Genomic DNA, 115,343 nt, shown 5'->3' with positions numbered 1-115,343 from the left:
CAGAAGTCGTATTTCTGCGCCGCATCGTTCCCGGAGGCGCGGATAAGAGCTACGGCATCCATGTCGCGCAGCTGGCGGGTCTGCCTAAGCGCCTCACGCAGCGCGCACAGGAATTGCTGCAGGAACTTGAAGCGCCGGGGGCAGGCGAACAAAGGGAAACGAACAAACGTTCGCGAGATGTGAAGCCGCAGGCTGCCGTATCGCTTTTTTCGTCAGCAGCTATCGATGAACTCTTGGCGGTCGACGTGATGACGATTACGCCGCTCGAAGCGATGAATGCATTGTATCGCTTGCAGACGCTGGCTAGACAGGAGTCTGGTAAATTATGAGTAGAATTCAATTATTGGATGAACATACTGCGAACCAGATTGCGGCCGGAGAAGTTGTCGAAAGGCCGGTATCGATCGTCAAGGAATTGGTGGAAAACTCTATCGATGCCGAAAGCCGCAATATAGAAGTGGAAATTATGGATGGCGGAATTCGATATATCCGCGTTACTGATGACGGAAGCGGCATGGATCGCAGCGATGCAGAAAATTGCTTGTTGCGCCATGCCACAAGTAAGATTCGCTCGGCCGATGATTTGCATTCGCTTGTTTCGCTCGGTTTTCGTGGCGAGGCGCTGCCAAGCATTGCCGCTGTAGCTAAATTTTCCGTGACGACGCGAGTGGTCGACAATGAGATTGGAACGTACGTTCGGGTTGAGGGCGGTCAGTTGCAGGATTTGCGTGAAGCAGGCTGTGCTGTAGGCACGACGGTGACGGTCGAAGAGCTGTTTTATAATGTTCCTGCCCGACTTAAATTTCTCAAAACGCCGTCTTCAGAAGGCAGTCATATTAACGACGCGCTGTGCAAGCTGGCACTGGCCTATCCGGAGGTGTCTTTCCGCTTGATCCATAATGGTCGGTTGGTGCTGTCGACGCCGGGTAATGCCGACCTGAAGGAAACGATCAGTCATATTTACGGTCACAAGGTACTGCCGGAGCTATTGCCGATCGAATACCGGGACGAAGAGCGCGGCATTGCGATTGAAGGCTATCTGTCTAAGCCGACATTGCTCAAAGGCAGTCGGCATTGGCAAAGCTATATCATCAATCGCCGCGTCATCAGTAATCGTTCAATTGCCAAAGCGCTTGACAATGCCTATCATTCGTTGCTACCGAAAAGCGGCTACCCGCTTGCGGTGTTGCGCCTGACTGTGCCAGCCGAGACTGTCGACGTGAATGTGCATCCGCAAAAGAGTGAAGTCAAATTTAGCGATGAACAATTGATTTTTCGCGCCGTGTACAAGGCGGTCGGCCAGTCTCTTTCGATAACGCCAAGCGGCGGAGCGCAGCAGCTTGCGACTTCACTCGACAGTGTGATTTCCGACCGGGTGCGTTCAGATGTCGGAGAAATGGGGCGAACAAATGTTTTTCCTTCTCTTTTTCAACGTCCGGATTATGCGCCGCGCAATCCATCGTTTTTACCGACTCTGCAGGAAAATAAAGCTGCTTTTAATACAGGAGAACTGCGTGCTGCATTGCAGCAGCAGGACGAGATGATCTTCACTGGCGAACGCGCCGCGGCCGAACCCGAACCCGAACCCAAGGAGTCAACGCATGAAGGTAGAGAGGCTTTTTCGGAGGAGCGAATCTTTGACAATGCGAATGAAGCACTGGCGTTATACCCGCTAGGCCAGATTGATGATTGTTATATCATAGCGACGGATACGAAGTCGATGTATTTGATTGATCAGCATGCAGCACATGAACGAATACTCTATGATAAACTTTGTTCTCATGCCGAACGAATTCCGGCGCAGCAATTATTAATGCCGGTATATGCCGATCTGAGTGAACGTGAAATCGATATCATCTCACGCGAAAGTGCGTTGTTCATTGAACTTGGCTTTTCAATCGAGGCGATGGGACCGTCGGTGGTTCGCATTAGCGAGGTACCGGGGGATCTTGGCGTTGATGAAGTGGAGTTGATGTTGCGTGAGATTCTCGGCGCATTTCTTTCTTATCATCAGCCGACGGCGGCGGAACTGCGTCATCATGCACTGCAGATTGCGTCCTGCCGCGGCGCAATCAAGGCGGGGCTGCGACTCAATATGCGCCAAATGCAAGCCCTGCTCGATGAGTTGTGCTTGACCAGTCGCCCTTATGCCTGCCCGCATGGCCGGCCTTGTATGTTGCGCTTTACGCCAGAACAAATTGATAAGCTGTTTAAGCGGACATGACCACAATGCAAAAACATGTGATTGTCACGACAAGCGGAAAAACGCATGCCGAGCGTGAAACTTATGCAAAGGAAGCCGCCAATATCCTGCACTGCGCTTATGTGGTGCGAAGCAATTTGTCATTGCCGCAGCTGCAGGAACAGCATCAAGCGGAAAACATTCTGGTCGTCAAGCAAAGTGGATGTGTATTGCATACAGCGGGCGGAGAATTCTTCTTTCATCCCAGTATGGCAGAACTTCGTCTCTTGCAGCTGAAACGAGGCCAATCCGATCATATGCTTGCGGCGATGGCGCTCGAACCTGGGATGCGGGTCTTGGACTGCACGCTGGGCTTGGGAACTGATGCGATTGTTGCCAGCTGGGGGGCGGGAGCGACGGGCTATGTTTGTGGCCTGGAAGTTGCACCGTTGACCGCTTTTATTGTCAAGGCTGGGCTGCAGCAATTCCTCGCCGCGCGGGAGAATGTCGCACCAATCGAAGTACTCAATGTCGATTATGAACAGTTCTTATGCGAGTTGCCTGACAAGTCTTTTGATGTGGTTTTCTTCGATCCGATGTTTCGTCAGCCTATTTCTTCCAGCTCTCAGTTGAAACCGATGCGCAGCTTGGCGGATCATCGGCCTTTAGCGGAAACAGCGCTTAATGAGGCGATTCGTGTGGCGAAACACCGGGTAGTTGTGAAGGAAATAAGCGGCAGCCAGGAATTTTGCCGGCTCGGAATAACGAAAATTTATGGCGGGCGCTACAGCAGCGTTCAATACGGCGTCATTGATTTGCAGGCAGGTGATAAAGATGAATAAATTAGTGGTGATTGCTGGTCCTACGGCGGTCGGTAAAACGCAGCTCGGCATCGATATTGCGCTGCAGTGTGGCGGTGAAATCATATCGGGTGACTCGATGCTCGTCTACCGGGGAATGGATATCGGGACGGCCAAACCGAGTCTGGTCGAAAGAAAAGGCGTGCCGCATCATTTGATTGATATCATTGAGCCTGGTGCAACGTTTAGCGCGGTTGACTTTCAGCAGGCTGCCGAAAAGCTGATCTTTGATATCCAGACGCGCGGCAAGACGCCTATTATTGTCGGAGGAACCGGTTTGTATCTTAAGGCGTTGCTCGAAGGATATACGTTTGTTGCGGCTGAAAGCAATGCGGCTTATCGCAAGGAAATGGAAGGCGTGGCTGAAGAAAAAGGAAGCCAGTATTTGTATGAGCGGCTGCGGTGTGTTGATCCGGCTGCCGCCGAAAGAATCCACCCCAATAATGTGCGTCGTATGATTCGCGCGCTCGAAGTGGCGGAATTGGGCGGTGAAACGATTCCGGAGACGCAGGTGCTTGCGGCGGATCAACTGCTGCGTTATGATGCGGTAGTCGTCGGGATCACGATGGAACGTGCGCTACTGCATCAGCGGATTAATGGTAGAGTTGACAGTATGGTTGAGGCTGGTGTTTTGGCTGAAGTCGAGGAGTTGCTGCGTCGGGGCATCGAGAGAGACAGTCAATGTATGCAGGGAATCGGCTACAAGGAGTTCGTTGCACATTTGGCAGGGGAGTGTAGTTTGCCTGAAGCGGTTGAAAACGTCAAGGCACATACACGCCAGTTTGCCAAGCGGCAATGGACCTGGTTTAGGAAAATGCCCTATCTGCATTGGTTGGAGTATCAGCCGAAGAAAGGATATGCATCCTTGTTGGAATCTTTTTACCAGACGTTTGCAGGAAACTACTTATGAAGAGGCGAATTTTAATGTAAAATGAGGCGTGCAGGAGGGCGGTTGCGAATGACAGGTAAGCTTAATTTGCAAGACAGTTTTCTAAACCAGATTCGCAAGGAAACAAATTTGCCGGTTGTTATTTACTTAGTGAACGGATTTCAGATACGCGGTATCGTCAAAGGCTTCGATAGCTTTACGGTTATTATCGAACACGAAGGAAAACAGCAGCTGGTATATAAGCATGCCATATCGACGATTACGCCGACACGACCCTTTGCCGCCAACTGGAACGAGCGTCGCGAAGAAGCGACAAAACCAGAATGAGTGTATCATAACAAAGAGGCTTCACTGGAGGCCTCTTTTAATGCGTTTGAAAGTAAGGTAGGTGTTATTATGCCGGAAATATTGGGCGATACCAGCGGAATTAGAAAGACGATGCTGGAACGAATCAAGAATTTTTACAATCACAGCATGGATAAGCGAAAGATCATCGCTGAAGAATTGCTGCAGGAAATCGTCGAGGTAAGTGAACTGATACAACGGGAAATTGCCGTGTATATAAGTCGGCATGGAAAAGTGCTGGCCGTAGTGATTGGCGATATTGCCAGCGTATCACTGCCGGAACAGAATCAAAAGCGCTCACAGCAAAACCTCTGCGGCGTTCGCTGCATCCATACCCATCCAGGTCAGAGCGGTCAATTGAGCACGCTTGATACCGCAGCGCTGCGCGAATTACGCTTTGACGTGATGGTATCGGTCGGACAACGCAGCGGAGAAATGGAATTCGGCGTGGCGTTTTTGGCAGGGCGGGATGTGGACGGAGGTTTTTCGGTGAGTTCGCATTACCCAGTTTCAGCGGAAGAGTTGTTTGCCACTGACATTTCCATACTGATTCAGCAGATTGAAGGTGCACTAGGGCGAAACGCTTCCAACCTGGTTGCGACTGGTAAAGAACGGGCAATCTTAGTCGGTATGGAATGGCAGGGAGGCTGGGGGGCGGAAGAATCCTTAGCCGAGCTTGGCTTATTGGCCGAGACGGCGGGTGCGGAAGTTGTCGGACGGTTCTGGCAAAAGCGCGAGAAGCCGGATGCCGCTCTGTTCATCGGCAAGGGCAAGGCGCAGGAAGTCGCGATGTTGCGACAGGAAGTCGAAGCGTCAATTATTATTTTTGACGATGTCTTAAGTCCGGCGCAGCAGCGTAATCTGGAGCAGGTACTGGGCGTGAAAGTTGTTGATCGCGCCGCACTGATTCTCGATATCTTTGCGCAGCGCGCCCGTTCGCATGAGGGAAAGATGCAAGTCGAGCTGGCTCAGCTTAAATATCGTCTGCCTCGGCTCGGCGGACAGGGCCTGGTCTTATCGCGCCTCGGCGGCGGCATCGGGACTCGCGGGCCGGGCGAGACCAAACTGGAAGTCGATCGGCGGCGGATACGCGCGCGGATCAGTGAGATCGAGACTTCGATTGGTAATGTGCGCAAGCAACGGGCACTGCATCGTAAGGCACGTCAGGCCGCCAATACGCCGACCGTAGCGCTGGTCGGTTATACGAATGCGGGAAAATCGACGTTGCTCAATTATTTGACGCAAGCCGGCGTTCTCGCGGAAGACAAGCTGTTTGCCACGCTTGATCCGACGACGCGGATGGTGAAACTGCCGGAAGGGAAAGAGGTTCTGTTCACCGATACGGTAGGCTTCATTCAAAAGCTGCCGCATCAATTGATTGCAGCGTTTCGGGCCACGCTCGAAGAAGTCGTCGAGGCGGATCTGCTCTTGCATGTCGTGGATGCGAGCCATCCGCAGTGGGAAGAGCAGCGTGAAGAGGTGTTCAAGGTTTTAAAAGAACTAAAAGCCGAGACGAAAGCGATGCTGATGGTTTATAATAAGACCGATCTTGTCGTAAATCAGGCGGAAGTGAATCGCATGCTGCGCGATGAAAACAGTGTGGCGATCTCGGCGTTGACCGGTGAAGGAATGATGCAACTGCTGCGGCAGACGGAAGTGTGTCTGACCGGCGTAATGGAAGAGATGGAGCTGTTGATCCCGTATCAGGAAACAGCCAGCTTGACGAATTTGTACAAGGTGGCGCAGGTGAAAAAGCTGACGCATGATGAGAACGGCACAAGGGTTATCGCGCTTGTCCCTAAAGAATATACGGCAATGTTTGCAGCCTATTTATCTAACGGTATGCACTAAGAGGAGGAATTCAATCTGGAATCGCTTATGACCAATCAGCGCCTGTTGGCGATGAAGCAAGAAGTATTGGAAAAAATCCAACCCTGTTTTCAAAAGATCGAGGATGTTTCATTTCGAAACACGCTCAGGATACTCACCGCGTTCCGGAACCATAAACTGGCGGATTTTCATTTCCGCAGCACATCCGGCTATGCGTACAACGATCCGGGGCGGGAAAAGTTGGAAGAAATTTGGGCTGAGGTATGTCAATGTGAGGCAGCGTTGGTGCGGACTCAGTTCGTATCCGGGACGCATGCACTGGCGACGGTCCTGTTTGGTATCTTGCGGCCGGGCGACCATTTGCTGTCGGTCACGGGAAATCCGTATGATACGATGCAGACGGTAATCGGACATAGTACCGACGAGCCGGTCCCCGGGTCGTTGAAGGATTTTGGCGTTAGCTACAGTCAGTTGGAATTATGCGAAACGGGAATTGATTATGATAATCTGGCAGCGGCAATCATGCCGCAGACCAAGGTTGTCCTGATCCAGCGTTCGCGCGGCTACAGCATGCGGCCGACGCTGACGATTGCTGAAATTGAACGGCTGTGTCGCGAAATCAAAGCGGTCAAGCCGGACTGTTTCTGCTTTGTCGACAATTGCTATGGCGAATTCGTCGAAGACCGGGAGCCGACGGCCGTAGGCGCGGATATTATGGCCGGTTCGCTGATAAAAAATCCCGGCGGCGGCATCGCCCCAACTGGCGGTTATATCGCCGGAGCTAAGGAATTGGTCGAACTGGCGGCCTATCGTCTCACCGCGCCGGGAATCGGCGGCGAAGTTGGAGCGTCGCTCGGTGAACCGCGTTTGCTGTTCCAGGGATTGTTTTTAGCGCCGCATGTGACAGCGCAAGCAGTAAAAGGAGCAATCTTTGCGGCGGCTTTGTTTGAAGAGTTAGGCTACAGCGTGTATCCGAAATGGACGGCGGAACGCAGTGACATCATTCAAGCGATCGAACTAGGCAGTCCGGAAAAAATGACGGCTTTTTGCCAGGGATTACAGCATTATTCACCGGTCGATGCACATGTGAAGCCGGAACCGAGTGGAATGCCTGGCTACCAAGACCAGGTCATCATGGCGGCGGGAACGTTTGTACAAGGCGCATCAATTGAGTTGAGTGCAGATGGTCCGCTACGGGAGCCGTATATTGTTTATTTGCAGGGTGGACTGACTTTTGAACATGCGCTGATTGGAGTTTTGGGTGCGGCAAATTCGCTTGAATAGGGTAAATGAAATGAAAGTATAAAAAAATGTAATAATTTAATCTTGTTGACAGGAAAAGTAATCATTGTGGCGAATATAGAAAAAATGATTGGTAAATCACAAACCAGGAACTGTGGTGTTAGTTGATGGAATATGTATTAATAACGCTGATGACGATATCGTTTTCGACGCTGATGGTTTATTTTTTTGCTAACCATGTGTTCAAGATTGCGATTCGTTTAAAGCCTCTGCTCATTTGTGCGGCTTGCGCGATACTAATTAGCGTTGTTTTGCCGCGCCTAGCTGTCGGTATGGTCGGTTTGGCAGGAACATTCGGCATTTTGTTGGTTTGTGCCGTGATTTTTGCCTATTTGATTGCATATCATTGTGATAAACCGGCTACGGATAGTGATGAATGCGAAGTTACATCTGGAAAGATAATAGTCGATGAACCGCTCGTTCAACCCCTAGCGAAGGATGTTGAACCAAGTCAGCGTCAAGAATTGCCGAAGTGCGAATCTATTGCTGAGATTCCCGAAACGTTTCCTGAGAAAGAAGTTGAGGTTGCGGTTCAAATGCCGGAACCGTTTGTTGCTGTAGATGAAAGCGTTGCATTTGAGGAAGTTTCTTTTGCGCTTGAAGATGTGGCTGAAATGGCTCTGGAAGCCAGTGATTTGAAGAGAAAATCTGATCAAAAAGAAGAAACGATCGAATCTGAGCCGGAACTTGAACCGGTGAAAGACGAGTGTCGAACGACTGAAGACGATCGTGTTGACCTAAGATTGCAATCAGAGGCGAGAAATATTGTTGTAGAGCAATACGATGACGGAGAAGTCGAACTAAGAACGGATAAAGAAGTAAACGTAACGCTAGAAGCAGCGGCGGAGACGGGGGCGAGTGTAGACGTTGAGCTTTCACTCGAGTTAGAAGATGTCATCACGCCAGAAGAACGCGAAGCTGCGTCGCAGTTACCAGTAGAACCAGGGGACGATATTGGCAGGGATGGTGAAATTGTGCAAGCTGATAATGCCCAATGGGAAACGTTAGATTTAGAGATGCTGTGGGATATGGCGCTTACACATAAGGAAGAAAAGGCCTTTGCCTTAGCGCTCGGTTGTTTTAGGGCTATTTTACGCAGGTTTCCTGAAAGTGACCTGGTTTCACTGGTCGCCATTGAGGCGGCTAACCTTTTGAAAAATGACGGTCTATATGACGAAGCGATCAATTTGTTTTCAGAGGCGCGAACGTTGCCTGCAATAAGGGAAGATGCTCCTATGGAGCAAGAATTTATTGTGGCAATTGCGTATCTGCGAATTGTAAAAAATATCTTGGTGCAAAATCGCTTGGGATTCATGCCGTTTCGCAACATTCCAGAGGAAATCTTGCATGAGATTGATTCGGAGTTTAAGGAGTGGCGGAAGTTAGCTTGACCTTAATTAGCAATAATAATTTTTGAAGAAAAATAGGAGGGTTTGGCATTTATGAAAAAAAGCATTGAGATTGTAGGTCTGCCAATTGTCAGCATCACGGAAGGTAGAGAGCTTGGTATTGCAAAATCGATCCTGATTGATCCGAATGCGCGTACGGCGGCAGCTTTATTGGTAGATGACGGAAAATGGTACTGGGGCGCTAAATTCCTACCTTTTACTTCTATTACCGGCCTGGGCGAATCGGCGATTATCGTTGAAAGCTGCAATTCACTTCAAAACGTAGAATCGGTTCCTGAATTGGAAAAATTATTAGAAGATGAAGTGAAAATTATTGGCACAAAAGTTCTGACACGTACAGGACGCATCCAAGGCAAGGTTACAGAAATTATCATTGATATCGGCGGTAAAATTGTGGCCTGCGAAATCGAAGAGTCGACCGGTAATCTGACGAATTTGCCGGCACAGCAAGTAATTACGTTTGGTAAAGATGTCTTGATCATGACTGATAATGGCGATGAGGTCGTTGATGTAAAACCAGTTCTTGCTGCAGTACCGACACCTGTAGCAGTACCGGTAGCGACGCCGGCTGCAGAAACTTCAAAAGCCGTTGTTGCGGAAAAAGAAGAAGCTGAAAAGACGGTAGCAGTGGAAGCATCTGAAGCACCTGCCGATCTGGAAAAATCGCCCCCGGCAGCTGAAGAAGGCGGCAAAAAATTTGATGACAAACACCGCAAATATTTGTTAGGCAAGAAAGCTAGCCGTAAAATTGAAACGGACAATGGCATGTTGATTGTAGATCAAGGCGGCGAAATTACTGAAGAAGTGCTGCAAAAGGCAAAATTGGCAGGCAAATTTGTAGAGCTGTCGATGAATATTCAATAATTGAAATCCCCGCAGTATTGCGGGGATTTCCTTACGCTATAAGACTTTAAGTCCAGGAAGGAGATAACTTTTTGTCTAAATCAGGCCAGGTGAAAAAAACCATTCTTTTTTGGACGTTGATCTTGTTGCTAAGCGGAACGAGTCTCGTCGCCGCCAATGTGTTTTTTCAGATTTCAGATACGGTTTATGAAGGCGTTCGAGTCGGTAATATACCGGTCGGAGGGCTTAATAAACAGGAGGCGGCAAACCGGATAAGAGAATCCTTTGCATCTGGCGCGGTGCAAACGTTGCAATTGGCTAGTGATGAGCATGGCACATGGAACATTCAGGCGCAAGATATTGCATTGCAGATTGATCCAGATGCGCTGGCAAATGCTGCTTATGCCATAGGGCGTAGTGGAGGGATAATCAACCGTGTGAAGGATCGCTATATAGCGGCGAATAATCAAATTATTTTACCACTTCATGCTCAATATGATCGGGAAAAATTAAATGAGCAGCTAAAGGCGATTGCGAAACGAATTGAGAGACCGCCGCTAAATGCATATCTAAGCTATGAAAATGACAGAGTGAAAGTAACTAAAGAAGAAATCGGCTATCACATTAATACGTCAACTTTAGAGGGGCAAATTGAGCAGGCATTGAAATACACCATTCCGCCGTTATCGATTAAATTGGCGGCGGATGTTGTTGAACCGAGCATTAAGGCGATCGATTTGCAAGGGATTGATGACCGCTTAGCTCGATATACGACGCAGTTCGATTTAAATGATTACAATCGGCAAAAGAATATCGCTCTTGCGGCAGAAAAACTGGCGGGTGTATTGATAAAGCCAGATGGAATTTTTTCTTTTAATGAGTTGGTAGGACCGCGTAGCGCAGAAAACGGTTATCTGGATGCGCCAGTTTATATTAATGGAAAATTGGCCGTTGACGTTGGGGGCGGTGTCTGTCAGGTCAGTACCACTATTTATAACGCTGCACTGCTGGCTGATCTTGAGATTGAAGAACGTAGCTCTCATTATCGACCGCCCGGTTATGTGCCACTCGGTTATGATGCGGCTGTTGCCTATGGACTACTAGATCTTAAATTTAAAAATAGTATGGAAAGTCCGTTGTATATTGCGGTATCAATTAGCGCTTCGCAGCTGAGCGTCGACATTTATGGTCGGCGTTTGCCAGCAGGATATGAAACCAAAATCATGGCTGTCGACAAGAGAGTTGTCGAGCCGACGGTTATTATTCGTCAGGATGAACAATTGGAATTCGGGCGTGAAATAATTGAAAATGACGGCGCATGTGGTTATGCGGTTACGCTAATTAGAATTACTAGCCAGGATGGCAAACAGATAAAGCGTGAAATTCTTTCAACGGATGAATTTCCTGTAGAAGAAAAAATCGTTCGCGTCGGGACAAAAGCATATCGCGGTAAAAAATAGAACTGACGGGCTTGCCGAATAGGCAACCCGTCAGTTCTATTTTTAGATATTCCGATATAGACTCATGACCTTACCCAGGATCTGGATGTTGCGGGTAAAGATTGGTGCCATGCTGTCATTTTCCGGTTGTAGGCGAACATACTCCTTTTCTTTAAAGAAACGCTTTACTGTTGCCTCTTCACTGTCTAGTAATGCTACAACAATATCGCCGTTTTGAGCGGTAGATTGTTCGCGAACCAAAACATAATCACCGCTGAAGATGCCTGCATTAACCATACTATCACCCTTGACCTCGAGCATAAAAATTCGGTCAGCAGCAGTAGAACCCAGTAATGATTTTGGCATGGCATGAGTTTCTTCAATATTTTCAACCGCTAAAATAGGTTGACCGGCCGTCACTTTTCCGAGCATCGGAACAGGGACAACATCTTCGTTATGCCACCAAGAGAGAGTATCGGTGACGTCGATGGCGCGGGGTTTTGTTGGATCACGGCGGAGCAGACCTAATGTTTCTAATTTGGATAAGTGGTTATGAACGGTTGAACTTGAACTAAGGCCGACAGCAGCACCTATTTCACGAACTGAGGGGGGATAACCTTTAGCACGCAGATTTTCCTTGATGTAATCTAAAATTTGTTGCTGCCGTGGACTAAGTTTAATTGGAGCTTGCATAATAACGTTCTCCCTTAGCATAAATTCAATGAATTACTTTAAATTATAGCAATTCATCGAGAAAAAAGCAAACAAATGTTCGGAAAAACTTGACAAAGTTTTTGAATACGCATAAAATTAAAAGAAAAGGAACGTATGTTCGCATTTGATTTTAGTTCTTTGACGGGAGGTATTTGAAATGAAGCGGTATTCATGCAGAAATAAGGAAAGACTGGTGCTTGTTTTAATTCTTTGCATCGTGGCAGTTTTTTTTATGACGGGTTTTAGCAATAATGAACAAAAGGGTGAGGAAAAAAATATAATAATTGTAACGGTGGAAGAGGGTGACTCTTTATGGAAGATCGCCAAACAACATATGAAAAATGATCAAGACATACGAAATGTAATTTATGATATACGTGAAGCAAATCAATTATTAGGCAAAGAAATTAGTTTATATCCTGGACAACAATTGAAAGTTCCCTGTCGCGTTGCAATAAATGGAACTCGATAGAATTGACGTCTGATAATTTTATTTATGTAAAGTCAAGGGTGGGGTGAAACTCTTAGCTCCGAAAAAAATGCGTAAATTTTAAAATAGCTCTGTTGCTGGCAAATGGAGCCATTTCAAAATCAGAATTGAGACGATCGAAGGCAGTTTTTATTGTACGTTTTTCCTTTGCCTGTTTTTTATTTAGTAGCGTGATGGGCCACAAATAGCCTGTATCCTGTCGTGCTGCGTAAGTTTATTTTGATATAGGCGTCTCTGATAGGCTACACTTAATCGTACAGAAAAAATGATGTCATGCTATGATAGCCCCTAAAACATACAACGATAAGTTCAGACGGCGAATCTGCCGAATCATGAAAAACCGAGGTTTAATAATAATAATATTTTAGTCTTGATTTCTAACTAACGATAATTTATAGTTATCACTAGTTAGACGTTTTTTTAAAGGAGAAACTGTGATTATGAACCGACAAAACAAGGATTTTCTGCTTCGCAATAATAAATTAGTCGAAAATAATGATAAGCTTTCAGTAAAAAGTAAAAAACGTTTGCAGAAATCTAAAGCTGAAAACACCTTGCGCGCCTATGAGGCCGACTGGAATGATTATTATGATTGGTGCACGCACCATAAGCTTAAAATATTGCCCTCTGAGCCAGAAACAATTGTTAATTATATTAACGACCTGGCTGATCATGCCAAAGCGAATACGGTATCACGCCGTTTGAGTGCTATTTCAGAAAATCACAAATCGGCAGGCTTTATCAATAATAATCCTTGCCGTACTGGTCTTGTTCGCAATGCGTTAGATGCTATAAAACGCGAATATGGCACTCTTCAACGCGGTAAAGCTCCAATTTTAGCGGATGATTTGAGAAATATTTCACTCCATTTTGATTGCAATGACATTGCTGGTATTCGAGATAAAGCCTTACTATTATTAGGTTTTATGGGAGCGTTTAGACGTTCGGAATTAGTAGGGATTGACCTTGAGGATTTAAACTTTACGCCTGATGGAGTAGTTGTTTTTTTAGCACATTCTAAAGGCGACCAAGAAGGACAAGGTGAGCAAGTTGCAATCCCCTATAGTTGTTCAAATCCTGATATTTGTGCAGTGAGGGCATTAAATAGCTGGATACAAGAAGCGCACTTGATTGCAGGTCCCCTCTTCCGTCCTTTAAATAAGCATAAGCAAATAAGGAATAGTCGATTAACGAATCAGTCTGTGGCAATCATTGTAAAAAAGTATGCAAAACTTGCAGGCTTAAATCCCAATTACTTTGCAGGTCATAGTCTGCGGCGTGGTTTTGCGACAAGTGCGGCTCAATATGATATTGATGAACGTTCAATAATGCAGCAAACGCGCCATAAATCAGAAAAAATGGTGAGACGCTATATTGAGCAAGGGAACTTGTTTAAAGATAATCCGCTAAATAAAATGTTTTAGGCAATAACAAAAGAAGGGCGACCGCTTCATTATAAAGCAATCGCCCTTCTTTCGCTTTGTCTCTTCTAAGCGTATTTCCTTATTTAAGTTTTTCAATGAACTCCATGCCACGACGAATTGCTTGTTCGTTGATCGTCAGTAAAGCAGGTTTGCTGGCAAATACTTTAGCAAACGCTTTGATTAGCGAATCAACAGTTACAATACCAGTTGCAGCTACTAGAGCGCCAAGAATAATCATATTGGCGACCTTACCATTGCCTAACTCGGCTGCAATTTCGTTGGCTGGGACCATATAAGTCTTGATGTCGGCACGATCACAGCCTTGGTCAACCAAGGAGCTGTTGATGACCAACACGCCACCAGGAAGAATTGAGGGAGCAAACTTAGCAATTGAAGGCAAATTCATTGCGACAACCGCATGCGGTTCGCTGACGATCGGTGCGCCAATCGCTAAATCAGAAACGATGATGGAACAGTTTGCGGTACCGCCGCGCATTTCTGGTCCATAAGAGGGAATCCAGGATACCTGTTTATCTTCCAGCATGCCTGCATAGGTTAACAGCTGTCCCATAACCATGACGCCCTGGCCGCCGAAACCGGACATAATGATTTCCTGTGTCATTTTACCACCTCTTCCGGAGTTTTGAATGTGCCAAGCGGGAAATATGGCATCATGTTCTTCTCCAACCAAGTCATGGAAGCTACCGGACTCATACCCCAATTTGTCGGGCAGGTGGACAATACTTCAACTAAAGTGAAGCCCTCACCACGGAGCTGAATTTCAAAAGCTTTTTTGATCGCCAGCTTAGCTTTAGCCATATTGCCGGGCGTATTCACTGCAACACGGGCAATGAATTTCGCGCCATCAAGTGTAGATAACATCTCCGATACCCGAATGGGCATACCGGCCTGATCTTCTTTTCTGCCATAAGGTGAAGTCGTAGTGACTTGCTCAAGCAGCGTAGTCGGTGCCATTTGACCACCAGTCATACCATAAATGGCGTTATTGACAAAGATGGTTGTAATTTTTTCGCCACGTGCTGCGGCGTGAACGATTTCAGCACAGCCGATTGCGGCTAAGTCGCCATCGCCTTGATAAGTAAACACTGCCGAATCTTTGTGGACGCGTTTGATGCCGGTAGCTACTGCAGGTGCACGGCCGTGTGCCGCTTCAAACATATCAATGTTAAAGTAGTCATAGGCCAACACGGAACAGCCGACTGGTGCAACGCCGATAGCTTTGTCTTGCAGGCCAAGTTCATCGATGACTTCTGCAACTAAGCGATGAATGATGCCATGATGACATCCAGGGCAATAATGCGTCGAAACATCACATAACGATGCAGGCGCTTTAAAAACTATTTCAGACATGCTCACTTATCCCCTTTCGCCTGCAGAACGGCAAGAATTTGCTCATATATTTCATTTGGATTAGGCATCATGCCGCCCATTCGTCCGTAAAAATAAACTGGTTTGGCGCCATTAACTGCTAAGCGAACATCTTCGACCATCTGTCCGGCACTTAGCTCGACAGACATAAACGCTTTGGCTGTTTTAGCCAGAGCAGCAAGTGGCTCGCTTGGGAATGGCCAGAGTGAAATCGGTCTAAACAGGCCGACTTTAAAGCCTTCTTGACGGGCTTTTTCGACTGCGGTCCGAACAATGCGCGAAGTGATGCCGTAAGAAACCAGGATTAAATCGGCATCCTCCGTATGCAGTGATTCATAGCGGACTTCATTGGCTGTTATCGTAGCATATTTTTCTTGGAGATGAATATTGTGCTTTTCTAAATTTTCCGGCTTTAAATGCAGCGAATTGATGATGTTTGGCTTTGTACGGCCACGCAAGCCGGTAGCAGCCCAAGGTTTTTCAACAATTTTATTTTCAGGCGGATTAAAAGATACCGGCTCCATCATTTGGCCGAGTGCTCCATCACCTAAAAGCATAACCGGATTTCTATATTTGTCGGCAAGATCAAATGACAGCAATGTGATGTCGACCATCTCCTGCACCGAATTGGGCGCCAAAACGATATTACGATAATCGCCATGTCCGCCGCCTTTAGTGGCTTGGAAATAGTCGCACTGCGAAGGTTGAATCGTTCCGAGACCAGGACCGCCGCGAACGATATTGACAATTACGCAAGGCAATTCTGCACCGGCAATATAAGAGATACCTTCCTGTTTTAAGCTGATGCCCGGACTCGAGGATGAAGTAAGAACGCGAGCGCCAGCTCCGGCTGCGCCGTAGACCATGTTAATTGCAGCCACTTCACTCTCTGCCTGAACAAATACGCCCTCAATTTTCGGCATGCGTTTAGCCATATATTCGGTGAGCTCTGTCTGAGGTGTAATGGGATAGCCAAAATAATGCCGGCAACCAGCCACGATAGCTGCTTCGCCAATGGCTTCATTCCCTTTCATTAAGACCTTTTCAGCCACGATAGTTGTTCCTCCTTGCCTATTTGTGAATTTCAATAACTACATCGGGACACATCTTGGCGCATAAAGCACAGCCGATACACAGTGTTTCATCAGAACAAGTGGCCGGATGATAGCCTTTCACGTTGAAGTGAGTAGCCATGACGACGATTTTTTTCGGACAGACGGTCGTACACAATTCACAACCTTTGCAACGATCTTCTCTAAATATTGGTTTTGGCATAGCGAACCTCCTTGTGTAATGGACTTTTTAGATTTTTGTACTTTTGTAGAGTGCGAAATAAACCTAACTCTTTAGATTCGCAAGAGAGTCATAAAATCCTGCTATGAAAACACTTCTTTTTGCAAAATTTTCTTTCAATGCTTTATTCAAGCAATAAACAACGGCACTCAACGGTGACTGTGACCGCGAATGCCGTTGAGTGATTATTCTATTATTTCTGAAAAATAGACCACAGTAACAGTATCCGTAGGTGTAAAGCTGCGATCATAAATAGACTGCAAAAAGACCATCAGATCTTCCACCGAATTGAGGTCAGGGTTTTCACCCTGAAGATCCTCTTTATTTAGCTGCGCAATCGGTTTGACGAGCACACGATCGAGCACGCCGGTGTAAATTTTTTTCTTTTGTGCAAAGCGTTTGCCGACCGTAACCCAGACGATATCACCTTCTTGATATTTGGCAGATTTATCGCCAAGGCGAATAGTGCAGGTCTTTCGGCGGCAGACCAATTGACTGTGATAGTTGGATGAGTAAAAGTTTAGGGCTTTCACATGTACTCCCCCTACAAGTTAATTTCATGCTATCTTCGCGTTGCCAAGGAATAAATCCTGTGGAAACAGCTGTTTTTTTATGAAGTCAAACGTGTGGCACGCTTTTGGACTTCATAAAAAAGCTGTTCTTCATCAATCGTAGTCAGCTTGCGATTCTCCATCAACAATGAACCATTGACGATCAGCGAATCAACATCGCGACCGCTGGCAGCATATGTTAAGAGTGAAAGGCGATCAAAGCGCGGATAAAGATGTGGTTCCCTGAGGCTGAGGATGGCCAGATCGGCCTTGAAACCAGGTGCGATTACGCCGATGGAAGCCTGCAGCCCTAACGCCGTAGCGCCGTTTTGGGTTGCCATAGAGAAAGCTTGCTTTGCGGGAATCGCTTGGGGGTTGTTGCCGTGAACTTTGTGCAACAATGCAGCCAGACGCATTTCCTCAATTAGGTCAAGGTTATTGTTGCTGGCCGCACCATCGGTACCGAGTGCAACACAGATGCCGGCGTCAAGGAGTTTCGGAACCGGCGCAATGCCACTGGCCAGTTTCATGTTACTGGCGGGATTGTGTGCAACCCGAACATTATATTGCTGAAGGATTTCAATGTCAGCATCGGTCATATGCACGCAGTGCGCGGCTAGTACGCCACGTTCAAAAAGACCGGCATCCTTCATCAATGCAAAGGGTGTCTTGCCATATTCTTTCTGACACTCGCCTATCTCCCACTCGGTTTCAGCCAGATGAATATGGATTTCTGCGTCTAATTTTTCGGCCAGTGCGAGGACTTTTTTCAAATAATCTGGCGGGCAGGTATAAGGTGCATGTGGTCCGAGCATTACACTGAGACGTCCGTCGGCAGTGCCGTGATAAGTTGTGAACAACTCTTCCGCTTCGCGCAGGCCTCGATCACCGTTTGGCAGGCTCGACATGCCGCGCGCAAGAACTGCACGGATACCAGACGCTTGGACGGCATGGGCCACTTGATCCATATGGATATACATGTCGGAAAATGTGGTCGTGCCGCTCCGCAGCATTTCAGCAATTGCCAGCATCGAACCCCAGTAGACATCTTCCGCGTCCATCTTCCCCTCTGCAGGCCAGATTTTCGTTTCCAACCAGTCCATCAGTGCCATGTCATCGGCGTAGCCGCGGAAAAGGGACATCGCAGCATGCGAATGTGTGTTGACAAGGCCTGGTATTACCAGCTTATCACTGCAATCTAGTGTACGATCCGCCTGCCAATCAGCTGGAGGTGTTCCGACAAAGAGAAGGCGATCGGCTTGAATGCCGATGTCACCTTGTTGGACCGTTCCTTCGGCGGTCAGGAATTCACAATCTTTGAGTAATAAAGTTGCATGATCCATTGTAACTAAACTCCTTGCATTACCAAATTATTAAGCTTGCAGCAGGTACTTGCGCTGCTCGTCGCTGAGCGTATCAATCGCAATGCCCATGCCTGCCAGTTTCAGCAGTGCAACTCGTTCGTTTAATTCATTGGGCAAAGTGTAGACTTCCGGCGCTAAATTTTTGTGATGGTTGAGAATATGAAGAACGGCCAGTGCCTGCATGGCAAACGACAGATCCATGATTTCAGTCGGATGTCCGTCACCGGCAGCCAAATTGACTAAACGGCCTTCAGCCAGCAAATAAACTCTTCGTCCGTCAGTCATGGTAAATTCTTCAATGTTTTTTCTAACAATTTTGCGACTGGCTGCTAAAACACTCAGGTCGGCTTTGCTGATCTCACAATCGAAGTGACCGGCATTAGCAAGAATTGCCCCTGTTTTCATGACCGCGAAATGCTCACGGCGGATCACGTCGCTGCAACCGGTCAATGTGACGAAAATATCACCGACTTTAGCGGCTTCCTCCATCGGCATGACTTGGAAACCATCAAAGACTGCTTCAATGGCTTTGATCGGATCAACTTCCGTTACGATAACATTCGCACCGAGTCCTTTAGCCCGCATTGCAACGCCTTTGCCGCACCAACCATAGCCTGCGATAACTGCAGTTTTTCCGGTTACGGTAAGGTTGGTTGTGCGCATAATGCCGTCCCAGGTTGATTGGCCAGTACCGTAGCGATTGTCAAATAGATATTTGCAATAGGCATCGTTTACCGCGATCATAGGAAAGGTGAGTCTTTTTTCAGCGGCGAGAGCTTTGAGACGCAGAACGCCGGTGGTTGTTTCTTCAGAGCCGCCAAGAATATTGGAGGCCAGCTCCTTACGTGCGCCGTGTAGCAGCGAAACAAGATCGCCTCCGTCATCGACAATGATGCTGGGCTTGGTGTCGAGTGCCTTGTGTAAGAAACTTTCATATTCTTCAGCGGTGGTATTGTACCAGGCAAAGACTGTGATGCCCTGCTCTACCAAGGCGGCAGCAACATCGTCTTGTGTGGATAATGGATTACTACCGGTAACAGTGACGTTGGCACCGGCGTTTTTTAAAACAATGGCTAAGTAGGCTGTCTTTGCTTCCAAGTGCATCGTAACGACTAAGTTTTGCCCGAGCAGGGGTTTCGTTTGGCTCAATTCATCATTAAGTTTGTTGAGAACGGGCATGAATTGCTTGACCCAATTAATCTTATCGTGGCCCTGTGGAGCTAAGTTGATATCGCGGATAATCGATTCCATGAAATAACCCTCCTGAAAAGTTGATAGTATGTGTACTCAGTATTGCATAAACATAACTTTAATTAAATTCGTCTCAAAAAAAAAAAATCCTGTCTAAATGGCGAAAAAACAAGAAGACTACTGAAACTTTTTAAAAGCATACAGCGCCTAAATGTATTGTATGGACTAATGAGACAATAAAAGTCACATCATGGTTGTTGTGTAGTAGATAAAAGGAGTTGCTTATTCCGGCGAATAAGCAACTCAGATGCTGTTTACAAGAGCTTGCAAATTTCTTTCAATTGCCTAATATTGCTGAGAATGTATTCCGGCTTGGCTGCGAGGACTTCGTTCCAATCGACATGGCTCCAACAGACTGCGGCGGCTTCTACGCCGGCGCGGTGCGCGCTAAGAATGTCGAACGGACTGTCGCCAACCATTAAACATTCTTCCGGTGCAAGGCCCAGAAGAGACAGAGCCGTCAATACTGGTTCTGGATCCGGTTTGTGGTGAAGGGAATCTTCTAAGCCGATAATGAGGCTGAAGTATTTTTCTAGATCGAATAAAGCTAGGCCTCGTCGAGCGGTTTTAGATACTTTAGATGTCACAATTGCCAGTTTAAGACCCGCCGCCTCTAATTCGGCAAGTGTCGTCTCAATGTCGGGAAAAATCGTCACCATCTCGTCGTGGTGCGCCAGGTTGTATTCGCGAAATGCCTGCAGCAATTCTTCCGGCTTATCCGGTCCCAGTGCCTCCATCGCAGCGCGCAAAGGTTTGCCAAAGAAGGAAAACACATCCGACTCGGCAATAGGCCGGTTATAGACGGTTGTAAAGGCATGCTGGAATGAGCAGATAATTAACGGCGTCGTTTCCAGCAGGGTACCGTCTAGATCAAATAAAATCCCTTTGATCGTCACGACTTGTTCCAAGCAAGGATGTTAGGCAATTGTTCCATCTGACTCATCAAGTCATAACTGGTGAGATCAAAATGAATTGGAGTAACCGATATCCGACCTTCCTGCAGTGCAACGATATCGCTGTCGTCATCATTGTCGTTATCGACAAGATTGCCGCCCATCCAATAATAAGTGCGGCCGCGCGGATCACTACGTCGTTCAAAAATATTTTCGTACTTGCGAACGCCCAGTTTTGTAATCGACATGCCGCTAATTTCTGAAATTTCAAGCGCAGGCACATTAACGTTCAGTAAGGTGTTTGGCGGTAGCGGATTGGCATGAATATGAAGTGACAAAGCACGGATGAATGAAACGGCTGCGGAAAAATTTCTCGACTGCCAGGAATCCAGCGAGACTGCGATTGCAGGCAAACCATGCAAAGCGCCTTCAATTGCGGCGCTGACAGTTCCCGAATAAAGTACGTCTGTACCTAAATTTGGTCCATGGTTAATACCAGAAATGACAAGGTCAGGGGGAGTTTTCATCAAGGCCTCAATTGCAATTTTCACGCAATCGGCCGGTGTTCCGCCAATGCTCCAAGCTTTTATGTTTGGGCTGCTGACAGGATATTCATCGACCCGGATTGGATGATGCATTGTGATTGCCTGACTCATGGCGCTACGTTCTCGGTCTGGTGCAGCAATCGTTATTTCGGCTGCCGGCAACGTCGCAAGTTCCTGCCACAGTGCTTGAATACCGCGCGCCTGGATTCCATCATCGTTGGTAAGCAATATTTTCAAAGTCCTCTCCCCTTTCATCGTTCATACTATAATTGGCCGAGGTATTTATGGGTTTGCGGTAGAATTCGTACATCTTGCAATTGTTCCAAAGCCTGAGCTTGAAAGCGCAAGATGGCGTCAGGACTCGGTGCAATGAATTGCGGTACGGTCGGTGTGACTGGCTGCAGATATAATGGAATAGCCGGGTCAACAGAGGCGATACAATGGACTGCTTCTGCGAGTTCATTACGGCTAAGTGCGTTGTCGACCACCAGTTTTACATAGACGTCCTTTTTAGCAGCAACTGACAGAAACGCAGCATGTTGTGTCCATAAATCGATGCCAGTGTGACGAGGGAGTTTGATGTCCATGCTGATGATGTCGATAACGGAAAGCACTTCCTTCAGCTCGTTCACTAAGGTGCCGTTTGTTTCAAGGTAGCGTTTACTGTGGAGACGTTCGCCGACAGCGCGGATGAACGGGGCGTGGCAAAGTGGTTCACCGCCAGTAAAACTGAGCGAATGATGCGGCACTGCCGTCAGCGGCGTTAGGATTTGCAAAAAGTCGTCAACTGTGACCGGGTTCATGACTGGTTTAAAATTTCGCGAACCTGGCATTGTTTCTACCTGCGCAAAGGTTTGCAGCGTTCGTGAATCTGGAGTGTCACAATATGCACAGGCCAGGTTACAACCGGCAAAACGGATAAATATTTGCCGACAACCGGCATATTTTCCTTCGCCTTGTACGGAGGTGAATATTTCAATTAATGAAGCCGTATTGTTTGCCATCGTTACGCCTCGGGGAAATAGGTTACCGCCGAACGCGGCGATTCCCAAACTTTGATCGATTTTAAATGAAGTCCATTGCAGGCAGGCGCAGCCGTCAATTCGTCGTATAAATATTTTGCAATGTTTTCCGCACTGGGATTGATTTCCTGAAATGCCGGCAATTCATTTAAGTAATAATGATCCAGTTGGCCCAAAATTTCCTGAACTGCCGCCTTTAAATCACGAAAATCAATTAACAAACCCAGCTCATTAAGTTTTGTGCCGCAGACAGTTACTTCGACCTGCCAGTTGTGTCCATGCAGACGACTGCACTTTCCAGGATAGTTACGTAGGCAATGTGCGGCTTCAAAGTCAACGATGGTTGTCAGTTCAAACATATGGTACGCTCCTCTTATCGTTAGTCGGAAAATTTTTTAGAAAAAAAGGTGAGTGTAAACTCACCTTTTACTTAATTGCCTGCTTTGTCATTTTACTGAACGGCGCGTTTGGATCGCCCATAATATCCTGGTAACTGATGGCACGCGTATGTTGCGTATGACTCCAGACACGATGATTCCGGTAAATGAAACCGAGAACCGTGATCGGGATCCAGCTGTAAATGAATAACGGGTATAGGATCATGTTGCGCCACGATGTTTTGCTGGCATTGATCTTAGCCAAAATTATCATTGGGAAAACATATTGACCGACGCCAATGATTTGCCATACTTGCCAAGGCAACCAGTCATACAAGATATTGGTATAAAACGGTGCAAAATTATATAGGTAGCTTGAAATAACAAAAGTTGTCGACAAAAGCAACATATAAGGCTGCAATAAGTGAAAAACACCATCAAGGACGCGGAGATCTCGTTGTTTGATGCCTTCGTAGATCATTTTGAAGAGGTAGCGGCCAGCAATGTCAAAGTGTCCTTGAGCCCAACGTTGACGTTGATCCCAAGACTGTTTGAAGGTTAGCGGCTTTTCATCATAAACGATCGCGTCATGAGCCCAAGTAGTAGGGATTCCCTTGACTAAAATCTTCATGCTGAATTCAAGATCCTCGGTAAGACAGGTTGCGCCCCAGCCAAATTCCTCCAAGACGTCCGTCGAAATGCACATGCCGGTACCACCAAGTGCGCTCGATAAACCAAGGTTATATTTAGCCAAATGCCAGATGTGATTCGTGACCCAAAAATTGATGGCAAAAGTGCCAGAAACCCAAGTGTCATCTGGATTTTTAGAATCCAAATAACCTTGGACTACTTTTTCACCTTTGCAGAAACGGCTGTTCATTTCAAGAAGAAAATCGGGATGTACTAGATTGTCTGCATCAAAAATTGCTACGGAATCATATTTGCGCTGTAATTTGAACAGGCGTGCAAACATCCATTCCATTGCAAAACCTTTACCACGCTGTTCCAAGTTAAAGCGTTCATGCACGATAGCTCCAGCGGCGCGCGCGATCTCCGCAGTCTTGTCTTTGCAATTGTCCGCGATGACAAAGATATCGTATAAACTGCGGGGGTAATTCAACATTTGTAAGTTTTCAATCAGATGAGAAATGACCTGTTCTTCGTTATGGGCCGCAACGATAATAGCAAAAGAGTGTTTTGGAGTGAGGTGTTTCTTTTCTTTGCGACGCCAAAAACCAAAAAAGGCAATAACGAAATAGTACAATGTAAAAAACAAAATTAAAACTTGCAATGGGATCATGATTAAGTCAGATATATGATTCATCGATGATACTCCTTTAGCCAAGATGAATACACTTTAGAATACCAGATAATATTCTAAAATTTAAGGCTTGCTTTGTCAAGGCACAAAATGATTTATTAAGAAACTATTCCAGATATAGAACTAAGGCGAAGTTTAGGTGAGTTTCCTAGCCAAGGTATTTAGTAGACCAAAGAGAGCATATGCAGCAAAAGGGGCGAATACATACGCATTGGGCAGTAAATACAAAAGACAACCGCCAGTGAGCAAAGCGACAATTGCCGGCAACACGCGCAGTGGCTCCCCCTCTTTCCCTTTGAAGTCAGGATAGCGGATTGTGCTGACCATTAGATAACCGAATAGAGCAACAAATGCTGGGAATAAATAATTTTCTGGTCTAATCCCCATTAGAATGAACGATGCCACTGCACAACCGGCGGCGGGAATCGGCATGCCCATGAAATATCCTTTTACGACACTCGTGTTGACATTGAAACGTGCCAAGCGGAATGCACCGCAAACCGGGAAAAAGATGGCAACGGCTATGCCGATTAAGTGAAAATCTTTCAGAAGAAAGGAATACGCTAAAAAAGCCGGTGCGACGCCGAAGGAAACGAGATCGCAAAGTGAATCAAGTTCCTTGCCGAAATCACTGCTTACATTCAGATAACGTGCTACTCGGCCGTCAAGTGCATCGCTAAGCGCTGCAATAAAAACCAAGAGAGCTGCCCACTGGTATTCGGCGTGGAATGTTGCAAGCAGTGAACCCATGCCAAATACTAAATTAGCAGCGGTAAAACCATTTGGTATCCAAGATTTCATTTATGCTAGCCTCCCAATTATCGTTTCCCCACCCTTTACGCGATCACCTTTTTTTACTGTGACAATAACATTTTTAGGCACAATCACTTCAGTGCAAGATGCAAATTTTATCAAACCATAACGTTCGCCTCGCTCAAGTATCGATCCGAGTGTGACCCAGGAGACAATACGGCGAGCCAGCAGTCCGGCAATTTGCGTCACTACAATACGAATGTCATCGTTTTCCAAGCCAATCGAATGACGTTCGTTTTCACAGCCAACGGTGGGTTTATAGGCTGGACGAAAGCGACCACAGGTATATTGTTGATATTTGATCTCACCGGCAATCGGACTACGATTTACATGAACATCGAATACGGAAAGAAAGATGGTTACTTTAGTCCCTTCGGCATTCAAAAACTGATCGTCATGAACTTCAGTTACGCTCATGACGCGCCCGTCCGCCGGAGAGACAATCAACCGCGTATCATCAGGTATGCTTCTGTCAGGATTGCGGAAAAAAAAGGCAATAAAAGCGGTCAAGACGACCGGTAAAATACTCCAATATAGACCGAAAGCCCAGTAAACAGCGAAAGACAACAAAGAAAGACTGACAACATAAATGTAGCCTTCTTTGACAATGGGAGCTTTAATCATGGGTTCACCTCAATTTACAAAATGTGGTACTTATTTACTGCGCAGAACATGCAAGACAAATTTAGGCAAGGCCGCCATTCTAAATAAGCGTTCCGGTTGGCAAAGAAGACGAAATAACCATTCGAGGCCTGCACGCTGCATCCAAACAGGTGCACGTTTAACTCGACCGGCCATAACATCAAACGTTCCGCCAACACCGATGCAAAGCGGCGTTGTTAACTCTGAAAAATGGCGTGTCAGCCATTTCTCTTGGCGAGGAACGCCCAGTGCGACAAAGAGAATATCCGGCTTCAATTCTGCAATCCGCCGGATGAGAGGCCCTTCTTCTTGTGAAGTAAAAAAACCATCCTGCGTTCCGACCACATTAATCCCGGGATAACGTGATTCAGCTGCCGCTTTGGCTTGATTGGCTACGTCAGGACCAGCGCCAAGAAAAAAAACTCGATAACCAGAGGCTGCTGCTCTGGCTAGCAATTGTTGCGTTAAGTCATAACCTGCTACGCGTTCTGTTAATGGCATGCCTAAGTATTTCGCGGCCCAAACGACACCGGCGCCATCGGGAACAACCAAAGCGGCATTCCGCATAATCGCAGCAAAATCAGCATCTTTTTGAGCTAGCATAACCATTTCTGCATTCGCAGTCACTACGATGCCCGCAGGTTCCAGTCCACGTATTATGTTTTCTGCTCTTTGTACGGCTTGCTTCATTGAAAGACGGTCGACACCGACGTTTAAGACGTATGATTTATCAGACACGGATCAATAGCTCCTATACTATTTTGTAAATAAACACCGACTCTATTTTATCATATTATACGAAATGGAGCAATTGAAGAAGCCTTTCTTCAATTACAGTTTATTGACACGGGATTCACTATACAGGAAACTCTCTTGAAAATCAAGGCGAAGGGCGTCATAGTCGCGTTACGTTACCTTACGAGAAATCTATTTTTATGTAAAGTTAACGGGCGTAAAAAAGCCCCATCACTATGACGGGGCTTTAAACTATAAGCTGTAATTCGGCGCTTCTTTGGTGATATTGATATCGTGAGGATGGCTTTCTTTAAGGCCAGCGCCGGTTATACGGATAAACTGAGAATTTTCAATCAGATCTTCGATATTGCGCACACCGCAATACCCCATGCCGGCACGCAACCCACCTACCAGTTGGAAAATTGCATCGGCTACAAAGCCTTTATACGGAACGCGTCCTTCGATGCCTTCGGGAACCAATTTGTCCATATTTTCTTGGAAATAGCGGTCTTTGCTGCCTTGTGCCATTGCACTGAGTGAGCCCATGCCGCGATACAATTTGTAACTTCTACCTTGATAAATGATTGTTTCACCGGGGCTTTCTTCTGTTCCGGCGAATAAGTTGCCGAGCATAACACATTGGGCACCAGCGGAAATTGCCTTGACAATATCGCCAGAATACTTAATACCGCCATCAGCAATGATTGGTACGCCATATTCTTTGGCGGCTTGCGAGCAGTTGAAGACTGCGGTGATCTGAGGTACGCCGATGCCAGCGATGATACGCGTCGTGCAGATCGAACCTGGTCCGATGCCTACTTTTACGCCGTCTACTCCAGCTTCAATCAGGTCGCGCGTCGCCTCTGCTGTGGCTACGTTGCCCGCGATGATATCGGTATTCGGGTAGGCCTGTTTGATTTTTTTAACAGCGTCAATTACACCTCGGGAATGACCGTGAGCAGTATCAACGACGATGACGTCGACTTTAGCAGAGACTAATGCATCGACGCGATCCATCATGTCCGCTCCAACGCCAACGGCAGCTGCAACCAGCAAACGTCCGTTACTGTCTTTGGCGGAATTGGGGTATTTCAGCATCTTTTCAATGTCTTTAATGGTGATAAGCCCCATCAGGTTGTTGTCCTTATCGACCAAAGGTAGTTTTTCGATACGGTGCTTGCGCAGCAACTCTTTAGCGGCTTCGATCGAGGTGCCGACCGGAGCTGTAATCAAAGATTCGGTGGTCATGCATTCGCTGGCTTTGCGAGTCAAATTTGTTTCAAAGCGCAGGTCACGGTTGGTCAGGATGCCAACTAATTTTTGATTTTCTGTAATAGGCACGCCTGAAATATGGTATTTCTCCATTAAATTAAAAGCGTCTTGTAACGTGTTATCGGGCGATAATGAAATAGGATCGACAATAATTCCATGTTCAGAACGCTTGACCTTATCAATTTCGTTGGCTTGGCGTTTAATTGACATGTTCTTATGAATAACGCCGATACCGCCTTCACGAGCCATGGCGATTGCCATGCGGGCCTCCGTGACAGTATCCATCCCTGAGCTGACAATCGGGATATTCAAAGTGATATTCTTTGTAAGGCGAGTCCCTACTTCCACCTCGCGCGGCAGAACTTCAGACTTAGCAGGGACGAGTAAGACATCATCAAACGTTAGACCTTCTTCTTTAATGAACTTGTTTTCCAACATGAAAAAAACCCCTTTCATTAGACTCGCTAAACGTGTATTTCAGAACATAATATCACATTGTTGTTGGTGTAGCCAGAATTTTATTGGCTTTTTTGAAATTTTGTCAGTGAAAGATGATTCTGAATTTTTACGACATGAAAAAGAAGCCCCGAGGGCTTCTTTTTCATGTCGTAATCTTATGCGTTGCACAAATCCTTTGTGTCGCGAGCGATTACCAGTTCTTCGTTTGTTGGAATAATAAAGAGTTTTACGCGGGAACCAGGAACGCTAATCTCACGCTCTTGACCACGAACATTGTTGCGTTCTGGATCTAATTTGGTGCCGAGATATTCCAAACCGGCAGTAATGTCGGCACGCATAGAAGTAGAGTTTTCACCAAGACCTGCAGTGAAAACGATTGCGTCTACGCCATTCATAGCTGCAGCATAACTACCGACATACTTGCGAACCTTGTAGGCAAACATATCAAGTGCAAGTTGTGCTCGTTCATTTCCTGCCTCTGCTGCTTTTTCAATATCACGGAAATCGCTTGATACGCCAGAGATGCCAAGTACGCCCGATTTTTTATTAATATATTGATCGATGTCATCTGGAGACATATTCTCTTTTTTCATCAGGTATGGCAAAATTGCAGGATCAATATCACCGCAACGCGTTCCCATCATTAAGCCTTCAAGCGGTGTGAAACCCATGCTGGTATCGACGCACTTACCGTTTTGGACGGCGGCAATGCTCGAACCATTTCCAAGGTGGCAGGTGATGATCTTGACTTCATTTGGTTTTTTGCCGAGCAAGGCTGCAGCACGCTGTGAGACATATTTATGAGACGTTCCATGAAAACCGTAGCGACGAATGCCATGTTTTTCATAGGCTTCATAAGGAAGTCCGTACATGAAAGCATACTTTGGAACTGTTTGGTGAAATGCGGTATCAAAAACCACGGCTTGCGGCGTCTTTGGCATTATGGCGGCGCAGGCATTGATGCCAAGAATGTTCGGCGGATTGTGAAGCGGCGCCATTTCACTGCATGCCTCAATAGCTTTAATGACTTCAGGTGTGATGATGACGGAATCGGAGAACGCTTCTCCACCATGAACGCCGCGATGCCCGACAGCTACTATTTCGTCCATGGACTTGATAACTCCATGTGAAGCATTTGTCAATGCTTCCAAAACCAAGCGGATTGCAACGCTGTGATTCGGGATGTCGGTAGTGATGACATGTTTTTCTTTTTCGGCTGGTTGATGAGTCAGCAAGGCGCCATTTAAACCGATACGCTCCACCAAACCTTTTGCCAGTACATCTTCATTGGTCATGTCGAATAATTGATACTTTAGCGATGAGCTTCCGCAATTCACGACAAGGATTTTCACTCTGCAACTCCTCCTCATAGTAAAAAATTTCGATATGCATATTGCCAGAATTCACTATATAATGAATATTGTATCCTTAACATATGCTACCTCAACAGATTTTCGACAAGGTAATACAAATTCCTTCTTCGAATTTTATGACTATTAATTAAAAGAAAGTTCACTTAACAGGAGCGAGGGAACTATGAATATTGCAGGAATCGTCGTCGAATACAATCCCTTTCATAATGGTCATTATTGGCATGCAAAAGAAACACGACGTCTTTGTAACGCAGATGTGGTAATCGGCGTCATGAGTGGTCAATTTGTTCAGCGCGGCGAGGCTGCTTTTTTTGATAAATGGACCCGAGCGCAAATGGCGGTTTCAAGCGGCGTTGATGTGGTATTCGAATTGCCGACGGCATATGCAATCCGCAGCGCGCAGTTTTTTGCGACAGGCGCAGTACAACTATTAGCCTCACTTGGGGCGGTATCACATTTGTGTTTTGGCGCAGAGACTCCAGAAGTAGAGCTGTTGCGGACTGCGGCTCGTTTAGCAGACAGCTCGGCGGCGATTGCCGCCTTGCACGCAGAAATGAAAAAAGGACATTCATATGCACGTTCGCTCGGAGATGCGCTGCAGTGTGAAGAATCCAATCCGCTCGCTTACCATCCCAACAATATTCTAGGCATTGAATATATTAGAGCCATCGAGCGATTTGCTCCAAGTATACTGCCGCTGGCGATTCAGCGAAAAATGGCTGCTTATCACGAAACATCTCTAAAAGGTCATTATGCCAGCGCCACGGCAATTCGCCTGGCGATCAGGAACAATGCATCAATTGAAAAGGCAATGCCGTCTTCACTACTGTCATTGATTGAGGCGCAGCGAAATTTGGGGAAAGGGCCTGTTTTTCAGGAGACCTTTACTCCCATGTTGCTTTGCTTATTGCGTCAACAATCTTGTGCACAATTGAAGCGATGCCTTTTGGGCTCAGCCGACGGTTTAGAGTATCGGCTTAAACAAGCTGCAACAAGTGCCACAGACTGGAAAAGTCTGGTTGACGGATGCATGACCAAACGTTATACCAGAGGGCGTCTGCAACGTGCCTTGCTTTGGATATTGCTTGGCGTTGAGGCGGAACTATTGACGCAAGCGGATCAATACGGACCGCAATATGCGAGGTTGCTGGCATTCAATGATACAGGACGCGAAGCGCTAAAGTTACTGCAAAAGACAAGTTCGATACCGATTATCGATCGTCCGGCAAATTGGCTTAAAAAAACAGCACAGAAATATGAACCTACTGCATTGCGGGATAAGATGTTGTTGCTTGATGCTAAAGCCAGCGATATTTATGTCTTGGGTATGCCAAAAGAAAAATGGCATATGGGAGGCTGTGATTTTAAACAGTCCCCCATATACCATCGGATGTAATGCTTAATCTTTTTTTGTATGGTGTAAATCGGCGTGTCCCTTTTTTACGACGTCCAATGCATTTTCGAGCTGCTCTTCCAGATGGGAAAAAACATCGTTAGCATAGTTCAGCGCATCGTGTTGCAATGCCACGGCATCTTTTTGCGCTTGACCGAGAATTTCGCCGGCACGTTCTTGTGCTTGCTTGGTGACGATGTTTTCATCGGTCATCTTTGAAATATAAGTTTTGGCTTGTTCCACTACAGTTTGCGCTTCTTTTTGCGCATCATCGAGAATGCGTTGACGGTCAGAAATGATTCGCTTCGCCTCTTGGATTTCCTGGGGCAAATGCTCGCGGATCTCGTCGAGTAACCGGGCGAAGTCATCTTCTTCCAATACTCGTTTATTTGTAAATGGTACACGTGCTCCATCCAAAAACATATTTTCCATCTCGTTTAATAACCGTTCAATTGTCATAACTTTTTATATCCCCCTTTAACATTCTGTCTGTTGATCCAGATAACGCATCCGTTCAAGAATCACGTTTTCTACGCAATCTGGTACCAGGCCTTTGATGTTTCCGCCGAATTTAGCTAGTTCTTTGATCCCGGTCGAGCTAATAAAAGAATACTCATTACTAGTCATCATAAAAACTGTTTCAATCAAAGGATCTACTTTCTTTATCAACAACGCACGTTGAAATTCATACTCAAAATCACTTAGCGCTCGCAGGCCGCGCACGATAATGTAGGTTTCCTGTTGGCGGGCATATTGGTTCAACAAGCCGGAGAAACAGTCAATTCGGATGTTTGGTAAGTGTTGTGTTGCATCGGACAGCAAGCGGACGCGTTCTTCCATCGAAAACAACGGTTTTTTGTTGGGGTTATGAAAAACAGCAACAATTAACTCGTCGAACATTTTGCTGGCTCGTTCAAAAATGTCGATGTGTCCATTGGTAACAGGATCAAAACTTCCCGGACAAATTGCACTACGCTTCATTCGCTTTCCTCCCTGAGAAAAAACTGAGTAATGTTTCGCCATATCGCTCACTGCGTCGCAATAAGAAATGTGACCATGTTGGAGCAGGGACTTCATGCCTCGAATGTTCGATAACGATAATACAGTCGGGTGATAATAACCCGCCAGCATCGAGTTTTGCAAGAACGTTAGACACAAAACCCTGGTTGTAAGGTGGGTCGCAAAAAACCAGATCGAAAAGTTGGCGCTTTACTGTCAACTTTGTTAGCGCAATCAAAACGTCGCTGCTTAGCAACGTACACTGGCCTTCCAAGCGGGTGTGGCGCGCATTATGAGAGATAATCGTATTACTGTCGCGACTCGAATCTATGAATACGGCGCGCGTTGCTCCTCTGCTCAGCGCTTCCAGTCCAAGGGCACCGCTTCCGGCGAAAATATCGAGAACAACGGCATCAACAACTGCGTCGCCTAAGATATTAAACAACGATTCTTTTACGCGGTCGGTGGTCGGACGCGTTTGCATTCCTTTGGGGGCTTGCAATTTGCATCCTTTGGCTTTTCCTGTTATGATTCTCATGACATTCTCCTCTACACTACTATTCTAGCATATTCTTTGTATACAAAACAAAATTTTTCATAAAACAATTAAAGGATGATCTCATGAAAGCGAAGAATTTTTTTGGGTTACTCTTGTTAGGCTGTATTCTTCTTGGCGGATTCTGTTTTGCTCAAAGTTTGGAGCTTGATTCGGCAGCTATAGAAAATCATACTGTTGTACCGCAATATCAGCGTAAAATAATCTTAATTCCGCTTGACAGTCGTCCCCCCTGCGTCCAATTTGTTGCGCAGCTGGCAGAAATCGGCGGCTTTACGCTAATAATTCCGCCGGAAGAATTGCTGGCGCAAAGCAAAACGCGGGCCGACAAAGAGGGATTGCGTTTATGGCTAAGGCAAAACGCAGCCCAAGCGGATTCGGCGATTATCGCAATTGATTCGCTTATTCATGGTGGTCTTGTCCCTTCTAGGCAAGGACTTGGCCAGCCGTCTGAAGTTCGGGCTGTTCTGGAATTGCTGCAAGAGATAAAGAAGGCGCAGCCTCAACTCAAAATATATGCGTTCAACATCATACCACGCCTTCTGATTGCGGATAATGCGGCAACGATTGCTTTTCAAGCTGACATGATGCAATATTCCGTCTTGAGTGAGCAGGCAAAGCTGTTTGATAACGAAGATGATTTGCTGCGCAAAGAAAAATTGGCGGAGAAAATACCAGAAGTGCTGATTCACAAATATATGCGTTTATATGAAGAAAATCAGGCGAATAATCTAATGTTGCTTGATTTGGCAAAAAGCGGTGTGCTGGATGGTTTGATAATCGGTCAGGATGATGGATTTCCGTTCGGAATTGCGAACGAAAAGAAGCAGGAATTTTTACAAAGGAGATTGCGTGCCCCGGAGCTGGCTGACAAGGTGATTGTGACACGTGGTACGGATGAGGTGGCGCTCACTTTGCTTGGGTTTCTCTGCAGTCGTGAATTTGACTATCGGCCCAAAGTCTATGTCATATATTCGGACGAAATGGTTAAACATATGACGATGCCTTTCATGCCGCATTCTATTCAGACGACCGTCGAAGAGAAACTGCGGATCAGCGGTGCTGTTTCTGTGACGGAAAAAGAGCAGGCTGACTATATGTTATTTGTTCATGCAGGGTCGCCGCTCTTTTTAAAATATGAGCAAGCCGCAGAAAAATTAACGATTCTTTTGACAGAAGGAAAACCGATTGCTTTGGTTGATTTAAGCGAAACTTTTAAAAATAAAGAAACATTGCTTCCTTATCTGCTGGCTCGTAAAGCTCCATTGACTCGATTGATCGCATATGCTGGTTGGAACACGACAAGCAACTCAATCGGCACCGCCGTCACGCAAGCCACCCTGCATCAGTTTCGCAAACGACTTCAACCGGAAAATGTTCGACTCGATCAACAAAATCAAGAATTTATCTTGGCGCGAATGATCGATGACACCTATTATCAAAAAAAGGAACATCCTCTGCTGAACAAAAAGCTACGGGAAAAACAATTGGATCCCAATAATTTATCGGAAAAAGAAGCGACGGAAATCAGCCGCTGGCTAGAAAAATGTTTGCGGCGTCAAAAAAAAGAGCTGATACGGAATTGGCGCAGCTATCCCCTAGAAGATCGAGCTGGGAAAGTTCTGCGTTTGGAAGATGTACTGCTCCAAGTTGACATGCCATGGCGTCGCAGCTTCGAAGTGAAACTTGATCTAATTGGAAATTGGGAGAAATAAAAATGAGGCTGTCTCAAATTGAGGCAGCCTCATTTTTATAAGAATCGTTTTGCGCCCAGATAGCGACTTTGATAATAAGGCTTCGAGAGTGGCGTGATTGTCACTTCGCCAGCGCCCGAACTGGCGTGGATAAACTGACCGTTGCCAATGAAAATTCCGACATGTGACGGACCCGGTTCGTAGGTGCTGAAGAAAACTAGATCGCCAGGTTGTGGGTCGCTGACGCTGATGCCGGAATAATATTGCGCATCGGCGACGCGTGGCATGGCGATATTGAAACGACTAAAGACATGATAGATGAAACCAGAACAATCAAAGCCGCCGGGCGATGTTCCGCCCCATGCATAGGGCGTTCCATAAAATTGCTGGGCATAACTGACCAGTTCGGCGGCGCGGCGCGACGGGAAGGCGCCGCGGCTCGCGGCACCGCGATTTTTATATTCGCGCAACATTTGCTTTGTTTGTTCGCCGACAATTCCATCAGCATCCAAGCCACAGGCGCTTTGAAAGGAGATTACAGCGCGCTTCGTGTCCTGGCCGAAGACGTTGTCTACGCTTCCTGCATAAAAGCCAAGATCAACCAGTTTGCTCTGCAGCCAAGAAACTTCGTCACCAGTCATCCCCAGTTTTAAAGGCGCTGCCTGACCAGAGGCGGGCAAAAAAAATAGACTTGCTAGGATTCCGATAAAAAATACTCGTCTTGCATTACTCAATAGCTGTGATCTCCCTTGTGCGCATTCTATATTGCAGTGTGGTATAACATGCGATTTTACTACAGTTGATAGAGTTCGTTAAAAAGTTGAAAAATCCTTTTTATTTTTCGAAAAAATGATGTTGACAATAATCGGAGTTGCTGGTTATAATATAAAGGTGATGCAGCGGGGCGTAGCGCAGTTTGGTAGCGCGCTTGGTTCGGGACTAAGAGGCCGCAGGTTCGAATCCTGTCGCCCCGACCATCTTTCTAATTTCATAGGGGTGTCGCCAAGCGGTAAGGCACGGGACTTTGACTCCCGCATTCGTTGGTTCGAATCCAGCCACCCCTGCCATTCCGTTTATGAAACGCAACATTTGATGTTGCGTTTTTTGTTTGTTGCATGTTGTCTTTCTAGAAAAACATAGGGTGCTTCTCCTGCGGAATGTGGCTGCAGGTATCGCAGCTAGGCTTGTTTTTCTCTTGATAAGCACATTTGGAATCCGTCTCTTTCCTTTTTTACTTTTTCCTTCTCTCAACAGGTTGACAATAATCGGAGTTTTTTGTTATAATACAAAAGTGATGCAGCGGGGCGTAGCGCAGTTTGGTAGCGCGCTTGGTTCGGGACTAAGAGGCCGCAGGTTCGAATCCTGTCGCCCCGACCATCTTTCTAATTTCATAGGGGTGTCGCCAAGCGGTAAGGCACGGGACTTTGACTCCCGCATTCGTTGGTTCGAATCCAGCCACCCCTGCCATTCCGTTTTCCAAAGAGCAATCTTATGATGCTCTTTTTTTTATGCAAAAAGGCCGAAGTTTTTACACTTCGGCCTTTTTGCATAAAACGTTATGCCTCTTCTACCTTTTCTTTCTTTGTCGTAGCGATAAGGTTCTCTGCCATGCGTTGCGGCATTTCTTCATAATGGGAAAAGGTAAGTTCGTAGCAGCCTCGTCCCTGCGTAATGGAACGCAGGTCAATCGCATAGCGTAACATTTCAGACATCGGAACTTGCGCGCGAATCAGGCCAATTCCCTTCCCGTTAGGTTCCATGCCCTGGATGCGCCCTCGTTTGCTGTTCAAATCGGCAATCACGTCGCCCATACAACTATCAGGTACATGGACTTCGACGGCACAAACCGGCTCCAGTAAGACGGGCTTAGCTTGCAATACTCCTTTGCGAATTGCCATCGTGCTGGCAATCTTGAAGGCCATTTCCGAAGAATCCACCGTATGATAGGAACCATCGAGCAAAGTGACTTTAATGTCGACCATCGGATAGCCGGCCAAAATCCCAGTGGACATGGCCTCCTTTACACCTTTTTCAACGGCCGGAATGTATTGACGAGGTACGGCTCCACCAAAGATGGAATCGACAAATTCAAAGTGGCTACCTGCTGGCAAGGGTTCAATTTGAAGCCAGACGTGGCCAAACTGCCCATGACCGCCGGTCTGTTTTTTGTGCTTTCCTTCAATTTTTACTGAACTGCGAATCGTTTCACGATATGGAACTTTCGGCGAGGAAAGTATGACATCGACGCCGAATTTACGTTTTATTTTTTCCGTCATGATTTCAAGATGAAGCTCTCCCAGGCCGCTGATCAATAATTGGTTTGTTTCCGTATTCTTAGCCAGATGGAAAGTTGGGTCTTCATCGATGATACGGGCCAATGCAGTACCGATTTTGTCTTCATCGCCTTTATTCTTCGCTTCCACACATAATGTAAACATGGATTTAGGATAGTCGATCGGATCATAGACAATCGGATGGTCTTTGAGGGCCAAAGTATCACCGGTCGTAGTATCTTGGAGCTTAGCGACCACGGTGATGTCGCCGGCATGGACGAGAGGCAGCGTATCTTGATGTTTGCCGCGCAAGGTAAAGAGCGTAGAAATACGTTCGCTCTTTTCTTTGGAAACATTATATAACGTAGAGTCTGGCTTTAGGCTACCGGAGAAGACTTTGATAAAACTTAGGCGGCCGACGAAAGGATCGGCGGTTGTTTTGAAAATGAGAGCGGAGAATGGTTGCTCAATAGTCCGCTCTTCTGGATCTTGTGAAATAGGATGTGTTCCAATCGCCGACAAGGTACTTGCCGGCGGCGCATAGGAAACGATAAAATCCAACAATTGGCGTATACCGATGTTTTTGTAAGCAGAGCCGCACAGTAGCGGATAGAGTTTTCGATTGATAATTCCTTTGATCAGTGCAGAATGAATTTCATCCGTGGTCAGTTCTTGACCGTCAAGATATTTGTTTAATAAGACATCATCCGTTTCGGCGATTGTTTCCAGCAGCGTTTGCCGCCACTCTTCCACCTGTTGTACGTACTCTGCAGGAATGGCAATCTCATTTTGTCCGGCATAAGCTGTCTGTGTCAAAAGATCAATAATGCCACTGAATGATTCTTCGCTGCCGATTGGCAAACATAGAGGCAATATTCCTTTGCCGAAACGAGATTGCAATGCACTTACCGTATTAAAAAAATCGGCATTTTCGCGATCCATTTTATTAATGAATAAAATTCGCGGCAGTCCGAGTTCAGAAGAATATGTCCAGACTTTTTCGCTGTCCACTTCGATTCCGGATGCTGCGCAAATTACGACCAACGCTGCTTCCACGGCGCGGAGCGCTCCTTTGATTTCGCCGCTAAAATCAGAATAACCTGGCGTGTCAAGAAAATTGATCTTGTTCTCCTGCCATTCGCAAGGAGCAAGTCCGGTAGAAATCGTGATTTTTCGTTTAATTTCTTCTGGCTCAAAATCCGTTGTCGAGGTTCCGTCATCAACACGTCCCAGGCGGTTAACAGCTCCTGCTGAAAAAAGCAAGGCTTCCGTCAGACTGGTTTTTCCAGCACCGCCATGGGACACCACGGCAAGGTTTCTGATACGATCACTCCTGTACTCTTTCATCATCAAACCCCCCTATTCTTATGTTAAATCTACCCGACTAGACACTGTTGTTCGAATTCTCTGTTAAATGATGATATTCCTTCTTTTGCTAAGCGTTGAATAAATAAAAAACAGCCAGCGAATTATTGTTGAGCTTCGCTGACTGTTTTTTATGTCTTCATTTATGTATTAGGGATAGCCGTCAGACGGCCAAGAACAAAACAATAGTCGGAGATTCGGTTTACCATTTTCAACAGTGGCTCCCCTACTGGCTCTGTGCTTGACAGGCGTAGGATTTCTCTTTCTGCACGACGCGCGACCGTGCGTGCAATGTTAAGCGCTGCTGCTGCTGGGTTGTCGCCGGGGATGATAAATTCGCGCAACGGTGGAAGTTGCGCTTCCACGACATCAATTGTTGTCTCAAGAGTGGTGACATGGATATCTTGGATATATTTTTCTACACTGTCGCTGCTGGCCAGTTCGGCCATCAGCGACATTAACTGTTTCTGTAAGGCCAAGATTGCATCGCGAACTTCTTCCTGTTGCGCCAAACTGCGGGCAAGTCCTAGTGAAGAGGTCAGTTCGTCGATTGTGCCGTAAGCTTCGACACGTTGACTGTTCTTTTCAATTCGCTCACCGGTATATAAACTGGTGAATCCTTTATCGCCTGTTTTGGTATAAACTTTCACAAAAAATCCTCCTCTGCTTCTTTAGTGGCAAATTTCTTCTGGCTTGAAAAATAGCGCAATTTCGCGTTTAGCGCTATCGAGCGAGTCTGAGCCGTGGATGACATTGTATCGGACGCTTGTCGCATAATCGCTGCGGATTGTGCCAGGTGCAGCTTTAGCGGGATCTGTTGCACCCATGATACTACGCATTAGTTGGACGACGTTATCACCCTCGACGACTAAGGCGGCAAGCGGGCCTGAAGTAATGAAGGCGACCAATTCAGTAAAAAAGTCCTTTTCACGATGTTCTGAATAATGCTTTAGCGCGACTTCGTGTGGCAAGAGCATCATTTTTAGCGCTACAATCCGAAACCCTTTACGTTCAATGCGTCCGATCAGTTGGCCGCATAACCCGCGCTCTATGGCATCCGGTTTTAACAACACCAGCGTTTGTTCCATCGAAGAATCCTCCTTATTAACGATAGTTGGCAGCTTCTTCACAATATGACACGGCTGACTCGCGAATCAGTGCGTGCTCTGCATCGCTAAGCAAGCGGATGACTTTTCCTGGCGAACCGATAACCAAAGAGTTGTCAGGGATAATTTTATGTTCCGGAATCAGTGATCCAGCGGCAATGATACAATTATTGCCAATTTGGCAGTAATTTAATAGGATGGCCCCCATGCCGATCAAACAGTTGTCGCCGATGCTACAGGCATGGATAATTGCACCATGCCCGACGGTAACGTCTGCCCCGATTAGGGCCGCGCCATCAGGCATAACATGAATTGTACAGTTATCTTGGATATTGGTGCGGCTACCGATTACAATTTCGTTCACATCGGCGCGAATGACGCTATTAAACCAGATATTAGCCTGTTTGGCGATAGTAGCTTTACCGATGATCCATGCGCCAGGGGCGACAAAGACATCCGCTTCCAGTTTAGGAAAATGTCCTTTATAGGCTAAGAGTCTTGAGTGCACTGTTCACCCCTCCTGCTGCGCTACGATATTTTTCAAACAACCTATCCCGTCGATGCAGACTTCAACGCAATCGCCGATCTGCATCGCTCCGACGCCTGCTGGTGTACCGGTTAAAATTAGATCGCCCGCTTCTAGTGTCATGATCTGAGAAATATAAGACACGAGTTGCTGCGGCGAAAAAATCAGATTTTTCGTATTGCTCTGCTGACGCATCGTTTGATTCAAGAGCAGAGAAATTGTCAGCTGACTTGTGTCAATTTCGGTTTCGATCCAGGGACCGAGGGGCAAAAACGTATCGAACGACTTGCCGCGTGTCCACTGTCCGTCTTTGAATTGGAGATCGCGGGCCGTCACGTCATTGGCGCATGTATAGCCCAGTATGGCGGCAGATGCCTGCTCCAGCGTGGCGTGCTTTGCTCTTTGGCCGATGACGATTGCCAGTTCTGCTTCATAATGCAGATTGTTCGTCTGGCGTGGTGAGATGATTGCGTCACCAGGACCGATCAGCGACGACGGCGGTTTCAAAAAAAGTAAAGGCTCTTTCGGTAGTGGTAATTTCATTTCTACTGCATGATCATGGTAATTGAGCCCGACGCAAACGATCTTACTTGGCTGACACGGAGCCAGTAGAGTGACGTCATCAATGTTCAGATATGCATCGCTCCATTGCAACGGTTTGGTGTAGGGGCTCGTAAGGAGTGGAAATACGTGTGCTTCATTCAAAAATCCCCACGCTTTTGACCCGGATAAATCAGCATAGTAAATGATTTTCATATGAACCCCCTTTATTGCTTGCAATAAAAAAGTAAATGCATAATAAGCTTCTTCGCGCTGACGAGAGCTATTTCCTGTTATAGTTTCGTAAATTAATTTATGATTTATCCAGAGATATTTGATTTGTAGTGACAGTATAAAAAAACTCACAGGCCTAAACCTGTGAGTTTAAATATTTATTAAGTTAAACTGGTCGGAGCGACACGACTTGAACGTGCGGCCTCTACCACCCCAAGGTAGCGCTCTACCAAGCTGAGCTACGCCCCGACTGACATTTATAATTTTACACAAAAACGCTCATTCTGTCAACAAGATTCTAGATAACCTGCGCACCACGAGCGTCAATTTCAAGAATATGAGCTTGGGCGGCAATTCCAGCCTTTGAAAATGCAGTTACCATAGCATCGGCAATTGCTGCGTCGAATCGGTCACAAAAGGCAAGCAATGTTGGACCGGCACCGCTGATAACGGCGCCTAAGGCACCGGCAGAAATTGCAGCGGCAAAAACCGCCTCCATAGCTGGAATTAGTTGACTACGATAGGGTTGATGCAAACGATCCTGTAATGCGAGCGGCAGATATTGATATTGTCCGCTACATAACGCTGCAGCAAGGAGTGAGCTGTGCGAAACATTGAATAGGGCGTCTTTCATCGAGACTTCGCTAGGCATTACCGCACGTGCTTTACGAGTCGACAGTTCGAACGCCGGTACAGCGACTGCGAGGAACAACGGCTTGGCAGGGAGAAAATGAAGGGCGCTGATTGTGCCGTCCTCCTCTAGCGTGCTTACTGTAATGCCGCCGAATAATGCCGGGGCAACATTGTCAGGATGACCTTCCATTCTTGTGGCAAGCTCCAGCAGTTTTTGATTGCTTAGCGGGCTGTTCAAACTGGCATTTGCAGCGACTAAACCGCCGACGATCGCAGCGGCGCTGCTGCCTAGGCCGCGCGCAAGCGGAATTGCGTTACGTAAGGTCAGTCGGAATCCAGGCAAGGTTTTACCGACCGTGTCATACACCATTTTCACTGCCTGAAAGACGATGTTGCTTTCATCGGTTGTCAGATCGGCTGCCCCTTCGCCTTGATTAACGATTGCGAGCTCGCCAGTCGCAGAAAGCGTTAAGTCTAACTCATTGTAAATGGTACATGCAATTCCTAACGTATCGAAGCCAGGACCACAGTTTGCAGTTGTTCCCGGAACACGTACAGAAAAAGTGTTTGCCATAATAGCAATCTCCCAGTGTTATTGTCCTACTACGCGGATTACGCCACGGATTTGGCTGACGACAGACATACCGCCGATGGTGCTCATGGCCAGACGGATATTGGCATCGCTGACTTTATAAGTAAGCAAGACAAGTTCTGAACAGGCATCCACTTTTCGTTTTTGAATGACCGAATGCAGACTGACTTGCTGTGCGCCGAACGCACCAGCGATTGCTGCCAACACGCCAGGTTTATCCTCGACTAAGAGGCGGATATAGTACGGCGATTCAGTTTGTTCTGGCGTCAGAAAATTCTTCTGATTGAAGCAAGTGCATAAAATTCGTCCGCTACAGCCGTGATAGATGTCGCGCGCCGCATCTATGATATCAGCAACGACGGCGCTTGCAGTCGGCATTTCGCCAGCGCCGCGTCCGTAAAACATTGTTTCGCCGACTGCGTCGCCGCGAACATAAATTGCGTTATAGACATCATTTACAGAGGCCAGCGGATGGCTGACTGGAATGAATGAGGGATGCACACGGACGTCGATGCCTTCTGGCGTGTCTTTAGCAATGGCCAGTAGCTTGATGACAAAGCCAAGTTCTTTGGCATAGGCAATATCTTCTGGCGTAATGGAGGTAATGCCTTCAGTATGCACATCGTCGATAGAAACGCGTGTGCCAAAGGCGATGGATGCTAAAATAGCCGCTTTGCGCGCTGCATCAAGACCACCGACGTCCGCTGTCGGGTCTGATTCAGCATAGCCTTTGGCTTGCGCTTCCGCCAGGACGGAAGCAAAATCAACGCCTTCCTGGGTCATTTTGGTCAGCATATAGTTGGTCGTGCCGTTCACGATCCCCATCACTTCGCTGATTTCATTGGCAGCCAGGCACTGTTTTAACGGCCGGATGATTGGAATACCGCCGCCGACGCTTGCTTCAAAGAGAAAATCCACTTGATTTTCTTCCGCAGCAGCATACAGTTCCTTGCCGTATTTTGCGACGGCATCTTTATTGGCTGTGATAACATGTTTGCCGGATTTCATGGCGCGCAACATGTAGTCCTTTGCCGGATCTTCTCCACCCATCAATTCGACGACAATGTCGATGTCTGCATCATTGAGAATGTCTTCAAATGATGCAGTCAGTTTTGTCGTCGCGGCGAGAGCGCGGTGCTTTTCAAGATTACGCACTAAAATCGTTTTAACGTTAATCGGCAGTCCGGTCTTTCTTGCAATAGAAGGTCCATTAGCAGTAAGGAGTTTGACAACGCCCGTACCAACGGTTCCCATTCCCAGCAGTCCTACGTTTATTATCGTCTTTTCCGTCATATAGCGCCATCCTCCTTCTATAGTCGTTCCAGGTCTAAGCCTGTCCCAATACTTCCAGGCGTTTGACGCCTTCGACCATCCGCAATTTATCCAGCAATGCTTCCAAGTCAATGACGAGTTCAGCCGTTTCCAGCGAAACCGTGGCGTTGGCAACGCCTTGCAGAGGGATTCCTTGGTTAATCGTCAGAACACTGCCGTGATCGGCGGCAATCGTGTTTAAGACACGCGACAGGACGCCTTGCTTGTGTTCTAGTAATAAAGCCAAGGTTACAATTTTTTCTTTACTTGCTTCATAAAAAGGAAACACATAATCTTTGTACTTATAATAGGCACTACGGCTCAATTCCATTTTTTCGACAGCCTCATTGATAGTACGAGCTTCGCCGCGTTTCAGCATGTCCTTGACCTTAATGGTTTTTTTGATTGCCTCGGGCAAAATTTCTTCTCGGACCAAATAAAAAACTGATTTTTGACTTACCACAATCTCGCCTCCCAGTATTGCACATATGGATAATTATCTGTTCATAGAAGACATTATATCACTAATTTTGAAAAAGACAAGGGCTAGAACGAAAAATGACAAGGACTCACGTTGTGAGTCCTTGCGGGTTTAACGCCTGTCTGACGGAGCGCTTGCATGGCCCATTTTTATTTTCAGCTCAGTGCCGCTTAACAAGCGTTTGATGTTGGCGGTGTGCCGTACAATAACAAACGTTGCCGCAATATAACCGAAATAGAGGTACTCTACCTTTTCGTTCATGAGCCAGACCAGAAGAGGTACTAGCGCGGCTCCGATAATTGAAGCCAGTGAGACATAGCGCGTAAAATAGACGATCAGGCACCAAGCCAGAAAGACCACAATGGTGATTTTAGGAATGACAACCGTGATGATGCCAAGGCCTGTAGCGACGCCACGTCCGCCTTTAAAATGCAAGAAAATCGACCAGTTGTGACCGACAATGGCGGCTATTCCTACTGATAATAAAATCAATGGCGATGTAGTCACCTGCATCGCGCCATAAACAGCGAAAATGCCTTTGCCGGTGTCAGTGAGAAAGACGAGTAACGCAGGTTTATAGCCCAACGTTCGAAATGCATTAGTGGCGCCGATATTTTTGCTGCCATGCTCGCGCAAATCAATGCCGTAAAGATGCCGGCCAATCAGCAATCCATTAGGAATCGCGCCTAAAAGGTAACCGAAAAGCAATAAAATGAGCCACGTGGAATCCATCTAGTATACCTCTCTTCTATCTCTGTACTAGCGGTTTATTCAGTTTCTTCTTTGCGACCACGAACGACCAGCTTCAATGGCGTACCTTCAAAGCCGAAGCTCTCACGCAATTTATTCTCCAGAAAGCGCAAATAGGAAAAATGCATGATTTCCGGTTCGTTAACAAAGAAGACAAATGTTGGTGGTTTTACATTCGCTTGAGTCGAGAAATAAATCTTTAAACGGCGACCGCGATGCGACGGAGGCGGATTGATGGCAACCGCATCTTCAATAACCTGATTCAAGACGCTAGTCGAGACTCGCATCGCGTTCTGGTCGGCGACAAATTTGATGAGTTCGGTGACGCGGTGCACACGCTGCTTTGTTAGTGCCGACAGGAACATGATCGGCGCATATTGCATGAAAATCAGTTCGCTGCGAATTTCTTCCGTAAAGCGCAGTGATGTCTTGGTATCTTTCTCGACCAGATCCCATTTGTTGACAATAATGACAATGCCTTTGCCTGCTTCGTGCGCGTAACCAGCAATCTTCTTATCCTGTTCGGTAACGCCATCAAGGGCATCGATGACCATCAATACGACGTCACTGCGGTCGACGGCACGCAGCGAGCGAATGACGCTGTAACGTTCAACCGGCAAGTCTATCTTTGCTTTGCGACGCATACCAGCCGTATCAATCAGCACATAGGATGTGCCTTCTTTTTGGAAGTGAGTGTCGATGGCGTCGCGTGTCGTACCGGGAATATCGCTGACGATGACGCGATCCTCACCAAGTACAGCGTTAACAAGTGATGATTTGCCGACATTCGGGCGACCGATGACTGCGACACGGATTTGATCGTCGTCGCGTTCTTCGTCCTGATTGGTCGGCAATATTTTTATGATTTCATCGAGTAAATCGCCGATGTTGAGTGCATTAGCGCTAGAAATCGGCATCGGATCCCCTAGGCCGAGACCATAAAACTCATAGACATCGGTCATATCCTTAGGGCTATCGGCTTTGTTAACTGCAAGCAGGACAGGTTTGCGCGTGCCGCGTAAGATGGTTGCGATTTCTTCATCAGCGGTAGTCATGCCGGCTTTCGCATCAACCATAAAAAGAATAGCATCGGCTTCTTCTATGGCCAACTGTGCCTGATAGCGCATTGCAGTCAGGATTTTGTCCGAGCTTTCTAATTCGATGCCGCCAGTATCGATCATTGTGAACTTTTGATCAAGCCATTCGGCGTCCATATAAATCCGGTCGCGGGTTACGCCGGGCATATCTTCGACGATAGAAACCCGTTGACTGCCAAGATAATTAAAAAGAGTCGATTTTCCCACGTTGGGTCGACCAACAATGGCCAAGATTGGTTTACTCATTTTTATTCACACCTAACTGTTTTAAAATTCGCTGCCGCAGCGTGCGGCAGTCTGATGCAGGGCATACGGATGCTTGATTTCGCGCATTTCGGTTACCAAATGCGCTATGGCGCATATTTCTTCCGGCGCATAACGGCCGGTAAGGATCAATTCAGGCTTAGGTTGTGCGGTTGAACAAAAATCCTTTAAAAAGGCGACTACGCTATTGGTATCCAAAAGCTTGCATGCCATTGCGACGTTAATTTCATCTAAAATGACAATATCAAATTTACCGGACAGAATAATCTCCTTAGCCTGATGCCAGCCATTTTGTGCCAGCTTAATGTCAATTTGTTCCGGCGCGGCGAGGTTGACAAAGTCATTGCGTCCTACCTGCAGCAAGGTGAAGTTGGGTAAAAGTCCCTTCAGTTTTGCTTCGCCGTAATCGTCGCTCTCTTTCATAAATTGGATCATGCAGACGCGAAAACCGTGTCCGCATGCGCGTAGCGCAAGACCGAGAGCCGCAGTTGTCTTCCCTTTTCCGTCGCCTGTATAAACCTGAAGCAGTCCTAATTCCGTCACTTTTCATTACCTCCAGGCAGTCAACAAAGTATGAAGCTCTTGTGCCGAATAGGCTGGGTAGACTTTGCTGTTTAGCTTGCTTGACAGTTCCTCCAGCGTCATGCCGTCCAAAAAGACGCTTTCTCCTTTGCGCAACGAAACGCCAGGAATGATAATACCGTCGCGATTTTCGCAAGGCGGTAATGAATCCAGTATATCACTACCAGTCAACAATCCGCTAACAGTAATTTTCGGACCAAAGAAACGGTTAGCGACCGGCTGCAGTCGAAGCAGCAGGTTTGGCACGCTGAGGTCGTCCAGTAACGGAGTGAGAACCTTCGCTGCTGACATGCCGCAGACGACGTCGATTACGCGCTGCGTAGCATAAGGTGCAGGTTGCTTTTGTCTTAGCGTTTCCTGCCAGTCATCGAGAAAGGAGCGAACCAGGCCGACGCCGTTTTCCAACTGCGGAAAGCCGTCGTAATGTGCGGCTGGAGGTAAATCAATGCCGGCCATCAGATAAAATTCATCCGCCAAATGGATAAAGGAATCGCCGCTTTGCTCGCGACACTTGCTTCGCCATGCTTCAACCTGCTGGATGACGTGTTTGGCCGATTCGGCGTTGAAGGTTTCCAGTTCAGGGCAGTCGTCGCGATATTGCGTCAAGCCTACCGGTACGATGGCGACAGAGAGGACGGACGGTTTGAGCTTATACAGATCGCCAAGCGTCTGCTCAAGGACGTCGCCGTCATTCAAACCCGGGCAGAGGACGATTTGCGTATGCAGTTCGATTCCTGCATCAATCAATTCTTTGAGCTGATCCGGAAGTCGGGAGGCATTCTTGTTGTTAAGCAGGCTGGAACGTACTTCAGGATCGGTCGCATGAACCGATATGTAAAGCGGTGTTAAATGGAACGACTGGATCCGCTGCATGTCTTTCGGCGTCAAATTCGTTAAGGTTACAAAATTACCATACAGAAAAGACAAACGATAATCGTCATCTTTCACATATAAACTTTCTCGCATTCCTTTCGGCATTTGATCGACAAAGCAAAAAACGCAACGATTTGCGCAACGGCGAACCGAATCAAAGACTGCGCTTTCAAATTCGACGCCTAAGTCTTCGTGATATTCTTTTTCAAGTTCGATAATTTCTTGATCGCCATTCGATTTTTCAATGAGCAGTTCGAGATATTCATCAGCCAAGGCAAAGCTGAGATCAATAATATCAGAAACGTTTTGATCATTTACTTTTAAAAGGCGATCACCAGCCGCCAGCCCAATCTCTTCTCCCAAACTATCAGGATGGACCTTGGAAATAATGCCCTGGGGACTCATAGGGGAACACCTCACTTCTTTCAAATTTTGACGTTTTACCAAACAAACAGATAGAGAGTGATGAAGAACACCACTCTCTATACCGCCATCATATCTATTATGAGAAAAGTTATGCCTTTAGTCAATAGCAAGCGTAGTGCGATTGGCATAACCGTGCAGTGAAAAGCCCCGTTGCTTGAGCCATTCGGCGCAAAAACCGCTGATGATCAACGGTTTTTGCGTTAGGCCCTGCGGTTTGCTCGCGCCGGTCAACAGCATAATTGTCTTCATATCATGGAGAAAGCGTTGGAATGTTTGATATGTTTCTTGAATGCTTTCTTGCAGTATTTGTTGCAAAAAAGGCGTCGCAAGTGCGACGGAGGCAGCGCCGAGCGATAAAGCCTTGACCGCATCAAGCGGTGTGCGCACGCCGCCGGAAACGATGACGGGAAGTTTGTCAGAGACGGTTTGTAATGTTTCTACGGCGCTGATTACGGTAGGGATTCCCCAGCGTAAAAAATCTTCGTGTGGTTGAGGATATTGGCGGCTTGATTCAATGGCCGCAAAATTGGTGCCGCCAGCGCCTCCGATGTCAATTGCCCGAATTCCGGTGGAAAGCAATTCTCTGACTTGTTCGCGCGCCATTCCGAAACCGACTTCTTTTACGATGACCGGAACTGCCAATGCAGCGGCGATTTCAGCAATGTTATTCAGGTAACGACTGAAATCGCGATCTCCTTCCGGCATCAGCAGTTCTTGGGCCGGATTCAAATGAATTTGCAGCGCCTGTGCTTCAAGCATTTTGACTGCAAGCTCGGCCTGTTTCACATTGGCATGCGCACCAAGGTTGGCAAAGATGATTCCGTCTGGATTTTTTTTGCGGACAATTCGATAGGATTCAATAAAATGGCTGTCTTCGAGTGCCGCATACTGCGAGCCTACTGCCATCGGCATTTTGGTTTTTGCTGCAAAAGTCGCCAGCAGTCCATTGACGGAGAGAACGTCTTCTGCGCCGCCGGTAATGGCGTTTAAAAGAAGTGGTTGCGGCAAAGTCCAATCGAGCAGTTTTGTTTCAAGTGTAATCTCCTGCCAATCTATGGAGGGCAGACAGTTGTGAATTAAATGAATATCAGAAAAACCGGCGGATATCGGACCATCAGGCAGTTCCAACGCATGATGCAGGTGGTCTAACTTGCGCGACTGGCGTGAAGGTTGTTCACCCATGCCTATTTTTTCTCCAATTGGCTGAACAAATGAGCGAATTTATCGCCGAGCGTCGGGACGTCTGACTGCTGTTCAGTAAGATAATCTTGATATTCGGCGCGTTCGGCGTCAAGTTTGATCTGCGTAACACTTAGTGTCAGGCGTTTGGTAGCCGGTTCAATTTCAAGAATCTTAGCCGGAAATGTCTGACCGAGCGTTACGGCTTCGTCAGCAGTATGAATCGTTTTTTCGCTCAATTCGGCGAGGCGGATCAATCCCTCTACCCCATCAAGAACTTTTACGAATGCACCGAATTTAGCAAGCCGTGTGACAGTGACGTCAACAATCATACCGGCTTTCAGCGCGGCAGCGGAAGCCAACCAAGGATCGGGTTGCAGATCCTTTAGACTCAACGAAATTCGCTTGCTTTCCAGATCCACCTTGAGGATGCGAACTTTGACATTGTCTCCTTCATTGAGCACTTCACTGGGCGACTTGACCCTTTGCCAAGCCAAATCGGAAATGTGGATTAAACCGTCGATGCCGCCAAGATCGACGAATGCACCGAAATCGGCCAGTCGTCTAACTGTGCCGGTCACATCAGAGCCAACCGTCAACGATTGCAACGTCTTTTGAGCCTGCAGTTCCTGCTGCTGCCGCAGATGTGTTTTGTGCGATAAAACTAGCTTTTTACTGGATTCAAAAGCTTCAATGACAAATACCGTCAGGGTCTGTCCGACGTAAGTGTTCAGGTCGGATACCGAACCTAGCGCAACATGGGAAGCAGGGATGAAACCGGAAACTCCGTTCACGGCGACGCGCACCCCTCCTTTGACAGCTTCAGTGACATGTGCTTCGAGTGGCAGATGATTTTCTTGCGCGGCCAAGATTTCTTCCCAAGCCAAACGTTCCTGAATTCGCTTGCGCGACAGTTTGATACTGCCGTCACTGCTGCCGTCAGATAGGACCAGCAGGCTCAGTTCTTCGCCGAGCTGGACGATTTGTTCCGGGCGCTCAGGCGTCGGATAAGCCAGCTCACTCAATTCGATAACCGCTTCACCTTTAAAACCGATATCGACAAACACGTCTGTTTCGCGGATGGCTACTACTTTACCGCGCAGAAGCGAACCAACTTCAACTGATTTCACATTTTGCAGGTGATTTTCCAACATTTCATTAAAATTTTGCATTCTTTCCAAGACCTCCTCAATAATCCAATCTGGCGTAGATGCGCCAGCGGTGATACCTATCCTGTCCTTGCCTTTCAGTTCGGAGAATTTTAGTTCTTCAGCAGTTTCGATATGGAGGGTTCGTGTGGCATACTGTGCGCAAATTTCGACCAGGTGGGCCGTGTTAGCACTATTTTTGCCTCCGATGACCAACATGACATCAACAATTTGGGCCAATTCTGCTGCAGCTTGCTGACGCTGTTCGGTGGCTGTGCAAATTGTTTTTTTTACCACGAGTTCAGGTGTTTTGTTTTGCAAAATAGCTGTCAGTTCGGCAAAGGCCTGTTCCGAAAACGTTGTTTGTGCGACTAAGCCAATGCGTGAAAATAATGCGACATCCTCTGCCTCCGCCGCATTTTCTACCGTCAATGCCTGGTTATCAGTCCAGGCTACGATGCCTTTCACTTCAGGATGCTTGGCTTCGCCGATGACGATAACCTGGCAGCCGGAGTCAAATAGTTCTTTTGCAGCTTGTTGCGCTTTTTTAACGTGAGGGCAGGTCGCATCAACGACCTTCAGTCCTCTTATTTCTGCGGCCTTATATATCTGAGGGCCTACGCCGTGTGAACGGATGATAACCGTGCTGCCGGAAGGGATCTGATCAATATCGTCAACGGCGATAATTCCGTTAGCATGTAAATTGGATACGACCTGGGGGTTATGAATAATCGGTCCCAGTGTGTAAACGGTTGATCCAGGAGTCTGAGCGGCCTGATCTAATGCCAACGAGACGGCCCTTTTTACTCCGTAACAAAAGCCGCAATGCTTCGCTGTAAGAATTTGCATAGAAAGACCTCCTATTTTTTAACCAATAATAAATTCGACGAAAAATAAAAAAAACCTTTATTGACGTGAAAAAAAGCAATCCACGTTGTTGTGGATTGCTTTTTTGGCAGAATTTGCTAACTTGGAATGTTTGGTTTTGTTTCACCATATCGACACACGGCCTCAATTTCCGTATTCATGCCGACAGCTTTATCGGTCCGATAAAGTTCATTCCATTTACGTATCGAATCTAGCAAGGTAATCACAACTAAGACAATCAAGACAACGCTGACCGAACCGTTAATATTTCCCAGCATATCACCGCGTTTGAAAAACATTTGAATATTCATCACGCCGGCAATGATGACGGTGAAGGCTAAGAATATCATTGGCAGCAACGTCACTAGCGAATGAAGTTTATTGTCGGACACTTTCAAGATAATAGTCGTGCCAATCGCGAGTGCGACTACGGCAAGCAATTGGTTTGCCACGCCAAACAACGGCCAGATGCTCGCAACGTCGCCGCTGTATAGCAGATAGCCCCAGCAAAGAGTGACTAATGCGCTGGTGAAAAGAATGCCCGGCCACCAGTTGGGCCGTTTCATCGGCTCGTAGAGATAAGTGCCGATAATATCCTGTAGAATGTAACGGGCTACGCGGGTTCCCGCGTCAATCGTTGTTAGGATAAAGAGTGCTTCAAACATGATGGCGAACTGATACCAGTAATTCATCAGATGCCCCATACCGCCGATGCTGGAGAATATTTTTGCCATGCCGACGGCTAAAGAAACCGCACCACCTGGTCGTCCGGCGACATCCATGCCAACGAGACCGGATAATTCTTTTAAGCTTACCGGAGGAATGTTTAGTTTGGCAAATACAGCTGGAGGCGTATTGATGGCAAAATAATCACCAGGCATCAGTACGACAGCCGAAATAAGAGCCATGACCGCGACGAATCCTTCGGTGAGCATACCGCCGTAAGCAATTGCCCTGGCTTGCGTTTCGCGTTCGATCATTTTGGGCGTTGTGCCGGAACTAATCAGCGAATGGAAGCCGGAAATTGCGCCGCAAGCAATGGTGATGAAGACGAACGGCCAAACCGGTCCGGGAATGATCGGTCCACCGCCATCGACGAATTGCGTTGTAAACGGCATGTTAATCGTCGGTTGGACAACTAGTATGCCAAGTGCTAACGCTGCGACCGTGCCGATTTTCATATAGGAACTGAGATAATCGCGCGGCGCAAGTAACAGCCAGACCGGTAATACGGCGGCAAAGAAACCGTAGGTGGGCAGCGCCAGCGCCAGTTCATTACGCGTAAGTGTGAAGTGTGGAGCCCAGGAAGACGCGGGTATATAGCTTCCGGTAAACACTGCGCCAAGGACGAGTAAAAAACCGACGATTGAACCGGAACGTATCGAACCGGGAGCAATTTTAAACATGTATAAGCCAATGACAATTGCGATCGGAATTGTCATGAAGAGCGTATAAACTCCCCATGGATTGTTAAACAATGCGTTCACTACCACGATTGCAAGACCCGCCAAAGCGACAATGATAATGAACAAAATGGCAAATGACGTGGTTACGCCAGTCAGCGGCCCTACTTCACGCCGAGCAATTGTTGCCAGAGACTGGCCGTTATGGCGCACCGAAGCAAACAAAATGATCAGATCATGGACTGCGCCGGCAAAAACCGAACCGAGTAAGATCCACATGAAGCCGGGACCCCAACCATATTGAGCGGCTAAAACAGGACCTACTAGAGGTCCTGCACCAGCAATTGCGGCAAAATGATGTCCAAACAAAACCCATTTGTTTGTTGGGACAAATTCGCGTCCGTCGTTGCAGCGATAAGCCGGAGTAATATTAGCATCGTTCAGGAATAAGATTTTTGTAGTGATAAATGCGGAGTAATACCGATAGGCAAGTACAAAAAAACACGCGGCGATGATGAGCAATGTGACCGAATTCATTATCAAGTCATCTCCTTTTTGTTTGTCTTACAACTTGATTTTTACAAGAACACCTCCTACGAAGAGTAATAATTATACTACCATTGTCCAAATATAGTATACATCAAGTAGACAATAGTTTAAAGATTTTACCATAATAAAAAAACAAACAGGCTATAAATTAAAAGTTCCCCCACAGGGTAGACTGTTCTGTCCACTCAGCGGGGGCGTTTAACTTAGCTTTTATTTGCGGCATTCGCTTGTTGCACAGCGATTTCCGCCATGATTTTTTCTCCCAGAGTTGCTGAATTTTTACGATACTCAGGATTGGCATCTGGATAAATAGCGGGACCAAAACGAATCACAAAAACAGGCAGCCATGAAGTGCCGGAAAACACCTTATTCGTGCCGATAATTGCCGTGGGAATGATCGGCACATTTGCTTTGAGGGCAATCATAGAGATGCCGGCTTCCGCTTTTCCTAGCTCTCCGGTTTTGCTGCGCGTGCCTTCTGGAAATAGTCCCAATAATTGGCCGCGTTCTAACAGGGAGAGGGCGTTGCGAATCGCATTGCGGTCTGCGCTTCCGCGCTTGACAGGGAAGGCATTCAATGCAGAAATGATCATGCGCAGTAAGCTATTTTTAAATAATTCTTCCTTGGCCATAAAATGGATCGGGCGTTCAAGTGCCGTTCCGAGCAGCGGCGGATCCCAGAGACTGATGTGATTAGCGGCAATGATTGCGCCGCCTTGTGCGGGAATATTTTGCAACCCTTCCACTTTCCAGCGAAAGAGGAAGCGAAAGATGAGAAAGAAAAAAGCGCGGGCAAGATTATACAAGATTTTCCCGCCTTTCTGCGACGCCTAAAATAGCAGCCGTAACCTCTTTAATCGTCAAGCCGGTTGTGTCAATCAGTACAGCATCTTCGGCCTGACGCAGCGGCGCCGTTTCACGCTCATAGTCTTGCTTGTCGCGTGCTGCGATTTCCTGCATCAATTCTTCGAGCGAACAAGTAAAGCCGTTATTAGTCAGCTCAAGCCAACGGCGCTTTGCTCGTTCTTCGATTGAAGCGGTAAGAAAAATTTTGATTTCGGCGTTTGGAAGAACGGCTGTTCCAATATCGCGTCCGTCCATCACGACGCCGCCGCATTCAGCCATTTCCTGTTGCATTGCGAGCAAAATTTTACGTACGCCTGCAATCGCGGCAACGACGGGAACCAGTCTGGAAATTTCCGGATTGCGAATGGTTTCGCTGATATCGTTGCCGTCGGCGAAAACACGAGTTTTACCGTCAATACTTGTAAGGCGAAGCGAAAGTTTTTCCACTAATGAGATAATGCGGGCTTCATTAGTTAGTGCTATCTTTTCTGCCTGAACTTTCCAGGCTACGGCGCGATACATCGCACCGGTGTCAATATAAATATATTGCAATGCGGCGGCTACCAGGCGGGCGATTGTACTCTTGCCTGCGCCAGCCGGTCCGTCAATGGCAATGGTGAATGGTTTCATCCTCTTAGACATCCTCCTTAGCGATGGTTTGCAAAACTTCAAAAAAGGCAGGATAAGATATGGATACACAGGAGGGGTTATCAATTGAACAGCCGGCGTGGCGGCTGCCGGCGATAGCCATGGCCATGGCCATGCGATGATCATGATAAGAATGACAATCGCCCCAGTGCAATTTCTGTGGACCGTCAATAATCAGGCCGTCATCAGTTTCTTCCAATATAGCGCCCATACGGCGTAGCTCTGCAGCGACGGCGGTTAGGCGATCCGTTTCTTTAACGCGCAGTTCCGATGCATCGCGAATCACGGTGCGGCCTTCGGCGGACAGGGCTGCGACGGCTAGGACAGGAATCTCGTCGACGAGCCGAGGAATCATGGCTCCGCCGATTTCAATGCCACGCAAGTTGGCGAAGCGGACTTTCAGATCGGCGACTGGCTCGCTACCGCTGCTGCGTTCATTTACAGTTTCAATTGAAGCGCCCATTGCCTGCAATGCGTCAATGATGCCGGTGCGCGTCGGATTCATCCCCACATTACGGAGTAATAGCTCACTATTTGGAATAATTGATGCAGCAACTAACCAAAAGGCGGCGGAACTAATATCACCAGGAACAATGATTTCCGGCGGTGCAATCAGTTTATCGACCGGAGTCAATTGGACAGTGGTTCCTTCGCGGCAAATCGTGACGCCAAATGTTTCCAGCATCCGTTCCGTGTGATCTCGCGAGACATAAGGTTCCGTTACGCTACTGGCGCTGTCGGCGAACAAGGTGGCGAGCAAGATAGCTGATTTGACTTGCGCACTGGCCATCGGCATTTCATAACGGATGCCATGGAACGTTTCTGGCGGTTGAATTGCAATAGGCAAAAGATTACCGTTTTGTCGACCACTCAAGTTGGCGCCCATCAGGCGCAACGGTTTGGCAACGCGAGACATTGGACGTGCGCGCAGCGAATCATCGCCAGTCAACGCCGTAAAAAAAGGCTGACCGGAGAGAATACCTGTTAACAAACGCAATGTCGTGCCTGAATTTCCCGCGTCTAACACAACGGCTGGTTCTGTTAAGCCGTGCAAGCCGTTTCCCTGTACCCAGAGCGCATCATCCGGCGTTTGCCAGATTTTCGCACCAAGCGCTTTCATACAAGAAACGGTTGATAAGCAGTCTTGTGCATAGAGGAAATTTCGTATGCAGACAGGCGTATCGGCTAAAGCGGAAAACATGACACTGCGATGAGAAACAGACTTATCGCCGGGAATATCGATCACGCCTTGAAGCTGTTTAATCGGAAGAATCCGCGTCGCTTGCATATCGGTCATAACAAGGCCCCTTTCACAAATTGAATTTCTAGACGCTACGGTCGATCGCAGCAGCAATTTTGGAGAGTTCAGTCATTAATTGCGTGAAGTTTTGCGGGATTAATGATTGCGGGCCATCAGACACCGCCTCTTCCGGACAGGGATGCACTTCGACAATTAGACCATCAGCACCAGAGGCTACGCCTGCACGTGCCATCGGCGTCACTAAACGCCAGTTTCCTGTGCCGTGACTCGGATCGACGATGATTGGTAAATGGCTCAAGTGTTTCACCAGCGGAATGGCATTCAAATCCAATGTATTGCGCGTATAAGTTTCAAAGGTACGAATACCACGTTCGCATAAGACAATTTTTTCATTGCCGCCAGCCATGATGTACTCCGCGGCCATCAGCCACTCCTCCACTGTGGCTGATAAACCACGTTTTAGCAAAATTGGTTTATCGGTTTTTGCCACTTCTTTCAGCAACGCGAAATTTTGCATATTGCGAGCGCCAATCTGCAGCATATCGACATAGTTCAGCGTCAGTTCGACGGTTCGCGGATCAGTGACCTCAGAAACAACCGGCATATCCACCTGTTCTGAAACAGTTCGCAAAATTTTGAGACCTTCTAATTCAAGCCCCTGGAAACTGTAAGGCGAAGTACGCGGTTTGTAAGCACCGCCACGCAACATAGAAGCGCCAGCAGCCTTGACTAACTGCGCGGTTTCCAAAAACTGCTCAGGACTTTCGACCGCGCAGGGACCGGCGATGACCGGTATAAGCGGGCTGCCAAAGACAACATGGCGGACGTGAACTAAGCTGTCATCAGCCTTCAGCTCACGGCTGACCAGTTTGAAAGGCGTCAGTATGTTCACTACTTTTTCAACGCCGCTCATTCTTTCATAGAGATCCGAGTCATGCGCAGCAGAGTCACCGACTGCGGTAATCAATGTTTTGCCATTGCTAGTCACGCAATAGGCATCCAAGCTATGCTGTTTTAATTTCTCTACGACACGTTGAATCGAATCGGGAGAAGTTGTATTCATCATAATAATCATGGGCGGACAAGCCTCCGAATTTTCGTTTAAAAATCATTTATCTAAGAATTCACCATAATGGGCGGATATCCTTTAAGCAAAAATTATTCTGACTGCAATTTTTCGGCAGCTGATTTGCCAGCGACGTAGCCGGTAGAAAATGCGGCCTGCAGATTGAAACCACCGGTGTAAGCATCGATGTCAAGTACCTCGCCAGCCAAATACAAGCCTGGAACCAGCCTCGATTCCATCGTTTTCGGATTGACTTCTTTGACATGGATGCCGCCAGCCGTGACGATTGCTTCCGCCAACGGGCGCGGTCGAGTGATGGTGAACGTCAGACCCAGCAATTGTTCCAAGATGCGCTGTCGCTCTTCCTTAGTGATTTGATTGACGGGTTTGTCCGGGTCGAGAAAAGCGAGGTCAATAACGACAGGAATCATTGTAGAAGGCAAGAGTTCTGATAATGCATTTTTCAGCTGTTTGCGAGTGAATTTTTGGAAATCGCGCTGCAAACGTTTGTCCAACACTTCCTCGTCCAATGCCGGTTTTAAATTTATTTTGATAAAAGTATCGGAAACATCGGCATTTTCTTTCCAATGTTTAGCCAGTTGTGCACTAAGCGACAAAATGATTGGGCCGGTCAGGCCGAAGTGAGTGAACAACATTTCGCCGAACTCTTCGGCCACTTTGCGTCCGCCAAGCCAAATCTGCGCGGATACGTTACGCAGTGATAAACCTTGCAAATCTTTGACGACGCTCAATTCTTCCACTTCAAGCGGCACAAGAGCTGGATGAAGGGGTAGCAAACTGTGACCGGCGGCTTTAGCCAGATCATATCCGTCGCCGGAAGATCCTGTTGCGGGATAAGATGCGCCGCCAGTTGCTAAAATGACGTTGGTTGAATGGTATTGTTTACCGCTCCAAATCTCGACGCCGGCGATCCTTCCCTCTTCGATAAGCAAGCGTCTGACGCGCATGTTTGGCAGCACGGTTGTTGCCGTTGTCAAAGTCTGCGCAAGTGCTGCAATAATATCGCCTGCTTGGTCGCTGACTGGAAAAATTCGCCCGCCGCGTTCAGTTTTCAAAGGAACATGATGCTCTTCAAAAAAAGCTATCAAATCTTGATTGGTGAATTGGCGTAGCGCACTATAGAGAAAGCGCCCATTACCGGGAAAGTATTTAGGGAAATCTTCGATGGGGGCGATGTTTGTCACATTGCAGCGGCCTTTACCGGTAATGCGCAATTTACGCCCTACCGTCGCCATACGCTCTAAAAGCAGGATTTTTTTCGCACCGTACTGCTGTGCGCTAATCGCGGCCATGAGGCCTGCGGCACCACCGCCGATAATGATAATATCGTACATGAATAATCCCCTTTATTTGCTTTGTTTAGGCCCAACCGCAAAGGAACGCAGGCGAGTAAGTTCTTCCGGCGTCAAGCGGCGATAAGCGCCGGGATTTAAACCCTCCAGGCTTAGAAATGCCAAAGCGCTGCGCATCAAGTGTTGCACCGGATGACCAACCGCTTCGCACATACGGCGGATTTGACGATTTTTCCCTTCAAAGATACGAATTTTAATGACACTGAAATCGTCGCCCTTATCATAAGAAACGGCTTCGACTTTAGCCGGCGCAGTCAGGCCATCCTCTAGTTCAACTCCGTCACGCAATCGTTTAAGATCAGCGGCGCTTGGACGGCCTTTGACACGGGCCAGATATGTTTTGTAAATTTTCTGACTCGGATGAAGCAAGGCATGGGTAAGCGCACCGTCATTCGTCATTAGCAGCAAACCTTCGGTGTAATAATCGAGTCGGCCAACCGGATATAATCGCCCCGGCAAATCTGTGAGAAGATCGGCTACGGTAGGTCGTCCTTGCGGATCGCTCATTGTCGTAACGACGCCGGATGGTTTGTAAAGCAGCACATAATCAAGCGCTTCTTCGTGAATGATTTTGCCGTTAACAGTGACCTTATCGCTTCCCGGCTTTACTTTCACGCCCATTTCGCGAACGATCTGGTCGTTGATTTGCACTTTGCCTGCAAGGATCAACTGTTCGGCTTCGCGACGGGAGGCAAGGCCCGAACGGCTTATATATTTTTGCAATCTTTCTTCCATTTGGTACTCCTTTATTTTAAACGTAAGGGATATCGGTCCAATAGGCTCTTACTTTTGACGTAAGACCGGAAAATGTCTTTACCAAGGCACTGTGTAGGATCGCAAAAAAGGATTTTTGCTGATCGCTTTGTGCAGCCTGCAAATCAATCTGTTGGATCTCCTTGCCGTTGAAGAGTACCTTTGCTACACCGACTTTCTCGCCTTCTTGGATTGGCGCTGCCAATTTTGCCGGCAAATCGGTTTCAATCTTAATCGCCGGATCGTCTCCGTTGCGTATGGGAATCGTCACGCTTTGCGCGGCAATGACTTCGGTTTCGCCCTGAATGCCGTCGATGACACGTACTTTTTTCAGTACATCGCCTTGCGCGACGATACGACGCGACTTAAGTTGTGAAAAGCCGTAGTCAAGCAATTTGCGACTGTCCAGCCACATGGCGTCACTGTCCATAACGACAGCGACAAGTTGGATATCGCCGCGCAGGGCGCCGGATACCAGACAAGGGCCGGCCGCTTCGGTATAGCCTGTTTTTACTCCGTTAGCGCCGTCGTAGTTCCAAAGCAATTTGTTTTCGTTGAAGAGCTCCCGGGCAAATGGTTTTCCAGCCCAAGGCATGACGCGCTGTTTAGCGGAAACAATTTGACGAAACAGCGGGTTATGATAGCCGTAGGCGGCAATCAATGCGAGATCCTTTGCCGTTGATACATGATTCGGATCCGGCAAACCGCTTGAATTGGTGAAATGCGTATTAACGGCGCCGATTTCATGCGCCTTTTGCGTCATGCCTTTGGCAAATTCGGGCACTGAGCCGGATAGGTATTCGGCAACCGCTACCGTGGCATCATTGCCGGAGACTAGCATCATGCCATATAAAAGATCAATCAGACGCTGTTGCTCTCCAGCCTCCAGCCACATCGATGAGCCGTCAGTTGTTGCTGCGGCAGTACTTGCAGTGACTATGTCCTGTAGGCGGTTGCTTTCCAAAGCGATTATCAGACTCATCATTTTTGTCGTACTTGCGGGATAGCGTCGCTCATCGGCATTTAAACTATATAGCACCTGACCGGTCGTCACATCCATTACGACGGCTGCATGTGCGGTAATATCAGGCTGCGGCGCTGCATCTGCTTCGCTTACGAGCAGCAATGCGCCGAGCAGGGCGCTTACTAAGATGTGTTTAATCGGTTTCATCGTCGATGGTATCCTTTCTATATGGTCCGTCACTGTTCATTATCGTTGGCGACAATACATGCAAAGGGAAAAGCAGCCGATCAGGGCTGCTTTTCTGGTAAAAGCTCAACTAAAGGCGGCAATTCCTTCAAGCTGTTTAGACCCAGGCATTTTAGAAAATCCAGTGTTGTGCCGTATAAAATCGGACGACCGATCGCTTCCTTACGCCCTAGCTCGCGAATCAGCTGGCGTTCGACAAGATTAGAAAGTACGCGATCAATCTTAACGCCGCGAATGGCTTCAATTTCTTGTTTGGTAATCGGTTGTTTAAAAGCAATAATCGATAATGTTTCCAGCGCGGCCATTGAGAGACGGTGATCTTGGAATTGCACGAGCTTGGCAACGACATCGGCTAGAGAAGGCTTTGTACATAACTGATAGCCTTCGGCGACGCGAACGATCGTCAGGCCCCGTTCGTTGCTGGCCATGTCAGCTGTCAATTGTGCGGCCAACAAGTCGAGGCTTTCTTCCGATATTTCCAATATTGCGGCTAATTTTGCCGCAGCGACCGGATCGCCGCTGGCAAAGAGCAGCGCCTCCAGGTGGCTTTTTAAATGGCCATAAAACATAGCGTCTCACACTCACTCTTTCAAAAGAATGTAAATAGCGGCAAAATTGCCTTTTTGCTGTACGGTTACACGCTGCAGTTTGATTAATTCGAGTAGCGCAAGAAAGGAGGCAATCACTTCGCTTTTGGTACCGCTGCGAATAATGGTCTCGGAAAACTCCAGCTTGCCGTTGTATTTATGCAGCAATTGCAGAATATCATGAATTTTATCTTGGATGCTGATTTCTTCGCGATTCACGATCGAGTATTCTTCCAGACCGCTTTCCCAAACGGCGAGAAAAGCTTTGGTTAAAAGGTCTACGGTGATGCCGACCGGCAAACTTAAGACTGGCGTAATGACCTGCGGTGTACGCGTCATATATAGGTCGCGTTGTTCGCTCAATTCGGCCAAGTGTTCAGCCATTTGTTTGAATTTACGGTATTCCAACAGGCGATTCACCAGCTCTTGGCGTGGATCCTCCTCTTCGCCTTCATCTGGAAGTGCTTGCGGCGGCTTTGGCAGGAGCAGACGCGACTTAATCTGCAGCAAGGTTGCCGCCATTACGAGAAAGTCGCTGGCGACATCAATGTTGAATTCTTCCATTGCAGCTAGATAGGTCAGATACTGTTCAGTAAGCTCAGCAATCGGAATGTCATAAATGTCAACCTGACTTTTTTCAATCAGATGTAGCAATAACGCGAGCGGCCCTTCAAAGGCCGCTAACTGAATTTGATATGCGTTGCTCGTCATCGTGCCGGCTAACCGAGATGCATTGCTGAACGGACTTCGGCCATCGTGTCTTGTGCCACCTTGCGAGCCCGTTCGGCGCCTGCATGAAGGATTTCCGCTACCATGGCCGGCTTGGCGCTTAACTCGAGCCTTTTTTCATGCATCGGCGCTAATTGTTCCACCATTTGGGCAGCCAGACGTTTTTTGCAGTCTACGCAGCCGATTTCAGCTGCGCGGCAAGCTATGCTGATTTCTGAGCACTGCTCCTGATTGAACAGTTTATGAAAAGTGTATACATTGCAGACATCCGGATTGCCTTTATCGGTCCGTTTGACGCGCTGCGGATCCGTTACCATCAATCGTACGCGTGCTGTAATTTCTTCGGCGCTACCAGCAAAGGGGATCTCATTGCCATAGGATTTGCTCATTTTTCGTCCGTCAATGCCTGGCAGTACCGAAGATTTACTTAACATGCCTGCCGGTTCCGGGAAAATGGGTTGGTATAAATAATTGAAGCGACGGATAATTTCACGCGACAATTCAAGATGCGGCAACTGGTCTTCACCAACCGGAACCGTATCCGCTTTGTACAAGATGATATCTGCCGTCATCAATTCAGGATAGCCGAGAAAGCCATAGGTATTAATGTCCTTGCCCTGTTCGCCTAGTTGTTGAAGCTTATCTTTATAAGTCGGAACTCGTTCCAACCAAGACAGTGGCGTCATCATTGACAGCAAAAGATGCAACTCTGCGTGCTCCTTGACGTGAGATTGGACGAAAATGACGCTTTTTTCCGGGTCTAAGCCGGCGCTGAGCCAGTCGAGAGCCATATCATGAATTCGCTCCGGTATCTTGGAAGTGTCTTCATAAGAAGAAGTCAATGCGTGCCAGTCGACAATCGAAAAGAAACATTCGTAATCCCGTTGCAATTTCACCCAATTCTCCAATGCCCCGAGATAATTTCCCAGATGGAATCTGCCGGAGGGTTGCATACCGCTAAAAATACGTCCTTTAGTCATAGTGAATCGATCCCCTTTGCGATTATAATAAGAGCAGGATAATTTGTCTAAGCACGCCATGGATAAATGAACTGAGCGGCGTAAGCAGTTTGCCGATGATGCCGAGATATACCAAACCCAGCAAAATAAAAGTCCCATAAGGTTCTATCTTATTCATCCACATATCAAGTGTTCGTGAACGAAGGTAGCTGCTTAAGACCGAAGCTCCGTCGAGCGGCGGAATCGGTAACAGGTTGAACAGAGCAAATGTTATATTATAATTGATTGCTAAGGTAATGACCAGACGCAATTCATAAGGCAGGCTGCCGAAGAAGCGCAAGAAGACGGTCGCGACAACGGTTAGCGTGAGCGCTGTGAGCAGATTGGCGATCGGGCCGGAAAAAGAGACCCAGAACATACCTTTGCGCCAATTAGAAAAATAACCGGCATTAACCGGAACCGGCTTCGCCCAGCCAAACTGCAGCAACCAAAGCATAAGCAAGCCAAAAGGATCGAGATGCGAAAGCGGATTCAACGTCATGCGACCAGCATTCTTTGCAGTCGGATCGCCGAACGAATAAGCAACGCGCGCGTGCGCATATTCGTGAATCGTCAAAGCTAAAAGCAGACCCGGAATACGAAAAATAAGATCGGCGTCAAAAAAAGACAAAACGGGCGGCCTCCTTTTAGATAATTGATATACCTTGTACATTATACTAAACTTCACAGCAAAAAAAAATGCTTTGTGACAAAAACAATAAAGGCTGTTGTAAATAAGCGAGTAATCGCCTATTCGCTAACAGCCTTCAAAGATGAAATGAATCAAGCAACAGGTGTAAAACCGTTTTGATCTACGATGCCTAAAATCAGCTTTGTTTTCGGTACGGCCGTTTCAGCGATCTTGATTGCGTCGATGATCAGCTGTTTGGCACTGGCAACCTTATCCTGTTTGTTGGCGTAGATTGTAGCCAAAATTTGCCCTGCGTTGACCGCGTCGCCGATGCGGCAATGCAACATGATGCCGGCAGCCAGGTCGATTTCCTGCCCTTTGAATTCCCGACCAGCGCCAAGCGTCATTGCGCTATACCCCAGTTGGGCGGCATGAACAGACTGGATGTATCCGGACTGTTCTGCCAGTACGTCGATGCATTGAGCGGCCTGAGGCAACAGGTTGCGCTTTTCGATCAATGCAGCATTGCCCCCTTGGTTTGTGATGAATTCGCGAAATTTATTCAAGCCCGCGCCGCTGTCCAGCAACGTCGTGATTTTTGTCGTAGCCTCATCGAGATTGGCTGCTTTCTGTCCCATCAACAGCATCATAGCGGACAGATAAATGCAAACTTCGCGCAGCGACGACGAGCCTTTGCCAGACAAGATATCGATCGCCTCTTCAACTTCAAGGCTGTTGCCGATGGCCAGTCCCAACGGTTCTTCCATACTGCTAATAATGGCGCGGGTTTCTCTTCCGACCAGTTTTCCTATATTCACCATCGTTTCAGCTAACGCAATCGCATCGGGCAAATCTTTCATGAAAGCGCCGTTGCCTACTTTAACGTCGAGTAGGATTTTATCTGCACCAGAAGCAATTTTCTTGCTCATAATGGAAGATGCAATCAACGGAATGCTGGCTACAGTGCTTGTTACATCGCGTAACGCATAAATCTTGCCATCTGCCGGCGCGATATCGTTACTCTGCCCGATAATTGCAATGCCGTGCTGGCAAAGAGCGTCGACAAATTCCTGCTGCGCCAATCGAGAAATAAGACCGGGTATTGCATCCAACTTATCAATTGTACCGCCGGTGAACCCCAAACCACGCCCTGACATCTTCGCAACTGGAACACCTGCTGCAGCAACTAGCGGTGCAACGACCAACGTCGTTGTATCGGCAACGCCGCCGGTACTGTGCTTATCAACTTTGATTCCCGGAACCATTGTCAAATCAACCATTGTACCGGAGCTGGCCATTGCTAGCGTCATCGTTGCAATTTCCTGCGGCGTCATTCCTTTGAAATAAACAGCCATTAACCAAGCGGACATTTGATAATCGGGTATCTCCCCTGCCGTATAATCCTGAACGATAAATTGGATTTCAGCGTCGCTTAAAGCAAGACCTTCTTTTTTTTTCTCGATCAGGTCTACCATTCTTAACATACATACACCTCTTCAATAAAATAGAAAGCGCTCTGAAACCGCTTTCATTTTCACGTAATAAAAACAACGCAAATGCGTTGTTTTTAAGGCAAAGAAGCTTGTCAGCTCCCCCTTACCTTGGTTGGTAACATCATTCAAGCACGCGGATGTGCTTTGTCATACACTTCTTTTAATCGGTTCTTGGTGACATGGGTATAAATTTGCGTCGTAGAAATGTCGGCATGCCCGAGCATTTCTTGTACGGAGCGCAAATCAGCGCCATTTTCCAAGAGATGAGTGGCAAATGAGTGACGCAATGTGTGCGGCGTAATATCCTTAGTAATGTTGGCCTCTTGGGCATATTTTTTTATGATTTTCCAAAAACCCTGTCGGGTTAAACGATTACCATGGTGATTGACGAACAATGCTAGCTCATCATAAGTACGAACTAATTTAGGACGTCCTTTAGTTATGTATTCTTGTACGCATTTTGCGGCGATCGAGCCTAATGGAACAACTCGCTCTTTCGAACCGCGTCCATAACACTTAATATAGCCCATATCTAAATTAATATCTGCTGAATTCAATGAAATCAATTCAGACACACGAATACCCGTTGCATATAAAAGTTCTAGCATCGCTTTATCGCGGATGCCGCCCGGCATAAAGTTGTTCGGTTGCTTCAAAAGTTCTTCCACTTCACCAACCGTCAGAATTTTAGGTAGTTTTTTCTCAAGCTTCGGTGATTCAAGATTTGCGGCAGGGTCTTTCTCCAGATACCTTTGACGTACAAGATATTGATAAAAAGATTTAATGGCCGCTAAATTTCGCGATATTGTAGAAACAGCGCGACCTTTTGCTTGGAGAGTGTTTAGATAGTTTAATATGATATTACGGCTGGAGTCCCTGAGCAATTCCAAGTTGCTGTTTTTCAAGTAGACATGAAACTGTTGTAAATCGCGACCATACGATTCCAGGGTATTCTGTGCTAACCCGCGTTCGACCGCAAGGTAGTGAATAAATTCCTCGACATAATTTGCCATCATCATCACCCTCTTCACGTAATTCCGGTCACTGCGTCACACCACTTTTAGTCTATTATTCCACATAATATTGATTTTCCCTTTATTTAAAGCAAAGAAAAAAGTTTTTTTTGATTTTTCCGTAAACTGCATCGGTCTTGTGCTATTTAGTGGTCTATATAGCCAACATTAAGGCGGTAATCGTCTTCGCATCGGTTATTTCCCCGGCTGTGATCATTTGTTTCAGCTCTGTCGGAGAATATGACTCTACTTGTAAAAACTCATCCTCATCCGGCACTGCATCACATGCGATAAGATTTTCTGCTCGATAGAGATGGATAACTTCATCGCTGAAACCCGGTGTCGTGTGAATTGAAGCGAGACGGCAAAGGCGGCCGGGACGAAAGCCGGTTTCTTCGGCCAACTCACGTTTGGCGCAATCCTCTGGCTGTTCACCCGGATCGAGCTTTCCGGCAGGGATTTCGAGCAATTCGCAACCGGTAGGGTAACGAAACTGGCGAACCATCAGGACATCGCCGTTTTCTGTGAAGGGAACAACGGCAACCGCTCCGGGATGTTTGATAAATTCACGCGTTGCTTGGCGACCGTTCGGCAACGTGACCGTATCACAGTACACGTCAAGCAGCGCCCCTTTAAATACGGAGCTGGATGAAACAAGCGTTTCTGTCAGTGAAATGGATTTTTTCATCCTTGCGCCTCCTGTTCCAGCCAAGGGTATTTCGTATAGGGCGTTAGCTCAAGGATGGAATATTTTTCCGATGGCCATGTTCCGCTTAGCCAATGCGGTACGATAACGTTGGCGATCGGCCGCTTCGCAAGTAATGCGACTTGTTCTAGTAGCGTTAGCCCCTCTTCGATCTGCGTAACAGTCGTTTCTATTCCCAGGTTGCTGTTACAAACGAACCCGGTGATGGATAACTTTGACAGACGCTCTATGGTGTGCATAACGTCGAGAATCCCCTCTACCGTACTAGTGAAAGGGCGAAAGGTATTTACCACCATCAAGCATTGGTAGCCGGCGTTTTCGATTGCACTGCAATATTGAGCCAATACGATTGAGGCTTCATTGCCGCCGACGTCGATAACCAAATGAGTATTAGGCTCAGCCAAAAGTTTCGGTAGCGATTGTGGCATGATCGGTAGGTCACTGGCGGCGAGATGTGACGGCGGCGCTGATAAAAGGATGTCTTTTGCCTGGAATAATTGTTGATTTTCCCGCGTTCGGAAAATCGGCTTGACTAAATCTAAATCAACGACGGCTACGTGCTCTACTTGTTTGCGAAGTTCCATCGCATAATTGATTGTCAGTTCGGTTTTTCCACTGCCGAATTCACCGACAAAAATATTGACTCGTTTCATATCGCACCTCGCTATATCTTCATTTTCAGAGATAGTGCAAAACACCTGCAGCAGCAGGTGTTTTGCGAATGATTAACCACGCATTTCCATGCGCAATTTATCGGCTATCATAGCCATAAATTCTGAATTGGTTGGTTTCCCTTTTTCAATCTTAGCACTGTAGCCAAACAATTTATGAATCATTTCTATATTCCCTCGATTCCAGGCAACTTCGATAGCATGACGAATCGCTCGTTCTACGCGACTCGGCGTTGTCAAATATTTTTCCGCAATCATAGGATATAAGACCTTAGTAACAGCACCCAGAAGTTCCGGTTCGTTGATGATCATCATAATGGCATCACGCAGATACTGATACCCTTTGATATGTGCAGGAATACCAATCTCACGGATTATGTTGGTCACCTCAACATCTAAAGGGCGGGCTTTGATTGCCTGCGCCACTACTGGACGTTGTGCTGTAATCGATGTTGCCAATTGACGAATGCGGCTAGCAAGCACGTCCATATTAAACGGTTTTAAAATATAGTAATCGGCGCCTAATTCTACAACACGCTGGGTAATGCTTTCTTGTCCAAAAGCAGTAAGCATGATGATTTTCGGTCGCTTTACGTTTAGGCCGTTAATTCGCTCGAGTACGCCAATGCCGTCGAGATGTGGCATGATGATATCCAGGATTACTACATCGGGTTTTTTTTCTTCGATGATGGTCACGATTTCCTCACCGTTATAAGCGGTACCGACTAATTCAATGTCTGATTGCTGTAACAGATACTCTTGAATAATGCCTACGAATTCGCGATTATCATCAGCGATAGCTATTTTTATTGTTTCCCGTATCACGTATAATCCCTCTCCCTGCAAGCTTGCCGTACCCTTGCCGGAGCCGATTTTTCAGGCTGCGGCGGGAGGCAAATGCGTGTGATTCTTCATTTTGATAATTTTCATAATATTACTATAGCAAAAACTGAATCTTTTTACAAGATGGCTAATAATGTAAACCATTAATAACTTTCGCTAAGCAAAAACTATTTTTTAGCGGCTGCTGACGCTAACATCTGACGAGCATGTTGCAAAACGGAGGACGTATCGGCATGGCCGCTGCTCATCCTAGCTAGTTCAACCACTTGTTCTTCCGCTGATAGAATTCTGATGATGCTTAGCGTTTGAGTGGCTGATTGCTGTTTTTCAATATAAATATGCCGATCGGCAGCTGATGCAATCTGAGGTAAATGTGTAATGCAAAGGATCTGTTTATTGCGCGACAGATTTAAGATTTTATCAGAAACCATTTGTGCTGTCTTACCGCCAATACCGGTATCGATTTCGTCAAACACCATGCAAGGTGCATCCGTTACGCCGGCCATGGATTTAATGGCTAACGCGATACGGGACAGTTCGCCGCCCGAGGCAATCTTGTGCAATGGTTTTGCCGCTTCGCCGGGATTGGCGGTGAAAAGTAAACTGACGTCGTCCGTACCCTGCGGTCCTAGCGTAGCTTTGTTTTCAAAATTTACTTCGAATAATGCATGTGGTAATCCAAGATCCGCTAAATGTCGTTTGATACCAGCAACCAATCCTTGACTGGCTTTTTCACGCTGCAAATGCAGTTTGCTGGCCAAAAGGGAAAGTTCTTTAGCCAATTCTTCACTTTTTTCCTGCAACGCGGCAATTCGTTCATCCTGGTTAGCCAACGATTCTAACTCACGCAATGCATTTGCGTAAAATTCCTGAATTTCTTCGATGCTGTTGCCGTACTTGCGTTTAAGTTTATGGATGAGATCGAGGCGATCTTGGATTTCGGCAAGGCGTGAAGGATCGAATTCGACATCTTCACAATAGCTGCGCAATTCGTGACAATGTTCTTCTAAGAGAAAAAAAACTTCCGTTATTCCTTGGTGGCAGGAGGCGAGTTGGCGATCATAGCGCGTCACCGTTTCCAGTTCTCGTCGAACCTCAGACAGCAAGCCCAGCACACCGCCCTTTTCGCCATCTTGCATAATCGAATATGCTTTTTGGCTACTGTTGACAATTTTTTCAACATTGGCGACTTTGAGCATTTCCTCGTCCAATGCTTCATCTTCATTTGCCAAGAGCTGAGCAGCGCCAATCTCCTGCGTTTGCCATTTCAGGATATCGAGGCGTTGTTCGCGGTCTCTGCTTTGTTGAAGTAAGTCCGACAACTCCTGGCCAAGTTGATGCCATTGTTGGTAATTTTTCTGATACTGCTGTAAAACATCTTGTGAAGGCAATAAGCTATCGATCAGAGGCAGGTAGGTGTTTTGTCTCAATAACGCCTGATTTTCATGTTGTCCGTGCATATCAAGCAGGTATTCGCTCAATTGACGCAGTTGAGCGAGTGGAATTTGAAAGCCGTTGAGCTGGATTGTATTTTTACCATGACGGCTGATTCGACGTGTAATCAAAAGACTGCCGTCTTCTTCTAAATCGATAGCCATTTCTTGCAGCAAACTGCAAATAGGCGCTTGCTGACCAATGTCAAAAACAGCTTCTACACGCAGTGCATCACAGCCAGATCGGATTAGATCTGCAGAAGCCCTCTCACCCAATGCCACGCCAAGCGCTTCCATGAAGATGGATTTACCGGCGCCGGTTTCGCCGGTAATAATATTAAGTTGTTCGGAAAATTCGATGCAAGCATACTCAATCAGAGCGAAATTACTAATGACTAAAGAACGTAACATTTGCATCACCCACTATCCGCGCAAAAGTGATTGGAATTTTTGAATCAACTGCGGGACGGCACTCATAGGCTTTACGACTACGAGTATATTGTCATCCCCGGCAATCGTGCCTATGATTTCCGTCCATTTGGCATAGTCAATTGTTGAAGCAACCGCATTGGCGGCACCTGGCAGAGTTTTAATGACTATAAGATTTTCACTGGAGTCGATGCTCGTGACGGCATCACGAAAGATTCTCTCCATACGAGCCTGAGAAAACAAGATGTTTTGCTCAATGGGAAAGGCGTAACGATATCGACCATCGCCGGTTGGCACTTTAATCAACATCAACTCTTTAATATCGCGCGATACGGTAGCTTGGGTGATTTCGATGCCTTCCTTACGGAGCGCTTCAGCAAGCTCTTCTTGGGTCTCTATAATGCCGTGATCGATAATGTCTTTGATCTTAGAATGGCGTAATCCCTTCATCCTTAACACGTTCCTTCCTCTATGCGTTTGACGCTGAATCAAAAATCGGCATCTCGCTCGCCGCACCACAGTTTGCTTCTTACCGTATGATAATAACTTTTCTCACCAAGTTGGATAAATGAGGCCACGTGAGCGCTTTTACGAATCAAAATGGTGTCTGTATCGGCTAAGGGCATGGTGACCTGGCCATCAACTGTTGCAACCATATCTTGTTGACCAGAGACCAACTGAACTTCAATGACTGCGCTGTCTGGTACAATCAAAGAGCGCGCCATGCCGCTGTGCGGACAGATTGGCGTCAACTGAATTAGCGGCAACGCTGGATGAATAACTGGACCGCCAGCCGAAAAGGCATAAGCGGTTGAACCGGTAGCCGTTCCGACAATCAAGCCGTCTGCGACATAATTAGCCGCGAATGCGCCGTCGATAAAGACTTTGAGGCGTGCAATCCGGGCAGCACCGTTTTTGGTAACGACAATATCATTAAGCGCGTTAGATAAAAAACAACAACTGTCTCCTATACCGGACACAGACATGTCGAGCATCGTCCGTGTCCCGATCTCATAGTCTCCGTTTGCCAGACGCTCCGCAGCCCAAGTTAGGTCAGTGGTTTCAATTTCCGTTAAGAAGCCTAGGCGTCCTAAGTTTACGCCGCAGACAGGAACTCCGTAAGGAGAAAGCTTACGCGTTGCACTTAAAAGAGTACCGTCGCCTCCAAGAGTAATCGCAAAATTAATCGCCGGCCAGAACTCCGCTTCAGGAATACCTAATTCCGGTCGATTTACTTTTTCCGCTACACTGAGCGGCAAGCATACCCGATGGTTACGTTCGCTGAAAAATGAAGCTAACCAATCAATAATATCCGTTATATTTCTCTTTTTGGGATTTGGCAGAAGTCCTATCATAACCATCGCATATAATTCTCCCCTACAATGTGCCATGGGCAGCGTTCACTACCGCCTTTATTTCTTGCTCAGATCCTTCAAGTAAAATGTCTTGATCAGAAGTCTCTTTCTTCCAATACGCCAAATATTCGATATTTCCTTCTGGTCCTTTAATCGGAGAATATGAAATCCCCATCAATTGCAGGCCCAATAGTTTTGCATTGGCCAAAACATTGCTAATGACTTCGATATGGACAGCAGGATCACGTACGACGCCCTTCTTCCCCACCTTTTCCCGACCGGCTTCAAACTGAGGCTTGATCAGCGCGACTAAGCCAGCAGAAGGTTTCATGAGGCGAAAAACAGCAGGCATGACAATATTCAATGAAATGAACGCCACGTCAATCGAAATAAAATCCGCTAACTCAGGCATTTCTTCCGGTTGAACATGGCGGATATTGGTGCGCTCCATGCATACGACGCGAGGATCCGTTCTAAGCGACCAGGCCAACTGGCCATAACCGACATCAATGGCATAAACACGCTTTGCGTTGTGTTGCAGTGCGCAATCGGTGAATCCACCGGTCGAAGCGCCGACGTCGAACATTACGATGTCCGTCAAATCGAGGGAAAAAGCGTCCAATGCCTTTTCTAATTTCAGTCCACCGCGGCTTACATAGTTGATCTCATCGCGTAACACCTGTATGTCGGCAGTAACGTCAACCAGCATTCCGGCCTTATCGGCCATACGTCCGGCGACGCGTACCTTGCCTGCCATGATATAGGCTTTCGCTTTTTCGCGACTGGGCACAAGATTTTTTTCATGCAGTAATACGTCTAAGCGTTTTTTTTCCATTCATCCACCATTTTCACTGTTCTTTTTTTCATATAAATATTGTGCGGACTCGGCGAGTCCCTTCGCGGTGAGACGATAGCGTTCCATTAGTTGAGGGCGTTTGCCGTGTTCAACAAACGTGTCCGGAAAACCGAGAAGTTTGACATGCGGCGAAGGGCCGGACTGTTTGGAGAAAAACTCCAATACGCCGGAGCCAAATCCGCCGGCGATAACCTGGTCTTCAACCGTAATAATCAGCTTGGTCTTCTCGGCGATTTTCATCAATAGCACTTCGTCGAACGGCTTGATAAAGCGGGCATTCACAACACCAGCTCGGATACCGTGTGACCAGAGTATTTCGCTGGCGGCGCGTGCAGGCTCCACCATTGCTCCAGTAGCCAGAAACGTTACATCTTCCCCGTTCTTGATCTCTTCCCATTTGCCAAACGGCAGCAGCTCGGGCACACCGGTCGTATCAACGCCCAGTCCACCGCCACGAGGATATCGGATGCTAACCGGACAACGGTATTGCAGCGCGCTGAATAACATATGGCGCAGTTCATTTTCATCTTTAGGCGCCATGATGACCATATTGGGAATATGCCGCAGATAACTGTAGTCAAACACACCGTGATGAGTCGGACCGTCATCGCCGACGATGCCAGCGCGATCGAGAGCAATAATCACGGGTGCGTTTTGTAAACACACATCATGTAGGATTTGATCATAGGCTCGTTGACCAAAGGTTGAATAGAGTGCGACAACAGGCAGCAAGCCATTTGCGGCCATACCGGCAGCCAACGTGACCGCATGTTGCTCGGCAATGCCGACATCAAAAAAACGCGCTGGAAAGTGTTTTGAAAATGCTTTTAGACCTGTTCCTTCCGGCATTGCTGCAGTGATGGCGACGATGTTTTCATCTTTTGCGGCCAGCTCAACGATTGTTTCGCCGAAAACTTTCGTATAACTTGGTTTATCACTGCTTTTGATGATTTCGCCCGAATCGACGCAAAACGGCCCTACGCCGTGGAATTTGTCGGCATTGCATTCTGCCGGCGTGTAGCCTTTGCCTTTGCAGGTGATGACATGAACCAAGACAGGTTCATTGAGACGTTTGGCTTTTTCTAATACCTCTTCCAATACGGGCAAATCATGTCCGTCAATCGGACCAAGATATGTAAAGCCTAATTCTTCAAAAAGCATGCCCGGAACAAGAAGATAACGAACACTATCTTTCAATCGCTCCACTGTTCGCAAGACGCTATCGCCGATAGCGGGAATCCTTTTAAGCAGAAATTCGATATCGCGTTTGACCTTTGCATAAGAAGGCGCTGTGCGCATTTTAGCCAAATATTCAGCAATGGCACCGACATTTTTGGCAATGGACATTTCGTTGTCATTTAAAATGACCGTCATTGGCGTACGTGTGTGTCCGGCATGATTTAACGCTTCATAAGCCTGTCCACCGGTCAAAGAGCCGTCGCCGATAATAGCAACGACATGCCCCTGTTCCTTTTTTAAGTCACGCGCCAAAGCCATGCCCAGCGCCGCAGAAATCGAAGTGCTGGAGTGACCGGTGGCAAAAGCGTCATGTTCACTTTCTTGAGGTTTGGGAAAGCCGCTGATGCCATCAAGTTGACGCAACGTATGGAATTTTTCGCGGCGTCCTGTCAAAATCTTGTGCACATAAGCCTGGTGACCGACATCCCAAATCAGCTTATCGGTCGGGCTATTGAAAGCGCGGTGCAGCGCGACTGTCAATTCAACCACGCCGAGACTCGGGGCCAGATGTCCGCCGGTTTGCGATACGGTTTCCACTAAAAAGTCACGTATTTCCTGGCATAACAGAGGCAACTGCGCTTCACTCAGGCGCAGGAGATCTTGAGGTCTGTTTATTTGATTTAATAAATTCAAAACCGTTTCCCTTCTTTCAGAAAACAATAATAATTATCATTATAACATATAATTTTTCCTAGTGATTACGCGACAAAAGCTGACGAACCAATTCACGCAAAACATCTGCCGATTCGCCGAAGATAGCAAGGCTTTCAACAGCACTGTCGATAGCGTTTTTAGCATGTTGCCTGGCTTCGGTCAGGGAAAATAGGGTTGCATAGGTCGATTTCATATTTTTCACATCGCTGCCGACTGGTTTGCCGATGTTTTCCTGCGTACCCGTCACGTCAAGGATGTCGTCGGTGATCTGAAACGCGAGTCCGAGATTTTCGGCGTATTCGGTCAGAGCTTTAAGTTGTAAGTCGGTTGCATCGGCCAACAGTGCACCGCTTCGGATAGCGGCGCAAAATAATGCACCGGTCTTGCCGCGGTGCATTTCCTGTAAAGTGGCGAGATCGGCCTGCTTTTGTTCAAACAGAATATCAATAACTTGTCCACCGATCATGCCTTTGCTTCCGGCGGCTTGTGCAATTTCACCGCTGACGCGCAGAAGAACTTCAGGTGCGACTTGCGGTTGTTTTGCAATCAGTTCGAATGCGCCGGTAAGCAGTGCGTCACCGGCTAGTATGGCTATCGATTCGCCATACACTTTGTGGTTTGTCGGTTTGCCACGGCGGAAATCATCATTATCCATCGCGGGCAAGTCATCATGAATTAACGAGTAGGTATGAATCATTTCAAGCGCACAGGCGCACGGCAAAAAAATCCGTCCGTCCGTCCCAACGGCTTCTGCCGCAGCCATCAATAAAATCGGACGTAGGCGTTTGCCGCCGGCAAACAGACTATAATCCATCGATTGGTTCAAGATTTCAGCCAAAGAAGGAGCATGTATTTGCGCCAAAAATTCTCGCATAGCATTTTCAATGAGTACCTTGCGTCCTTGACAATAATTTACAAGCATTCGCTTCACTCCTTGTCCGTCAATGGCAGTTGAATTTCTTTAAGCAGACCGTCGTGTTCTTTAACGATTTTCACCATCTGTTCTTCCACTGCGTTAAGTTTTTCCAAACAGGTTTGCGACAATGAAATACCCTGCGCATATAGTGACAAAGCTTCTTCCATTTTAAGATCTCCGGCTTCCATTTTGGCTACTAATGCTTCTAATTCTTCCATTGATGCTTCAAAATCGATTTCTTTGCGCTTTCGTGCCACTTCTTTATTCCTCGCTTCCGTTTACGACAATCAAATTCAAATGACCGTCAAATAGTCGAGCCTGGATCTTTTCCTGCGACGCAACGTCACGCCAAGAGCGGACAATGCGCCGCTCTCTGGTTTCCAATAAGCTATAGCCGCGTGAAAGCACTTGCAGAGGATTCAACGCAGCCAGTTTTTCACTGTTGATCTGCCAGCGATGATATTGCTGAAGCTGATATCTTTTTATTTCATTATGTAATCGGTTTTGCATTAAATCAAGCTGTTGCTGATGAACTTGAAGCATCTGCGACGGTCGTTGCAATGCTTTGGCGGCTAAAAGCTGTAAAAGGCGCTGTCTTTTCCCCGCCAGCTGTTTTTTCATGCTGCGTGCAAGTTCTTGCTGAAGTTGGCTTAGATGCTTAACGAGGAACGTAAGTTCCGGGAACGTGAGTTCGCATGCCTGGGATGGTGTTGCTGCTCTTACATCGGCAACAAAGTCAGCTATCGTATAGTCCGTCTCGTGTCCGACTGCAGAAACAGTAACCATATTGCAGGAAGCGATGCGGCGAACAAGTGTTTCGTTGTTAAAGGCGTTCAGTTCTTCCAGTGAGCCTCCGCCGCGCCCGATGATAACAACATCCACTGCCGGATGTGCATTAAAATAATCAATACCTCGGATAATATCCGCTACTGCCGACTCCCCTTGCACCTGCGCAGGAAAAATCGTGATCGGAATCGATGGATTACGCTGCCGGGCCACTTTTAACATATCCTGGAGCGCCGCGCTGGTCGGCGAGGTGATAATACCGACATGGCGAGGATAATATGGAAGTTCTTTCTTATTCCTCTGCTCAAATAACCCTTCTGCATGGAGCTTGGCCTTAAGCTGTTCATAAGCCAGGCTGAGCTCACCCACGCCTTCAGGGCGAAGCTGGTCGACGTAGAGCTGATATTGGCCGTCTCTTTCAAATACTGTCACACGGCCATTAGCCAACACTTTCATCCCATCACGCGGGGCAAAACGCAGCGATGCGGCACTACTGCGGAACATGACTGAACGAAGCACGGCGCCACTGTCTTTTAATGTAAAATAGCAGTGGCCGGAACTATGGCGTTTAAAGTTTGATATTTCGCCGCGCAACCAAATCTGCGTCAACTGTGGATCATAGTCCATAATTTGCTTAAGATAGCGGGACAACTCACTGATCGTTAAAATGTGCATCTTAGCCCCCTATAGGTTCGGTTTTAAGACAAAAAAACCAGACAAACGTCTGGCTGGCGAGACGCAGCCTCTCAGCGCCGAGTGTCTGGTTTCTTGCAACGCTTCGAGTGTCATTCCAATCGCAAGTCCTTTATATGGGATTGGCAGGCGTGTTTGCTTTGAGCAACGCGCCCAGAATGCCGTTGATAAAACGACTTGATTCGTCAGTACCAAATGCTTTAGCCAATTCTACAGCTTCATTGATAATGATGCCGACCGCCAAATGTTCGGCATCGAACCTCATTTCATAAACGGCAATTCGAGCGATATTACGATCGACGCCGGGCATACGCTCGATTTTCCAATCGGTTGCCACACTTGAAATTAAACCGTCCACCGACGCTTGCTGCTCCAAGACGCCTTGAATCAAGTGCAGAGCATGCTTCTGCACCTTGTCAGATGGTCCGCCTTCTTCAGAGCATAAGAGCTCTAATGCGATTTCAGCATCTATTTTTTGAAAGTCTAACTGAAACAAGACTTGTAGCGCAAGTTCTCTGGCCCTTCTTCGACTCATGTATTATAAACCTCTTTCTTACGCTCACCGGCGATAGCCTGGCGGCAATAGTTTTTCTATGATTTCCACAATAGTTTCCCGTTCATCAATGCGTTTGCCGACTACATAACCAAGAATCGTACAAGTCATTACAAAAAGGGTGTTAAAAAAACCAAACAAAATTACAAAAACACCGATGAGACAGCCCAGGCCGCCGCCTAAGAGTTTTCCGCTGTGATGTTGCCATAATGCGGTCCAAAATTTCTCCATGGTTTCACCTCAGTTCCAGCTACTCAACCCGTTGTTTTGATTTGAATTCATTCGATATGTTTTCGACGAGAATTTGTATGTCCGCTAAATCGATTCCGACAGTGTTTTGGATATAATCGTGGATTCGTTTTTGCATGTCGCCAGTAACGCTTGGTACATTGCTTTCCGGACTTACTACAGCTTTCAAGCGAACTTTTAGTGCTTGGCCGTCATGCTGGACATAGACTTTTACTCCACGCACGCCACGAGTATGGCGTGCGGTTCGTTCGACAAGATTTTTGATGGCAGCCAGTGAAATATGAACGTCCCCCATGTCGAGATGATGCACGATGGTTTCGCCATCCTGCGTAGAACGCATGCCTGCGACCAAGAGGCGAATGCTGACTAGAAAAAACACGGCAGCAATGAGTGCCGCTTGCCAATGCCCGGCAATTTGCACAACCCACCCAGCAACCAACTCCGTCGATAACAATTGGAACGAGAGCAGGATGATCCCCAACGAAGCAACTGACAACAATAACGTATAAATCGTCAATATTACACGGTCTAATAGTCTCATTTGCGCTCCCTTCCGCACTAACGTACGCGAATGTCTTCTTCTTTATTCTCCGGACTGAACCCGACACCCTGGACGTGGACGTTAATTTCTATTACGTCGAGCCCCGTCATCGATTCGACGGCCCGTTTGACATTTTCCTGAACGTGCAAAGCAATATCCGGGATTTTCACGCCATATTCCACAATGATATACAAGTCAACGGCCGCTTCACGTTCGCCGACCTCAACTTTAACGCCTTTTGCCAAGTTCTTTTTTCCCAGCATTTCGGCAATGCCACCGACTAAACCTGCACTCATGCCCGCTACGCCGGTAATTTCCGTTGCTGCCATTCCCGCGACAATTGCAACCACTTCATCAGCGATCCGTATCGTGCCGGTATCGTTTTGTTCGGTTCGTTCAAAACGTTCTCGTTTTTCCAAGGGAAAGATCCCTCCTCCGGTGCTCTAATGCTAACTATATTATTATAGCAAAGTTTGCTTATTTTCACAAACAAAAGACTCCCTGTCGGTACAAGGTGACAGGGAGTCCAGTATTTGTTAAGCGCGTTCGAGATAATCGCCGCTACGGGTATCGATGCGCAGCACATCGCCAACGTTAATGAACAACGGGACACGAACAACGCAACCTGTTTCCATCTTGGCCGGTTTTGTACCGCCCGTTGCGGTATCACCGCGGATGCCGGGATCCGTTTCAACTACAGCCAGCTCTACCGCGAAGGGCAGATCGACGCCGATGATCGTGCCTTGAAAAAACATAATGCCGATATCCATGTTCTCTTTAAGGTATTTAGGCGCATCGCCTAATTGATCTGCTGCAACTGCGATTTGTTCGAAATTTTCATTATCCATGAAGTTAAATTCGCCATCGCTTTCATACAGGAACTGCATTTCACGTCGTTCAATATGAGCACGAGCCAACTTTTCTCCTGGATTGAACGTTCTTTCGACAACAGCGCCTGAACGAACGTTTTTCATTTTAGTGCGGACGAAGGCAGCACCTTTACCCGGCTTAACATGTTGAAAGTCAACAACTTGCCAAACGTTCCCATCAATTTCAATCGTAATGCCGGTCCGAAAATCACTAGTTGAAATCATACTATACCCTCCAAATATTTTTGTAATCATAATTCAATCAAATACTGCCGGATCAAATTAGTTGAGATCGGCATTACCATTTATAGCGTCTGGAATGATTTTTAGCATTCCAGCCTATGGTTTCGGTTTTTCCTGCTCCAGTAGGCGAACCATAGCCTCTAAGGCTAACAAATAACCGTCGCCCCCAAAACCGCAAATCTGTCCGGCCACAACCGAGGAAATCACGGAATGATGACGGAATTCTTCGCGTTTATAGATATTAGATAAGTGAATCTCAATTGCCGGCAGCGGCACAGAAGCGAGTGCATCGCGGATTGCGATACTATAATGCGTGTAAGCCGCCGCGTTAATGATGATCCCATGATAACTCGGATGTGCTTGCTGAATAGCACTGACAATCTCGCCTTCCAAATTGGATTGCAAACAATCCACCTGAAGACCTCGTTGCGCTGCTGCTTCTTTAATCCGCTGATTAATGTCATCAAGCGTAGCCGAGCCATAAATTGCCGGTTCGCGTCGCCCCAGCATATTCAGATTGGGTCCATGAATCACGAGGAGACGAATATTCTCACTCAGCATCAACTCACAACCTTATCTTAAAAATCGCACGTAGCCATTCTATCATACTTATTCTCGTTTGCCTAGAGCTGCTACGATGCTATCCGACAAGAAACGCAGAGGAATTTTCAAAGTGCTTAGCAATTCCTGCGTTTCCAGGCGCGTATCGCTTGTACAGCGGATGCGCAAAATTCCGGCTTGGCGGTCAAGCGTTGTTACCATGCCAAGATATTCATAGCCTTCCATAATGCGGTTCAAATAATTGATGTTGCGTGGTTCAACTTGGACGTATAAATCAGCATTCATGCTATCGTATCCTCCGGCGTAACATAGCGAATGCTTCTACCGGTTGCTCCATTCGAATGTGAATTTTTTGCTGCGGATGCGGTGCAACTTCAATCGGAAGTCCATCAGCATCATACATTTCGCTGATGCTTTGCGAAAAACCTTGTCCTGCGGGGCGTAGCAGCTCTATCTCCTGCCCTAGTTTTAAATTATTGCGTTGCTCAATATACGCGAAACGCGTTTTCGGATCATAATCAAGAACTAAACCGATAAAATCGTGTGTCTGTTCATGGGAATTAGAGTCATAAATTTGCCCCGGCCCGGTAGAATCAATATAAAAGCCGGTACTGTATTTGCGGTGCGAAATGGCGTGCAGTTCGTCAATCCAGTTTTGCTCGATTTGAAAGGAGTCCGGCTGTTTTAAATAAGCGTCGATGGCTTGGCGGTAGACTTTGGTGACAGTTGCAACATAATGGATGCTCTTCATGCGACCTTCGATTTTAAGGCTATTGATTCCAGTCGACAGCAGTGCTGGTAAATGCTCCAGCATGCATAAATCCTTAGAGTTAAGGATGTACGTACCGTGTTCATCCTCTTCAATCGGAAAAGCCTGACCCGGGCGTTTCTCTTCAACCAGTTGATATTTCCAGCGGCAAGGTTGCGCGCATTCGCCGCGGTTTGCATCACGATCCGTTAGATAGTTGCTTAGCAAGCAGCGACCGGAGTAGGACATGCACATCGCGCCATGCACGAAGGCTTCCATTTCCAGCGATACCTGCGTGCGAATCTGGCTAATTTCCGTTAAGTTGAGTTCCCTTGCCAGCACGACGCGCTTAGCGCCTTGTTCCTGCCAAAATTGAGCCGTACGCCAGTTTGTCGTATTGGCTTGCGTACTGATGTGTAGCGGTAGTTTAGGAAACGATGTTCTTGCCAGCTGAAAGATGCCGGGGTCGGCCACAATCACGCCATCCACCGCAATTTGCGTGAGAAAATCAAGGTAATCAGGCAGCTTGACCAAATCGTCATTGTGCGGGAAAACATTGACGGTGACATACGTTTTCTTTCCTTGTTTGTGTGCAAATGAGACTCCTTCTGCCATCTCATCCCAAGTAAAATTGTCACTAAACGCGCGCAGTCCAAAAGACTTTGCGCCCAGGAATACTGCATCCGCACCGTAAGCTAAAGCAATTTTCAATTTATCGAGGCTACCTGCAGGCGCCAATAATTCTGGTTTATACATCGTTATAACTCCTTAGTATAATCTGATATTGCCAAATGATCGGCTTCAGTAATGATTTTTGTTGAAAAACGTGGATCAGTAGAGACAAATTCGATATATTGACGCAGCCTTGCAACCAATGTTTTATAACGCGGCAAACATGGCACAGCGCCGCCAACCATGCCGCGAAAGGCTACATTATCCGCGACAATCGTCGCATTTTGCGCAAGTTTATCAGGTAGCAGTTGTTGCAGTTGACGAAGATATTGACCTTTCGGACCATCTAAGAAAACAAAGTCGTATGGTCCGGACAACGTGCTGATCAGAGCGGTGGCATCGCCCTGTATGATTTCTATCCGTTCCGTTTGTTTCGCGCGGGCAATAAAATCTTTTGCAATGGTAATGCGTTTCGGGTCGAGCTCAAGCGTGGTGATTTTGCCATCGACAGCACAATGCTGCGCAATCAGCAGAGCCGAATAGCCGATTGCGCAGCCTATTTCAAGAATTTGCCGTGGCTTTTTTTCTGCAACTAGTGCCGCCAAATAGTCGGCGCTAGCTGACGCTAAGATTGGAACTTGATGCATTTCAGCCCATTGGCGCATTTCCATTTCTAGCGGTTGCATCAGTTTGCCCTCTCAATCGCGGCTAAATGTTCCTCATACGTTTTACTGAATTGGTGTGATCCGTTAGAACTGGCGACAAAATAAAGGTACTCGGTCGGAGCCGCATCAACGACTGCTTGTAAGGATGCGATCCCCGGATTGGCGATTGGGCCGGGCGGGAGTCCATAATGCAGATAAGTATTGTAAGGTGAATTGATTTCCGTATCCTGAATCGACAATTCTGCCTTCGGCGTACCGAGGATATATTGGATCGTAGCACAAGATTGCAATGGCATATTCTGACGTAGTCGATTGATGAATACGCCAGCGATAATGGGGCGCTCAGCACCGAGACGTGCTTCGCGTTCGACCAGAGAAGCAAGAATCGTTAATTGATAAACGTTGATACCTTTTTCAGCCGCTTTGCGCCGCATTTCCGGCGTTACCTTTTTGTCAAACTGTCCGACCAGCATTTTAAGGATTTGCTGTTCGGTCATGCCGCTGCTGATACTGTAGGTGTCGGGAAAAACAAAACCTTCGGCATGATAAAGCAGATTCGGATTTGTCGTTGTCATATAGTCGTATGGCGCATAAGACTTTGCCAGTTGTTTGAATACAGCGGCACTGCCTAAATTCTGCTCTTCCAGCAATTGTGCAATCTGATTGATTGTATAGCCTTCCGGTATCGTAATCCTACGTGCGATTGTCTGGCCGCTAGTCAGCGTATTGATAATATCAAAGGTCGTCATTTGTGTCGTCAATTCATAGTCGCCGGCCTTTATGCTGTCTGCCTTCATTTCTATTTTAGCCAACAGCAGAAACATAAACTCACTGCTGATCAACTCTTTTTGCTTGAGTTGTGTTGCTACTTCATGGCTCGACATTCCAGGCTTAACTTGAAATACATAGCGGTGTGAATCCTGACCACGTAGCAGATGAATCAGAATACCGCCGGCAAAGAACGTTAACGCACAACAAAGAAGAACGATAAGCGAGGAAGGTTTCTTAAAATCAATTTTCGAAAAATTAATTTTCATAGCATAAAGCTCCTTTTAACCGACAATGAACTTATTATACCTAAAAACAGCTAAAAAAAACACAAAAAAATGAAGCCCTTAGGCTTCATCATCTTCTACCGCTTCTTCATATGCGTTCAAAACCGCATCGAATTCTTCGTCGGTCGGATCCACATACACTTCTTCGCCGCTTTCGTCTATATCGATCCTAGCAACGAAAACATCGGTATCATCACCATCGCAGCAATCGCAGCTCTCATCTTCGCATTCATCATCATTGTGGAGGGGAATTAAAATGGCAAACTTTTTTCCATCGACAGGAATGATCATTTCCTCGCGATAATAGAATTCATTTCCGTCTTCGTCCGTCACAATGACAACTAATTCGTCTTCAATTTCTTCAAGACTGTCTTTTTCAAACTCAGCCATATTTCCACCTCATTTTTGAAATTTCTCTGTAATTGTATCCTACTCATTTCACGCTGTCAATAACTTCGTCGACATCCATCCATATATCCTTGTAAAATTAAGACTGCAGCAAGTTTATCGATAACTTGCCTCCTCTTATCCCGTCGTACATCGGCCTCAATCAGCATACGCGATGCTGCTACGGTTGTAAGCCTTTCATCCCAGAATGTCAGTTTCACTAATGGAAAGGTCTCTTTCAGCACATCGCCCAACGCCTGGACTTTTTCACCGGAAGCACCGATAGAACCGTCCATGTTTTTCGGTAAACCGATGACCAATTCTTTAGCGTCATATTGTTCAATCAGTATACGCAATCGATCGAGATCTTTCGCCAGGCTTGTCCTACGAATCACTTCGACGCCTTGCGCCGTGATTCCCAGCCCGTCACTTACTGCAATGCCGATCGTTTTATCACCAACATCAAGTCCTATCATTCTTTCGATGATATCCAACCTCCTGTAGACCGCCAATAAAAGTTACCTCTGTCGATTGGGCGCAGCCGCTTATTCAACAGAGGTACTCAAAAGAGCAACCTGGCTTATTTATCTTTCAGATAGGAACGCACCAATTCTTCTAAAAGTTCATCACGTTCCAATTTGCGGATTAGCCCGCGTGCATTGTTAAAGCTGGTAATATAGGTCGGATCGCCAGACAGCAAATAGCCTACGATCTGATTGATAGGGTTGTAGCCCTTCGTTTTAAGCGCCTCATAGACCGTGTGGATAACGGTTGCGGCATTGTTTTCTTCGTTTTCAACCCGGAACATCATCGTGTCTTGCGTTACGTTCGGCACGAGCACTCCTCCTTTCGACGACTTTGCATCTGCCTGCCTATATAGTTCGCGATGCCTACGCCGTTCTCCTTTAGAAATACGTAAGAGTTGGCGATATTTAAAAAACATCGGAGCGTGGAAAGCATTCTCATCCCGCTCCGATATATCTGTTTAGTCACGCAGGCATATTTCAAGAGTTGTCCAAGCTGCCGCAAGGCTTGCTGAAATTTGTGAGGGGTCCTTACCGCCAGCTTGCGCCATTTCCGGCTTGCCGCCGCCGCCGCCGCCAGCAGCTTTAGCAGCTTCCTTGATTACTTTGCCGGCATGTGCGCCTTTTGCTATTGCAGACGGCGTAGCCATTGCAACAAAGTTCACTTTATCATCAATCACTGCCGCCAATAGCAGGAATCCTTCCCCCATCTTGGCTTTCAACAAATCCGCAATATCGCGCAGATGATCGGCATCGGTCGCCGCCACTTGGCCGAGAACGACCGGCAAACCTTGCAGTGTCCGGCTTTTTTGCAACAATTCGTCGACTTCGCCTTTGGCCAGTTTTTGCTCGAGCTGCTTGATTTGTTGTTCCAGTTCACGATTTTTTTCAAACAGCGCGCTGATTTTGGCGTTCAATTCACTCGGCCGCGTTTTTAAAAGTTGCGCCGCCTGCTCCAGCAGATCTTCCTGCCCTTGCATGTATTGCAGCGTACCGAATCCGGTAAACGCTTCAATTCGGCGCAAGCCCGAGCCGACGCTCGATTCGGCGACAATTTTAAAGTTGCCGATTTCTGCGGTGTTTTTCACATGCGTGCCGCCGCACAACTCTTTGCTGACATCGCCAATCACCACAACACGCACCGTTTCGCCATATTTTTCGCCAAACAGCGCCATCGCGCCCATTTCTTTTGCCGCACTTTGCGTCGTTTCCAGGATTCCGGTTGGCGTCGCGGCCAAAATTTCAGCATTGACCGCATTTTCAATTGCCCGTAGCTCGTCCGCTGTAATCGCGGAAAAATGCGAGAAGTCAAAACGGAGGCGCTCCGGTCCAACCAGCGAACCCGCCTGATTTACATGGCTGCCCAGTACTTTTTTCAACGCGGCATGAAGCAGATGCGTTGCGGTGTGATTGCGTGCGGTTGCCGCTTTGCGCGCCAGGTTCGGGCGCAACGTTACGGTTTCGCCAAGCTTTACGCTGCCTTCTTCGACTTTTGCAATATGGTAGCTGCTGCCGTCCGGCAGTTTCTTGGTCTGAATGACTTCAAGCCGGCCTATTTCCGCAAGCAATTGGCCGATATCACCGACCTGCCCACCGCCTTCGGCATAGAAGCTGGTTTTATCGAGAATAATCGCGATTTCATCGCCGTCAGTCGCCGCATTGCACAATGCGCCGTCTTTCCACATCGCCAAAATGCTGCCGCGCGTCGCTGTTTCCTCATAGCTGCATTCGCTGAGCGCAAGCGAGCTGAGATCGGGAATCGCAACCTGGATTTCTGCTTCGCCGCGTGCGGCGCGCGCGCGTTCGCGCTGTTCGCGCATCGCAGCGTCAAAGCCTTCTTTATCCATCGCCAATTGCTGTTCTTCGAGAATTTCCAACGTCAATTCCCAGGGGAAACCGAACGTATCATACAGCTTGAACGCCGTCTTGCCTTCGAGGACGGTTTTGCCTGCCTCTTTCAATTCGTCGACTTCACGGTTCAACAGTTCCAAGCCTTGCGCCAGCGTCGCCTGGAAACGTTCTTCTTCTTGGCGAATGACCTGTTGGATATACGAACGCTTTTCAACCAGCTCCGGGAATGCTTCGGCAAAAATTTTCAGCACGACATCCAGCGTATCGGCCAGGAAAATATTGCTGATGCCAAGCAGGCGTCCGTGGCGAACCGCGCGGCGCAAAATGCGGCGCAGCACATAGCCGCGGCCTTCGTTGGACGGCAGAATGCCGTCACCGATCATGACCGCCATGCTGCGAGCATGGTCGGCAATCACTTTCAGCGAAACGTCGGTTTTCAGGTTGACGCCGTACTGCAGCGAACCGACCTGGCAAATATGTTCAATGATCGGAAACAGCAGATCCGTCTCAAAGTTGGACGGTTTGTTTTGCAACACCGACGCAATTCGTTCCAAACCGGCGCCGGTATCGATGTTCTTCTTGACCAGCGGCGTATAATTGCCGTCTTCATCGCGGTCATACTGCGTGAAAACAAGATTCCAAATTTCCAAATAGCGATCGCAATCGCAGCCGACCGCACAATCCGGGCTGCCGCAGCCGCGTTCCTCACCAAGGTCATAATACAGCTCAGAACAGGGACCACAAGGACCGGGGCCAATTTCCCAGAAGTTGTCGGCCATGCGAATGATGCGCTCCGCCGGGATGCCAACTTCTTTGTGCCAAATATCAAATGCCTCATCATCTTCGGTATGAATTGTAATCCACAATCGTTCCGGTGACATTTCCAGTTCCTTCGTCAAAAACTCCCAGCCCCAAAAAATCGCTTCGCGCTTGAAATAGTCGCCAAAGGAAAAATTGCCGAGCATTTCAAAAAAGGTATGGTGGCGCGCGGTGCGGCCGACGTTTTCAATATCGCCGGTGCGCACGCATTTTTGACACGTGCTGATCCGCGTCTTCGGCGGATTCACTTTGCCGGTGAAAAAAGCTTTAAACGGCGCCATGCCAGCGCCAATCAACAACAGTGTCGGATCATTTTCCGGCACTAACGGATAACTAGGCAGAACCAAATGTTCTTTGCCGGCAAAAAAATCGAGGAATTTTTTGCGCAGCTCATTTCCTGTCAATGTAAGCAACCTCATCAACCTCCAAATAGTCAGGCATTATCTATAAAATTATACATGATTCTTTGTTTCGCTGTCAATAAAAGCGGCCATGCATCAACCGATGCATGGCATTCGCCGTCATTTCATTTCATGTTTTTCAGTCCGGTCGGACAATCGTCCCGCCGCCCAAGACGAATTCGCCGTCATAAAAGACGACGGCCTGGCCCGGCGTAATTGCGCGCTGCGGCACATCAAACGCAACCCGCATGCATCCGTCGTCGAGCGGCGTGAGCAGCGCCGGACTTTCCTGGCTGTTGTAACGAATCTTAGCCGCCGCCTTCGTAACTTGTGTGATCGGCGCACCGGTCCACGTCAAGTCGTTAGCGATAAGCGCACTGCCGAATACATCTTCGTTGCCGCCGACAATCACGCGATTCGTTTCCGGCTCGAGCCGCACGACATAGAGCGGTTTTCCGGCCGCCAAGCCGAGACCTTTGCGCTGACCGACCGTATACAACGGCAAGCCGTGATGGCGTCCGAGCACGGTTCCGTCCACATCGACAATGTCGCCCGGCCGCAGACTTTGCGGCGAGCGTTCTTGTAAAAAAGCCTTATAATCATCATCCGGCACAAAGCAAATTTCTTGGCTTTCCGGCTTGTTGGCCACTGCCAGACCGATTTTCGCCGCCATCGCCCGCGTTTCGGTTTTCGTAAACGTGCCGAGCGGCATCAAAAAATGGCTTAAGGTTTGCTGCGTCAAATGATACAACGCATAGGACTGATCCTTGCGCGGATCAACGCCCTTTTTCAGCGTGAACAGACTGCTTTGTTCGTCGCGTTCAATCCGAGCATAATGACCGGTTGCGACATACTGCGCGCCGAGGCCGATCGCCTTTTGCAGCAGCGCTTCGAATTTAATGAAGCGATTGCAGGCGATGCAGGGGTTCGGCGTCAAGCCGCGCCCGTATTCGGCAACAAAATAGTCGACGACTTTTTTCTCGAACAGCTCGCGGAAATTGACGACATAGAACGGAATGCCCAGCTTATCCGCCACACGGCGCGCATCTCCCACCGCAGCCAGTGAACAGCAGCCTTTTTCGTCATCATCGTTGCCCTGTTCCCAAATTTGCATTGTGATTCCGATTACGTCGTAGCCCTGCTCAAGCAAAAGGGCGGCAGTTAAAGAACTGTCCACCCCGCCGCTCATGCCAACAACAACACGTGGTTTGTTGCTCGTCATCATTTATTTTCCCGCTTTGCTCTTGTAATCTTTAATCGCTTCATGCAACGCATCTGCAGCCAGATTCGAACAGTGCATCTTGGCCGGCGGGAGACCGCCAAGTGCTTCGGCGACCGCTTGATTGGAGATGGCCAGCGCTTCGTCCAGCGTCTTGCCTTTGACCAGTTCGGTTACCATGCTGCTGGTGGCAATCGCCGCGCCGCAGCCGAACGTTTTGAACTTGACATCCTTAATAATGCCGTCTTCGACATCTAGATAAATCCGCATGATATCGCCGCATTTGGCATTGCCGACTTCGCCGACACCGTTCGCACCGGCAATTTCGCCGACATTGCGCGGGTTTGTGAAATGATCCATTACTTTATCCGTATACATCGTTATGACCTCCTACAGTCCAATCTTAATGATGGTGGCAACTATTGCAGGGATTATTTTCTGACGGCTTGCTGAATGCGTTCAGCGGCGACATTGCGCGCAGGCGTTCGACGATTTCCGGCAGCACTTCCAGGCAGTAGGCTACGTCATTGGCGGTGTTGTCCTTGCCGAGCGACAAGCGCAGCGAACCGTGCGCCACTTCGTGCGTCAGCCCCATTGCCAGCAATACGTGCGACGGATCCAGAGAACCGGACGTGCAGGCCGAACCGCTCGAGGCGGCAATTCCTTTGATATCGAGATTCAATAGCAGCGACTCGCCTTCGACATACAATACGCTGAAATTGACATTACCCGGCAACCTCAGTTCCGGATGACCGTTGACCTTGATGTCTGGAATCCGGTTTTTCAGACCTTCAAACAATTGGTTGCGCAATCCGGTCAAGTGCGCGCTGCGTTTTTCCAAGTCGCGCTTGGCCAGTTCAGCCGCTTTGCCAAGACCGACAATCGCCGGAACATTCTCGGTCCCCGGACGAATGCCGCGTTCTTGTGCGCCGCCGTGCTGCACCGCCTCCAGTCGTACGCCTTTGCGGACATACAACGCGCCGATGCCTTTCGGTCCATAAATTTTATGGCCGGACAAGCTCAGCAGGTCAATGTTCAATTCTTTTACGTCGATCGGGCAATTGCCGACGGCCTGCACTGCGTCTGTATGGAAATAAATGCCCTTTTCGCGAGCCAGCGCGCCGATTTCCTTGATCGGTTGAATCGTGCCGACTTCATTGTTCGCAAACATGATGCTGATCAGCGTCGTTTTATCGGTAATCGCATTGCGCACCGCCTCCACGCTAACCATCGCATTTTCGTCAACCGGCAGATAGGTGACTTCAAAACCATTTTTCTCTAAATATTCACAGGCGTGCAGCACCGCATGATGCTCGATCGCCGTTGTAATAATATGATTGCCTTTTTTGCGATTGGCCAGTGCAACGCCTTTAATCGCCAAATTATCGGATTCGGTTCCGCCGCTGGTGAAGAAAACTTCCTTCGCTTCAGCGCCAAGCAGCGCCGCCAGTTGTTCGCGCGCCGTTTCCACCGCTTTGCGACTTTCGCGTCCGAACCAATGGATGCTCGACGCATTGCCGAAATCCTGTTTCAAATAGGGCAGCATTGTTTCCAATACTTCCGAATCCACTGGAGTGGTTGCCGAATGGTCAAAATATACTCTGCGCATAAATGTAAGACCTACCTTTCAATTCAATGCTTTTCTTCGCGGCATAAGTCAGCCAGCGTGATTGAATCAAGCACGTTGCTGATGCTGTCGCATACTTTTGCCCAAACACCTCTGGTCACGCAAATTCCAGCCCGTTCGCAGCAGTCCTTATCTTCCGGATTGGGAAGCAGGCAATCCACGAGCGCAATCGGTCCTTCCATGACGCGAATAATATCGCCTACCGAAATATTGGCCGGATCTTTCGTGAGAAGATAGCCGCCCTGGGCGCCCCGAACGCTTTTGACGTACCCTGCTTTGCGCAGCGTGCTCATCAACTGCTCCAGGTAATGCTCAGAAATCATTTGCCGCTGCGCGACGCTTTTTAGTGAAACCGGCCCTTGTTCGGAATGCATCGCTAAATCATACATTGCCGCAACGCCATACCGGCCTTTGGTTGATATCTTCACCTTCATCTCTCCCGCCGTCGTTAAATCCGACTAAGTCGATAGGAATTGTTATTCATAATATAACAAAAAGAAAAGCATTTGTCAAAAGGTTAGGTCGATTTTTTTCGTTCGCCCATCAGCCGGTTGATTTCCCGCTCGTAGCCGCAGTCCGTCGGCCGGTAATATTCCACGCCTTGCAGGCGGTCCGGCAAATATTGCTGCTCGACATAATGACCGGGATAATCATGCGGATAGCGATAGGCGATTCCATGCCCCAGCTTCGCCGCACCAGCATAATGCGCATCGCGCAAATGCGGCGGCACCTCGCCGCAATCGCGCTGTTTCAAATCCGTGAGCGCGGCGCCGATCGCCAGATAGGCTGCGTTGCTTTTTGGCGCAGTCGCTAAGTACGACACCGCCTGACCTAAAATAATTCGTCCTTCCGGCAAGCCGACCTGTTGAAATGCCTGCGCGGCGGCAGTCATCACCACCAGCGCGTTGGGATCGGCGTTGCCGATGTCTTCGGCCGCGCTGATCAACAAGCGGCGAATGATGAATTGCACATCCTCGCCGGAATGCAGCATGCGCGCCAGATAATGTAGCGCCGCCTGCGGATCGGAGCCGCGGATGCTTTTGATGAATGCTGAAACGACGTCGTAATGACTGTCGCCTTTGCGGTCATAACTGACAACGCCTTCGCCGACAATGCGGCCCAGCAGTTCTTTGCTGATGACCCGCGCCGCTCCCTGCTCGTTTTCCGCCAGATACGCCGCCTGCTCCAACAGGTTCAGCGCAAAACGCGCATCGCCTTTGGCCAGCTTGGCAATCAGCTCTAGCGCCTCCGCTTCGCAGCCCAGTTTCAAATCGCCAAGCCCCTTAGGTTCCGCCAAACAGCGCCGCAGCAGTTCCACCAACTCGGCTGGCGCAACGACGGACAGACGAATCAGCCGCACGCGCGACAGCAGCGGCTGATTGATTGAAAAATAGGGGTTTTCGGTTGTTGCACCGATTAAAATCAAACGTCCGTCTTCAACGTATGGCAGCAGCACGTCCTGCTGACTTTTGCTGAAACGATGGATTTCGTCGACGAATACGACCGTTCGCGTACCATAATATTTTAGCCGCTCTTCCGCTTCGCCGGCGATTTTTTTCAACTCGGCGACGCCGGCGGTGACGGCATTTAATTTTTCAAAGCTTCCTTTGACGTTGTTTGCGACAATGCGCGCCAACGTTGTTTTACCAGTCCCCGGCGGTCCGTGAAAAATCAACGAACAGACTTGATTTTTCGCAATCATTTGCTGTAATAGTCGTCCGGGTCCAACGACATCGCGCTGTCCAACCACTTCATTCAACGTTGCTGGCCGCATCCGTTCGGCCAACGGCTGATAGCCGGTCGCAACCGGCGCCGCACTAAACAGATCCATTTTTTGAATCGCTCCCGTCTTGAAAGTTTCGTACAGACAAAAATACACCCCACCATGCCGTAACGCCTTGTGTTTTGAACCTGCCCCAGGCAGGTGGGTACTCTCTCAGATGCTTAAACGTTCCCTAAACTAGGGCACACATGCCACATCTAAAGGGCGAGCTCCCGAAGAAATTGTGTTGGCTCAAAACATGTCGGCATTCCACGCACACAGCAGGGATATATTTTGTGTTGTGAAAAGCACTATGTAGTTTTCTTGATTCCATACTATCAAATAAACAGAAAATTTGCAATGCTCATTTCAGCGAATTAACGACGCCTTACAAGGTTAGGACTTCTTGGCGAGCGCCGCAGCGCGGATATGCAACTCTTTCAGCTGACGCTCGTCAACTTCCGACGGCGCCTGCGTCATCAGATCCGTTGCGCTTTGCGTTTTCGGGAACGCGATGACATCGCGAATCGAATTGCGCTTGGCCATCAGCATGATCAAACGGTCAAGGCCGAACGCGATTCCACCATGCGGCGGCGCACCGTATTCGAATGCATCAAGCAGGAAGCCGAATTTGCTCGTCGCTTCTTCCGGCGTAAAGCCCATTGCATCGAAAATCTTCTGCTGCAAATCACGGCTGTAAATCCGAATGCTGCCGCCGCCGAGTTCTGTGCCATTCAACACCATGTCATACGCTTTGGCTTTGATTTGTCCGAGATCTTCTCCAGCGAGATAATGGATATCTTCATCACGCGGCGAAGTAAACATATGATGCATGGCAACCCAACGTTTGTCTTCCGCATCATATTCAAACATAGGGAAGTCGATGACCCACAAGAAAGCTAACTTATCTGGATCAATCAGATTTAAGCGACGTCCCATTTCAAGGCGCAGCTGTCCGAGCGAATTGGCAACTATGTTCGGCTGATCCGCGACAATCAAGAGTAGATCTCCCGTTTCCACTTGCGCTGCAGCAGCAATCTTTTCTTGAATTTCATCTGACAAAAATTTGGTGATCGGCGATTTTACGCCATCTTCATTGTAGCAGATCCAGGCTAAACCCTTTGCGCCATAGGTTGCGACGTAGTCCACTAAGCCGTCCAACTCACGGCGTGGCGCATGGGAATAACCTTTAACGTTGATTGCTTTTACTTGACCGCCGGATGCGAGAACACTTTGGAAAACTTTGAATTCGCAGCCTTCGAGCGCGGGTGTTAAATCGACTAATTCCATGCCAAAGCGAATGTCCGGTTTATCCGAACCATAGCGATTGATCGCATCTTCATAACTCATCCGAGGGATTTTGCTGTCAATGGTAACGTCCATTGCCTGCTTAAAGAGAAATGCCACCATTTCTTCCATCATTGTAAGAATTTCTTCACGGTCTATAAATGACATTTCAATATCCAGTTGCGTGAATTCCGGCTGACGATCTGCCCGTAAATCCTCATCACGGAAACAGCGAACGATTTGAAAATATTTCTCCATACCAGCCACCATAAGCAATTGTTTGAATGTTTGCGGCGATTGCGGCAACGCATAGAATTTCCCTGGATTAACGCGACTGGGAACAAGGTAGTCACGCGCACCTTCTGGAGTACTTTTAGCTAACATTGGCGTTTCAATTTCCAAAAAGCCGTTGCGATCAAAAAAGTCCCGCATCGCTTTAGTAACCTTGTGACGCAAAATAAAATTCCCTTGCATTTCAGGACGACGCAAATCAAGATAACGGTATTTTAAGCGAAGTGTTTCATCAACATCGATATTGTCTTGAATATAAAATGGCGGTGTCTTCGCTGCATTCAAGATGCGCAGTTCAACTCCCGATACTTCAATCTGGCCGGTAGCCATGTTTTCATTGATAGTCCCAGCTTCACGCTGGCGGACAACGCCTTTGACAGCCAAGACATATTCAGAGCGCACACCTTCCGCTTTACTGAACGCTTCTGCAGCAACATCCGGTGAGAATACGACCTGTACGATTCCAGAACGGTCACGTAAATCAACGAAGATCAATCCACCGTGATCGCGTCTGCGGGCAGCCCAACCGCATAAGACTACTTCTTTGCCTACTTCTTGCTGCGTCAAATCAGCGCAAGAGTGACTTCTTTTCATGCCTGCCATGGTTTCCATTTTATAGTTCCCCCATCTGCTTTAGTATTGTATTTGCAACTTCTGAAGCACTTATCAATTCTTGCGTACCCGCAGCCATATCCTTTAACATCACGTTGCCGCTGGCAGCTTCATCATCGCCAATGATCGCGACAAAACGAGCTTGCTGACGATTTGCTTGTTTTAACTGGGCTTTTATGCTGCGTCCCATAAAATCCATATCGGCAGCAATATTTTGTCTGCGAATCTCAAACAACAGTTTGAATGCCATTAGTTGTGCCGCCTCACCCAATGGTGCGATAAACACGGTCGAGGCCTTGGTAAGTTCCGGCAGTAAATTCTGTTTTTCCAATGCTAACAAGACACGTTCAATGCCAATCGCAAAACCGATTGCAGGAGTTGCGGGACCACCACACTCTTCAATTAACCCGTCATAGCGACCTCCGCCGCAGACAGCGCTCTGTGCCCCGAGTGGTGCATACTGTATTTCGAATGCAGTCTTTGTGTAGTAGTCCAAACCGCGAACCAACCTGGGGTTAATCGTAAAATCAATGTCAGCAGCGCCAAGCAGACGCTGTAATGTTGCAAAATGATCATCGCATTCACTGCACAGACAAGTGTTAATTTCAGGGACACCTGCGGAAGCTGCCTGACAGGCTGTATTCTTGCAATCGAGAATACGCAAGGGATTGCGTTCATAACGAGATTGACAATCACTGCACAAATTGGTAAGTTTATTGGCAAAAAATGCTTTTAAAGTATCACGATATGCAGGCCGGCATTTCGGACAGCCAACTGAATTCAGTTGCAATTTGAGTTCGGTCAGGCCAAGATCCTGCAAAAAGCGGACTGCCAATGTAATGATTTCTGCGTCAATCGTTGGTTGTTGAGTGCCTATTGCTTCGGCTCCAAATTGATGGAACTGCCTAAATCGTCCGGCTTGCGGTTTGTCATAACGGAACATTGGTCCGACATAAAATAGTTTTACCGGTTGAGTTGCTTGGCCGTACAATTTATTTTCCAGAAAAGAGCGGACAACAGCGGCGGTATTTTCGGGTCGCAATGTAATGCTTCGCTCGCCCCTGTCTTGAAACGTATACATTTCCTTTTCTACGATATCGGTTGTCTCGCCAATGCCGCGCAAAAACAGTTCCGTGTGTTCAAAAATTGGAGTCCGTATTTCCTGATAAGCAAAGATATCGCATGTCGCACGTACTTTTTTTTCTACATACTGCCATTGGCAACTCGTATCAGGCAGCACATCCTTCGTGCCGCGTGGTCCTTGAGTAAGCATGAATATTCTCCTCTCCTTGTTGGGTAAATAATAAAACAGCGCCTAATGCACTTGTCAGTTGAATCGAAAAACACCCTTGTTTATGTCAAAAGGATATTTGTCATTCATATGGGCGAATATCACTATTATATCTTGTTTCACCTGATTTCGTCCAATAAGAATTGCTGTTTAATTGTACATAATCAATAATTATCGTTCTCTGATCATCCACCTATTCATGCTTAGTACGACAATCTTGGCAATAGCCATAAAACTTCAAATGGTGGTCAACAATAAGAAAATCGCTCTTTTTTGCAATGGCGCATTCTAAAGTTTCCAATAAGTCATCTTCAAATTCCTTAACTGCATGACAGGAAAGACAAATTAAATGATGGTGATGATGCGTCATATTTGCTGCACTTACTTCATAACGATTGCGTCCGTCGCCAAAATCATTTTTTTGCAGGATATCGAGTTCGCTGAGTATTTCAAGTGTACGGTAAACGGTAGCCAAGCCTATGTCGGCAGTTTTTTGCTTGACAATACCATGTACTTCTTCCGCACTCAGATGCCGATCCCCATGATCAGCAAACGCCTGTAAAATCGTCTGACGCTGCGGAGTAAACTTATATTGTTTTTCTTGAAATTTTTGACGAATAGCAGTCATATCCATTTGCAAAATTCACCTATCTTTCTGTTAACCCAAATTGCTGTAAAAGAACTTTTAACAGGGCCGCGGCCGGAACCGCGATGATCATTCCCATGATGCCAAGCAATTTACCGCCTATCAAGAGACTAATGATGACTAATACCGGATGCAGCTCGATTACATGTCCCATAACATTCGGTACGATGATATGATTTTCAAGTTGATGAATCACAATGTAAAAAACAATGACTTTAACTGCCAATGACGGTGAGACAAGATAAGCCAAGATGATGGCTGGAATTGCACCTATAATCGGACCAATGATGGGAATCATTTCCGTGCAAGTGGCCAATAATCCCCAAACCATTGGATAATCAACACCTAACAGATACATTCCCGCAAAAACAAGCAGGCCGATAATGCTACTGATCCATGCTTGTCCATGTATGTAGCCACTGATTACTTTGGCAAATTCCGCCAGAACGGTTTGTACTTTTGGGCGTTTTTCAATGGAATATAGATTAATAAACTTATCCCGTAGCAATCTACCATCGCGTAAAAAATAGAAGGTAAGTACGGGAACGACAATCAATTCAATGATGCGGCTAGCCATGCCAACCAGTGTGTTGAGGATATTGCGCGCCGCTTCTGTCGATAAGGATGTAACACTATCGAGCATACGATCCAGCATCAAATTGACATTCCAAGGCATACCCCAAGTGTTGTGTTGCAAAGCTTCCAGCGCCGTCTGAATTTTTGTTAGCAGAATGGGCACGTTGATCATAAAATTGTCAAATTCGTGTATGAACGGTATCAGTACGAACATTCCAATGCCTGAAAAAACAAGCAGCATGCATAGGAATGCCAAGAGTACCGAGCTCCCCCTTCCAATGAGCGGGAAAATTTCACACAACCAGTTTACGAAAGGATTTAGGATGAAAGCAATTACAATTGCCAACATGATGGGGATATAAATAGTCGTTAACTGACTAGCAAAGTAGATTCCTATTGCCCCTAAAAACCATTTCCACAAATCCGTATAATTTTTCACCATAAGCAAAGTCCTCCCCCCTTTTATTGAATAAAAGGGTTCATTGTACGTTCTTCGCCAATTGTCGTTGCCGGACCATGCCCTGGAAAAACTTGCATCGCATCGGGAAGCGCCATTAGCTTGTTCTTAATGCTGTTAACAAGCTGAACGTGCGAACCGCCGGGAAAATCCGTTCTTCCGACTGATTGCGCAAATAAAGTGTCGCCGCTGAAGACGAAATCTTCACCGACAAAACAAATCCCCCCCGGCGTATGTCCAGGCGTATGCACAACCGTGAGCTTGATTTCACCCAATTCGATCAGATCGCCGTCCGCAAGCAGACGATCTGCCTGATTGCCGCTAATTTGCTGACCGATATACAATGAGAGATTTTTCTGTGCGCTCGTCAGCATCGCCGCATCGGCTTCATGGATGCATATTGGTGCATTGGTTCGTGCTTTGATCTCATCATTGGCACCGATATGATCTGCGTGTCCGTGCGTATTCAAAATATAGGCAACCGTCAGATTGCGCCGACCGATTTCGTTCATGATTTCAGCGGCATCGCCGCCAGGATCGATAACTGCCGCCTGCAAAGTTTTTTCACAGTACAAAATATAACAATTCGTGCCCAAGGCACCGACTTGCAGCATAATGGCTTGCATATGATTTCTCCTTACATGTTTTGTTAGAATAAGCGAGAACTATCCAGTAATATTGTGACCGGGCCATGATTCTCAAGACGTATGAGCATTTCAGCTTGAAATTTTCCAGTTTTAACAGTCAAACCGCGCTCACGACAAGCTGAAACAAAAAAATCATAGAGAGCCACCGCTTCTTGCGGCGGTGCAGACTGATCAAAGCTAGGACGACGGCCCTTGCGACAATCAGCCAATAGCGTGAATTGCGATATTACGAGTAATTCGCCGCTTTCATCTAAAATAGACCGATTCATTTTGCCAGCGGTATCGCTAAAAATACGTAGCTGTGTAATTTTATCAGCCAAATAAAGCGCGTCGGCCTCTGTGTCGCCCCTGGATACACCGAGCAACACAGTTAGCCCCTCTTTGATTTCTGAAATGCATTGGCCTTCTACCCAGACGCTAGATGACGTGGTGCGTTGAACTACTGCACGCATTTTTTCAAGCTCCTGACATTGGATTTGCTCGATAAACAGTGTAAACATCCTTGACGCGACGAATTTTGGTCATAACATTTTCCAAATGACTTAAATCGCCGATTTCTACAGTAATGCTGATGATGGCTTTACTGTCTTTCATCAACTGAGCATTGATTGAATAAATTTTTGTTTTTGTTTCCGATAGGATTGCCATCACATCGGTGACTAGATTTGTTCGATCAAGTGCCGTAATTTCCATCGTTACGCGGTACAAATTATCACCAGCACCGTCCCAGGAAACCTGGATCATACGTTCATACTCTTCCGGATTTACAGCCAGATTGGGACAATCCGCCCGATGCACTGAGACTCCGCGCCCACGGGTAATATAACCAACAATGATATCTCCCGGCAACGGATTACAGCATCGAGCCAGGCGAACCATCAAACCGGCTTCGCCTTCGACCAAAATACCGTTATTCCCTTTGACGCGCGTACCACGCGGTTTCAATTGCGATAAAAGCTGCGACACGGTCGGCTTATCGGCAGTCTGATGATGATCTTTCTTATAAGACTCGACCAGTTTCGTAAGAACACCGTGTGGAGCAACGCCGCCATAACCAATCGCAGCGAGTAAGTCTTCGTTGCTGGCAATATTGAATTTTTTCGCTACTTCCATCAATCGGTCGCTCTTAAGGAGTTCCTTTAGGTCATAACCGAGCTTCTTACTTTCTCTTTCAAGACCTTCGCGTCCTTTGAGTATATTTTCATCGCGTTTTTCTTTTTTGAACCATTGACGAATCTTATTGCGCGTGTCGGAAGAACCGGCTATATTGAGCCAGTCTCGACTGGGCCCATTGCCATGTTTCGTCGTGATAATTTCAACGATGTCGCCATTAGTCAGCTTGTGTTCAAGCGGAACCATCTTACCGTTAATTCTCGCCCCGATGCAACGGTGGCCGACGTCGGTATGAATTCGATACGCAAAATCGATCGGAACAGATCCAGCGGGCAAATCAACTACGTCGCCGCGTGGCGTAAAGACGAACACTTCATCTGCAAAGACATCCAGTTTGACGGTTTCCATGAATTCACGCGGATCACGCAAATCCTGTTGCCATTCTAAAAGTTGACGCAGCCAAGACAATTTTTGGTCAAAATCTTTGCTGCCGCCTTTGCCGCCTTCTTTGTAGCGCCAATGCGCCGCGATGCCGCATTCGGCAATGCGATGCATTTCCGCCGTACGGATCTGGATTTCAAGGGGTTGACCTTCAACTCCGATTACAGTAGTGTGCAACGATTGATAAAGATTTGACTTTGGCATGGCAATATAATCTTTAAACCTAAGCGGCAAAGGTTTCCACAATGTATGAACCATCCCCAGCGCGCCATAACAGTCCTTCACATTTTCAACCATAATGCGAATTGCGGACAAATCATAAATTTCACTGAGGTCTTTATTTCCTTTGATCATCTTTTTATAAATACTGTAAAAATGTTTTGGTCGGCCTTGAATCTCAGCCTGAATTCCGACTTCTGCCAGTCGTTCCGAAAGGATCCGCACCGCTTCGGTAATCATTTGCTCCCTTTCACGACGTTTTTGCTTGACCTTTTCGACTAATTCATAATATTTTTCCGGTTCAAGATAACGAAAAGCTAAATCTTCCAACTCCCATTTTACGGTCGACATCCCAAGACGATGTGCAAGCGGCGCAAATATCTCAAGCGTTTCACTGGCGATACGGCGTTGTTTATGTTCCGGAACATGCTTTAACGTGCGCATGTTATGCAGACGATCAGCCAACTTAATCAAAACGACGCGGATATCCTTGGCCATAGCCAAGAACATTTTGCGATAATTTTCCAATTGCTGTTCTTCTTTTGATTTGTATTCGATGCGATTTAATTTTGTAACCCCATCGACTAACATGGCAATTTCCTTGCCGAATATTTTTTCTAAGTCATCAAGGCTAACCACGGTATCTTCTACCACGTCATGCAATAGTGACGCACTGATTGTCATTGCGTCGATCTGAAGTTCGGCCAAGATTTTAGCCACACCCAATGGATGAAAAATGTATTCTTCACCGGAAGCTCGTGTTTGTCCGGTGTGAGCAGCGCGGGAATAGGAAAAGGCCTGACGCACCAAATCAATTGGTGCGTCGGGCTGATAAGTTTGAATTTGTTTGACGATATCTTCAATTTTAACGTCTGCGTCAACTTGCATTAAGAACACCCCACAACAACATCCATTGCATCCTCTGTTTAATACTTCAGCAAAGAAAAAATCGGATAATTTTGCAACGCCTTACGGCCGTTTAGATATTCTAATTCAATAAGAAAAGCCAGTCCGACAACAATGCCGCCTAACTGTTCGACCATTGCAACGGTTGCTTTCATTGTACCGCCGGTAGCGAGTAGATCGTCGACAATCAAGACTCGCTGCCCCGGTTCAATAGCGTCCTTATGGACTTCTAGCGCATCTTTGCCGTATTCAAGGCTATATTCGTAATGTAACGTTTCTGCCGGTAGTTTGCCCGGTTTACGCACGGGGATGAAACCGGCTTTCAAGGCGTAAGCCACCGGTGTGCCGATGACAAAACCACGCGCTTCTGGGCCAACAACCAGATCAATATTTTTTTCATGAAAAGGTTTAGCCATTTCGTCAATCGCATCATGAAACATCGTGCCGTCTTTCAACAAGGTTGTGATATCTTTGAAACGGATTCCTTTTTCAGGGAAATCCATAACTACGCGAATTTTGTCTTTAAATTTCATCATAATGTTAAACACTCCACCTTTATATTTTGCTTGATAAGAACACTACAGATATTGTTCTGGTTTTCCCGGATAAATCCTGCCAACCGGCATATAGTATTTATTTACAAAATGGCTATATTGGTAAATCTGTTTTTACACTCAAAAAAAGAGGCCGGCATACCGGCCTCTTTTCTGAACTAATTAGCCTTGTCTCGCTGCAAGTCGCTTTTTCTCGCTGTATTCACGCCATGTCACCCAGATCGGGCTGGCATTAAAAATGGCAGAGTAAGCGCCGCTAACAAAACCGATAATCATTGCCAACGAAAAGTTCTTTGTCGTTTCGCCGCCAAAAAAATGCAACGACAGGCATGCAAACAAGACTGTCAGCAACGTATAAATCGAACGGGTATAGGTTTGCGCAATACTGCGGTTAACGAGATCGGCAAACGGTTCTGTCTTACGATGCGTTCTTAAATTTTCTCGGATTCGGTCAAAGACTACGATCGCTTCATTCATTGAATAACCGATGATCGTCAGGATTGCCGCAACAAAAGAAGCGTCGAGTTCTTTATGCAACAGCGAAAAAATCCCCAATACAACCAGAACATCATGCAGAATCGCCAAAATGGCCGAAATTGCAATTTGATGTTCAAATCGGTATGAAATATAGGCAATTAGCAACAAACAGACGATTGACAGATTTAAAACGGCCTGTTTCGTCAGTTCTGAACCAATTACGGCGCCGACTTTTTCGCTGCGCTGTACATCAAACTTGCCTAATTTCTTTTCCATGCCGGCAAACAGCGTCTGGCTTTCTGCATTGGAAAGCACATGCGTACGAATAAAAACATTTTGCGCCGCTTCCGCATTATCCGTGGCTGCAAGTTGAATCGTACTATTTCCCATTTCGTATTCCGTCAAAACAGTTCGAACTTCAGCAACCGTAACCGGACGAGCAAATTTCAAATCAATGATTGTGCCGCCAGTAAAATCGATGCCCAGATTGAATCCTTGCGTAAAAATAGAAATCAGGCCCGGGATAACAATCAGCGCCGAAAGTAAAAACCACCAGTAGCGTTTTCCTATAATATCAAATTTCATTTCAATCTCCCCCTACGCGCCAAAGAATTTGCCGTTATTGGTAATGTTCGAACGCATCAGCAGTTTAAGCAGGAATCGACTAACGGTAATTGCTGTAAACATGCTCAAGATAACGCCGAGTCCTAACGTCAAAGCAAATCCTCTGATTGGGCCCGTTCCTAGAAGGAACAATACAGCCGCAGTAATCATAATTGACACATTGGAGTCAAGAATGGTGTTGAAAGCGCGAGAAAAACCGGCATCGACAGCTGCACGAAGTGTCTTGCCGCTGCGGTATTCTTCTTTGAACCTTTCAAAGATTAGAACATTAGCGTCAACGGCAACCCCCATTGACAAGATGATGCCTGCAATTCCGGGCAACGTCATCGTCGCCTGCAGCATTTTCAAGGTAAGGAGCAGTAACAATACGTAGACTAGCAACGCAATATTGGCAACAATACCGGACATACGGTAAAACAGCAGCATGAATACGACAATCGCAACAATGCCAATCGTAAAAGCTTTTTCACTCTTCTCTTTCGAATCCTGTCCCAATGTAGGACCTACGGTACGTACTTCCATAACCTCCACTTTAACCGGCAGTGAGCCGGAACGCAGCAGAATAGCCAAGTTTTGCGCTTCGTCCAACGTGCGGCTACCGGTGATTACGGCTTTGCCGCCGGTGATCGGTTCATTTACGACCGGACTGGTCAGAATTTTTTTATCCAGCAAAATACTGATATGTTTGCCGACATTTTTCAAAGTCAAATCAGCAAATTTCTTGGTTCCCTCATCAGAAAACTCCAACGCGACCACATTGCCGCTCTTAGTAGAGTCTATTTGCGCGCGTGCATCCTTTAAATCAGTACCTGTCAGAACAATGGCACCCTTTTCATCGGCAAACTCCAACATAGCTGTTTTGCCCAACATGTCAATTGCTTTTTCAGGATCTTTGATTCCCGGCAACTCGACAATGATGCGGCGTTCACCTTGGCGTTGAATAATCGGTTCGGTTAGACCTAATTCATTAACGCGCTGTTCAATAATCTTTACAACCCGCGCGACAGCATCTTCATTAACTTTTGCTTCCGGTGTATCCACCGCTTCGAGAACAACATGCGTTCCACCTTGTAAATCAAGCCCCTGCTTGATGGATAATGCCAACGGCTGCATATAATAAGCCGAAATTCCAATAATTACGACAGCCGCCAGAATAAATTTGGATAAGCTATTCCACTTCAAACTTTTCTCCTCCGTTTCGATTATGCTTATTTAAAAATGATAGGACATGCGTCAATACTTCAGCGGGCGATAATGGATCCGTTTCGATTACCAAGTCGGCATATTGTTTAGCATCGCCTAGCCTAATCTGTTGGGTGCGGAACGTTTCATCCCCCCAAGCTATCTTTCTGCGCTGACGTATCGTAGCCAACGACGCACTGAGAAAGATGACCAGGTCAGGATTTCTTTTGCGCCATAAGCGTGGAATGCACGAATGTTCTTGCGTGATGTGATAAGCAGAAAAACCAATCTCATTCAATGCTTTGACTAAAGTTGACTTACCTGAAGCACATACACCAACAACGACTATATTCATAACATATTCCTGCGCTCCTTTAGCAAGGCAATGAAAATACCATGCGCCGTACCGATAAATCTTGCCGCTCTTTTTGGCAAATTCCAACGACAACGACCGTCATATCATCACCGGGCATATTCTGATCGAGTAACAATGCTTGGTCAAGAATAGCTTGCGCTAACGCATCCACATCTTCCGCTTTCGTTTTTTCAATCAGTTTCAAGAGCTGCGTTTGCGTTATTTCATTGCCGCGCCGCCGCCCGGAATGTTGTATCCCATCCGTATAAGTGACCGCGATGAGCCCTTCTTCGAGCGGCAATTGGACAGTTAACGGCTTCATCCTTTTGTGCACGCCAATAGAGGCAACCTCTTCATCGTATACGTCAATGCCGTGATTCTGTTTTATGATAACCGGACAATTAGAATTCCGGCAAAACACCAACGTTTGCGAATCCAAATCAACACTCATCAATGTTAAGGTTGCCGAAACTTTCCCATCTTTGAACATATACAGATAATCATGCACTGTCCTAGCTACTGCGCCGTCACGTACGCCTTCGGCAATCAGGACCGCCGCCTTGGCAACAACCATGCGGCTAGCCAGTTGCGCGCTTCGCCCACTCCCTTGTCCGTCCGCTAAGATCACCGATACGCCCCCTTGCGGTCGCTCGGTCACTTCCACACTGTCGCCGCTGATAGCTACGGCGTATTTATTGGTTTTAGCTATGCCAATTTTAATTTCCATCTTGCACAACAACCTTAAAAAATTCTTCTTCCGTCAAGACATAATGAAGTCGCTGATCGTGTTCCTCCACCGGCAATGCCGTCTGCAACTGTCGTTGCCAACAAACGCCTACAAATACCGCAGTCCCAGGAAATTTTGGCAGAAAGCGGTCGTAGTAACCGCCGCCCATGCCGAGACGATATCCTTTTCTATCCAACGCCAAACAGGGCACTATAACCAGATCAATTTCAGCCTCTGAAACCGGTTTACGATCAGCAGCAAAAACCTGTCGGATTCCAAAACGTCCCTGCTCAAGCGTCAGCGTTGGCTGCCAGCTTACAGCTGTCATCAGACCTTCCCCTGGCAGTATTTGCGGTACAGCTACCTGTTTACCCCGTGCAAAAGCCGCTTGCATTACCACATCAATACTCGGTTCGGAATCCATTGCCAGATACAGCAGCAGGCTCTTAGCCTGTGTAAAGAATGGCCAAGAGACAAGCTGCTGGCTGATTTTTTCACTGCCCTTTTCTTTCTCCATAGCAATCATCGCTTTTCGTTCCAAAAGCAAACATCGACGCAACTGTGATTTTTCATCAAGCGAAAACTTATTTTTCATCAGCGTTTTGCAGACCATGAATGGCGCTGCGCAGCACCTCGATTTCGACTCTCTCGGCAATCTTTAGCGTAATGGTTTTCGGTGTGATTACGTTGATTGTGCCGAAAATTCCTCCTGTAGTGATGACACGATCCCCTTTTTTTAGACTGGCCAGCATTTCATTGCGTTGCTGCTGCTGTTTCTTTTGTGGTCTCCAAAGCAAAAAATAAAAGACCAATGCCATTAGGATGATCGGGCCGTACCCTGCCAATACCTGTATGTTTTCCGGTGACATCAAATTTTCCATATCTATTCACCTCCCCATGCTAAAATAAAACTCCAATTTATAATATATTCCACACACTCTACATAAATCCTTTATCTTTTGGGCTATAGCCCGCTAAAAATTCTTCGCGGAACGCTACGAAGCGATTTTCCATGATTGACTGTCGCATGTCACGCATAAATGAAATCAGAAAATGCAAGTTATGGATTGTTGCCAGACGGAGTCCGAAAATTTCATCCGCTTTAAATAGGTGGCGCAGATACGCACGTGTATAATTGCGACAGGTATAGCAATCGCAATTTTCCTCAATCGGACGAAAATCCCGTTCATATGCCGCATTGCGTACGACCAGACGTCCCTGCCGCGTCATGACAGTGCCGTTTCTTGCCACGCGGGTCGGAAACACGCAGTCAAACATGTCGATGCCGTGCATGACGCCTTCAACCAGACAGTCCGGCGTGCCTACGCCCATCAGATAGCGTGGTTTGCGAGCTGGCAATTGATGTACCGTATGCTCAAGCATTTCATACATTAAAGGTTTCGGCTCGCCGACGCTCAGACCGCCGACCGCATATCCAGGAAAATCCAATGAAACAAGATCACGCACGCTCATATCCCGTAGATCCTTATACATGCCGCCTTGAATGATGCCGAACACACCTTGGTCTGCAGTGCGTTTGTTAGCGATTTTACAACGTTCTGCCCAGCGCGTTGTCCGTTCGGTCGACTGCTTTGCATATTGGTGGTCAGCTGGATAGGGGACGCATTCATCGAATGCCATCGCAATATCAGAACCTAATGCCATCTGAATTTCCATCGCTATTTCCGGCGACAAAAACTGTTTGGAACCGTCAATATGCGAACGAAAAGCGACCCCCTCTTCGCTGATTTTTCTAAGCGGCCCCAGACTGAACACTTGAAATCCGCCGCTGTCGGTCAAAATAGCACGGTCCCAGTTCATAAAAGAATGTAGCCCTCCGGCTTCTTTTATCAGGTTGTGTCCCGGACGCAAAAATAAATGATAGGTATTGCTCAAAATAATGCCGGCACCCATGGTTTTGAGCTCTTCCGGCGCTACCGTCTTCACGGTGGCCTGCGTTCCAACCGGCATGAAAATCGGAGTCTCAAACGTGCCATGCGGCGTGTGGATTTTACCGGCGCGCGCACCGGTGATTGAACATTGTTTTTCTAACTCATAGCGTATTGCAGCCATTGATTCACTTCCTTTTTCTTTTACAAAATAAGCATGGCGTCTCCAAAACTGAAAAAGCGGTATTCACTTTGAATCGCCTCTTCATATGCGCGCATGATTTTTTCTTTTCCGGCAAATGCGCTGATCAACAGCAAAAGAGTTGATTTCGGCAGATGGAAATTGGTAACCATTCCTTCCACGACGCGAAACTGATAGCCAGGATAAATAAAAATATCGGTCCAGCCGGAGCCGGCAACAATCTTGCCACTCGCTCCTGCCGTTTCCAGCGTGCGAATCGCCGTCGTGCCGACCGCAATTACCCTCCCGCCGTTTGCTTTGGCCCGTGCAATTGCGTCAACCGTTTCCTGCGGAATCGAGTAAAATTCACTATGCATCGTATGCTCTAGCACATCTTCCACTTCAACTGGGCGAAATGTTCCCAACCCGACATGTAGCGTCACGAATGCACGTTGCACGCCTTTTTCATCGATACGCCGCAATAACTCCGGCGTAAAATGCAGTCCGGCAGTCGGAGCGGCTGCAGCGCCACTATGCTTGGCATAAACGGTTTGATAACGATTTTTATCCTCTAAGCGTTCATGAATATACGGCGGCAGCGGCATATGGCCGATGCGTTCGATGATTTCTTCAAAAATTCCCTCATAGCAAAAACGGATAATCCGTCCGCCAAATTCAGTATGAGCTATGATTTCACCCTGCAGTTCATCGCTAAATGAAACAACAGCGCCATGACGCAGTTTTTTGCCCGGCTTAGCCAGGCATTCCCAATCGTTTCCATTCAAACGTTTCAGCAGCAAAATTTCAATTTTTGCTCCGGTATCCTGTTTTATGCCGTACAAACGCGCAGGGAGCACTTTGGTATCATTGAATACCAAAATGTCGTTCGGCCGCAAATGGTCAATCATTTGGTAAAAGCGTTGATGCGAAAATTCGTCATCGCTTCGTTGTACGCACAATAATTTCGAGTGATCGCGTGGTTCACATGGCAGCTGCGCGATCAGTCGTTCCGGCAGATAATAGTCAAACTCCGATAATTTCATGGCTAATTGTAGAACCTTTCTTCCCTTAATATGTTTTTCGTATTTCAATTCCCGAATAGTAATGGCGCAATATTGTTTGATAATATTTGCCGTCGCCTAAAGGCGCTTTTTCAGCCATTGCTTTGGCTCCCCACTGCGACATTCCCAAACCGTGTCCCCAGCCGTAGCCATTGAACCGCACCATCTGCTCCGCTCCGGGCGTCAAACGATGCAGCGCTCCCGCTTTAGCCGCAGCGTCCGGTTTTCCATTGCCGCGAGTCTCTATTATTGTAATGTCAAACAGCGTGCTATTCAAGCCCAGAATGCTGCGCAGCTGATTACCGCTGATTTCTTTGCGACCGCTCTCACTGATCAAAGTCAATGCTTTTACGCGGCCCGACGGCGCCCGATCCGCCGATGTACGGTCTGGGAGCGGACGCTTGTCCGGCAACACCGATAATTCAATGCCACTCAAACGTCCGATCGAATAGCCCGCTTTCTTGAGCTTCCCTTCTAGCACGCTGCTGGAAACTTGTTTATCCCAGCTGTAATATGGCGATTCTTGGTCAAAATCAAGCACGCCTTTAATGTAGGGGGAATTGCCGCCCCAAACATTGTCGCTGCTTTCCGTATAGCCGCCGGAGCTGCTGTGAAAATACGCGGCAATCGGCCGGCCATTATACAGCATCACTTCTCCTCGAGTCGCATCTACCGCGGCATTGCCGCTTGCCGATTCGGCATTACGGCCTCCATATACCTGACAATCAGTGCCTGAACAAACATCGTAACCATCTTTACCATGCTTGTTCAGGCTGTAAAGCGCATACGTCCGCGCGGCAACAGCCTGCGCCTTAACTGCTTCACGCGCCCAATCAGGCGATATTTCGCGTGCTATGATTCCATACAAATATTGCTCCATCGGCAGAACATTGACGATAGTCAATGAGACGCGTCCGCCTTTCTTTGGCAGGAGTTCGATCTCACCTCGGTAGCGCTGACGGTTCAGCGCTATCATCGATTCTGTATTGGTACGTAGGCGTAAAGCTGTCGTTTCAATCACTTTGCCGTTTAAAAGCAGCTGGCCTTTCGGATCAAACGCAACCGCTAGCGATTGATTCGCGGACAATTTCAGAACCGTTTTGCCAGTGAATTGCTCCAACACTTCCAACGATCCTTCTGACGTGAATGTCACGTTGTTCTGACCTGCAGCCAGACCAACACGAATCATTTGTTCGGCCGCAGCGGCCGGCGTTATAAAAAGGGTAGCAACGCATAGTATCGTCAGGCAAAGTATTCGTAAAGAGCGGCGTAAAATCAGTCGCACACGTTTCAGCCCCTTTTCAGCGTCGATTTATAAAAAATAGAATGATGCTGAGAATCACGCTGGCAATAATGCAGCTTGTCAGCGGAAAATAAAACGAACCGCTTTCGCGTTGCAGTAAAATATCGCCCGGCAGTCGCCCAAACGGTATCCATTTACCTCCGAACTGTAAAAGAAGCCCTAAAATCAAGCAAACAAAGCCAATAACGATCAGCGTCTTTCCCGGCGACTCAAACATGGGCCAACAGCCGGCCGGCCCCTTTGTAATAACGATCCTGTTCGCTGAAAATGCAACCGCAGTACGGCTGACGGTACAATTCCAGTTCGCGGCTCTGCTCGACGCCGCGTTTCCAGCCTTCGCGATAATCATGATATAAAAAAGCAACGCCGGTTTCCGTCGCAACTTCCTCGGCAATTTCACGTATCAATTCATGCTGTTGATACGGACTGACCAATAGCGATGTCGAAAATGCATCATAACCGCCGGTCTTCGCCTTCTGGGCCACATTACGCAAACGAATCCGATAGCAATGGGCGCAACGTTTCGGCATTTTTAGATCCTCTTTGACCAGCGTGATAAATTCTTCCAACCCATATGCATCATCTAACATAAGTGAAAGTTCAACTCCCTTGGCCCACTGCACAGCCGTTTCAAAACGTCGGGCAAATTCCTTGAACGGATGGATATTAGGGTTGTAAAATACGCCGGTCACTTCATGTCCGGCGCTGCGCAACCATTCCAGCGGGTAAATTGCGCAAGGGCCGCAGCAAACATGCAGCAATACTTTCATTGCATTCGTCCTCCTTATAAATAGCCGCCCTGTTCGTCCAGCGGATACGGTATTCCTAAATGAGCATAGGCGGCTGGCGACGCAATCCGGCCGCGCGGTGTCCGTTGCAAAAATCCGAGTTGAATCAAAAAAGGTTCATATACATCTTCAATCGTTTCCGATTCTTCACTGATTGCTGCCGCCAGCGTGTCCAAACCGACCGGTCCGCCGCGGAATTTTACAATGATCGTTTCAAGCAAGATTCGGTCGCTGCGATCAAGACCACAGTGATCCACCTCCAGCATTGCCAATGCTTTATCGGCCAGTTCCGCCGTAATAACACCGCTGCCTTTGATTTGTACATAGTCTCGTACCCGCTTCAACAAGCGATTGGCAACGCGCGGCGTACCGCGCGAACGACGCGCGATTTCAAGCGCACCGTGCTCTTCAATCGCAATGCCGAGAATTTGTGCCGCACGGTTGACGATATGCACCAGCTGTTCTGTTTGGTAGTACTCCAAACGGCAAATTACGCCGAACCGATCGCGAAGCGGCGATGCCAATGAACCGGCGCGCGTGGTCGCACCAACCAGCGTAAACGGAGGTAAGTCAAGACGTATCGCCCGCGCACTGGGCCCCTTTCCAATCATAATATCCAACGCATAATCTTCCATCGCCGAATATAATATTTCTTCTACATTGCGCGACAATCGATGGATTTCGTCAATAAACAGCACGTCTTTCTCTCCAAGGCTTGTCAATATGGCAGCCAGATCACCGGCCCGCTCGATTGCCGGCCCCGATGTAATTCGTAAATTCGCTCCGAGTTCACCGGCAATAATTCCAGCCAACGTTGTTTTTCCAAGCCCCGGCGGCCCATACAACAAAACATGATCCAACGCCTCTTCTCGTGACAATGCCGCCTGAATGAAAATAGACAAATTATTTTTCGCTTGATCTTGTCCGATATATTCCTGCAGGCGTTTTGGCCGCAAACTATATTCCCAGCTATCGGTATCCTGTTCATCAACATGTATGATTCGTTCGTCCGTCATCATTTATTCACCTCTTGCTTAGTTCGCGCAAACTCACCTTGATCAGTTCTTCTACACGCAATGATTTCGCATCCAGTTTGCGTAATACCGGAATGATTTCCGACTGTACATAGCCAAGAGCAAGGAGAGCCTTTGTCGCCTCGGCTTTGACAGCGGCAGCGCCTTCGCCGGCTGGCGAAAGATCAACGAACATTTCATCTGTTACATCATTTTCCGGTAGCGACACCTTGTCAAACAGTTCGACGATCAGGCGTTCGGCTGTTTTTTTGCCTACACCAGGTAGTTTTGTCAACCAAGCAATGTTCTTTTGGCTGATTGCCAGGCTGAGCCCTTTAGGTTCAGAGGCAGACAAGATTCCCATTGCGCCTTTGGGTCCGATGCCGTTAATACTAGTCAATAGATGAAACATATCATATTCATCTTGCGAACAAAAACCGAACAGTATCATGGCGTCTTCCCTAACTTGCAGATAAGTGAGCAATTCTAATTCCGTACCAACATGAATCGTCCTGCGCGTAAAATCAGAAATGAATACCCGATAACCTATTCCATTTACATCAATGAAACAGGCGTCCAAAAATAAATGAGACACCCGTCCTCGTAGATATGCAATCATCAGTTTCCTCCCGTTGGTACAATATTATGGATGCTAGTACACCATCAAACGAATAATATTCGCCACCGCTGCAAGTTATCCTGTCGAACAGCAAAATAGAGGGGGATCGCCCCCTCTATTTTTATCGAATTACTCTTCATCCGGAAAATCAAAATTTGAATACACTTCCTGTACATCATCATGATCTTCCAGTGCATCGAGCATTCGGATCATTTTCTGGCCATCCTCTTCCGCTAGCGCCACGGTAGTATCAGATAGCATCGCAATTCGCGCCATGTTAAGGTTCAAATTATTTTCCTCGAGCACCATTTGCACTTTTTCAAAAGCTTCCGGTGAACAAATAATCTCGTATTCGTCATCTTCGGTTTTAAAATCATCGGCACCTGCTTCAATCGCCAACAACATCAATTCATCTTCGTCCATTTCCCCATCTGCCGAAACTAAAAAGATGCCTTGCTTTTTAAACATCCAGCCGACGCAACCGGTTTCACCTAAATTTCCGCCATATTTAGAAAAGAGATGACGAACATCTGCCGCGGTACGATTGCGGTTATCCGTTAAGACTTCGACCATAACGGCAACACCGCCAGGTCCATAGCCCTCATAAGTAAGCTCTTCATAATTTGATCCATCACCGGCTCCGCTGCCGCGTTGAATCGCACGTTGAATATTGTCTTTAGGCACATTGTTTTCTTTCGCTTTTTGCAAGACGAGTTTCAATCGCATATTACCAGCTGGATCCGCACCGCCCATTTTTACCGCTACTGTGATTTCGCGACCTATTTTTGTCGTAATTCTTGCCCTTAATGCATCGACGCGCCCTTTGCGATGTTTAATATTCGCCCACTTAGAATGTCCAGACATTACGCTACGTTCCCCTTTCCATAGACAGCTGCATTGTATTGTATAACGAGTCACTAGGTATTTTATCATATTCTACGTAGGTTCGCCAGGCAATACGCCCAAGTTATTTATGTTTAAGTACCTCGTGCCGCTGAACCGCTTTTTCGTTCTCAGGTGCGGTGTCTGCCAGAGCGTTTTGCACGGCAAAATTTTCAACCATTTTTCCACTGACACGGCTGTCAGCCAATACGCCTGGTCCGCCGACACAGCCACCGGTGCACGCCATACCTTCCATGAAATTGGCGTCTCTCTTTCCTTCACCGATTTCTTTGAGCATTTTATAACACTCTTCAAGTCCCTCAGCACGAACAGCTTTTAATTTATCTAATTGTTCTTTTTCCTGCAACACTTTTACCACTGCACCGGAAACGCCGCCAGCTCTTGCAAACAAGATGCCGGTCTGCGAGCCTTCAGACTGTGTTTGTTCTTCAGCAAAAGCGGTTAAATTGATATTAGCCAACATAGTTGCCAGTTCTTCAAAGGTCAAGACATAATCGATGTACTCTTTATTTTTGCGCGCTTCTGCTTTTTTAGCTATACAAGGTCCGACAAATACGACGACAGCATCCGGATGCTGTTCCTTGATCATTTGGCCCATTACGACCATCGGCGACGGAGTCGTCGAAACATTAGCACGACTCTCTGGCAGATGCTTGCCAACCATATCAACAAACGCTGGACAGCAAGAGGTCGTCATATAGGATTGCTGCCCCGGTACCGCATGCAAGAACTCTTCCGCTTCGGCTAAAGTCACCACGTCCGCTCCCAGAGCGACTTCACTCACATCAGTAAAACCAATGCTCTTCAGCGCGGCAAACACTTGGAATGGTTTGACCTTAATGCCTAATTGGCTGATAAAAGCCGGCGCCAGCATTGCATATACCGGACGTTTACTTTTGATAGCCTGAATAACTTGAACGATATACGATTGCTCATTGATTGCGCCAAACGGACACGCAGCCTTACAGCCGCCGCATTGAACGCATTTATCGTAATCGATGGCAGCCCGCCGCTCCTTATCGGACTTGATCGCCCCTAGTTCACAAGCACGTTCGCAGGGACGACTGATTTCAACGATTGCACCATATAGACACGATTTTTTGCAGAGACCGCACTCGATACAACGGCTTTTATCGATATAAGCTTGATTTTGCACAACTGTAATTGCGTTTTTCGGACAGCTGGCAATACAATTGTGCGCCACGCAATTACGGCAGGCATTGGTTACCAAGAATTTATCGATCGGACATTGATCACATGCTTCCGGCATAATATTAACGATCGGCATATCGGCGATCGTTCCCTTCAATGCTGCTTCAGCCGCTTCGGCAATGGTAACATCGAGCGGCTGCGCCAACCCCAATTTGATTCTATCTTTTAATACCGCGCGTTCTTTATGCACGCAACAACGATAACGCGGTCCATCCGATGTAACGATTGTGTCAGCAATTTCAGAAATATTTTGGGAAAGTGAGCCTTCCCAAGTTAGTCGGGCAAGTTCCAGCAAAACTTTCCGACGAATTTTAATAACCTCAGTCATTTGCAACATAACTACTTCCTCCAACCATGTAATTAAAACCTTTTACAACTATAACAAATAAAAATGTTTTTGTATACAAAATGCGTTCCTATAGCCATTCTATTGTAATTTGTTTTCCATATTGTTGTAAACAGGCTTGTAATTTCCCTAAAACCTGACCTTTAATATTAATCGGCATAGGAAACGCCGGATTTTGATGCGCCGAATTGATCGCACCACCGGCAAGAATCGTTATGCGGTCGGCATTGAGTAATTGTTGTGCCAATCTTGTTGCACCGTCGAGATCTATACCGATTTTTTTCCCGCTTAACAATTTTTCCGTCGCCGCATTTAACGTCAAAATCCCTTCTGTCACCAGATCGATGCCTTCCAATACTGCTGTCGGCGGAATGTCGCGGTTATGACAGGTATAATCGACGATCAGCGGTTTTTGCAGCACACGGCTTACAATATTTGCCGTAGTGCCTCCTGCAATGACTTTACTCCCCTCAAAACTAAGAAAGCGTTTTACAATTCGTTCATCATATTGGGAATCACTCGGCGGACCGGTAAGGAGAATCAGTTCCTTAGGACGCCGAACCTTAAGCGCCACCACCGTTGAATCATCGCCCGGTTGTCCAGCATAAAAACCTTCAGCACATGTTATGATTCGATTACAAATCGTCTCAGTCGTAATATCCGGACGCCACTCTTCCTCCAGTTGTTGAGCAACGCCTGCCTCGCCCCAACCTAATTTTAAAATCGCACCAATTCCTGCATGTATGATTCCATCGGTAACCGCAATCAACATGTCATCTTCGCGCAGCTGCAGGCTGGCTTGGCGAAATAACTTGCCGGAAATTTCCTTCTCTACAATCGGCAACGCGCCCAAGCGGCCTTTACGCAACAAAAAAACCGGCGGGGAATCAAACTCCACCAGTGTTGTCCATCCATCAGCAGCAATTTTGATGATTTGCAGTGTAGAATAGGCAATTTTTCGTTCACGGCAAACCGGCAATGTTTCCGCAATCGTATCAACGACATCGCTCAGCGGAATACCGCGTTTGAGCATTGAAGATGCAATTTTTGTCGTGAGCGTCGAAAGAATATTCGCTTTAACGCCACTGCCCAGACCGTCCGAGAGGGCAATAATCGTATGCTTTTCGTTACGGATAATTTCTACCTTATCGCCACATAGTTCTTCCCCATGCTTAGACAATTGAGCTACACTAATCTCAGCATGTAACGCGGGTTTCATATATCCTCCTTGCCGCGCAGCAGCCAAGTCAATTCTAGCAGTGCCGCCTTCGTTTCCGCGGTTGTTTCTCCCAGCAAGCCAGCTATTTCCTGTGCTACTTTCATCTGCCGGTTGATAATTTCAGTTGCCTTTTCCATCGTTTCAAACTTCATCCGTTCCCATTCACGGTCACGCTTTTCTTGTTCTGTAACGTCGGCGAATACGACCAGTACAAAGCCATGTTCCTTTAATGGCACCACGGTCTGTTCTGCAACTAAACCATATTCTGTATATTCTACACGTTTACCGATAATACGTTGTTCTAATTGGATGGCTTTGACGATATCCGTGCAGTCAAATACGCGCAGTAAGGAATCACCCTTTTCAAACATATTTCCAGTAAACATCCGATATGCGGTAGGGTTAGCCTCTTGAACCAGCATGGATTCATCTACAACAATAATTGCATTCGGCGAATTTTCGACCACCATATTCGCTAATGATTCTGCCTTTGAACGCATATAAGGAACGCACATATCCGTTTCTGCTAAGCCTTGAAAGACGGCGATCGCTTTTTCACGACAGGAATTATAACCGCAGGCACCGCAATTTTTTTGATCTTCTAACGCATTTTTGCCGCAACGCTGCAAAATAGCCCTAATTTCAGATTCTTTTGGCATAGGACTATCAAGTGTAGCCGCAGTATGAGTGCGAGAAAAATTTTCAGCGGATAAATTCATTTGGGAGTTCGAATAGCCAGTCTGTTCTCTGGCTGCAATAAATTCATTCACTTTGCCTTTCTTTATTGGCCAACATTGTTTGTTGCTATTGACCGGCCCGCCGACGCAGCCCCCGCTACAGGCAAGCATTTCAATGAATGCAGGTTCGATTTCACCGTTAGACATACTACTTAAAACAGCCATAACATTTTCAATCCCGTCGACAGCGATAAACTGGCTATCATCACGATAACCCATGGTCTGCAAAATACCTCCCGGAAGCGGAAAGGTACGGGCGGAACTCTTATCATGCTCTAATAGTATTGATTGCTTTATTAGGTTAGGCGTAATTTGAAGCATCCATTCTTTTAAACGCTCAAAAGTAATTACAGCATCAACCGTACCTGAAATACTTTGTGCTTCATCAATTTTGCCGATACAGGGCCCTGCGAAGACAATAAAAATATCCTCCCCCTGTTGCTCACGCAGTAGCTTCGCATGCGCAATCATCGGCGATACGACGGGAGCAAGTGAACTAACAAGTTCCGGGTAATAATTGCAAATTAACTTTACGACAATGGGGCAACAAGCAGAAATAACTGGACGAGTCCTCTTTTCGACCATATTACGATACGATTGCGCAACAATATCAGCACCCACTGCCGTTTCAAACACGTCAGAAAAACCAAGTTGCAGCAACTCTTTCTTAAAGTCTGTAAAATCAACAAAATCAAAGTTGGCGGCAAATGATGGTGCTAAACTTATGACCACCTTCTTGCCGGCAGCCATTGCCTGATGAATTTTTTCGCGCTCATCCAACACAGTTTTTGCTTTTTGCGGGCATTCGACAACGCAACGACCGCATAAGATGCAACGTTCATCGATAACCCTAGCCTGCCCGCCGTTTATGCCTATTGCCTTTACCGGACAGGAGCGTACGCATCGATGGCAATCACGACAATTAACTTTTTGTGTTTTTATGATTTGCATGCGTTTTCTCCCAAAATCTTTTCGCAAAAGATACCGTACACTTTTTCTCTACTAACATGAGTGATAACCTCATCATTAATTTTGATTACAACGCCTTCAGTGCAATGACTATTACAAAAAGCGCCTTCTAAATCGATTTTTCTTTTTAAATTATACTTCTCAAACAATCCTTGGAAAGCTTCCAGAACCGCATACGAACCTTTTAAGTGGCAGGCACTGCCAAAACATATTGCCAAACGAACCATAGTCTCCTCCATAAGTGAAAAAAAGTACGTAATGAACTTTCTTCTATTTTACCTCAGACTGTGAAGTCTAGCAATATAAAAGAAAAATCCGCAGCTGTTTGTCCAGCAACGGATTTCTTTAAAAATGGCTCCCCGGGTAGGACTCGAACCTACGACCGATCGGTTAACAGCCGATTGCTCTACCAACTGAGCTACCGAGGAATAAAACCGGCGACTCCCTATCCTCCCAGGCCGCTTCCAGCCAAGTACTTTCGGCGTATGTGGGCTTAACTGCTGTGTTCGGTATGGGAACAGGTGGGACCCCACAGCCATCATCACCGGATACCAATTGCGCTGAATCCTTCATTTGCTGCGTTGCTGTCTGCGCTCCTCGCTCAACGTAGCTTCCGCTACGCCTTCGCTCTGGTGCTCGACGCGCCTTGCAACTGAAGTTTCATCTCAATTGTCAATTTACAGGTGAACATTTCCGAAGAATATATTCCCTGAAAACTTTATAGAAGAAAGATTTACAAACAAGTGGTTTCATCACTTGCACTCAAGTGAGTGCGAGCTTGCATTAAGTCAAGCCCTCGGCCTATTAGTACCAGTCAGCTCCATTCATTACTGAACTTCCACACCTGGCCTATCAACCTTGTGATCTACAAGGGGCCTTACCAGACTACTCTGTG

120 protein-coding genes, 6 tRNA genes, 2 rRNA genes and 1 other RNA gene (1 of these 129 running past the window's edge) are annotated in these 115,343 nt (G+C 47.2%); 18 read left to right on the top strand and 111 right to left on the bottom strand.

The window, feature by feature from the left end:
- The 10 genes from mutS to QTL79_RS07020 all read left to right on the top strand — a co-directional run.
- On the top strand, nt 1-329 hold the end of the coding sequence (mutS, locus tag QTL79_RS07065; protein WP_346354253.1) for a DNA mismatch repair protein MutS. Its footprint begins 2,272 nt before the window's first position; the window shows 329 of its 2,601 coding nt (coding positions 2,273-2,601); its start codon lies beyond the left edge, outside the window; its stop codon occupies nt 327-329.
- On the top strand, nt 326-2,224 hold the full coding sequence (gene mutL, locus QTL79_RS07060) for a DNA mismatch repair endonuclease MutL (RefSeq protein ID WP_346354252.1): 1,899 nt from the start codon (nt 326-328) through the stop codon (nt 2,222-2,224). Before mutS ends, mutL begins: the two co-directional genes overlap by 4 nt.
- A 5-nt stretch (nt 2,225-2,229) precedes the next feature.
- Entirely contained in the window at nt 2,230-3,024 is a 795-nt protein-coding gene (locus tag QTL79_RS07055; RefSeq protein ID WP_346354251.1) for a class I SAM-dependent methyltransferase, read from the top strand.
- The gene (gene miaA / locus QTL79_RS07050; RefSeq protein ID WP_346354250.1) at nt 3,017-3,952 is read left to right on the top strand and encodes a tRNA (adenosine(37)-N6)-dimethylallyltransferase MiaA; all 936 of its coding nucleotides are present in this window, start codon (nt 3,017-3,019) and stop codon (nt 3,950-3,952) included. Before QTL79_RS07055 ends, miaA begins: the two co-directional genes overlap by 8 nt.
- 48 nt (nt 3,953-4,000) lie before the next feature.
- Nucleotides 4,001-4,258, top strand: a complete 258-nt coding sequence (gene hfq, locus QTL79_RS07045) for an RNA chaperone Hfq (protein ID WP_346354249.1) — start codon at nt 4,001-4,003, stop codon at nt 4,256-4,258.
- Nucleotides 4,259-4,327: 69 nt separating this feature from the next.
- Nucleotides 4,328-6,127: a GTPase HflX gene (gene hflX, locus QTL79_RS07040; RefSeq protein WP_346354248.1), complete on the top strand. Its 1,800-nt coding sequence runs from the start codon at nt 4,328-4,330 to the stop codon at nt 6,125-6,127.
- Nucleotides 6,128-6,178: 51 nt separating this feature from the next.
- Entirely contained in the window at nt 6,179-7,390 is a 1,212-nt protein-coding gene (locus QTL79_RS07035) for a methionine gamma-lyase family protein (RefSeq protein WP_428845468.1), read from the top strand.
- A 125-nt stretch (nt 7,391-7,515) separates the two neighbouring features.
- The gene (locus tag QTL79_RS07030; RefSeq protein WP_346354246.1) at nt 7,516-8,799 is read left to right on the top strand and encodes a hypothetical protein; all 1,284 of its coding nucleotides are present in this window, start codon (nt 7,516-7,518) and stop codon (nt 8,797-8,799) included.
- A gap of 51 nt (nt 8,800-8,850) precedes the next feature.
- Nucleotides 8,851-9,681: a PRC-barrel domain-containing protein gene (locus QTL79_RS07025; protein ID WP_346354245.1), complete on the top strand. Its 831-nt coding sequence runs from the start codon at nt 8,851-8,853 to the stop codon at nt 9,679-9,681.
- A gap of 71 nt (nt 9,682-9,752) precedes the next feature.
- Entirely contained in the window at nt 9,753-11,120 is a 1,368-nt protein-coding gene (locus QTL79_RS07020) for a VanW family protein (protein WP_346354244.1), read from the top strand.
- A gap of 42 nt (nt 11,121-11,162) precedes the next feature.
- Here QTL79_RS07020 and lexA read toward each other — a convergent pair whose 3' ends face one another.
- Nucleotides 11,163-11,792: a transcriptional repressor LexA gene (gene lexA, locus QTL79_RS07015; protein ID WP_346354243.1), complete on the bottom strand. Its 630-nt coding sequence runs from the start codon at nt 11,790-11,792 to the stop codon at nt 11,163-11,165.
- 178 nt (nt 11,793-11,970) lie between these two features.
- On the opposite strand from lexA, the gene yneA reads away from it, so the two are divergent.
- Both yneA and QTL79_RS07005 read left to right on the top strand, forming a co-directional pair.
- Nucleotides 11,971-12,285 (top strand): cell division suppressor protein YneA, encoded by a 315-nt coding sequence (yneA, locus tag QTL79_RS07010; RefSeq protein WP_346354242.1) that lies wholly within the window; start codon nt 11,971-11,973, stop codon nt 12,283-12,285.
- A 458-nt stretch (nt 12,286-12,743) separates the two neighbouring features.
- The gene (locus QTL79_RS07005; RefSeq protein ID WP_346354241.1) at nt 12,744-13,727 is read left to right on the top strand and encodes a site-specific integrase; all 984 of its coding nucleotides are present in this window, start codon (nt 12,744-12,746) and stop codon (nt 13,725-13,727) included.
- A 79-nt stretch (nt 13,728-13,806) separates the two neighbouring features.
- On the opposite strand, the gene QTL79_RS07000 is transcribed toward QTL79_RS07005, so the two are convergent.
- The 17 genes from QTL79_RS07000 to QTL79_RS06920 form a co-directional block, all read right to left on the bottom strand.
- Nucleotides 13,807-14,349, bottom strand: a complete 543-nt coding sequence (locus tag QTL79_RS07000; RefSeq protein WP_346354240.1) for a 2-oxoacid:ferredoxin oxidoreductase subunit gamma family protein — start codon at nt 14,347-14,349, stop codon at nt 13,807-13,809.
- Nucleotides 14,346-15,098 (bottom strand): thiamine pyrophosphate-dependent enzyme, encoded by a 753-nt coding sequence (locus tag QTL79_RS06995; RefSeq protein ID WP_346354239.1) that lies wholly within the window; start codon nt 15,096-15,098, stop codon nt 14,346-14,348. The genes QTL79_RS07000 and QTL79_RS06995 overlap by 4 nt, the downstream gene beginning before the upstream one ends.
- A 2-nt stretch (nt 15,099-15,100) precedes the next feature.
- Complete coding sequence (locus QTL79_RS06990; RefSeq protein WP_346354238.1) at nt 15,101-16,168, bottom strand: 3-methyl-2-oxobutanoate dehydrogenase subunit VorB; 1,068 nt, start codon at nt 16,166-16,168, stop codon at nt 15,101-15,103.
- A 19-nt stretch (nt 16,169-16,187) separates the two neighbouring features.
- Nucleotides 16,188-16,391 (bottom strand): 4Fe-4S binding protein, encoded by a 204-nt coding sequence (locus QTL79_RS06985; RefSeq protein ID WP_346354237.1) that lies wholly within the window; start codon nt 16,389-16,391, stop codon nt 16,188-16,190.
- A gap of 203 nt (nt 16,392-16,594) precedes the next feature.
- On the bottom strand, nt 16,595-16,942 hold the full coding sequence (locus tag QTL79_RS06980) for an ASCH domain-containing protein (protein ID WP_346354236.1): 348 nt from the start codon (nt 16,940-16,942) through the stop codon (nt 16,595-16,597).
- A 77-nt stretch (nt 16,943-17,019) separates the two neighbouring features.
- Nucleotides 17,020-18,303, bottom strand: a complete 1,284-nt coding sequence (locus tag QTL79_RS06975) for an amidohydrolase (protein ID WP_346354235.1) — start codon at nt 18,301-18,303, stop codon at nt 17,020-17,022.
- Between the two features lie 30 nt (nt 18,304-18,333).
- Entirely contained in the window at nt 18,334-19,575 is a 1,242-nt protein-coding gene (locus QTL79_RS06970) for an adenosylhomocysteinase (protein WP_346354234.1), read from the bottom strand.
- A gap of 254 nt (nt 19,576-19,829) precedes the next feature.
- Nucleotides 19,830-20,471 (bottom strand): pyrophosphatase PpaX, encoded by a 642-nt coding sequence (gene ppaX / locus QTL79_RS06965; RefSeq protein ID WP_346354233.1) that lies wholly within the window; start codon nt 20,469-20,471, stop codon nt 19,830-19,832.
- Nucleotides 20,468-21,250, bottom strand: a complete 783-nt coding sequence (surE, locus tag QTL79_RS06960) for a 5'/3'-nucleotidase SurE (protein ID WP_346354232.1) — start codon at nt 21,248-21,250, stop codon at nt 20,468-20,470. The genes ppaX and surE overlap by 4 nt, the downstream gene beginning before the upstream one ends.
- Before the next feature lie 26 nt (nt 21,251-21,276).
- Entirely contained in the window at nt 21,277-22,017 is a 741-nt protein-coding gene (locus tag QTL79_RS06955; protein ID WP_346354231.1) for a 7-carboxy-7-deazaguanine synthase QueE, read from the bottom strand.
- Nucleotides 22,018-22,019: 2 nt separating this feature from the next.
- Nucleotides 22,020-22,394, bottom strand: a complete 375-nt coding sequence (gene queD, locus QTL79_RS06950) for a 6-carboxytetrahydropterin synthase QueD (protein ID WP_346354230.1) — start codon at nt 22,392-22,394, stop codon at nt 22,020-22,022.
- 67 nt (nt 22,395-22,461) lie between these two features.
- Nucleotides 22,462-23,736 (bottom strand): glycosyltransferase family 2 protein, encoded by a 1,275-nt coding sequence (locus tag QTL79_RS06945; protein WP_346354229.1) that lies wholly within the window; start codon nt 23,734-23,736, stop codon nt 22,462-22,464.
- A 132-nt stretch (nt 23,737-23,868) separates the two neighbouring features.
- Complete coding sequence (gene pssA, locus QTL79_RS06940) at nt 23,869-24,534, bottom strand: CDP-diacylglycerol--serine O-phosphatidyltransferase (RefSeq protein ID WP_346354228.1); 666 nt, start codon at nt 24,532-24,534, stop codon at nt 23,869-23,871.
- Complete coding sequence (locus tag QTL79_RS06935; RefSeq protein WP_346354227.1) at nt 24,535-25,170, bottom strand: phosphatidylserine decarboxylase family protein; 636 nt, start codon at nt 25,168-25,170, stop codon at nt 24,535-24,537.
- 30 nt (nt 25,171-25,200) lie between these two features.
- Nucleotides 25,201-25,926, bottom strand: a complete 726-nt coding sequence (locus QTL79_RS06930) for a WecB/TagA/CpsF family glycosyltransferase (RefSeq protein WP_346354226.1) — start codon at nt 25,924-25,926, stop codon at nt 25,201-25,203.
- Nucleotides 25,927-26,175: 249 nt separating this feature from the next.
- Entirely contained in the window at nt 26,176-27,633 is a 1,458-nt protein-coding gene (guaB, locus tag QTL79_RS06925) for an IMP dehydrogenase (RefSeq protein WP_346354225.1), read from the bottom strand.
- Between the two features lie 176 nt (nt 27,634-27,809).
- Complete coding sequence (locus QTL79_RS06920) at nt 27,810-29,006, bottom strand: acetate/propionate family kinase (protein ID WP_346354224.1); 1,197 nt, start codon at nt 29,004-29,006, stop codon at nt 27,810-27,812.
- 184 nt (nt 29,007-29,190) lie between these two features.
- On the opposite strand from QTL79_RS06920, the gene QTL79_RS06915 reads away from it, so the two are divergent.
- Nucleotides 29,191-30,423 carry a nucleotidyltransferase gene (locus QTL79_RS06915; protein ID WP_346354223.1) on the top strand — a complete coding sequence of 411 codons (1,233 nt, stop codon included), beginning with the start codon at nt 29,191-29,193 and terminating at the stop codon, nt 30,421-30,423.
- Between the two features lie 3 nt (nt 30,424-30,426).
- On the opposite strand, the gene QTL79_RS06910 is transcribed toward QTL79_RS06915, so the two are convergent.
- From QTL79_RS06910 to rsmD, 3 genes are read right to left on the bottom strand one after another with little or no spacing between them, the layout of a single operon-like run.
- Nucleotides 30,427-30,879, bottom strand: a complete 453-nt coding sequence (locus QTL79_RS06910) for an ATP synthase subunit B family protein (RefSeq protein WP_346354222.1) — start codon at nt 30,877-30,879, stop codon at nt 30,427-30,429.
- 18 nt (nt 30,880-30,897) lie between these two features.
- On the bottom strand, nt 30,898-31,401 hold the full coding sequence (gene coaD / locus QTL79_RS06905) for a pantetheine-phosphate adenylyltransferase (RefSeq protein WP_346354221.1): 504 nt from the start codon (nt 31,399-31,401) through the stop codon (nt 30,898-30,900).
- Nucleotides 31,391-31,957 carry a 16S rRNA (guanine(966)-N(2))-methyltransferase RsmD gene (rsmD, locus tag QTL79_RS06900; RefSeq protein ID WP_346354220.1) on the bottom strand — a complete coding sequence of 189 codons (567 nt, stop codon included), beginning with the start codon at nt 31,955-31,957 and terminating at the stop codon, nt 31,391-31,393. Before rsmD ends, coaD begins: the two co-directional genes overlap by 11 nt.
- 83 nt (nt 31,958-32,040) lie before the next feature.
- Between rsmD and QTL79_RS06895 the strand changes: the two genes are divergently transcribed.
- Nucleotides 32,041-33,690: a DUF4127 family protein gene (locus tag QTL79_RS06895; RefSeq protein ID WP_346354219.1), complete on the top strand. Its 1,650-nt coding sequence runs from the start codon at nt 32,041-32,043 to the stop codon at nt 33,688-33,690.
- A 35-nt stretch (nt 33,691-33,725) separates the two neighbouring features.
- Here QTL79_RS06895 and QTL79_RS06890 read toward each other — a convergent pair whose 3' ends face one another.
- On the bottom strand, nt 33,726-34,403 hold the full coding sequence (locus QTL79_RS06890; protein WP_346354218.1) for a C40 family peptidase: 678 nt from the start codon (nt 34,401-34,403) through the stop codon (nt 33,726-33,728).
- A gap of 166 nt (nt 34,404-34,569) precedes the next feature.
- On the opposite strand from QTL79_RS06890, the gene QTL79_RS06885 reads away from it, so the two are divergent.
- The 4 genes from QTL79_RS06885 (at nt 34,570) to QTL79_RS06870 (ending at nt 35,136) form a co-directional block, all read left to right on the top strand.
- Nucleotides 34,570-34,646, top strand: a tRNA-Pro gene (locus QTL79_RS06885).
- Nucleotides 34,647-34,661: 15 nt separating this feature from the next.
- Nucleotides 34,662-34,736, top strand: a tRNA-Gln gene (locus QTL79_RS06880).
- Nucleotides 34,737-34,969: 233 nt separating this feature from the next.
- Nucleotides 34,970-35,046 (top strand) — tRNA-Pro (locus QTL79_RS06875).
- A gap of 15 nt (nt 35,047-35,061) precedes the next feature.
- Nucleotides 35,062-35,136 (top strand) — tRNA-Gln (locus QTL79_RS06870).
- 89 nt (nt 35,137-35,225) lie between these two features.
- Here QTL79_RS06870 and fusA read toward each other — a convergent pair.
- The 89 genes from fusA to QTL79_RS06425 form a co-directional block, all read right to left on the bottom strand.
- Complete coding sequence (gene fusA / locus QTL79_RS06865; RefSeq protein WP_346354311.1) at nt 35,226-37,289, bottom strand: elongation factor G; 2,064 nt, start codon at nt 37,287-37,289, stop codon at nt 35,226-35,228.
- 161 nt (nt 37,290-37,450) lie between these two features.
- On the bottom strand, nt 37,451-37,957 hold the full coding sequence (locus QTL79_RS06860) for a cob(I)yrinic acid a,c-diamide adenosyltransferase (RefSeq protein ID WP_346354217.1): 507 nt from the start codon (nt 37,955-37,957) through the stop codon (nt 37,451-37,453).
- Nucleotides 37,958-37,978: 21 nt separating this feature from the next.
- The gene (gene ndk / locus QTL79_RS06855; protein ID WP_346354216.1) at nt 37,979-38,395 is read right to left on the bottom strand and encodes a nucleoside-diphosphate kinase; all 417 of its coding nucleotides are present in this window, start codon (nt 38,393-38,395) and stop codon (nt 37,979-37,981) included.
- A gap of 16 nt (nt 38,396-38,411) precedes the next feature.
- Nucleotides 38,412-38,921 (bottom strand): gamma carbonic anhydrase family protein, encoded by a 510-nt coding sequence (locus QTL79_RS06850; protein ID WP_346354215.1) that lies wholly within the window; start codon nt 38,919-38,921, stop codon nt 38,412-38,414.
- A 3-nt stretch (nt 38,922-38,924) separates the two neighbouring features.
- Nucleotides 38,925-39,695 (bottom strand): fumarylacetoacetate hydrolase family protein, encoded by a 771-nt coding sequence (locus QTL79_RS06845; RefSeq protein ID WP_346354214.1) that lies wholly within the window; start codon nt 39,693-39,695, stop codon nt 38,925-38,927.
- Between the two features lie 190 nt (nt 39,696-39,885).
- A tRNA-Pro gene (locus QTL79_RS06840) sits at nt 39,886-39,962 on the bottom strand.
- A 49-nt stretch (nt 39,963-40,011) separates the two neighbouring features.
- Nucleotides 40,012-40,920, bottom strand: coding sequence for a homoserine kinase (gene thrB / locus QTL79_RS06835; RefSeq protein ID WP_346354213.1), 909 nt, complete (start codon nt 40,918-40,920; stop codon nt 40,012-40,014).
- Nucleotides 40,921-40,938: 18 nt separating this feature from the next.
- Nucleotides 40,939-42,231 (bottom strand): homoserine dehydrogenase, encoded by a 1,293-nt coding sequence (locus QTL79_RS06830; RefSeq protein ID WP_346354212.1) that lies wholly within the window; start codon nt 42,229-42,231, stop codon nt 40,939-40,941.
- A gap of 34 nt (nt 42,232-42,265) precedes the next feature.
- Nucleotides 42,266-42,712 (bottom strand): ACT domain-containing protein, encoded by a 447-nt coding sequence (locus QTL79_RS06825; RefSeq protein WP_346354211.1) that lies wholly within the window; start codon nt 42,710-42,712, stop codon nt 42,266-42,268.
- Between the two features lie 129 nt (nt 42,713-42,841).
- Nucleotides 42,842-43,462, bottom strand: a complete 621-nt coding sequence (gene plsY / locus QTL79_RS06820; RefSeq protein ID WP_346354210.1) for a glycerol-3-phosphate 1-O-acyltransferase PlsY — start codon at nt 43,460-43,462, stop codon at nt 42,842-42,844.
- A 35-nt stretch (nt 43,463-43,497) separates the two neighbouring features.
- Entirely contained in the window at nt 43,498-44,823 is a 1,326-nt protein-coding gene (gene der / locus QTL79_RS06815) for a ribosome biogenesis GTPase Der (RefSeq protein WP_346354209.1), read from the bottom strand.
- A 21-nt stretch (nt 44,824-44,844) separates the two neighbouring features.
- On the bottom strand, nt 44,845-45,384 hold the full coding sequence (locus QTL79_RS06810; protein WP_346354208.1) for a cob(I)yrinic acid a,c-diamide adenosyltransferase: 540 nt from the start codon (nt 45,382-45,384) through the stop codon (nt 44,845-44,847).
- Between the two features lie 6 nt (nt 45,385-45,390).
- Nucleotides 45,391-46,701: a DUF512 domain-containing protein gene (locus QTL79_RS06805; protein WP_346354207.1), complete on the bottom strand. Its 1,311-nt coding sequence runs from the start codon at nt 46,699-46,701 to the stop codon at nt 45,391-45,393.
- Between the two features lie 117 nt (nt 46,702-46,818).
- Nucleotides 46,819-47,904 (bottom strand): type 2 isopentenyl-diphosphate Delta-isomerase, encoded by a 1,086-nt coding sequence (gene fni / locus QTL79_RS06800; protein ID WP_346354206.1) that lies wholly within the window; start codon nt 47,902-47,904, stop codon nt 46,819-46,821.
- A 2-nt stretch (nt 47,905-47,906) separates the two neighbouring features.
- Nucleotides 47,907-49,898, bottom strand: a complete 1,992-nt coding sequence (locus tag QTL79_RS06795) for a bifunctional 4-hydroxy-3-methylbut-2-enyl diphosphate reductase/30S ribosomal protein S1 (protein ID WP_346354205.1) — start codon at nt 49,896-49,898, stop codon at nt 47,907-47,909.
- A 116-nt stretch (nt 49,899-50,014) separates the two neighbouring features.
- Nucleotides 50,015-51,856, bottom strand: a complete 1,842-nt coding sequence (locus QTL79_RS06790; protein ID WP_346354204.1) for a carbon starvation CstA family protein — start codon at nt 51,854-51,856, stop codon at nt 50,015-50,017.
- Nucleotides 51,857-52,071: 215 nt separating this feature from the next.
- Nucleotides 52,072-52,614 carry a lysophospholipid acyltransferase family protein gene (locus QTL79_RS06785; RefSeq protein ID WP_346354203.1) on the bottom strand — a complete coding sequence of 181 codons (543 nt, stop codon included), beginning with the start codon at nt 52,612-52,614 and terminating at the stop codon, nt 52,072-52,074.
- 52 nt (nt 52,615-52,666) lie between these two features.
- On the bottom strand, nt 52,667-53,344 hold the full coding sequence (cmk, locus tag QTL79_RS06780; RefSeq protein ID WP_346354310.1) for a (d)CMP kinase: 678 nt from the start codon (nt 53,342-53,344) through the stop codon (nt 52,667-52,669).
- 4 nt (nt 53,345-53,348) lie between these two features.
- The gene (aroA, locus tag QTL79_RS06775) at nt 53,349-54,659 is read right to left on the bottom strand and encodes a 3-phosphoshikimate 1-carboxyvinyltransferase (RefSeq protein ID WP_428845463.1); all 1,311 of its coding nucleotides are present in this window, start codon (nt 54,657-54,659) and stop codon (nt 53,349-53,351) included.
- Nucleotides 54,660-54,687: 28 nt separating this feature from the next.
- The gene (gene aroF, locus QTL79_RS06770; RefSeq protein WP_346354202.1) at nt 54,688-55,698 is read right to left on the bottom strand and encodes a 3-deoxy-7-phosphoheptulonate synthase; all 1,011 of its coding nucleotides are present in this window, start codon (nt 55,696-55,698) and stop codon (nt 54,688-54,690) included.
- A gap of 83 nt (nt 55,699-55,781) precedes the next feature.
- Nucleotides 55,782-57,044: a BaiN/RdsA family NAD(P)/FAD-dependent oxidoreductase gene (locus QTL79_RS06765; protein ID WP_346354201.1), complete on the bottom strand. Its 1,263-nt coding sequence runs from the start codon at nt 57,042-57,044 to the stop codon at nt 55,782-55,784.
- A gap of 12 nt (nt 57,045-57,056) precedes the next feature.
- Complete coding sequence (locus QTL79_RS06760; RefSeq protein WP_346354200.1) at nt 57,057-57,797, bottom strand: pseudouridine synthase; 741 nt, start codon at nt 57,795-57,797, stop codon at nt 57,057-57,059.
- 16 nt (nt 57,798-57,813) lie between these two features.
- A complete protein-coding gene (locus QTL79_RS06755) occupies nt 57,814-58,986 on the bottom strand; it encodes a D-alanyl-D-alanine carboxypeptidase family protein (RefSeq protein ID WP_346354199.1) in 1,173 nt (390 codons plus the stop codon).
- Between the two features lie 80 nt (nt 58,987-59,066).
- The gene (scpB, locus tag QTL79_RS06750) at nt 59,067-59,594 is read right to left on the bottom strand and encodes an SMC-Scp complex subunit ScpB (protein ID WP_346354198.1); all 528 of its coding nucleotides are present in this window, start codon (nt 59,592-59,594) and stop codon (nt 59,067-59,069) included.
- A 12-nt stretch (nt 59,595-59,606) separates the two neighbouring features.
- Entirely contained in the window at nt 59,607-60,323 is a 717-nt protein-coding gene (locus QTL79_RS06745; RefSeq protein WP_346354197.1) for a segregation and condensation protein A, read from the bottom strand.
- A gap of 8 nt (nt 60,324-60,331) precedes the next feature.
- The gene (trpS, locus tag QTL79_RS06740) at nt 60,332-61,321 is read right to left on the bottom strand and encodes a tryptophan--tRNA ligase (RefSeq protein ID WP_346354196.1); all 990 of its coding nucleotides are present in this window, start codon (nt 61,319-61,321) and stop codon (nt 60,332-60,334) included.
- Between the two features lie 22 nt (nt 61,322-61,343).
- A complete protein-coding gene (locus QTL79_RS06735; protein ID WP_346354195.1) occupies nt 61,344-61,970 on the bottom strand; it encodes a site-2 protease family protein in 627 nt (208 codons plus the stop codon).
- A 152-nt stretch (nt 61,971-62,122) separates the two neighbouring features.
- Nucleotides 62,123-63,454: a pyrimidine-nucleoside phosphorylase gene (locus tag QTL79_RS06730; protein ID WP_346354194.1), complete on the bottom strand. Its 1,332-nt coding sequence runs from the start codon at nt 63,452-63,454 to the stop codon at nt 62,123-62,125.
- Nucleotides 63,455-63,588: 134 nt separating this feature from the next.
- Nucleotides 63,589-64,482: a site-specific tyrosine recombinase XerD gene (xerD, locus tag QTL79_RS06725; RefSeq protein ID WP_428845467.1), complete on the bottom strand. Its 894-nt coding sequence runs from the start codon at nt 64,480-64,482 to the stop codon at nt 63,589-63,591.
- A 148-nt stretch (nt 64,483-64,630) separates the two neighbouring features.
- A complete protein-coding gene (locus QTL79_RS06720; protein WP_346354193.1) occupies nt 64,631-65,164 on the bottom strand; it encodes an NUDIX domain-containing protein in 534 nt (177 codons plus the stop codon).
- Nucleotides 65,161-65,835 carry a hypothetical protein gene (locus tag QTL79_RS06715; protein WP_346354192.1) on the bottom strand — a complete coding sequence of 225 codons (675 nt, stop codon included), beginning with the start codon at nt 65,833-65,835 and terminating at the stop codon, nt 65,161-65,163. Before QTL79_RS06715 ends, QTL79_RS06720 begins: the two co-directional genes overlap by 4 nt.
- Nucleotides 65,836-65,907: 72 nt before the next feature.
- Nucleotides 65,908-66,678, bottom strand: coding sequence for a sporulation transcription factor Spo0A (spo0A, locus tag QTL79_RS06710; protein ID WP_346354191.1), 771 nt, complete (start codon nt 66,676-66,678; stop codon nt 65,908-65,910).
- 185 nt (nt 66,679-66,863) lie between these two features.
- A complete protein-coding gene (recN, locus tag QTL79_RS06705; protein WP_346354307.1) occupies nt 66,864-68,546 on the bottom strand; it encodes a DNA repair protein RecN in 1,683 nt (560 codons plus the stop codon).
- Nucleotides 68,547-68,552: 6 nt separating this feature from the next.
- A complete protein-coding gene (gene argR / locus QTL79_RS06700) occupies nt 68,553-69,008 on the bottom strand; it encodes an arginine repressor (RefSeq protein WP_346354190.1) in 456 nt (151 codons plus the stop codon).
- 38 nt (nt 69,009-69,046) lie between these two features.
- A complete protein-coding gene (locus QTL79_RS06695) occupies nt 69,047-69,919 on the bottom strand; it encodes an NAD(+)/NADH kinase (RefSeq protein ID WP_346354189.1) in 873 nt (290 codons plus the stop codon).
- Nucleotides 69,920-69,935: 16 nt separating this feature from the next.
- Nucleotides 69,936-70,748 (bottom strand): TlyA family RNA methyltransferase, encoded by an 813-nt coding sequence (locus tag QTL79_RS06690; protein WP_346354188.1) that lies wholly within the window; start codon nt 70,746-70,748, stop codon nt 69,936-69,938.
- Nucleotides 70,749-72,641 carry a 1-deoxy-D-xylulose-5-phosphate synthase gene (dxs, locus tag QTL79_RS06685; RefSeq protein ID WP_346354187.1) on the bottom strand — a complete coding sequence of 631 codons (1,893 nt, stop codon included), beginning with the start codon at nt 72,639-72,641 and terminating at the stop codon, nt 70,749-70,751.
- Between the two features lie 58 nt (nt 72,642-72,699).
- On the bottom strand, nt 72,700-73,584 hold the full coding sequence (locus QTL79_RS06680; protein ID WP_346354186.1) for a polyprenyl synthetase family protein: 885 nt from the start codon (nt 73,582-73,584) through the stop codon (nt 72,700-72,702).
- Nucleotides 73,585-73,589: 5 nt separating this feature from the next.
- On the bottom strand, nt 73,590-73,835 hold the full coding sequence (gene xseB / locus QTL79_RS06675; RefSeq protein WP_346354185.1) for an exodeoxyribonuclease VII small subunit: 246 nt from the start codon (nt 73,833-73,835) through the stop codon (nt 73,590-73,592).
- Between the two features lie 4 nt (nt 73,836-73,839).
- The gene (gene xseA, locus QTL79_RS06670; RefSeq protein WP_346354184.1) at nt 73,840-75,039 is read right to left on the bottom strand and encodes an exodeoxyribonuclease VII large subunit; all 1,200 of its coding nucleotides are present in this window, start codon (nt 75,037-75,039) and stop codon (nt 73,840-73,842) included.
- 130 nt (nt 75,040-75,169) lie between these two features.
- Nucleotides 75,170-75,592 (bottom strand): transcription antitermination factor NusB, encoded by a 423-nt coding sequence (nusB, locus tag QTL79_RS06665; RefSeq protein ID WP_346354183.1) that lies wholly within the window; start codon nt 75,590-75,592, stop codon nt 75,170-75,172.
- Nucleotides 75,593-75,616: 24 nt separating this feature from the next.
- Entirely contained in the window at nt 75,617-75,841 is a 225-nt protein-coding gene (locus tag QTL79_RS06660; protein ID WP_346354182.1) for a DUF2273 domain-containing protein, read from the bottom strand.
- A gap of 19 nt (nt 75,842-75,860) precedes the next feature.
- Nucleotides 75,861-76,400: an alkaline shock response membrane anchor protein AmaP gene (amaP, locus tag QTL79_RS06655; RefSeq protein WP_346354181.1), complete on the bottom strand. Its 540-nt coding sequence runs from the start codon at nt 76,398-76,400 to the stop codon at nt 75,861-75,863.
- A 17-nt stretch (nt 76,401-76,417) separates the two neighbouring features.
- Entirely contained in the window at nt 76,418-76,819 is a 402-nt protein-coding gene (locus QTL79_RS06650) for an Asp23/Gls24 family envelope stress response protein (RefSeq protein ID WP_346354180.1), read from the bottom strand.
- A gap of 117 nt (nt 76,820-76,936) precedes the next feature.
- Nucleotides 76,937-77,494, bottom strand: a complete 558-nt coding sequence (efp, locus tag QTL79_RS06645) for an elongation factor P (protein WP_346354179.1) — start codon at nt 77,492-77,494, stop codon at nt 76,937-76,939.
- A 114-nt stretch (nt 77,495-77,608) separates the two neighbouring features.
- Entirely contained in the window at nt 77,609-78,073 is a 465-nt protein-coding gene (aroQ, locus tag QTL79_RS06640; protein ID WP_346354178.1) for a type II 3-dehydroquinate dehydratase, read from the bottom strand.
- Between the two features lie 48 nt (nt 78,074-78,121).
- Nucleotides 78,122-78,358: a DUF4911 domain-containing protein gene (locus QTL79_RS06635; RefSeq protein WP_346354177.1), complete on the bottom strand. Its 237-nt coding sequence runs from the start codon at nt 78,356-78,358 to the stop codon at nt 78,122-78,124.
- A 1-nt stretch (nt 78,359) separates the two neighbouring features.
- Nucleotides 78,360-79,577: a peptidase U32 family protein gene (locus tag QTL79_RS06630; protein ID WP_346354176.1), complete on the bottom strand. Its 1,218-nt coding sequence runs from the start codon at nt 79,575-79,577 to the stop codon at nt 78,360-78,362.
- 2 nt (nt 79,578-79,579) lie between these two features.
- Nucleotides 79,580-80,179 (bottom strand): O-methyltransferase, encoded by a 600-nt coding sequence (locus tag QTL79_RS06625; RefSeq protein WP_346354175.1) that lies wholly within the window; start codon nt 80,177-80,179, stop codon nt 79,580-79,582.
- Nucleotides 80,179-81,195, bottom strand: coding sequence for an endolytic transglycosylase MltG (gene mltG, locus QTL79_RS06620; protein ID WP_346354174.1), 1,017 nt, complete (start codon nt 81,193-81,195; stop codon nt 80,179-80,181). The genes QTL79_RS06625 and mltG overlap by 1 nt, the downstream gene beginning before the upstream one ends.
- A gap of 78 nt (nt 81,196-81,273) precedes the next feature.
- Nucleotides 81,274-81,603 (bottom strand): DUF1292 domain-containing protein, encoded by a 330-nt coding sequence (locus QTL79_RS06615; protein WP_346354173.1) that lies wholly within the window; start codon nt 81,601-81,603, stop codon nt 81,274-81,276.
- A gap of 56 nt (nt 81,604-81,659) precedes the next feature.
- The gene (ruvX, locus tag QTL79_RS06610; RefSeq protein ID WP_346354172.1) at nt 81,660-82,076 is read right to left on the bottom strand and encodes a Holliday junction resolvase RuvX; all 417 of its coding nucleotides are present in this window, start codon (nt 82,074-82,076) and stop codon (nt 81,660-81,662) included.
- Between the two features lie 104 nt (nt 82,077-82,180).
- The gene (locus QTL79_RS06605; protein WP_428845462.1) at nt 82,181-82,435 is read right to left on the bottom strand and encodes an IreB family regulatory phosphoprotein; all 255 of its coding nucleotides are present in this window, start codon (nt 82,433-82,435) and stop codon (nt 82,181-82,183) included.
- Between the two features lie 150 nt (nt 82,436-82,585).
- Entirely contained in the window at nt 82,586-85,213 is a 2,628-nt protein-coding gene (gene alaS / locus QTL79_RS06600) for an alanine--tRNA ligase (RefSeq protein ID WP_428845466.1), read from the bottom strand.
- A gap of 121 nt (nt 85,214-85,334) precedes the next feature.
- Nucleotides 85,335-86,420 carry a tRNA 2-thiouridine(34) synthase MnmA gene (gene mnmA, locus QTL79_RS06595; RefSeq protein ID WP_346354170.1) on the bottom strand — a complete coding sequence of 362 codons (1,086 nt, stop codon included), beginning with the start codon at nt 86,418-86,420 and terminating at the stop codon, nt 85,335-85,337.
- Entirely contained in the window at nt 86,421-86,792 is a 372-nt protein-coding gene (gene nifU / locus QTL79_RS06590; RefSeq protein ID WP_346354169.1) for a Fe-S cluster assembly scaffold protein NifU, read from the bottom strand.
- A 25-nt stretch (nt 86,793-86,817) separates the two neighbouring features.
- Entirely contained in the window at nt 86,818-88,023 is a 1,206-nt protein-coding gene (gene nifS, locus QTL79_RS06585; protein WP_346354168.1) for a cysteine desulfurase NifS, read from the bottom strand.
- Between the two features lie 23 nt (nt 88,024-88,046).
- Nucleotides 88,047-88,469 (bottom strand): RrF2 family transcriptional regulator, encoded by a 423-nt coding sequence (locus tag QTL79_RS06580; RefSeq protein ID WP_346354167.1) that lies wholly within the window; start codon nt 88,467-88,469, stop codon nt 88,047-88,049.
- 89 nt (nt 88,470-88,558) lie between these two features.
- Nucleotides 88,559-89,872, bottom strand: a complete 1,314-nt coding sequence (locus QTL79_RS06575) for a replication-associated recombination protein A (RefSeq protein WP_346354166.1) — start codon at nt 89,870-89,872, stop codon at nt 88,559-88,561.
- A gap of 42 nt (nt 89,873-89,914) precedes the next feature.
- A non-coding RNA gene (gene ssrS / locus QTL79_RS06570) (6S RNA) lies at nt 89,915-90,094 on the bottom strand.
- Nucleotides 90,095-90,199: 105 nt separating this feature from the next.
- Nucleotides 90,200-91,993 carry an aspartate--tRNA ligase gene (gene aspS, locus QTL79_RS06565; protein ID WP_346354165.1) on the bottom strand — a complete coding sequence of 598 codons (1,794 nt, stop codon included), beginning with the start codon at nt 91,991-91,993 and terminating at the stop codon, nt 90,200-90,202.
- 1 nt (nt 91,994) lies between these two features.
- Nucleotides 91,995-93,266 carry a histidine--tRNA ligase gene (gene hisS / locus QTL79_RS06560; protein ID WP_346354164.1) on the bottom strand — a complete coding sequence of 424 codons (1,272 nt, stop codon included), beginning with the start codon at nt 93,264-93,266 and terminating at the stop codon, nt 91,995-91,997.
- A gap of 211 nt (nt 93,267-93,477) precedes the next feature.
- Complete coding sequence (locus QTL79_RS06555; RefSeq protein ID WP_346354163.1) at nt 93,478-93,924, bottom strand: Fur family transcriptional regulator; 447 nt, start codon at nt 93,922-93,924, stop codon at nt 93,478-93,480.
- A gap of 7 nt (nt 93,925-93,931) precedes the next feature.
- Nucleotides 93,932-94,948: an AI-2E family transporter gene (locus QTL79_RS06550; RefSeq protein ID WP_346354162.1), complete on the bottom strand. Its 1,017-nt coding sequence runs from the start codon at nt 94,946-94,948 to the stop codon at nt 93,932-93,934.
- 20 nt (nt 94,949-94,968) lie between these two features.
- On the bottom strand, nt 94,969-95,589 hold the full coding sequence (locus tag QTL79_RS06545; RefSeq protein ID WP_346354161.1) for an MBL fold metallo-hydrolase: 621 nt from the start codon (nt 95,587-95,589) through the stop codon (nt 94,969-94,971).
- A gap of 23 nt (nt 95,590-95,612) precedes the next feature.
- Nucleotides 95,613-96,062: a D-aminoacyl-tRNA deacylase gene (gene dtd, locus QTL79_RS06540; RefSeq protein ID WP_346354160.1), complete on the bottom strand. Its 450-nt coding sequence runs from the start codon at nt 96,060-96,062 to the stop codon at nt 95,613-95,615.
- A gap of 4 nt (nt 96,063-96,066) precedes the next feature.
- A complete protein-coding gene (locus QTL79_RS06535) occupies nt 96,067-98,271 on the bottom strand; it encodes a RelA/SpoT family protein (RefSeq protein WP_346354159.1) in 2,205 nt (734 codons plus the stop codon).
- A gap of 38 nt (nt 98,272-98,309) precedes the next feature.
- A complete protein-coding gene (locus QTL79_RS06530) occupies nt 98,310-98,825 on the bottom strand; it encodes an adenine phosphoribosyltransferase (RefSeq protein ID WP_346354158.1) in 516 nt (171 codons plus the stop codon).
- Between the two features lie 180 nt (nt 98,826-99,005).
- Nucleotides 99,006-99,905: a protein translocase subunit SecF gene (gene secF, locus QTL79_RS06525; RefSeq protein ID WP_346354157.1), complete on the bottom strand. Its 900-nt coding sequence runs from the start codon at nt 99,903-99,905 to the stop codon at nt 99,006-99,008.
- A 12-nt stretch (nt 99,906-99,917) separates the two neighbouring features.
- Nucleotides 99,918-101,126 (bottom strand): protein translocase subunit SecD, encoded by a 1,209-nt coding sequence (gene secD, locus QTL79_RS06520; RefSeq protein WP_346354156.1) that lies wholly within the window; start codon nt 101,124-101,126, stop codon nt 99,918-99,920.
- Nucleotides 101,113-101,481, bottom strand: a complete 369-nt coding sequence (locus QTL79_RS06515; RefSeq protein ID WP_346354155.1) for a nucleoside/nucleotide kinase family protein — start codon at nt 101,479-101,481, stop codon at nt 101,113-101,115. Before QTL79_RS06515 ends, secD begins: the two co-directional genes overlap by 14 nt.
- 19 nt (nt 101,482-101,500) lie before the next feature.
- Nucleotides 101,501-102,208 (bottom strand): PP2C family protein-serine/threonine phosphatase, encoded by a 708-nt coding sequence (locus QTL79_RS06510; RefSeq protein WP_346354154.1) that lies wholly within the window; start codon nt 102,206-102,208, stop codon nt 101,501-101,503.
- Nucleotides 102,198-102,821 carry a 5-formyltetrahydrofolate cyclo-ligase gene (locus tag QTL79_RS06505; RefSeq protein WP_346354153.1) on the bottom strand — a complete coding sequence of 208 codons (624 nt, stop codon included), beginning with the start codon at nt 102,819-102,821 and terminating at the stop codon, nt 102,198-102,200. The genes QTL79_RS06510 and QTL79_RS06505 overlap by 11 nt, the downstream gene beginning before the upstream one ends.
- Nucleotides 102,793-103,089 (bottom strand): preprotein translocase subunit YajC, encoded by a 297-nt coding sequence (gene yajC / locus QTL79_RS06500; RefSeq protein ID WP_346354152.1) that lies wholly within the window; start codon nt 103,087-103,089, stop codon nt 102,793-102,795. Before yajC ends, QTL79_RS06505 begins: the two co-directional genes overlap by 29 nt.
- Before the next feature lie 58 nt (nt 103,090-103,147).
- Complete coding sequence (gene tgt / locus QTL79_RS06495) at nt 103,148-104,281, bottom strand: tRNA guanosine(34) transglycosylase Tgt (RefSeq protein WP_346354151.1); 1,134 nt, start codon at nt 104,279-104,281, stop codon at nt 103,148-103,150.
- Nucleotides 104,282-104,301: 20 nt separating this feature from the next.
- Nucleotides 104,302-105,321, bottom strand: coding sequence for a tRNA preQ1(34) S-adenosylmethionine ribosyltransferase-isomerase QueA (queA, locus tag QTL79_RS06490; RefSeq protein ID WP_346354150.1), 1,020 nt, complete (start codon nt 105,319-105,321; stop codon nt 104,302-104,304).
- 25 nt (nt 105,322-105,346) lie between these two features.
- Nucleotides 105,347-106,624, bottom strand: a complete 1,278-nt coding sequence (locus QTL79_RS06485) for a SpoIID/LytB domain-containing protein (protein ID WP_346354149.1) — start codon at nt 106,622-106,624, stop codon at nt 105,347-105,349.
- Between the two features lie 16 nt (nt 106,625-106,640).
- Nucleotides 106,641-106,859: a DUF2905 domain-containing protein gene (locus tag QTL79_RS06480; protein WP_346354148.1), complete on the bottom strand. Its 219-nt coding sequence runs from the start codon at nt 106,857-106,859 to the stop codon at nt 106,641-106,643.
- The gene (locus QTL79_RS06475; RefSeq protein ID WP_346354147.1) at nt 106,852-107,412 is read right to left on the bottom strand and encodes an epoxyqueuosine reductase QueH; all 561 of its coding nucleotides are present in this window, start codon (nt 107,410-107,412) and stop codon (nt 106,852-106,854) included. The genes QTL79_RS06480 and QTL79_RS06475 overlap by 8 nt, the downstream gene beginning before the upstream one ends.
- 14 nt (nt 107,413-107,426) lie before the next feature.
- Nucleotides 107,427-108,446, bottom strand: coding sequence for a Holliday junction branch migration DNA helicase RuvB (ruvB, locus tag QTL79_RS06470; protein ID WP_428845465.1), 1,020 nt, complete (start codon nt 108,444-108,446; stop codon nt 107,427-107,429).
- Nucleotides 108,447-108,453: 7 nt separating this feature from the next.
- Entirely contained in the window at nt 108,454-109,062 is a 609-nt protein-coding gene (gene ruvA / locus QTL79_RS06465; RefSeq protein WP_346354145.1) for a Holliday junction branch migration protein RuvA, read from the bottom strand.
- Nucleotides 109,063-109,191: 129 nt separating this feature from the next.
- A complete protein-coding gene (locus QTL79_RS06460) occupies nt 109,192-109,926 on the bottom strand; it encodes a YebC/PmpR family DNA-binding transcriptional regulator (RefSeq protein ID WP_346354144.1) in 735 nt (244 codons plus the stop codon).
- Between the two features lie 103 nt (nt 109,927-110,029).
- Nucleotides 110,030-111,514 (bottom strand): 4Fe-4S dicluster domain-containing protein, encoded by a 1,485-nt coding sequence (locus QTL79_RS06455; protein WP_346354143.1) that lies wholly within the window; start codon nt 111,512-111,514, stop codon nt 110,030-110,032.
- Between the two features lie 79 nt (nt 111,515-111,593).
- Entirely contained in the window at nt 111,594-112,742 is a 1,149-nt protein-coding gene (locus tag QTL79_RS06450) for a SpoIIE family protein phosphatase (RefSeq protein WP_346354142.1), read from the bottom strand.
- On the bottom strand, nt 112,739-114,430 hold the full coding sequence (locus QTL79_RS06445) for a [Fe-Fe] hydrogenase large subunit C-terminal domain-containing protein (protein ID WP_346354141.1): 1,692 nt from the start codon (nt 114,428-114,430) through the stop codon (nt 112,739-112,741). Before QTL79_RS06445 ends, QTL79_RS06450 begins: the two co-directional genes overlap by 4 nt.
- Entirely contained in the window at nt 114,418-114,687 is a 270-nt protein-coding gene (locus tag QTL79_RS06440; RefSeq protein WP_346354140.1) for an NAD(P)H-dependent oxidoreductase subunit E, read from the bottom strand. Before QTL79_RS06440 ends, QTL79_RS06445 begins: the two co-directional genes overlap by 13 nt.
- A 113-nt stretch (nt 114,688-114,800) precedes the next feature.
- Nucleotides 114,801-114,876, bottom strand: a tRNA-Asn gene (locus tag QTL79_RS06435).
- A 4-nt stretch (nt 114,877-114,880) separates the two neighbouring features.
- Nucleotides 114,881-114,997 (bottom strand): 5S ribosomal RNA (gene rrf, locus QTL79_RS06430).
- Nucleotides 114,998-115,232: 235 nt separating this feature from the next.
- Nucleotides 115,233-115,343, bottom strand: a 23S ribosomal RNA gene (locus QTL79_RS06425); the annotation flags it as partial.

The sequence above is a fragment of the Azotosporobacter soli genome, from assembly GCF_030542965.1.
GTDB lineage: Bacteria > Bacillota > Negativicutes > SG130 > SG130 > Azotosporobacter > Azotosporobacter soli.
This window is presented reverse-complemented; position numbering and strand designations above follow the sequence as displayed.

Coding starts and splice junctions, on each gene's coding strand:
- mutL (WP_346354252.1), top strand. CDS start 326: ATGAGTAGAATTCAATTATTGGATGAACATACTGCGAACCAGATTGCG.
- QTL79_RS07055 (WP_346354251.1), top strand. CDS start 2,230: ATGCAAAAACATGTGATTGTCACGACAAGCGGAAAAACGCATGCCGAG.
- miaA (WP_346354250.1), top strand. CDS start 3,017: ATGAATAAATTAGTGGTGATTGCTGGTCCTACGGCGGTCGGTAAAACG.
- hfq (WP_346354249.1), top strand. CDS start 4,001: ATGACAGGTAAGCTTAATTTGCAAGACAGTTTTCTAAACCAGATTCGC.
- hflX (WP_346354248.1), top strand. CDS start 4,328: ATGCCGGAAATATTGGGCGATACCAGCGGAATTAGAAAGACGATGCTG.
- QTL79_RS07035 (WP_428845468.1), top strand. CDS start 6,179: ATGAAGCAAGAAGTATTGGAAAAAATCCAACCCTGTTTTCAAAAGATC.
- QTL79_RS07030 (WP_346354246.1), top strand. CDS start 7,516: ATGGAATATGTATTAATAACGCTGATGACGATATCGTTTTCGACGCTG.
- QTL79_RS07025 (WP_346354245.1), top strand. CDS start 8,851: ATGAAAAAAAGCATTGAGATTGTAGGTCTGCCAATTGTCAGCATCACG.
- lexA (WP_346354243.1), bottom strand. CDS start 11,792: ATGCAAGCTCCAATTAAACTTAGTCCACGGCAGCAACAAATTTTAGAT.
- yneA (WP_346354242.1), top strand. CDS start 11,971: ATGAAGCGGTATTCATGCAGAAATAAGGAAAGACTGGTGCTTGTTTTA.
- QTL79_RS07005 (WP_346354241.1), top strand. CDS start 12,744: ATGAACCGACAAAACAAGGATTTTCTGCTTCGCAATAATAAATTAGTC.
- QTL79_RS07000 (WP_346354240.1), bottom strand. CDS start 14,349: ATGACACAGGAAATCATTATGTCCGGTTTCGGCGGCCAGGGCGTCATG.
- QTL79_RS06995 (WP_346354239.1), bottom strand. CDS start 15,098: ATGTCTGAAATAGTTTTTAAAGCGCCTGCATCGTTATGTGATGTTTCG.
- QTL79_RS06985 (WP_346354237.1), bottom strand. CDS start 16,391: ATGCCAAAACCAATATTTAGAGAAGATCGTTGCAAAGGTTGTGAATTG.
- QTL79_RS06975 (WP_346354235.1), bottom strand. CDS start 18,303: ATGGATCATGCAACTTTATTACTCAAAGATTGTGAATTCCTGACCGCC.
- QTL79_RS06970 (WP_346354234.1), bottom strand. CDS start 19,575: ATGGAATCGATTATCCGCGATATCAACTTAGCTCCACAGGGCCACGAT.
- QTL79_RS06955 (WP_346354231.1), bottom strand. CDS start 22,017: ATGGCAAACAATACGGCTTCATTAATTGAAATATTCACCTCCGTACAA.
- queD (WP_346354230.1), bottom strand. CDS start 22,394: ATGTTTGAACTGACAACCATCGTTGACTTTGAAGCCGCACATTGCCTA.
- QTL79_RS06945 (WP_346354229.1), bottom strand. CDS start 23,736: ATGAATCATATATCTGACTTAATCATGATCCCATTGCAAGTTTTAATT.
- pssA (WP_346354228.1), bottom strand. CDS start 24,534: ATGAAATCTTGGATACCAAATGGTTTTACCGCTGCTAATTTAGTATTT.
- QTL79_RS06935 (WP_346354227.1), bottom strand. CDS start 25,170: ATGATTAAAGCTCCCATTGTCAAAGAAGGCTACATTTATGTTGTCAGT.
- guaB (WP_346354225.1), bottom strand. CDS start 27,633: ATGTTGGAAAACAAGTTCATTAAAGAAGAAGGTCTAACGTTTGATGAT.
- QTL79_RS06915 (WP_346354223.1), top strand. CDS start 29,191: ATGAATATTGCAGGAATCGTCGTCGAATACAATCCCTTTCATAATGGT.
- QTL79_RS06910 (WP_346354222.1), bottom strand. CDS start 30,879: ATGACAATTGAACGGTTATTAAACGAGATGGAAAATATGTTTTTGGAT.
- coaD (WP_346354221.1), bottom strand. CDS start 31,401: ATGAAGCGTAGTGCAATTTGTCCGGGAAGTTTTGATCCTGTTACCAAT.
- rsmD (WP_346354220.1), bottom strand. CDS start 31,957: ATGAGAATCATAACAGGAAAAGCCAAAGGATGCAAATTGCAAGCCCCC.
- QTL79_RS06895 (WP_346354219.1), top strand. CDS start 32,041: ATGAAAGCGAAGAATTTTTTTGGGTTACTCTTGTTAGGCTGTATTCTT.
- fusA (WP_346354311.1), bottom strand. CDS start 37,289: ATGAAAGAGTACAGGAGTGATCGTATCAGAAACCTTGCCGTGGTGTCC.
- ndk (WP_346354216.1), bottom strand. CDS start 38,395: ATGGAACAAACGCTGGTGTTGTTAAAACCGGATGCCATAGAGCGCGGG.
- QTL79_RS06845 (WP_346354214.1), bottom strand. CDS start 39,695: ATGAAAATCATTTACTATGCTGATTTATCCGGGTCAAAAGCGTGGGGA.
- thrB (WP_346354213.1), bottom strand. CDS start 40,920: ATGGCAAACACTTTTTCTGTACGTGTTCCGGGAACAACTGCAAACTGT.
- QTL79_RS06830 (WP_346354212.1), bottom strand. CDS start 42,231: ATGACGGAAAAGACGATAATAAACGTAGGACTGCTGGGAATGGGAACC.
- plsY (WP_346354210.1), bottom strand. CDS start 43,462: ATGGATTCCACGTGGCTCATTTTATTGCTTTTCGGTTACCTTTTAGGC.
- der (WP_346354209.1), bottom strand. CDS start 44,823: ATGAGTAAACCAATCTTGGCCATTGTTGGTCGACCCAACGTGGGAAAA.
- QTL79_RS06805 (WP_346354207.1), bottom strand. CDS start 46,701: ATGAGTCCCCAGGGCATTATTTCCAAGGTCCATCCTGATAGTTTGGGA.
- fni (WP_346354206.1), bottom strand. CDS start 47,904: ATGGGTGAACAACCTTCACGCCAGTCGCGCAAGTTAGACCACCTGCAT.
- QTL79_RS06795 (WP_346354205.1), bottom strand. CDS start 49,898: ATGCAAATTCTTACAGCGAAGCATTGCGGCTTTTGTTACGGAGTAAAA.
- QTL79_RS06790 (WP_346354204.1), bottom strand. CDS start 51,856: ATGAATTCGGTCACATTGCTCATCATCGCCGCGTGTTTTTTTGTACTT.
- cmk (WP_346354310.1), bottom strand. CDS start 53,344: ATGAAACCATTCACCATTGCCATTGACGGACCGGCTGGCGCAGGCAAG.
- aroA (WP_428845463.1), bottom strand. CDS start 54,659: ATGACCGATATGCAAGCGACGCGGATTCTTCCGATTAAACAGCTTCAA.
- aroF (WP_346354202.1), bottom strand. CDS start 55,698: ATGATTATTATGATGAATACAACTTCTCCCGATTCGATTCAACGTGTC.
- QTL79_RS06765 (WP_346354201.1), bottom strand. CDS start 57,044: ATGTACGATATTATCATTATCGGCGGTGGTGCCGCAGGCCTCATGGCC.
- QTL79_RS06760 (WP_346354200.1), bottom strand. CDS start 57,797: ATGGAAGAAAGATTGCAAAAATATATAAGCCGTTCGGGCCTTGCCTCC.
- QTL79_RS06755 (WP_346354199.1), bottom strand. CDS start 58,986: ATGAAACCGATTAAACACATCTTAGTAAGCGCCCTGCTCGGCGCATTG.
- scpB (WP_346354198.1), bottom strand. CDS start 59,594: ATGTTTTATGGCCATTTAAAAAGCCACCTGGAGGCGCTGCTCTTTGCC.
- QTL79_RS06745 (WP_346354197.1), bottom strand. CDS start 60,323: ATGACGAGCAACGCATATCAAATTCAGTTAGCGGCCTTTGAAGGGCCG.
- trpS (WP_346354196.1), bottom strand. CDS start 61,321: ATGACTAAAGGACGTATTTTTAGCGGTATGCAACCCTCCGGCAGATTC.
- QTL79_RS06730 (WP_346354194.1), bottom strand. CDS start 63,454: ATGTTAAGAATGGTAGACCTGATCGAGAAAAAAAAAGAAGGTCTTGCT.
- xerD (WP_428845467.1), bottom strand. CDS start 64,482: ATGATGATGGCAAATTATGTCGAGGAATTTATTCACTACCTTGCGGTC.
- QTL79_RS06720 (WP_346354193.1), bottom strand. CDS start 65,164: ATGAAAAAATCCATTTCACTGACAGAAACGCTTGTTTCATCCAGCTCC.
- QTL79_RS06715 (WP_346354192.1), bottom strand. CDS start 65,835: ATGAAACGAGTCAATATTTTTGTCGGTGAATTCGGCAGTGGAAAAACC.
- recN (WP_346354307.1), bottom strand. CDS start 68,546: ATGCAAATGTTACGTTCTTTAGTCATTAGTAATTTCGCTCTGATTGAG.
- argR (WP_346354190.1), bottom strand. CDS start 69,008: ATGAAGGGATTACGCCATTCTAAGATCAAAGACATTATCGATCACGGC.
- QTL79_RS06695 (WP_346354189.1), bottom strand. CDS start 69,919: ATGGTTATGATAGGACTTCTGCCAAATCCCAAAAAGAGAAATATAACG.
- QTL79_RS06690 (WP_346354188.1), bottom strand. CDS start 70,748: ATGGAAAAAAAACGCTTAGACGTATTACTGCATGAAAAAAATCTTGTG.
- QTL79_RS06680 (WP_346354186.1), bottom strand. CDS start 73,584: ATGCTTGTAAATTATTGTCAAGGACGCAAGGTACTCATTGAAAATGCT.
- xseA (WP_346354184.1), bottom strand. CDS start 75,039: ATGCACATTTTAACGATCAGTGAGTTGTCCCGCTATCTTAAGCAAATT.
- nusB (WP_346354183.1), bottom strand. CDS start 75,592: ATGAGTCGAAGAAGGGCCAGAGAACTTGCGCTACAAGTCTTGTTTCAG.
- QTL79_RS06660 (WP_346354182.1), bottom strand. CDS start 75,841: ATGGAGAAATTTTGGACCGCATTATGGCAACATCACAGCGGAAAACTC.
- amaP (WP_346354181.1), bottom strand. CDS start 76,400: ATGAGACTATTAGACCGTGTAATATTGACGATTTATACGTTATTGTTG.
- efp (WP_346354179.1), bottom strand. CDS start 77,494: ATGATTTCAACTAGTGATTTTCGGACCGGCATTACGATTGAAATTGAT.
- aroQ (WP_346354178.1), bottom strand. CDS start 78,073: ATGCTGAGTGAGAATATTCGTCTCCTCGTGATTCATGGACCCAATCTG.
- QTL79_RS06635 (WP_346354177.1), bottom strand. CDS start 78,358: ATGAATGCTGATTTATACGTCCAAGTTGAACCACGCAACATCAATTAT.
- QTL79_RS06630 (WP_346354176.1), bottom strand. CDS start 79,577: ATGTATAAACCAGAATTATTGGCGCCTGCAGGTAGCCTCGATAAATTG.
- QTL79_RS06625 (WP_346354175.1), bottom strand. CDS start 80,179: ATGCAACCGCTAGAAATGGAAATGCGCCAATGGGCTGAAATGCATCAA.
- mltG (WP_346354174.1), bottom strand. CDS start 81,195: ATGAAAATTAATTTTTCGAAAATTGATTTTAAGAAACCTTCCTCGCTT.
- QTL79_RS06615 (WP_346354173.1), bottom strand. CDS start 81,603: ATGGCTGAGTTTGAAAAAGACAGTCTTGAAGAAATTGAAGACGAATTA.
- ruvX (WP_346354172.1), bottom strand. CDS start 82,076: ATGATAGGACTTGATGTTGGTGATAAAACGATCGGCATTGCAGTAAGT.
- alaS (WP_428845466.1), bottom strand. CDS start 85,213: ATGAGGTTGCTTACATTGACAGGAAATGAGCTGCGCAAAAAATTCCTC.
- mnmA (WP_346354170.1), bottom strand. CDS start 86,420: ATGATGACGAGCAACAAACCACGTGTTGTTGTTGGCATGAGCGGCGGG.
- nifU (WP_346354169.1), bottom strand. CDS start 86,792: ATGTATACGGATAAAGTAATGGATCATTTCACAAACCCGCGCAATGTC.
- nifS (WP_346354168.1), bottom strand. CDS start 88,023: ATGCGCAGAGTATATTTTGACCATTCGGCAACCACTCCAGTGGATTCG.
- QTL79_RS06575 (WP_346354166.1), bottom strand. CDS start 89,872: ATGGATCTGTTTAGTGCGGCGCCGGTTGCGACCGGCTATCAGCCGTTG.
- aspS (WP_346354165.1), bottom strand. CDS start 91,993: ATGGAAACCATGGCAGGCATGAAAAGAAGTCACTCTTGCGCTGATTTG.
- hisS (WP_346354164.1), bottom strand. CDS start 93,266: ATGCTTACTCAAGGACCACGCGGCACGAAGGATGTGCTGCCTGATACG.
- QTL79_RS06550 (WP_346354162.1), bottom strand. CDS start 94,948: ATGGTGAAAAATTATACGGATTTGTGGAAATGGTTTTTAGGGGCAATA.
- QTL79_RS06545 (WP_346354161.1), bottom strand. CDS start 95,589: ATGCAAGCCATTATGCTGCAAGTCGGTGCCTTGGGCACGAATTGTTAT.
- dtd (WP_346354160.1), bottom strand. CDS start 96,062: ATGCGTGCAGTAGTTCAACGCACCACGTCATCTAGCGTCTGGGTAGAA.
- QTL79_RS06535 (WP_346354159.1), bottom strand. CDS start 98,271: ATGCAAGTTGACGCAGACGTTAAAATTGAAGATATCGTCAAACAAATT.
- QTL79_RS06530 (WP_346354158.1), bottom strand. CDS start 98,825: ATGATGAAATTTAAAGACAAAATTCGCGTAGTTATGGATTTCCCTGAA.
- secF (WP_346354157.1), bottom strand. CDS start 99,905: ATGAAATTTGATATTATAGGAAAACGCTACTGGTGGTTTTTACTTTCG.
- QTL79_RS06515 (WP_346354155.1), bottom strand. CDS start 101,481: ATGAATATAGTCGTTGTTGGTGTATGTGCTTCAGGTAAGTCAACTTTA.
- QTL79_RS06510 (WP_346354154.1), bottom strand. CDS start 102,208: ATGGAAATTAAAATTGGCATAGCTAAAACCAATAAATACGCCGTAGCT.
- QTL79_RS06505 (WP_346354153.1), bottom strand. CDS start 102,821: ATGGTCTGCAAAACGCTGATGAAAAATAAGTTTTCGCTTGATGAAAAA.
- yajC (WP_346354152.1), bottom strand. CDS start 103,089: ATGGAAAATTTGATGTCACCGGAAAACATACAGGTATTGGCAGGGTAC.
- tgt (WP_346354151.1), bottom strand. CDS start 104,281: ATGGCTGCAATACGCTATGAGTTAGAAAAACAATGTTCAATCACCGGT.
- queA (WP_346354150.1), bottom strand. CDS start 105,321: ATGAAATTATCGGAGTTTGACTATTATCTGCCGGAACGACTGATCGCG.
- QTL79_RS06480 (WP_346354148.1), bottom strand. CDS start 106,859: ATGTTTGAGTCGCCGGGAAAGACGCTGATCGTTATTGGCTTTGTTTGC.
- QTL79_RS06475 (WP_346354147.1), bottom strand. CDS start 107,412: ATGAAAGTATTGCTGCATGTTTGCTGCGGCCCTTGCGCAATTTACCCG.
- ruvB (WP_428845465.1), bottom strand. CDS start 108,446: ATGACGGACGAACGAATCATACATGTTGATGAACAGGATACCGATAGC.
- ruvA (WP_346354145.1), bottom strand. CDS start 109,062: ATGATTGCATATCTACGAGGACGGGTGTCTCATTTATTTTTGGACGCC.
- QTL79_RS06460 (WP_346354144.1), bottom strand. CDS start 109,926: ATGTCTGGACATTCTAAGTGGGCGAATATTAAACATCGCAAAGGGCGC.
- QTL79_RS06455 (WP_346354143.1), bottom strand. CDS start 111,514: ATGTTGCAAATGACTGAGGTTATTAAAATTCGTCGGAAAGTTTTGCTG.
- QTL79_RS06450 (WP_346354142.1), bottom strand. CDS start 112,742: ATGAAACCCGCGTTACATGCTGAGATTAGTGTAGCTCAATTGTCTAAG.
- QTL79_RS06445 (WP_346354141.1), bottom strand. CDS start 114,430: ATGCAAATCATAAAAACACAAAAAGTTAATTGTCGTGATTGCCATCGA.
- QTL79_RS06440 (WP_346354140.1), bottom strand. CDS start 114,687: ATGGAGGAGACTATGGTTCGTTTGGCAATATGTTTTGGCAGTGCCTGC.